The following is a 113891-nucleotide window of genomic DNA, read 5'->3' as shown; positions in this document are numbered from 1 at the left end:
GCTGCATCAGGCGACGCAGGGGCCGCGCGCCGTACAGCGGGTCGTACCCGCGCTCCGCGAGCCAGCCGCGCGCCTCCGGGGTGACGGCGAGCTCGAGTCGGCGGTCGGTCAGGCGACGAGCCAGCCGGTCGACGTAGAGCGACACGATCTGCCCGAGGTCGTCGGCCGTCAGGGCCTGGAACACCACGATGTCGTCGAGCCGGTTGATGAACTCCGGCCGGAACGCCTGCTGCACGAGTTCACGGACCGCCTCTTCCCGCTGCGCGTCGCTCAGGGACAGGTCCGTCATGAACTGCGACCCCAGGTTCGACGTCAGCACGAGGATCGTGTTCCGGAAGTCGACGGTGCGCCCCTGGCCGTCGGTCAGTCGCCCGTCGTCGAGCACCTGCAGCAGCACGTCGAACACCTCGGGGTGCGCCTTCTCGATCTCGTCGAGCAGGATCACCGAGTACGGACGGCGGCGGACCGCCTCGGTCAGCTGTCCACCGGCCTCGTACCCGACGTACCCGGGCGGGGCACCGATCAGGCGGGCGACGGAGTGCTTCTCGCCGTACTCGCTCATGTCGATGCGGACGAGGGCCTTCTCGTCGTCGAACAGGAACTCGGCGAGCGCCTTGGCCAGCTCGGTCTTGCCGACACCCGTCGGTCCGAGGAACAGGAACGAACCGGTCGGGCGGTCCGGGTCGGAGATGCCGGCGCGGGTGCGACGGACGGCCTCGGACACGGTGGTCACGGCGGTGCGCTGCCCGATGATCCGGCGGCCGAGCTCGCTCTCGAGGTGCAGGAGCTTCTCGGTCTCGCCCTGGAGCAGTCGGCCGAGCGGGATGCCCGTCCACTGCGCGATGACGGCGGCGATGTCCTCGTCGGTGACGCTGTCGTTCACCATCCGGTCGGCGCTCTCGGCCTGTTCGGCGGCGGCGAGCTCGGCCTCGATTCGGGGCTTCTCGCCGTACTCCAGCCGGGAGACGAGTTCGTAGTCGGCCTCGCGCTGGGCTCGCTGCGACCGCATGTTCAGGTCGTCGAGCTGCTGCTTGAGCTCACCGATCCGGTTCAGGCTCGCGCGCTCGGCCTGCCAGCGCTGTTCGAGCTCGGCCAGCCGTTCCTCGCGCGTGTGCAGCTCGTTGCGCAGGGTCTCGAGGCGGGCCTTCGAGGCGTCGTCCTTCTCCTGCTTGAGCGCGAACTCCTCGACACGCAGACGGTCGACGTTCCGCTTCAGCTCGTCGATCTCGACGGGGCTGGAGTCGATCTCCATGCGGAGTCGGCTCGCGGCCTCGTCGATCAGGTCGATGGCCTTGTCGGGCAGCTGCCGGCCGGAGATGTACCGGTTCGACAGGCTCGCGGCCGCGACCAGCGCGGAGTCGTTGATCGTCACCTTGTGGTGCGCCTCGTAGCGTTCCTTGAGTCCGCGGAGGATCGCCACGGCGTCCTCGACGCTCGGCTCACCGACGTAGACCTGCTGGAAGCGACGCTCGAGCGCGGCGTCCTTCTCGATGTACTCGCGGTACTCGTCGAGGGTCGTCGCGCCGATGAGCCGGAGCTCACCGCGGGCGAGCATCGGCTTGAGCATGTTCGACGCCGCGACGGACCCCTCGCCGCCACCGGCACCCATCAGGGTGTGCAGCTCGTCGATGAACGTGATGACCTGCCCGTCGGAGTCGTTGATCTCCTTGAGCACGGCCTTGAGCCGCTCCTCGAACTCGCCGCGGTACTTGGCGCCGGCGATGAGGGCGGAGATGTCGAGCGAGATGAGTCGCTTGTCCTTGAGGGAGTCGGCGACGTCCCCGGCGACGATGCGCTGCGCGAGCCCCTCGACCACGGCGGTCTTGCCGACGCCGGGCTCGCCGATGAGCACGGGGTTGTTCTTGGTGCGGCGCGTGAGCACCTGGGAGACGCGCCGGATCTCGGAGTCGCGGCCGATCACGGGGTCGAGCTTGCCGCTGCGGGCGATCGCCGTGAGGTCGATGCCGTACTGCTCGAGGGCGGTCTTCTGTCGTTCTTGCGAGTCAGGAGCGCCCTGGAGGTTCGCCATGCGTTCCGTCCTTTCGTTGCGGTGGTCCTGGAGTTGAGTCTACTCCACTCAACTTACGTGCGCTCCGGGACATTCCGGATCCCGACGGCGCAGACGACGGCACCGGCCGCCAGCAGGAGCGCCATCACCACCATGGCCCGGTGCAGCCCGTCGACGCTCACCTCACCGCCGAGCACCACGCCGGCCAGTGCCACCGTCACGAGTCCGGCGATCCGCGCGACCGCGTTGTTCACGGCCGAACCGGACCCGGCCTCGGACTGCGGCACCGATCCGAGCACCGCACTGGTCAGGGGCGTGACCATCAGGGCGATGCCCACGCCGATCAGCACCAGTCCGGGGAACACCGACCACCAGTACCCGGTCGGGTCGTCGCCGGCGAGCAGCAGCAGGAGCGCCGCGACCGCGCCGACCGCCGGACCGGCGGCCATGAACCACCGCGGGCCGAACCGACCGGCGAAGGACCCGACGGCGGTGGACAGCGCGAGCAGCATGATCGTCGGCGGCAGCGTCGCGAGGCCGGCGAGCCAGGCCGGGAACCGCCAGACCTCCTGCAGGAACAGGGTGACGACGAAGAACACCATGCCGAGCGCCCCGTAGATGGACAGCGTCGCGAGGTTGCCGACCGTGAAGTTCCGCGCCCGGAACAGCTCCAGCGGCACGAGCGGCGAACCCGTGGCCCGCGTCACCCGGAGCTCCCACGGCACGAACGCCACGAGTGCGGCGGCGCCGAGCACGAGCGCGCCGACCACCACGGGCGCACCCCACCCCAACCGCTCCTGCTCGATGAGCCCGAGCACGACACCGCCGACACCCACCACGGCGAGCACGGCCCCGACGACGTCGATGCGCGGGCGGACAGCGGGGTGCACGTCACCGGTGATGCGCAGGACCAGCGGGATCGTCACGGCGATCGGCACCGCGGTGAGCACGAAGACCCACCGCCACCCGATGCCGTCCACCACCAGCCCCCCGACCACGGGGCCGAGGATCGTGGCCGCGCTCGACCACGCCGTCCACGTGCCGATGGCCTTCGCCTGCGCCGCCCCGCGGAACGCCGCGACGATGAGGGCGAGCGCGCTCGGCATGACGAGCGCCCCGCCGACGCCCTGCAGCGCCCGGGCGACGATGAGCACCTCACCGGTCGGGGCGATCGCGCACACCACGGACGCGATGCCGAAGACCACGAGCCCCCACGTGATGATCCGGACTCGGCCGAACAGGTCGGACAGGCTGCCGGCGACCAGGATGAGCGAGCCGAGGGTGACCAGGTACGCGTCGACGACCCACTGCTGCACGACGAGTCCGCCGCCGAGCTCCTGCCGGATCGCGGGGAGTGCGACGTTCACGACGCTCGAGTCGAGCCCGACGACGAACGACGCCAGGATCGCCACCACCAGCACGATCCGCCGGTCGTCCCGGAGCGGCGCGACGCCGTGCGGCACGGGGGCCGGAACGGGAACGGGAACGGTCATGTGCTCATCCTGCGGCACCGGGTACCCCGCGGTCGATCCCGCACGACGAAGCCCCCGCGACCGATGTGGTCGCGGGGGCTGCCGACAGGACGGGGCTGGGTGTCCTAGCGCCGGGAGTCGGTGTTCGGCTGCGCGGTCGGCCCCGGGTTCAGGACCGGACCGGCGGCGGGCTCGGCGGGGACGTTCTGGACGGTGCTGTTCTGCACCGTGCCGTCCGGAGCCGTGCCGTTGGCCTGGGCCTTCTTCTCGTCGTCGGACATCTCCTTCTTGAAGATGTTGATCGACTGGCCGAGGCCCTTGGCGAGCGCCGGGAGCTTGGTCGCGCCGAACAGCAGGATGACGATCCCGAGGATGATCAGCAGGTGAAGGCCGGTCAGGTTACCAATCATCATGACTCCTTGATCTGGAACTGGTCGCCGTCCGCTGATCGTCGTCGATCACCGCGGCGGAAGTCCGTGTCCCCCCATGGTAACTCTCCCGCCCCTGGATGCCCAGGCCGGTCCTCGGAACGGACACCGTTCGTCCAGGGAAGCGCAGGGCTCAGTACGCGCCCCGGGACCGGAGCACCGACGGGACGGTGCGGGCGAGGATCACGAGGTCGTGCAGGAACGACCAGTTCTCGACGTAGTGCAGGTCGAGCCGCACCCCTTCGGCCCAGTCGAGGTCCGATCGGCCGCTGACCTGCCACAGACCGGTGATGCCCGGGGTCACGAGGAGCCGGCGGTCGGCGAAGTCCTCGTACAGCGCGACCTCGCGCGGCAGGGCCGGTCGGGGGCCGACCAGGCTCATCGAACCGGTGAGGACGTTCCACAGCTGCGGCAGTTCGTCGAGCGAGGTCCGTCGCAGGAACGCACCGACCCGGGTCACCCGCGGGTCGTCCTGCATCTTGAACAGCGGACCGGCGCCCTGGTTCTCGGACTGCAGGGCAGCCATGCGCGCCTCGGCGTCGACGCACATCGTCCGGAACTTCAGGATCGGGAACTCCGTGCCACCGCGACCGACGCGGACCTGCCGGAAGAAGACCGGACCGCCGTCGCCGGCGCGGACCGCCAGCGCGACCGCGGCCAGGACCGGGGAGAGCAACGTCAGGCCGAGCACGGCGCCGACGACGTCGAGTGCCCGCTTGCCCATCCGGCGACGGTAGTCGGGGGTCTCGACGTGCATGAGCGGCAGCCCGTCGACGGGGCGCTCGTGCACCCGCCCGGCGGCGATGTCGGCCAGGGGAGAGGACACCACGAGCTCGACGCCGTGCTCCTCGAGCTGCCACCCGAGGCGACGGAGGCGCGCGTGCCCACCACGGACAGCACCCGCGACGACGACGGCGGAGACGCCCTCGGCCCGCGCGTGCGCGAGCACGTCATCGATGCCGCCGACGACCGGAGCCGTTGCCGCCCCCAGGTCGACCTGGGCTCCGGCCGGAGCGCAGTCCGTGACGACGGCACGCACGCGGTAGCCGGCACTCGGCGCAGCGGCGATGCGCGCGCCCACGTACCGGACGTCCTCGGCGTCGCCGACGATCAGGACGTCCTGCAGGTGCTCACCCCGGGCGCGGCTCCGGGCCAGAACCGTCCGGACGCCCTTGCGACCGAGCGCCAGGAACGCGAGCCCCAGCGGGAACGCGATCGCGACGTACCCGCGGGCCAGGTCGAGCTGCGCTGCGTACGCCACGACCGCGACACCGGCGATGGCGACGAGGCTCGCGGTGACGAGTCGGCGGTACTCGTCGCCGCCGATGCCGGCGATCCGCGGGTCGCGGGTGCGGAACACCGAGAGGAGGAGCATCCAGACCACGACGATGGCGGGGGCCACGACGAACTCGAACCAGCCCGACCGCGGCCGGACGGATGCGAGCTCCCAGGGGAACCGCACGACGTGGGCGATGACGAACGCGGTGAGCAGCAGCACGAGGTCGAGCAGCGCCAGTGCGGGGACGAACCCTCGGCGTGCCCCCGCCGGAGCGACCGTCCGGTGCGACGCGGTGGCCGGAGCAGCTCCGGAAGGGAACGCCACGGGCACGGTCGGGGGCAGCACGGTCGGCACCGCCCCGGTGGGTGGGCGCATCGCGAGCGACATCTGGGGCCTCCTGTCGACCGGTCGACGAGGTGGTCGACCGGACGCCGGAGTCGCTCAGGTCACGACATCGAGCGGCGCACCCTTGAATATATCACCGTGTCGTTCTGCATATCAACGGACGAGCGCGCGGTCCAGGCTCCACAGCACGGGCGCCTCGCGGAGCGCCGGGATGTCGGCCTCGGTCACACCGCCGAGCCGGAACACCACCCGCTCGCCGGGCAGCAGCGTCATGAACCCGCGGTCGACCGTGCCGTCGGCCGCGACCCGGTCCGGCTGCACCAGCAGGTCGCGGACGAGCGAGTCGGCCTCGACGGTCAGGTCCAGGCCACCGTCGACCACCGCGAACGAGGTCCGGTAGCGCGCGGGCTCCCACCGCATCGCGGCGTCGGGACCAGGGGTCCAGACCGCGCGGCGCCAGTCCATGTCCGCGATGACGAGCTCGTTGGCCGGGTCGTCCACGACACCGACCGACTCGGGCAGGGCGACGACCGCGACGCCGGCCGACGACAGCCGGACCGGCAGCGATGCCTCGGCCAGGATCGTGCCGGCCGTGGTGATCCGGCGCACCCGCACCACGCTGTCGTGCCCGGTGCGGGTCGACCGGACGGCCACCTCGACGGGCGAGGACCCGAACGCACCGGGTGAGACGCCCAGCGAGAGCGTGTCCGCGAGCTCGCCCAGGTCGGCCGTCTCGCCGACCGCAAGCGACGCACCCGGGTGATCCGGGCCTCCAGTCCGCTCCGCACCCGACGGTCCCGACGCACCCGACGCACCTGACGCGGCGACCCCGCCCGACGCACCAGCGGTACCGGCCGCACCCGGCGTCACCGTCACCGACGACACCGGACGGATCGTCAGCAGCACGTCGTCGTACAGGCGGCGCAGCTCGTGCGCCAGCGGCTTCAGCCGCCCCGCCGAGTCGATCGCCGACCACGACGACACCGGCCACAGGTCGTTCAACTGCCACACCACGACGCCCGTGTTGCGCGGCCAGTGCGTGCGCCAGTGCTCGATGCCGGTCGCGATCGCCCGCGCCTGCTGCAGCTGCGTCAGGTAGTGCCACGCGTCGAACGCGGCCGGGTCGACCGCGCCGAAGCGCGGCTCCAGCCCGCGGGCCAGCTTGGCCATCCCGTCCGCGGCCTTCTGGTGGTGGACCACACCGGGCGAGTCGACCCGCAGCGGCGCGTCCGTGATCGCGTCGCGCAGCGTGCGCCAGGCGGGCGGCGCCTGCCAGCCGAACTCCGACACGAACCGCGGCACCGACTCGCGGTAGGCGGTGTCGGGCAGCCGGTTCCAGACGTCCCACGAGTGGTGCGTCTCGTGGTCGACCTCGTTCGCGGGCAGCGACTCGGAGCCGGACCACGGCGACGCGACCGTGTAGAAGCGCGACGGGTCGACCGCGTCGACGATGGTCGGCAGCAGGTCGAGGTAGTAGTCGAGTCCCCAGCCACGATCGCCCAGCTCCGCACCCCAGCCGTCGGCGTCGTGCAGCCAGATGTTCTCGTTGTTGCCGTTCCAGACCACCAGCGAGGGGTGGCGGGCGAGCCGGGCGACGTTGTCACGCGCCTCGGCGATGACCTCGCTGCGGATCGGCTCGACCTCGGGGTAGGCCGAGCACGCGAACGGGAAGTCCTGCCAGACGAGCAGTCCGAGTTCGTCGCAGACCTCGTAGAAGTCGCGCGATTCGTACACTCCGCCGCCCCAGACGCGCACGAGGTTCGTGCCGAGCGAGGCCGCGGCACCCAGCCGGGACTCCAGTCGGGCGCGGTCGACGCGCGAGACGATGACGTCGTCGGGGATCCAGTTGACGCCCCGGACGTCGATGAGCGTGCCGTTGACGTGCACGGCGAAGGGGCGGCCGATGCCGTCGACCTGGGTCTCGATGCGGGTGGACCGGAACCCGGTGCGGAACGTGTCGCGGTCGAGCACCTCGCCGTCGACGGTCTGCAGCTCGACCACGACGTGGTACTGCGGCTGCGCGCCGTAGCCGCGCGGCCACCAGCGCCGCGCCTCGGGGACGCGCACGGTGACGACCGTCTCGTCGTCCTTCGGGGTCAGCTGCGCGCGGGACCGCTGGCGTGTGGTGCCGCCGTCCTCGGTCTCCCCGCTGACGGTGACGACGAGCACGAGGTCGTCGTCCTCGCCGTCCTGGTCCAGGTCGTTCATGCCCGAGCGCTCGACGGTGATGTGCGCGTCGAGCACGCCCTCGCCGGCCTCGACGTCGACGAGCGGGCGGACCTCGCGCAGGCGCGCGGTCGACCAGCGCTCGATCGCGACCGGCCGCCAGGGGCCGCTCGTGACCGCCGTCAGCCCCCAGTCCCAGCCGAAGTTCGACGCCATCTTGCGGACGTACGGGAACGGCTCGTCGTACGGACCGGGCATGCTGCCGGCCTTCGCGGCGACCCGGCCGGCCTCGCGGTAGGGCGACTCGAACAGGATCTCGAGGTCCTTCGTGGTGCCGCCGGATCCCGTCTGCACGCGGGCGTCGAACCGGTACCGGCGGTGCATGTTGCGGGTCGTGCCCACGACGACGCCGTCCAGGCTGAGCTCCGCGACCGTGTCCAGGCCGTCGCAGACCAGGTCGACGCGCTCGTGGCCCCGCGGGTCGACGTCGACCGTGCGGCGGTAGGCCCAGTCGGCGCGGCCGACCCACTTCGCGGCCTGCTCGTTCAGGTGGAACGTCGGGTCCGGCAGCAGGCCCTCCCGCTCCAGGTCGGTGTGGACCTGACCCGGCACCGTCGCCGGGATGGTGCGGCCCGCGACGCCGTCCGGCGCACCGGTTCCTCCGGCCATCGTCACGGTCCAGTCGTCGCGGAGTTCCTCGCGTTCGAGGGTCATGCGGGTCCTTCTCTTCGGCGGCAGGGTGTCCGTCAGCCTCGGTCGGGGACGCCGACCGGCGGTCCGACCCGCGGCCGGTTCCCACGGCCTGGAGGCTCGGCACCGGTTGCCCGGGCGTCGTCACGTCGCGCGCACGAACGGGTTGCGCTCGCGCGAGGGGTGCTCGGCGATGCTAGTACGGGATGCTTTCGGCAACCTAGGTGGTGACAGGGGCGGGTCGCGCGGGCAAGGTGGGAACGTGATCACCGTCGAACTCGCCAGGTCCCTCCGTGACGCCGGCCTCCGCTGGCACCCCGAGACCGGGGACCGGTTCGTGATCGACAAGCCCGGCATCGACGACGACGTCTACACGGTGTCCGAGATGACCGTCGAACGGCACGACTCCCCCACCGGCACGATCCTCGGCTTCAACGGCACCACCGAGTGGGCGCTCGACTCGGTCACCGCCACCGAGTCGCTCTGGCTCCCCCGTGAGGACCAGCTGCGCGAACTGCTCGGGCCGTCGTTCATCGGACTGACCCGCGTGCAGGTCGGCGGTCGCGTGGTCTTCACCGTGACGGCGACGATCGGCGGGGCCGACCGCAGCTTCGCGTCCGAGGTGCCGGCGATCGCGTACGGCCAGGCACTCCAGGCCTACATCACGGCTGCGCTCGCCTGAACGGCACGCCCGGGGTCGCCGTTCCTGGGTGTTGGCGGAATGGGCGCTGAGGGGCGTTTGGTTGCATGACACCATGACCGTTCCGAACATCACCCTGAACGACGGCAAGACCATCCCGCAGCTCGGCTTCGGTGTCTTCCAGATCGACCCCTCCGAGACGAAGGCCGCCACACTGGCCGCGCTCGAGGTCGGCTACCGCCACATCGACACCGCCGAGATGTACGGCAACGAGAAGGAGGTCGGCGAGGCGATCGCCGAGTCCGGCATCGACCGTTCCGAGATCTTCGTCACCTCGAAGCTCAACAACGGCTTCCACGCCCCCGAGGCGGCGCTGGAGAACGGCAAGAAGTCGGCCGACCTGCTCGGCGGCTACACCGACCTGTTCCTCATTCACTGGCCGCTGCCCACCGTCTCGGACTTCGTCCCGACGTGGAAGGCCCTCGAGGAGCTGTACCACGCCGGCACCGCCCGCTCGATCGGTGTCTCGAACTTCCAGGCGCACCACCTGCACCGCCTGCGTGCCGAGACCGACGTCCCGCCGTCGGTCAACCAGATCGAGGTGCACCCGTACCTCGCGCAGGACGAGCTCCGCGCCGTGAACCGCGAGCTCGGCATCGCGACCGAGGCCTGGTCCCCGATCGCGCAGGGCCTCGTCCTCGACGACGAGACCATCACCCGCGTCGCCTCGTCGGTCGGCAAGTCCCCGGCCCAGGTCGTCCTCCGCTGGCACATCCAGCGCGGCGACATCGTGTTCCCGAAGTCGGTCACGCGTGCCCGCGTCGAGGAGAACTTCGCGATCTTCAACTTCGAGCTCTCGGACGAGGACATGACGGACATCACCGCCCTCGACAAGGGTCACCGCACGGGCCCCGACCCCGACACGTTCGACTACGTGCCGGCCTGATCGGTCCCCCACCGCACCACGTCGCGAGAGCCGTCCGGGTCAGCCCGGGCGGCTCTCGCCGTCCGTGGCCGGTCAGCGGTTGGTCGCGACCGAGGCCGTCACGGTGAACTTCGGGGTCCGGACGACCTCCCGGGTCGGACCGACCAGGCGCGAGAGCACCGGCCGGTAGCGCAGGTGCGTGTTCCAGACGCACCACAGTTCACCACCGGCCTGGAGGATCGTGGCCGCGTTCCGGAACATCGCCTCGGCCGTGTCCGTGGTCACCGTGGTGTCCGCGTGGAACGGCGGGTTGCAGAGCACGAGCTGTGCGGACCCCTCCGCGAGCTCGTCGCCCGCGTCGGTCCGCAGCACCGTCACCCGGTCGGCAACGCCGTTGGCCTCCGCCGTGGCGCGCGTCGACTCGACCGCGATCCGGGACACGTCGGTGGCGATCACCCGCACCGACGGTCGCCGACGAGCGACCGCAGCCGCGATGACGCCGTTGCCGCTCCCCAGGTCCACGATCGTGCGCGCGGTCGGGACCGCCTGGTCCATCGCGTCGAGCAGCACCCGCGTGCCCTGGTCGAGCGACGTCCCGGCGAACACACCCCCGTGGGCGACCAGGGTCATGCCGAGGTCGTCGACGTGCACCGACCGGGGCCAGGGGTTCGTCGTGGCGGCGCGGTTCGCCTGTGCGCGGAGCGGGTCCTGCGCGATGAGCAGTCGCGACTTGCCACGGCCTCGTGATGCCGTGACCTCGCCGAACGAGCGCCGGAGCACGTCGTTCTGCGTCACGTGCATGTACTTCACGTTGCCGCCGCAGAGCAGCACCACGTCGGGCGCGGCGAACCGGGCGACGGCGCGGGCGATCTCGTCGAGGCGATCGTGCGACTTCGACAGCCGCAGCACCACGAGCCGCACGTCGCGGAACGCGTCCTCGAGCGAGTCGGGGTGGTGGAAGCCGCGCAGCCCGAACGTGCCGGCGTTGGCCTCGAGCGCCCGCTCCCCCACCAGGGAGTCCTGCACGACGCGGATGTCGCTCGCGCCGTACTGCGTGATGAGGCCGAGCGTCAGCACCCCGTACCGGTCGTCGACGACCGCGACCTCGCCGGGCTGCCGGAGCGCGTCGCCGTGCACGTGCGGGGCTTCGTCGAGCAGGAAGCGGTCGGTGCCGTCGATCGCGATGAGGTCTGGCGCGTCGTCGTCGCGTCGGCGGAAGAGGTCGGCGAAGTCTGGCACCGCGTCAGCGTACCCGGCGGCGGCCCGCACCGGAGCGAGTGGTGATCGCACTCGCGATATCAACAGGCTGTGTATTTCACATGTCAATACACTGGGAATCCCCCACCAGAAGGAGCCCCCAATGGCATCCACCTCGTTCCGGAGCGCCGCAGTCGTCTGCGGTGTCCTCACCGCTTCCCTCGGCTTCGGCCTGCTGACGCCCGCCGTCGCCACCGCTGCCACCACCACTCCCGCGGCATCGGCGGGCTCCACCGTGCAGGAGGACAATCCCGACTTCGACTCGATCCCCGTCGACCCCGCGCTGACAGCTCCGAAGTTCTACCAGGACTGGAGCACGCCGTACGGGTCCCGCACCGTCGCCGGGGACGCCGGCGGCGACGACGTCTGGCTCGTCATCGGCAACACCGCCTACGACCGCTCGACGGGAGGCGGCCTGTTCTTCCTGAACGTGCAGGACCGTCACCAGGACGCCGGGCTCGAGGTGATCCGGGTCCACACCGCCGCGGACGGCACGCAGACCCGCGGCGAGCGGGTCCCGATGCCGCGGAGCATCCGCATCGACGGGCTGCAGGAGCAGAACACGTTCACGCCGGGCACGACCCACTTCGCCGGCAGTGCGACCGCAGGAGCCACGATCGTCGCGAAGGACACCGCGTCCGGTGACACCCTCTTCACGGCCAAGGCCAGCGGCTCGCGCGCCGGCACCGGCTCCTGGAGTGCCGACGCCGACCTCGCCGACGCCGACCACGTGATCACCCTCACGCAGACGACGCCCGACGGTCGGACCAACGAGCTGCGCGACGTCCGGTTCGCACCGACCGCGAACGACGCCCCGGCCGCACCCAGCCTCGAGACCACGGAACGGCGACTGGACGGCTCGTTCGTGCTGACCGGCGAGTACGCGGACTCCGTCGACTCGGTCGTCGTCCAGGACGCATCGGGAGCGACCATCGCGGACGCGACACTCGCCAAGACCGGCTACGTCGCGCAGATCCCGCAGGAGCGCATCGGCTCGACGGTCTACGTCGTCGCCAAGGCCGCGGACGGGACGCCCTCGAGCCGCACCGCAGCCCCGCTCGCGCAGCTCCCGACGGACGCGTCCGTGCCGAAGCCGACGCTACGATCGGTGTTCGTCCACACCGACGGCCGGGTCCAGGTCGTCGGTGAACCCGACGGGGCGCCGGGCCTCTGGATCCTCGACGGCGATCGCGTCGTCGACGGCATCGCGCACAACGACCTCTGGAGCTACGTCATCCGCGCGCAGGAGACCGGCAAGCAGCTCGAGATCGCGAACCTCGGCTTCGACGGGCAGGGGTTCTCCTCCCTGTCGGAGCGCGTGGCCCTCCCCCGTCTCCTGCAGGTCGACGGCGTCACGGACGAGAACACCTACACGCCCGGCGCTCGCGCGTTCGAGGGAACGGCCGAGGCCGGCGCGACGATCACCGCCACCGATCAGCGCGGCCGTGAACTCTTCAAGACGCCCGTGACCGGTGCGCGCTCCGGCGTGGGGACGTGGAAGGCTTCGGCCGACCTGACCAGCACGGCCGGGTACGACCTGACGTTCACGCAGACCACCGCCGACGGCCGCACGTCGGTGATGCGCAACATCGCCTTCACCACCGAGAACGACTCCGTTGCACCGATCGTGGTCGAGACCCCCGCGATGAACGGCAGCGCCACCGGCCCCCGCCCCACCTTCACCGGCACCGGCCAGGCCGGGTCCACGATCGAGATCCGCGGCACCTCCCGCGTCGTCGCGACCGCCGAGGTCAACACCGACGGCAAGTGGACCGCCCCGTCGAACATCGACCTCGGTCGTGGCAGCTACGCCCTCACCGCGAAGCAGACCACCACCGGCAACGCCACCAGCGAAGCCCCCGTCCGCTTCTCCATCACCGCCACGGCAGCGCCGTTGACGGTGACGTCCCCCGGGATGAACGGCACCGCCACCGGCCCCCGCCCCACCTTCACCGGCACCGGCCAGGTCGGCTCGACGATCGAGATCCGTGGCACCTCCCGCGTCGTCGCGACCGCGGAGGTCAGCGCCGACGGCAAGTGGAGCGTGGCGTCGAACATCGACCTCGGCCGTGGCAGCTACGCCCTCACCGCGAAGCAGACCACCCCCGGCAACGCCACCAGCGAGCTCCCCGTCCGCTTCACCGTCAAGTAAGCCACACAGCCCACACAGAACGCCCCCGGTGACCACTCGGTCACCGGGGGCGTTCGCCTGTCGGTCCGCGTCAGCGCGGCCCGCGGTACAGCACGATCTGCGTGTTCCGCTGCGGCCGCGACCCCGCCTTGAGGGAGATCGCCGCACCACTCGCGGTGGCGGCGAAGACCCGCGCGCCGGGCCGGTTGATGAGCTGGTCGGCCAACGCCGACTCGAGTTCGCGCACCCGGTCGCGCAGCGCCTTGTTCTCGTTCTCCAGGTCGAGCACCCGCCGGATCCCCTCCAGCGACACCCCCTCGGAGCCGAGGCGCGCGATCTCGCGCAACTGCACGACATCGCGCATCGAGTACCGCCGCGACCCACCCCGGGTGCGGCCCGGCACGACCAGGCCGAGCCGGTCGTACTGCCGCAGCGTCTGCGGGTGCATCTCGGCGAGCTCCGCAGCGACCGCGATCGCGAAGACGGGCGAGTTCTCGTCCATGTCGGTCATGGCGCGTTCCTTTCCGTCGTCCGCGTGGGGTGGAAACCAGCCTGGAGGCTCGGTGCGGCTTCCTGACGGAGCCGCGCCGGGCCTCCAGACCGGTCTACTGCTGTGGTTGCGTGCGCGCTAGTCGCGCGCCTTGGCGAGGAGGTCCTCGCGGGGGTTCTCGTCGGGCAGCGCAGCCGCGAGTGCCTCGACGGCCTCGCGCTGCTTGTCCGACAGGTGTGACGGCACCGCGACCTGGACGGTCGCGAGCAGGTCGCCCGTGCCGTTCTTCGTCGTGACGCCGCGGCCCTTGACGCGCAGGACGCGACCCGACGGCGTGCCGGGCGCGACCTTGAGCTTCACGGGCGAACCGCCGAGCGTCGGGACCTCGATCGTCGCGCCGAGCGCTGCCTCGGTGAACGTCACGGGGACGTCCACGCGCAGGTTGAGCCCGTCGCGCTCGAACACCGGGTGCTTCCGCACCGACACGGCGACCACGAGGTCACCTGCCTCACCACCGTCGGGCGAGGGCTCGCCGCGGCCGCGCAGACGGATCTTCTGACCGTCGGCGACACCCGCGGGGATGCGGACGTTCACCGGTCGACCGTTGCCCTGCGACAGCTTGACGGTGTCACCGGCGATCGCGGTCGTGAAGTCGAGGGTCGTCGACGCCGTGACGTCGCGGCCCTTCGTCGGCCCACCGAAGCCGCGGTAGCCGCCGGAGGTCTGGCCGAAGCCACCACCCCCGCCGAACATCCCGCCGAGGATGTCCTCGAAGCCGCCGGCACCGCCGGGGCCACCCTGGCCGAAGCGCACACGCTGTCCGCCACCGCCCTGCTGTCCGAACATCCCGCCGAAGACGTCCTCGAACCCGCCCTGGCCCCCGCCGCCCGCCGTGAAGCGAGCGCCGGAGCCCATGGCGCGGACCTGGTCGTACTCCTGGCGCTGCTCCTTGTCGGAGAGCACCGAGTACGCCTCACTGATCTCCTTGAAGCGGTTCTCGGCGGCGGCGTCACCCGGGTTGGAGTCCGGGTGGAACTGCCGCGCGAGCTTCCGGTACGTCTTCTTCAGCTCGGCGTCGGAGGCGTCCTTGGACACGCCGAGGACCTTGTAGAAGTCCTTGTCGAACCAATCCTGACTGGCCATGGATCACCTGCCTTCTTCTGTCGTCACCGTGGGGACCCGGCTCAGGCCGGGACCGCCACCGCGACCTTGGCCGCGCGGAGGACCCGCTCACCGAGCTTGTAGCCCGGCTCGACGACGTCCGCGACGGTCTGTCCGGTGGCACCCGGGGTGGGGAGCTGGACGATCGCCTCGTGGATGTTCGGGTCGAACGCCTCGCCCTTCTCGCCGATCTGCACGAGCTTGAACTTCTCGAAGCCCCCGCGGATCTTCTGGCCGATGACCTGCATCGGGCCCTCGGCGAGGTCACCGTGGGCCTCGGCCCGGGTGAGGTCGTCGAGCGCCGGCAGCAGTGCCCGCACCACTTCGGCGATGGCGACCTCGCGGTTGGCCTCACGGTCACGCTCGACGCGCTTCCGGAAGTTCACCAGCTCGGCCTGCGCACGGAGCATGTCCGCACGCATCTCGGCGACGAGGTCGCGGTCCTCGGTGCTCAGCTTGTCCTCGGCGATGCCGCGGGCGGCGTCGGCGAGCAGCGCTTCGTCCTCCGGGGAGAGGTCGTTCGCTGCATCCGCCGCCGGGCCCCCGGCGGCGGGGCCGTCCGTCGGTACTTCGACGTCGGGCCCCTCCGCCTCGATGAGGTCCTCGGGCTCGGCAGCGTTCGTGGCGTCGCCCTCGACCTGGGGCTCGTCCTCGTTGGGCGCGTTGTCCTTGGGATCCGTCATCGTTACTTCTTGTCCTTGTCGTCCTCGTCGTCCACGACCTCGGCGTCGACGATGTCCTCGTCGTCGGCCGGCTGCTCACCCGCGGGCTGCTCGCCACCGGCGGTGCCGGCTGCTGCGTCCTGCTGGCTGTAGATGGCCTGGCCGAGCTTGCCCTGCGACTCGTTGAGCTTGTCGAAGGCGGACTTCACGGCGTCGTCGTCCTCGCCCGCGAGCGCGGACTTGAGCGCGTCGACGTCGGCCTGCACCTCGGACTTGACGTCCGCGGGGAGCTTCTCGTCGTTCTCCTTGATGAGCTTCTCGATCGAGTAGACGAGCTGCTCGGCCTGGTTGCGACGCTCGTTGGCCTCGCGACGGGCCTTGTCCTCGGCTGCGTGCTCCTCGGCCTCACGGACCATGCGCTCGATGTCCTCCTTCGGCAGCGACGAACCGCCGGAGATGACCATCGACTGCTCCTTGCCGGTGCCCTTGTCCTTGGCGGACACGTGCACGATGCCGTTGGCGTCGATGTCGAAGGTGACCTCGACCTGCGGGACGCCACGGGGAGCCGGTGCGATGCCGGTGAGCTCGAAGGTGCCGAGCGGCTTGTTGTCGCGGGTGAACTCGCGCTCGCCCTGGAAGACCTGGATCGCGACCGACGGCTGGTTGTCGTCAGCGGTCGTGAAGGTCTCGCTGCGCTTGGTCGGGATCGCGGTGTTGCGGTCGATGAGCTTCGTCATCAGGCCGCCCTTGGTCTCGATGCCGAGCGACAGCGGCGTGACGTCGATGAGCAGGACGTCCTTGCGCTCGCCCTTCAGCACACCGGCCTGCAGTGCGGCACCGACGGCGACGACCTCGTCCGGGTTGACGCCCTGGTTCGGGGACTTGCCACCGGTCAGCGACTTGACGACCTCGGCCACGGCGGGCATGCGGGTCGAGCCACCGACGAGCACCACGTGGGCGATGTCGTTGACGGAGACACCGGCTTCCTTGATGACGTCGTTGAACGGCTTCTTGGTGCGGTCGAGCAGGTCGGAGGTCATCTGCTCGAACTGTGCGCGCGAGATGGTCTCGTCCAGGTTCAGCGGGCCCTCGGCGGTGAGCGTCAGGTACGGGAGCTGGATGTTCGCCGACATCTGCGACGACAGCTCCTTCTTGGCCTGCTCAGCCGCTTCCTTCAGGCGCTGCTTGGCGATCTTGTCCGTGGACAGGTCGACGCCGTGCTCGTCCTTGAACTTCTTGACCAGGTAGTCGACGATGCGCTGGTCCCAGTCGTCGCCACCGAGGCGGTTGTCACCGGAGGTCGCGCGGACCTGGATCGTCGAGAAGTCGTCGTCCTTGCCCACCTCGAGCAGGGAGACGTCGAACGTGCCACCACCGAGGTCGAAGACCAGGATGAGCTCGTCTTCCTTGCCCTTGTCGAGGCCGTAGGCCAGTGCGGCCGCGGTCGGCTCGTTGATGATGCGGAGGACGTTGAGGCCGGCGATCTCACCGGCGTCCTTCGTGGCCTGACGCTCGGCGTCGTTGAAGTACGCCGGAACGGTGATGACCGCGTCGGTGACGTCCTCGCCGAGGTACTGCTCGGCGTCGCGCTTGAGCTTGCCGAGGGTGCGGGCCGAGATCTCCTGCGGCGTGTACTTCTTGCCGTCGATCTCGGTGGTCCAGTCGGTGCCGACGTGACGCTTGACCGACGCGATGGTGCGGTCGACGTTCGTCACGGCCTGGCGCTTCGCGGTCTCGCCGACCAGGACCTCGCCGTCCTTGGTGAACGCCACGATCGAGGGCGTCGTGCGCATGCCCTCGGCGTTGGCGATGACGGTGGGCTCGCCACCTTCGAGAACTGCGACGACGGAGTTGGTGGTTCCGAGGTCGATGCCTACTGCACGTCCCATGTGTTGCTCCTCTTGCTTGGGGGTAAGTCGTTGGACTTGCGTCCGATGGGCTCAACTCTACTCCTGAGTCGACTGGAGTCAACTTCAGGGAGGGCAAACCTGCGCCAGTCCCACTCAACTCCCAGCCCAGACGCCCGGTTGTTAGCACGTTCGTATGTTGGTATTTCACGTGATATTCTGAATACACATGCGCCGTCAGAGTCTGTTGACGGGCGTGCCCCTTCCCGCACAGCCGCCGTCGCGCGGCCTGTCCTGAAAGATGCACATGTCTCACAAGAAGAGGGCATCGACTGCCCTCAAGTCCATGGGTGCGGCCGGGCTGGCCGCTGCCACCATCGTGTCCGGCCTGTCCTTCGGTGCCCCCGCCGCAACTGCTGCCTCGACAACGAAAGTATCGACGCAGAGCGCCATGATCGGGAAGTTCGTTTTCAAGGGCAACGTGAACTACTGGGGCATCACCGGCGACCGTTACACCTCACCCTACGTCGGCGAGTCGTACGCGTCGGCGGCAGCTCGTGCGAGTACGTATTCGTTCCCGGCAATCGGGCAACCCGGCGCCATCAAGATCGAGGGATCGGATCGCTGCCTGACCGCGAGCGATTATCCTGCACTCGCCGCATGCAACGGTTCCAGCGCGCAGAACTGGACTATCACGTCGGCTGGCAAGGTGGTCGCGCCCGACGGCCGTGAGCTCGGGCTGGTCGGCAATACCGGTGGATCGTTCGCGCTGCACCGAAATGGGTCGGTGTACACGCTCACCACTTCGACGATGACAACTACGCGTGAACTCACCGCGCAGGTGACGAAGGTGAACAACATCGCGAAGACCGCTGAGGTGTCGGGCACGGCGACTCCGAACGGCACAGTGACGATCGGCAGCAAGGTCGCCAACGTCAACTCGAGTGGCAACTGGTCGATGACCGTCGAGGGACTCTCCGTCGGAGCCAACTCCCTCGTCGCAACGCAGCGGTTCAACAACGCGCAGGTCGACCAGAAGACCGTCACCGCGACGATCGTCGAGGGCGGCACGCTCGTTGGCGTCGACCAGGGTCCCGTCGAACTCGAGCGCGGCGAGACCACCCAGGTCCCGTTCGTCGTCGAGAACCGGGAAGCGCGTACCGGCACCAAGGGCACGGTCGTGCTGACCGCTCCGGATGGTGCGACCTTCTCCGAGCAGGACACCGTGCAGGGCTCATGGCGTCGCGTCGGCAACACCGCGTGGAACGCTTCCACGTCCATCCCGCTCACCGACGGCCGACTGTCGAACGACAACACGACCCTGACATTCGACGCGGACTGGTCCAGCGAGCGTCCGGCCGACCAGCAGTACCGTTTCATGATCGACGTCGCCGCGGCTGAGGACGCCCCCGAAGGCTCCAGCTCGATGGACTTCGACTTCACGGGCACGAGCAGCACGAACGACTTCCGTGCACAGGGCAAGACCACCACGACCGTGACGGACGCCGAGGTTCCGGCACCCGATGCACTCGTCGTCACCACCCCGGCCGACGACTCAACGGTCGACTCCAAGCGCCCGGTGTTCTCGGGTACCGGCGACGAGGGCGCCACGATCGAGATCCGCGACGCCGACGACAACCTCATCGCGACCACCGTCGTCGAGGACGGCGCCTGGAGCGTTCCCGCAGCCGCCGACCTCGCGGACGGCTCCTACGAGTTCGACGTGACCCAGACCCCGCTCGCCGGGGCGCCGAGCACCGAGAAGGTCTCCTTCACGGTCGCGACGAACCCGCTCACGACCGAGCTCACCGCGGTCGGCGCGTTCGATGACGACGTCACCAAGCCCGCCACGATCTCCGGCGACGCCACCACCGGCGCGACCGTGATCGTCAAGGACAGCCTCGGCAACGAGGTCGGCCGCACCGAGGCCGTCGACGGCAAGTACTCCATCCCGGTCCCGCCGTCGTTCGCCCACACCGGCGTCAACGACTTCGCCGTCACCCAGACGAAGAACGACACGACCTCGCCCGCGAAGGACGTCTCGCTCGACTACGGCATGCCGGCACCGATCCGCATCACCAGCCCGGAGAACGGCTCGACGGTCCAGAAGAACGGCCTGACCTTCACCGGCACGGGTGACAACGGCGCTCGTATCGATGTCCGCGGTTCCGTCCGAGCCATCGCGACCGGTACCGTCGCCGACGGCACCTGGAACGCACCGGTGACAATCGACCTGTCGAACAACGTCTACAACCTGCGCGCCGTGCAGACCACCAAGGGTGGCCTCACGACGCAGGCACCGATCACGATCACGATCACCGACGAGGCCCCGGTTGCTCCGGTTGCTCCGCTGACCGCGACCGCCGCGTTCAACACCACGGACGAGAACCTGCCCGCGACGATGACCGGCTCCGCCAACCCCGGCGCAACCGTCACCGTGAAGGACAGCAACGGCGACACCATCGGCACCGCCGTCGCCAGCAACGGCCGCTACACGATCACGATCCCCGCGAACAAGGCCCACTTCGGCGTCAACGACTTCACCGTCACCCAGACCGTCCGAGGCCAGGTCTCCGCACCACTGGACCGTTCCCTCGACTACGGCAACCCCGCAGCCCCGGTCATCCAGACCCCGGCCAACGGCGACACCGTCACCAACGGCTCCATCCGCTTCACCGGCACCGGAGCCACCGGCGCCAAGCTCGACATGCGCGGCAACACCTCCTCCATCGGTGACACCAAGATCACCGACGGCGCCTGGACCGTCGACGTCTCCCGCCAGCTCAACCCGGCGGTCTACGCCCTCCACGCACTCCAGACCAGCAAGGGCGGCCTCACCCAGCGCGTCAACATCACCGTCACCGTCCGCAACGAGGCTCCGGTTGCTCCGCTGACCGCGACCGCCGCGTTCAACACCACGGACGAGAACCTGCCCGCGACGATGACCGGCTCCGCCAACCCCGGCGCAACCGTCACCGTGAAGGACAGCAACGGCGACACCATCGGCACCGCCGTCGCCACCAACGGCCGCTACACGATCACGATCCCCGCGAACAAGGCCCACTTCGGCGTCAACGACTTCACCGTCACCCAGACCGTCCGAGGCCAGGTCTCCGCACCACTGGACCGTTCCCTCGACTACGGCAACCCCGCAGCCCCGGTCATCCAGACCCCGGCCAACGGCGACACCGTCACCAACGGCTCCATCCGCTTCACCGGCACCGGAGCCACCGGCGCCAAGCTCGACATGCGCGGCAACACCTCCTCCATCGGTGACACCAAGATCACCGACGGCGCCTGGACCGTCGACGTCTCCCGCCAGCTCAACCCGGCGGTCTACGCCCTCCACGCACTCCAGACCAGCAAGGGCGGCCTCACCCAGCGCGTCAACATCACCGTCACCGTCCGCAACGAGCAGATCACGGCACTGACGGCCAACGGGGTCTTCGTGCAGGACGTCGAGCAGAACGCCGTCGTCTCGGGCAATGCCCAGACCGGGGCAGACGTCATCGTCCGCGAAGGCACGACGGTCATCGAGAGCGTCAAGGCCGTCGACGGGCAGTACTCCGTCACGATCCCGGCCACCGTCGCCGGCGTCCGCACGTTCACCGTCACCCAGACGGTCAACGGCACGGTCTCGGCGCCCAAGACCGCGACGCTCGACTACGGCACGCCCGCGGACCTCGTCATCGAGACCCCCGGCAACGGCGGGACCCTCCGCGGCGACCAGGTCGTGTTCACGGGAACCGGTGCCCCAGGAGCCAAGGTCGTCCTGAACGGCACCGTCAGCCGCCTCGGCTCCGCAACGGTGAACGGTCAGGGCGCCTGGACGATCTCCGTCGAGCGCACCCTCACCCCGCAGGCGTACACGCTGTTCACCAAGCAGATCACCAAGGGCAACCTCAACGGCCCTGCTGACCAGCGCACCATCAACGTCATCCGGTAACACCACCAGCACCATGCGACGGGCGCCCCTCCACCAGGAGGGGCGCCCGTTCCCGTGCGTCAACCGCGATGCTCGAGGAGAGCAGCGGGACAGAACGACGAATGCCGCCGGCCTCGGGCCGGCGGCATTCGTCGTTCTGCGTGCGTGACGATCAGCGCGTGCGGAACACGTTGTCCTCGCCGTCGTCGCTGATCTTCGGCTCGTTGTCGCTCGTCAGGCGGTTGCCGTCGGTGGTCACCCGCACCGAGCCGACCTGCTTCGCGGCGATGTCGTTGATGGAACCGGAGACGACGAGTTCCTCGACGTTCCCGAGGTGGACGACCGCGTTGCCCGCGGTGATCTCCACCGACGCGCAGTCCCCGACGGTGACGTCCTTGTTGGCCTGGTCGACGACGGCCTTGCCGTCCTTGCACCCGGCCTGGACCTTCTCGATGTCGGCGGGCGGGTTCGAGAAGACCTGCTTGTCGGCCTTGGCCGTCGCGCTCGCGCTCGGCTTCTGGGTCGGTTTGTCGTCGCCGGTGCCGGAGCACGCGGTCACTGCAGCGAGGATGCCGACGACGGTGAGTCCGGTGACGAGCAGGCGGCGGACGGGGGGATGGGAGCTCAGGGCCATGGTGTGTTCCGATCTGGAGCGGGAGATGTCGGGCGCGTCAGCGGACCCGAGGACATTTGTATGTCACGTTCTATACAATACTTGATATGCTGAATGCATGACAACTGATCGGTTGCCTCGGGTGGCCTTCCTCAGCCACTCCGCAGCCCTCTCCGGGGCAGAACTGCTGGTCGCCCGCGTGACCGCCTCGTGCACGAGGATCGAACCGATCGTGATCCTCGGTGAACACGGCCCGCTCGAACGACTCCTCGCTGACTCCGGGGTGCGCTGTCAGGTCGTGCACCTCGATGCGACCGTCCGGAATCACACCGCCGGGGCGGGAGCCGGGCTCCTCGCGAAGACGGTCAGCACACTCCGCGCCACCCACGAGCTCACCCGCATCCTGCGCGCCCTCGGCGTCGACGTGCTCACGACCCACTCGGCGAAGGCGCACATCTGGGGTGGACTCGCCGGACGGCAGGCCGGGATCCCCGTGGTCGCCCACGCACACGACCTCGTCGGTGCCGATGGGTCGTCACGAGCGAATGCGACACTGCTCCGGCTCGCGTTCGCGGTCCTCCCCCGCACGGTGGTCGCGAACTCCCGGACCACGGCGCGGTCGCTCGGGCGCCTGCCCCGGCCCGTCGCCGTCGTCGCCTGCCCCGTGTCCGTCCCGGCGGAAGCAGCGCCACGCACCGCTTCGGCGTTCACGATCGGCATGGTCGGACGCCTCACGCCGTGGAAGGGGCAGGACGTCGTCCTCCGCGCCTTCGCGGCCGCCCGCGCAGCCGGTCTCGACCCCGACGCGCGACTCCGCCTGGTGGGCGCACCGCTGTTCTGTGCCGACGATGCGTTCGCCCGGGCGCTGCACACACTCGCGTCCGACCTCGGCGTCCGCGACTCCGTCGACTTCCGTGGGCACCAGCACGACGTCGCCGCCGAGATGGCCGCATGTGACGTCGTCGTCCACGCCAGCACACGCGCAGAGCCGTTCGGCCAGGTCGTCATCGAGGCGATGGCGCTGGGCCGGGCCGTGATCGCCAGCGACGCGGGTGGCCCCGCCGAGATCATCACCGACGACCGGGACGGTCTCCTCGTCTCGCCCGGTGACGTCGCAGCGCTCGCGTCCGCCATGGTGCGACTGGCAGACGACCAGGAGGCCCGGGGCCTGCTCGCCGACAACGGCCGTCGGACCGCCAGACGGTTCGATCTCCCCCGCGTCGTCGCGCAGCTCGAGGCGATCCTGGTGGCGACCGCCCGCTGACGCCGGACGGCGGCACTGCACGTGCGCGTCGCCTGTCGCGGGTCGACCCGGCGACGGAGGGCGGGCCTCCTGGCCGGCGCGCGTCAGGAACGGACGGCGCTCGGGATCCCGGTCCACGCACCGATCTCGCGCCGGAAGCGCGTGGTGGAGAACGTGTCGGCCCGCTCTCGGCAGTCCGCACCGTCGAGTGCCGCCGCCGCTTCGACGGCCGACCGCAGCGTCGACGGGGCGAAGTCGTGCAGGACGACGCCGCTCCGGTCGGGCTCCACCGAGTCGCACGCGCCGCCGAGAGCGTTCACGACGACCGGCGTGCCGAGCGCCATGGCCTCGACCGGCATGATGCCGAAGTCCTCCACCGGCGGGAACACGTAGACGGCCGCACGCTGCAGTAGCGCCGCCAGGAGCGCGTCGGACGGCCGGACGACGATGCGGACGTCGACGTCCGAGTCCGCGGCGAGCGCCCGGAGCCGTTCGAGGTCGGGTCCGTCTCCGGCGAGCACCACCGGTCGCGCAGATGCCCGGCCGGCCTCGATCACCACCTCGAGTCGCTTGTACGGCACGAACCGGGAGGCCCCGAGCAGGAATCCCGCGGGCAACGACTCGAGCAGGGCACGCTCGCAGTCGTCGAGCTCCCGTGCCCAGTCGTCGACAGCGGTGAGCCGTTCGACCCCGACGGGTGGGTGGATCACGACCGCGTCGACGTCCCAGCTCGCGCGGATGCGCTGCTGCACGAAGCGGCTGTTGGCAGCGACGTGCCGGAGCGCCCCGCCCCGACGGCGGTCCACTGCGCGGAGCGCGGGGCCCGCGAGCCGTGCGGCGACGGACGTGCCGCGGGCATCGAGCTCCGGGTTCCAGAGGTACCGCGCGGGCGTGTGCACGTAGGTGAACTGGCGCTCGGGATCGACCCCGGGCACACGGGCCTGGTGTGCGAACAGGTGCGAACTGACGAGCGCCCAGTCGTACGGCCCGAGGTCGCGCAGCCCGTGCGACCAGAGCGCGGGGAGGAACGGGACAGCCAGGGCCTTGCGCCCCCGCAGCGGCGTCGGCGCGAGGGCGCTCTCGATCACCCTCCGGCCGGGGTACCGGCCCGGGGCGTCGTTCCAGAGGCCGAAGAGGTCGGCGTCCGGGTACTCGTCCGCCATGGCGTCGAGGACACGTTCGGCGCCGCCGACCGCTTCGATCCACTCATGCACGAGCAGTCCGCGCATCGCGAGCTCCTTCCGTCGCTCGTGCGGCACAGGCGACGACGGCGTCGACCGCCTCGTCGGCCAGGGCGCACATCCGGGCGTGGTCGGCGTCGTCCCCGCGGACCGGGTCGGTGATGTCGTCCGTCTCTGGGTCGGTGGGGGCGGTGCCGAGTCGTGAACCTGCGACCAACCTGGGGAAGTCGTCCCAGAACCCCGCGCCGACGGCGTCCTGATCGAGGAGCGGACGGACGAGCCGCTCGAACTCGCGCAGCGTGAACGTCCGCCGCAACAGCGCGGGAGCGATGTCGAGCACCGCGGCACGGTGCTGGCGTTCCAGGGTGAGCACGAGCGCGGGGCCGTCGAGCACGCGTGCCGTCAGGGGCGTCCCTGCGAAGCCGGAGGGGTCTGCTCCGTGGCGCAGGACGGCGTCGGACGAGCGCGGGAACATCGCTGCCCCGGGTTCGGCGGCGGTCCCCGCGCTCGACACCTGGAACGCTCCTGGGGCGACAGCGTCCAGGCGGGCCTGGAGCACGCGTTCGACGTAGGGAGAACGACAGACGTTCCCTTCGCAGACGATGAGGATGGCGATCACGATCGAGTTCCTGTCAGTGCGGGGACGGTGGGCCGGAGGGTGGGAATCGAGGGCCGGAGGGCGGGGACGGCGGTCGGAACCCACGTCGGGGTCGCGCAGGCCGCGATCAGGACCCAGAGGACCGGGGTCGAGAAGTCGGGCGTCCCGACGACCTTGGCGACGAGCAACGCGACGAGTGCCGTGGCCGCCGCGACCGTGCCCGGACGCCGGATCGCGTTGGCGATAATGCCCAGGACGAGTGCCGCGAACGCCGCGGTGCCCGGGACGCCGACGGTGGACAACAGGGACATGCCGAACGACGACGGCCGGCTGCTGCCGATGCCGGCGCCCATCCCGAGCGTGTCCGCGAGGACGCCCCAGCTGAACGTGTCCGCCCCGGTCCGGGAGTCGTACGACTTGCTGTCCACCTTGTCGACGACGAGTTCCTGGATCGGCGCGAGCAGGTGGTCACCGGCGACGAGGGCGACCACGGCCACGGTGAGCACGCCGATGACGAGCCACGGGGTGCCGACACCACCGCGGACGACGTACCGGACGGCCAGTACGACGATGCCCAAACCGATCACGACGGCGGATGCGACGACGGCAGTGCCCGACGACGCCTGCAGCAGGTTGGAGCACGCGAGGGCAGCTGCCGCGGACCAGAGGAACCGGGCCCGGCCCGTCGAGCGCAGCGCCGCAACGACGAAGAACGCGACCGCGGGCAAGGAGAACGCGGCGAGCTCGCTCGGTTCACTGAAGACCCCGCGCAACCGGTCCTCCGTCGTGGTCCAGGCGTACGCGACGTTCGGCAGGGTGTCGAAGAGGGGAGCCGTCACGTCCGCTCGGAACAGGAGGAGGAACCCGCGGATGCTCGTCGTCACCGTCCCCACCACCAGCGCGACACCGACCGCGAGGACGGCGCCCCGGACGCGCACCAGGTAGAGCGTGCAGCAGGCGGCGAGGAGCAGGTAGGCGAGCTGTGCGCCGTTGCTCACCGTGTAGGCGAGCACACCGGGGTCGGCCACCTGGTGATCGACACCACCGCGGGAGACGAGCACCCGGATGCCGCCGAACAGCCACGGAGCCACCGCGGTGATCACCGTCGTCCACGCGAGGAAGACGGCGAAGGCGTTCGCAGTCCAGTGCGACGTCCCCAGCCGACGCGTCCCGAGGAGTGCGCAGGCGCTGGCTGCTGCCGCGACGGTGAACAGCGGCACGCCGTTCCCCCCGACGACGACGCCCGCGGAGTACGGCAACCCGGCGGCCGCCCCGATGATCACCGGCAACCACTCACGACGCACCGTCAGTCCGACGCCGAGCGCGACGAGGAGCACGGCTCCGAGGACGGTCATCCGGGCTTCCTCCACTTGGTTGCTTAATATTTCATATCAACTACTATGAGTATCACACATCGAAACCCGAAGGAAAGGCTCGGATGACACTCGCGCAGTTCATCGACGTGCTCCGGCACCGCTGGATCTCCATCGCTGCGGTGCTGCTGCTCGCGACCGGACTCGCGGCGGCCTTCTCCGCGGTCCAGGCGCCGCAGTACCGTGCGACGAGCGAGGTGTTCGTGTCCGTGGCAGGCGGGGACTCGGTCACCGACCTCAGCCAGGCCAACACCTTCTCGGCCGCGCGCGTCAAGTCCTACGAGGCGCTCGCGGTCACACCCCAGGTGCTCGGACAGGCCGCGAAGCAGCTCGGTCTGCCGGGTGGTGGCGGCCTCTCGCGGGTGGTGACGGCGGAGTCGAAGCGCGACACCGTGCTCATCTCGATCAGCGCCACCGACGGATCTCCGTCGCAGGCCGCCGCCATCGCGAACGCCGTCACGGCTCAGCTGGTGAAAGTGGTCGAACAGGTCGAGAACGAGGGGGCCGCCACCACCGGCCTCGTGCACCTCAGCGTCTTCCAGCCCGCGACCGCTCCGAGCACACCGTTCTCGCCCCGCCTGGCCGTCAACATCGCGATCGGTGTGCTCGCCGGCCTCGCCCTCGGCATCGCCCAAGCCGTCCTCCGCGAGGTCCTCGACACCCGCCTCCGCTCGTTCGAGGCACTGCGCCGGCTGACCCAGGCGAGCGTGCTGGGTGAGTTCGCACTCGACGACTCGGTCGTGAAGGAACCACTCGTCTCGTTCGGCAACCGCTACAGCACGCGAGCCGAGGCGTTCCGCCAGCTCCGGACCCACCTGACCTACACGAACCTCGACGGGGACGCGCAGAGCATCGTCGTGACCAGCGCGACGCCGGGCGAGGGGAAGTCATCCACCGCCGTGAACCTCGCGCTCATGCTCGCCCAGAACGGGTCGCGCGTCGTCCTCGTCGATGCCGACCTCCGACGACCGACCACCGGCACCTACCTGGGCATCGAGAGCCGCGTCGGACTCTCCACCGTGCTCACCCGGCAGGTCGCCCTCGACGACGCCGTCCAACAGGTCGGCGCGGACACGCCCCTCCACGTCCTCGCAGCGGGGCGCGTTCCCCCGAACCCGAGTGAACTCCTGAGTTCGAGCCGCATGGTCGAACTGGTCCGCGAACTCGAGTCCCGCTTCGAGTACGTGATCGTCGACGCCCCTCCGATGCTCCCGGTCACCGACCCCGCTGTGCTGGGCACGATCTGCAGCGGTGTCCTGCTCGTGGTGAGCGTGGACGGGCGGACCAGACGCGCCGACTTCACCGCTGCAGAACGGACCGTGACCCAGGTCGGCGCCCGCCTGCTCGGCCTCGTCGTGAACCGCCTGCCGGTGCAGCGCCGCGCGAAGACCTACTACAACTACGAGCCGTCGGCGCCGGTCAGCGAGAGCCCTCGTCGATCGTCGCGAGCTCGCCGCACCCCGGAGGACCACTGATGAAGCCGCCCGCACGCCGTTCACTCGTCTACCTCGGGTGGCAGGGCAACGCCAACTTCGGCGACGACCTGCTGTACGAGACCTGGCGCGCTGCACTCGACGACCCCCTCACGGTCCAGGCGCCGCTCAACGCACGCGACTACCTCCGCTCGGCGCCACGATTCGGGCTCGACCGGCTCCGCACCCTCGGCGCGGAACGGGTCGTCCTGCTCGGCGGTGGGACGTCCGTCGGGTTCGCGTCGTGGGCAGAGCACGCACGGCTGGCGATCCGCAACTTCGGCGCGGACGGACTGATCGGTGTGGGCCTCGGTGCCGCGTCGGCATCGGACACGTACTCCCTGGCGCGGCAGCAACAACGCTGGGAGGCCTGGCGCACGCTCGAGCGGCTGCACATCGCCGGCGTTCGCGGTCCCCTCACCCAGGACGAGGTCTCCGCACACCTGATGCCCGTCGACATCAGCGGTGACCCGGCGCTGCTCTACCCGCTCGTTCAGCACGTGCCCCGCCCCGCTCGAGCTGCTCCGCGGATCGGCGTGAGCCTCGGGTCCGATCCCCACTCCCGCTTCGACATCGACACCGTCGCCGCGGCCGTCGACGAACACGCACGCGACCTCGGTGCCACCGAGGTGGTCGCGTTCGCCCTGTCGGCAGCCGACCAGGACGCCGCACGCCGGCTCTCGGACCGCCTGACGACGTCGTCGGTCGTCCACGCCTACACGGACGTCGCGGCCACGATGGCCGCGATCGGCAGCTGCGACCTCGTGGTGTCGGAACGGCTGCACGGCGCGGTCGCCGCGGTGTCGCTCGGCATCGCGACGGTCCCGCTGTCCTACGCCTCGAAGTGCGACGACTTCTGGTCGAGCGTCACCGGCCGTGCCGCCCCCGTCACGGTGGGCCACTCGGCGGACGACCTGGTCGACGCCATGCGCGCGGCAGAACAGGAGCGTTCGGGCATCGCCGACCGGGTCCGCGAACTGCAGGACCGATTGCAGCGGATCAGGGGCGAGCTGCTCGGCTGGAAGTCGGGGACGCGCTCGACGACGGACCTGCTGACGATGAACACGGTGTCGGTGTGAACGCCGTCGCAGGGTCCGACCACCGGTTCCACTTGGTCATCTCGACGATCCGCTCGCCGGAACACATCGAGCGGTGCCTCGACTCGATCCGCCGAACACGACTGCCGGTCTTCGTGACCGTGGTCGAGCAGCGTCCGACGCCCGACGCGCTGCCGCTCCTCCGGGACCTGATCGACGCCGGTCACGCAGAACACGTGCACGAGCCCGTCGTCCGTGGGGTCAGCCGCGGCCGGAACCGCGGGCTCGCCACGATCCGTGGGGACATCGTGGCGTTCCCCGACGACGACTGCTGGTTCGACGACGGTGTCCTCGAACTCCTGTCCGAGCGGATGGACGACCGGAACCTCGACGGAGCAGCCATCCCCTGCCGTGCGAGTGACGACAGTGGCACGATGCTCCGCTGGCGCCGACGGGCATGCCGGGTCACGAGCTGGCGGGTTCCCCGGACGATCGTCGCTGCAGGCATCTTCCTGCGACGCGACCTGCTCGAGAGGCACGGACTCTTCGACGTCGCCCTCGGGACCGGTTCGGCGACGCCGTTCGGCTCCGGCGAGGAGAACGACCTCGTCATCCGTGCACTCCGTCGCGGTGCCCACATCGCCTACATGCCGGACGTGACCGTGCGGCACGGCGACTTCCGGCACGACGGTATGACGGACGAGACCCTGGCCAAGGTGCTGCGGTACAACCGGGGGTTCGGCCGAGTGCTCCGGAAGCACCGGCTCCGCGGCCAGGCGGCCTACTGGGTCACCCGGTCGATGGCGGCCGTCCTCGTGGCACGGGTCAAGCGGGACCACGATGCGACCCGGTTCCAACAGGCACAGCTCCGTGGCCGGTGGCAGGGGTGGCACGGCGCGGACGACCACGGCGCGCACCACGCGTTCGACCGGACCACGACGCCGCTGCACGGGTGACACGAGCGGCCCCGCAGCGCACCAGGTGCACCGCGGGGCCGCTCGGAGTCACTCGTCCCAGACGACGAACCGCGGGATCCACTTCGCGGACATGTCGAGCTTCCCGGCGGTGCCCCGCACGGTCTTCTCGGACCCGGTGGGTTCGACGATCCGCCCTGTTCCGCGAAGTGAGACGCGCACGGGCGTCGACAGGTGCTGCGCCTCCGACTGCCAGACGACACGGGCGTGGTGCTTGCCGTCCGGCGAGGTGAACCGCATGTGGCGGACCGGACCGATCCGGTGCTCCGCCACGTACCGCTTGCCGGCGAGGACCCGCTGCATGGTCGCCCAGGCCGCGGCGGAGGTCTTCGGCTCGGAGCCGCCGTCGGCGTTGCCGATCAGTCCGAACGTCCGTGCGGTGCCGTTCGCCAGGGCGGGCTCGGCCATCTCGAACAGGAACAGCCGCTCGACGCCGTACTGCGCGGCGATGGCGTAGGTGCGCAGGATGTACGCGGTCTGGTCTTCCGGTCGGACCCACCCCGGTCCGGCGAACTGCGTCGGCCACCCGACCTCGGTGATCCAGATCGGCAAGGCGCTGCCGTCAGGGCGCGGGTACCGGTCGGCCGTCGTCCGGAGCCACGCGAGCGCGTCCTCGATGCACGGGTTGGTCGGGACGCAGAGCTCGGGGCCCCACGGGTTGTTGTAGGGGTGGACGCTGACCGCGTCCACGTGGTCAGCGCCGCCGAGGCGGAACCACTCGCCGATCCAGGCGCGCTCGTCGTCGGACACCGAGTTCTGGGTCGGCCCGACGATCGTCGCCGCCGGGTCGGTCGCACGGATGACCTGTGCGGTGACCCGTGCGAGCTCGATGTAGGCGGCGGGCGTCGCGGGCAGCGAACCGTGGTTGTTCGTCCACTCGTTCCAGACCTCGTAGGACAGATCGGTGTCCGGGTGCCGGTCCCGCATGTGGGACACGGTCTCCTTGACGTAGCGCTTCCAGGCGGCGGCCTGGGCGGGTTTGGAGACGTCCGGTGGTGCCATCGGGTCGTTCGTGTACGCGACGTTGCCGTAGTCGAGGACGAAGAGTGGGCTGACACCCATGTCACGCACGACCGGGTCGATGCGGGCGTCCGTCGCCGTGAAGTCGAACCGGCCGGCGACCTTCTCGACCGCGCTCCACTGCAGGTCCTGTCGGTAGCTGCCGGCACCGAGTGCGGCGAGTGACGGCAGCGCGCTCGCCACGGGGTTGACGCCGAGACCGAAGTACGGGTCGGAGCCGACCGGACCGGCGATGGTGCGCACGAACCGGGTCGACGCGGACGTCGACCCCGGCGTCTGCACGGTCAATCGGTACGTGCCGGACGGGAGAGCGCTCGTGGGGTGCACCTCGACCGATCGGGTGCCGGCCCGGCCACTCCCCGAGTCGACGATCGTTCCCGTGGTGTCGTTGATCCGCCAGGTGACGTCTGCCGCTCGCTCGACACCGGCGACCGTGAACCCGGGCTGCTCGTCGGGCCCGAAGAGACCGCTCCCACCGATGGGTCGGAGCGTCGGCGTCGTCGTGGCCGTCGGCGTGGTACCGCGTGCGGACTGGGGCTGGGCGTGCTCGGACAGGATCGCCGCGAGCACGACGCCCGTGACGGCAGCGGCGGTGAGGCCACGGCGGCGTGTGGACGGAGGACGGGGAGCGGGGCGGCCAACGGATGGCCCGACGTGTTCCATCCGGCCATCATGGGCAGCACGGGCAGGTGCTGGCGAGCGATCCAAATGCACGGCACCCGCTATGCGATCGACTCGATCCTGGGCGATACACAACATGCGAACTGTTGGCGGACGGCGATCGTTCCCGCCCACAGTTGCTCGATGCCAGCCGAACGACCGACCTTCACCGGCGTCCAGGTGCTGCGGTTCGTCGCCGCGCTCCTCGTCGTGTTCTCGCACCTGCCGACGTACCTGCACGCCCGTCTCGGCACACCCCTGGTCGACATCCCCGTCGGCCAGGTCGGGGTGACGGTCTTCTTCGCGATCAGCGGGTTCGTCGCGGTGCTGGTGACACAGCGGACCCCGAGGCCGACCTGGCGCGAGTTCATCTCCCGTCGGCTGGTCCGCATCCTGCCGCTCGCGTGGGCGGTGATGACGATCAAGCTCGGCACACTGCTGGTGGCCCCGCAGGCCCTGGAACGCGCGGCCACGTCACCGACGTACATCGCGTTGTCCTACGTGTTCCTGCCCGGCCGCGGCCCGAACGGCGTGGTCGAGCCGTTCTACACCGTCACCTGGACGCTGTCGTTCGAGCTGCTGTTCTACGTGGTCGTCACGATCGCGCTCGCCACTCGCATCGACCCCCTCCGGCTGGCGTCCGTCGTCTTCGTCGGACTCGCGGTCGCCTCGGCGTTCCGAGGGCCGGACGGGTGGCCGGTCTGGCAGTTCCACGCGAACCGCATCGTCCTGTGCTTCCTGGTCGGCATGGTGATCGGCCGGTGGGCCCTCGACCGCCGCACCCGGGTGGCCCTGCTCCGGACCGCGGCGATCACCGCGATCTGGCTCGTGGTGGGCACCGTCGCGGGCGCGTCCGTGCCGAGCCTGCTGCTGTTGCCGCTCGCGGGCGTGGCGCTGGCGACGACGGTGGCGGGTGAGCCGCTCCTCCGGCGGTGCACCGGCACCGTCGGGCGGACGTTGGGCGATGCCTCGTACGCGTTGTACCTGACGCACCCGATCGTCGCACCGGCGACGGTGGCCGTGGTCGCCGCTGTCGTCGCCGGCCCCGCAGCGCCGATCGTCGCGGGCATCGCCGCACCGGTCGCCGCCGTGGTCGCCTCGGTAGCGGTGTGGTTCGCGGTCGACCGTCCGGTGATCCGGCGGCTCCAGCGGCGACGGACCACACCACCACGGACCCCGCGCACCGCGAGGCACCGGCTACCCGCCGGGTAGTGTCGTCCCGTGCGATGGAGTCGAGTGAACTGGCCCTCCGTTGGCTACGTCTCCCTCGAGGACTTCGACGGCCAGCGCGAACACGTGACCCGGTTGCTCGAGGACGCCCCGCCCACGGTCGCCGCGCTCCTGACGGTCAAGTGGACCGACTCGAGGATCGAACGCTGGGTCGTGGAGTCCGCCGACGCCGTCGTCGACCCGGACGCCGACGAGGACGACGTGACGACCCCCGTCGACCTGCCGGGCCACGGTGTGCCCGACCCGGTCGTCGTGCACGCCGACATCGTGGTGCGCAACGACGAGGTCCTCGACACCCCGAGCGGCCTGTGGCGCCGCTGGAACCACGCCAGGGTGTCGCTCCGGCTCCGGGACGCCGTCATCGACCCGCCGGGTGTCGACGCCGCAGCACTGCTCGCCGGTGACGCCCACGTCGCCCGGGGCGAGCTCGAGTACCTGAACGAGCACGACGCCTGGGAGCTCCGTCTGCTGATCTCCCCCGTCGGCGAGGTCGCGATCCGGTTCCGGGGCGTCCGGGTGGCGATCCGGAGCGTCGCTGAGAGCGTGTACGCCGACCTCGAGGCGCGCCCGGCACGCGGCTGGCACGGCCCGGTGCCGGACGGCTGGGTCGAGTGGACGACCGAGGTGGTGCGGGCAGCGGCCTACGGCGACCTCGGCGGACTGCACCTGGCCGACGACGCGAGCGACGTCGACGACGTCGATCCCCGCTGGGGCTTCGCCCCGCTGCACGCCGCCGCGTGGTTCGACCACCCCGAGATGCTCGAGGAACTCCTGCGCCGCGGCGCGACCCTGCAGCTGGAGGACACCGAGGGGCGGACGCCGCTGACGCTGGCGATCGACCGCGACGCACGACGGGCGGTCGACGTGCTGGTCGCAGCGGGCGCCGACCTGGAGGCCCGTGACGGCGACGGCAACACCCCGATCGTCCGCGCTGCGTGGGGCGGGCACGCCGCGATCGTGCGTGCCCTCGCCACCGCGGGTGCGGACACCAGGGCGCGCGGGTCACGGGGCGCGACGCTGCTGATCGCGGCCGTCGATTCCGGCGACCTCGACACGGTCCGCGTCGTGCTGTCGCTCGACGTCGACCGGGACGCCGCCGACGACGAGGGATCGACCGCTTCGGACCGCGCGGAGCTGCTCCGCGAGACGGCCGTTGCCGACCTGCTCGCCGCGGCCTGATCGCGGCCCGTGCCCCGGCCACGTGCCGGGCGCGCGGAAGCACGGCGGACGGGAGCAGGGCCTCCCGTCCGCCGCGCGCCTGCGGGATCGACCGTCCTAGACGGTGACCGACTCGAGGGCGTTCGCCTGCGCGACCCGCCCGTACCAGCGGGCGGAGTCCTTCGGCGTGCGCTCGAAGGTCTCGCGGTCCCACGCGACCAACCCGAACGTCGGGCGGAAGCCGGAGGCCCACTCGTAGTTGTCCAGGAGCGACCAGTGCTGGTAGCCCAGGACCTCGATGCCGTCCTCGATGCAGCGGTGGATGCCCTCGAGGGCGCCCTGCGTGTAGGCCTGCCGGCGGGAGTCGTCAGCGGTGGCGATGCCGTTCTCGGTGATCATCAGCGGGACGCCGCCGGAGAGCTCCCACGCGCTGCGGAGCCCGTCGGCCGAGGCCTCGGGGTAGAACTCCCAGCCGGTCAGGGTGGTCTCGACGTCGTCCGTCACGGGCAGGGGCCCGTCCGGACCGATGAACGTGCGGGTGTAGGCCTGCACGCCCAGGAAGTCGTCGCCGGCGGCCTGCTCGAGGTACCAGTCGTCGCGCGGGTACCCGTACTCGCGGAGCATGGCGTCCGCCCCGGGCTCGCCGGACGACTTGAAGGCCTGGGTCGCGATCGTCCACCCCGACTGGAGGCCCGACACCTGTGACAGGACCTCGCGCGACCGCTTGTGGCTGGCCAGCAGGGCGTCGGCGACGCCCAGGTCCGGGTTCGGCAGGCCGAAGGCCACCAGGTTCGAGGCGTCCTCGCCGCCGGCGAGCATCGCCGCGATGTTCGGCTCGTTGATCGTGCAGACGTAGCGGACACCGTCCTGCACCACGGGGAGCGCGGCCTCGGTGTAGCGGGCGAACAGGTCGGCGGCGTCGGGTGCCCGCCAGAAGCCGTCGCGTTCGAACCAGCGCGGCACGGTGAAGTGCATGAGGGTGACGATCGGCTCGATGCCGAACTCGTGGCAGGCATCGACCATGCGGCGGTAGTGGTCGACCTCGGCACGGCTGACGAACCCGCGCTCGGGCTCGATGCGGGCCCACTCGATGCTGAACCGGTAGGAGTTCAGCCCGAGCTCGGCCGCGATGCGGATGTCCTCGCGGTACCGGTGGTAGCTGTCCGCCGCGTCACCCGAGGGCTCGACGATGGTGGTGTCCGGCTCGTGCTCGTGCACCCACCAGTTGCTGTTGACGTTGTTGCCCTCGATCTGGTGGGCGGCGGTGGCGGCACCCCAGAGGAAGCCGTCGGGGAACTGCAGCGTGGAGATGATGGTGCCTTTCAGTGCTTGTTCGAGTCAGTGCTGGCTCAGGAATGCGTCGAAGACGGCGACCGTCCCGAGCGGGTTCTCGATCTGGGGGCCGTGGTAGCTCGCGGGGATGACGACGTACTCGGCGCCGGTCTGCTCGGCCATCGCCCGCTGCCACGGGATCGGCCAGGCGTTGTCCCACTCGCCGTGGGCGACGAGGACCGGCAGGCCGGTGGCGCGCAGGGCGTCGGAGGCGTCGGTGTGGTCCTCGAGGATGTGGCCACCGGCGACGACGCTGAGCGGGCTCGTCGCGTCGAAGCGGTCGCGCACCATCCGGACGTCGTCGGGCAGCTCCTCGTCGGGCCGGTACGCCCAGAGCGGGTTCGTCGAGTCGAACAGCTGCCGGAGGTTCCCGCCGGTGTCGTGCAGGATCGTCAGCTCGGCGACCTTGCGGTACGGCCACCCGTGCGGCCCGGAGCAGAACTGCACGACGTCGCGGAACGCCGTCGGGTCCTGGAGCGCGGCGGCCCGGACGATCACCCCGCCGAGCGAGTGCCCGACCAGGTGCACGGGGGCGCCGTCGTCGAGCAGGCGCGCGACCCGCACGACATCGGCGGCTTCTTCGTCGAGGGAGTAGTCACGGGGTTCGGTCGGTGCTGCCGAGTCGGCCTGACCGCGCCGGCTGATCGCGACCGCGGTCCACCCGGCGTCGCGGAGGACGGGCAGGAAGGTCCGCCAGTCCTCCTTCGAGCCGGTGTAGCCGGGGACGATCAGCACGGTGCCCTTCGACACCCCCTCGGGCACGATCCGGTAGGCCGTGAGCCGCCCGACCGGGACGTCGATCCCGACGACGTCGACGCCGTCCGGGGTGGGCAGGTGTCCGAACGGCGGGACCGTCGGGAAGTCGTGCAGGTTCGTCATGCGCGCAGGGTCCTCCGCGGGTTGGGAACAGCGTCGAGGAGCGCGATCGTGTACGGGTCCTGCGGGTCCTGCAGCACCTGGGCGGTGTGACCCCGCTCGACCACGGCGCCCTCGTGGAGCACCATGATGTCGTCCGTGATGAGCCGCGCACTCAGCAGGTCGTGCGTGATGTAGAGGAGCGAGACGCCCCACTGCTCGCGGAGGTCCTCGAGCAGTGCGAGCACACCGGCACGCAGCGTCACGTCGAGCATCGACACCGGCTCGTCGGCGATGATCACCTGCGGGTCGCTCGCGAGCGCCCGGGCGATGACCACGCGCTGCCGCTGCCCGCCGGAGAGCTGGTGCGGGAGCTTCTGTGCGAACTGCTCGACGGGGGTGAGCCCCACCGTCTCGAGCAGCTCGAGCACCCGGCGCCGGGCATCGCGGCCGGTCAGCCCGGTGTAGTTCGCGATCGGCCGGGACAGCGTGTACTCGACCGTGTGCAGCGGGTTGAGCGCCGAGTACGGGTCCTGGAACACCATCTGGACCTCGGAGCGGAGGTCCCGCAGGCCGCGCTTGCCGAGGCGGGCGACGTCGAGGTCCCCGAACCGGACCGTGCCGGTGGTCGGCTTCTCGACGCCGGTGAGCAGCTTCGCGATGGTCGACTTGCCCGAACCGGACTGGCCGACCAGGGCGAGCGACTGCCCGGGCTCGAGGGTGAACGACACGTCGCGCACGGCCTGCACCGGCTGCTCACCGCGGCGGGGAGCCGGGTAGGTCTTCACGATGTGGTCGACGACGATCGGGTTGCGGGCGGCACTGCGCTCGCGGGACCCGACGGTGCTGAACGACGAGGTCGTCTCCTGCCGCTTCTCGCCGGCCTCGGCGCGGAGCGAGCGGTCCGGGAAGCCCGGCAGCGACACCACCTCGGCGCGGGGGTCGGCGTAGTGCGACAGGAGCATCTGCGTGTACTCGTCCTGCGGGTCGCGGAGGATCTCGCGGGAGCCGCCGTCCTCGACGATCCGGCCCTCGTGCATCACGAGGACGCGCTCGGTGGCCTCGAGGACGATGCCGAGGTCGTGGCTGATCAGGATCGCCGTGAAGCCCTCGGTGCGCTGCAGCTCGATGATCGTGTCCATCACGGCGTGCTGCACGAGGACGTCGAGCGCCGTCGTCGGCTCGTCGAACACCATGAGCTGCGGCTCGAGCGAGAGTGCCAGGGCGATGGAGACGCGCTGCCGCATGCCGCCGGAGAGCTCCCCGGGGAACCGGGCGAGCATCGACGTCGGCAGCTTCACCTTCTCGATGAGCTCCTTCATCCGGGCGTCCCAGCGGTCGCGCGACACGTGGCCGTGCGCCTTGAAGACGTCGATGAAGTGGTTCCGGATGGTGCGCACCGGGTTGAGCGCGTTCATGCCGGACTGCAGCACCATCGCGAAGCCGCCCTGCCGCTGCTGGCGCAGGGCTTCGTCGTCGAGGTCGCGGATGTCCTTGCCCGCGAAGACGATGCTGCCGCCGTTCGTGCGCGCCGGCGGCTTCTGCAGCCGGGTCAGCGCGTAGCCGAGCGTCGACTTGCCGGAACCGGACTCGCCGACCAGGCCGACGAACTCGCCCTTCTTCAGCTGGAACGACACGTGGTCGACGGCTTGGACGGCCGTCTGGCCGGCCGATTCGTAGACGACCGACAGGTCGCGGACGTCGAGCAGGACGGAGGCGTCGCCCTGGTCGTGACGGGCGTCGGACTGGAGGCCCGTGGCGGCGCCGGTGGGCGCCTCCAGGCCGTCTGCCGGGTGCGTTTCTGGCAAGCCGCTCATGCGCGCTTCTCCTTACGGGGCCGTGCGCCGTCGCGCAGCCGCGGGTTGGACACGGCGTCGACGCCGAAGTTGATCAGGGTGAGGCTCATCGCGAGCAGCGCGATGCAGAGACCCGGCGCGAAGAGCAGGATCCACTGCCCGGTGAGGAGCGCGTTCGAGTTCTGCGCCCAGTACAGGATCGTGCCCCAGCTGACGATCGACGAGTCGCCGAGTCCGAGGAACTCGAGGCCCGCCTCGGCGAGGATGGCGCTGGTGGCGGCCCCGAAGAAGCTGCCGACGATGAGGCTCGTCATGTTCGGCAGGATCTCGCGGAACACGATGCGGGTCGCGCCCTCACCGGAGAACTGGGCGGCGGTGACGAAGTCCCGGCCGCGCAGCGACTGCGTCTGCGAGCGGAGCACGCGAGCGCCCCACGCCCAACCGGTCACGACGATGACCGCGATGATCACCGCGATGCCGCCGTTCTGCAGGTAGGCGGCGATGACGATCATCAGGGGCAGACCCGGGATGACGAGGAACAGGTTCACGATGAACCCGATGACCTCGGCGACCCAGCCGCGGACGTAGCCCCAGCTGAGGCCGATCGCGACGGCGACGAGCGTGGACAGGATGCCCGCGACGGCGCCGACCATGACCGAGATCCGTGCGCCGTAGATGATCTGGGACAGGACGTCCTCGCCGGCGGCGGTGGTGCCCATCCAGTGGTCGGGCGTCGCGTCGGCGGACCGGGCGAAGCCGTTCTGGCTGGCGCCGTACGGGGCCAGGAGCGGGGCGAAGATCGCGACGAACACGAAGACGCCGAGGATGACGATGCCGATCCGGGCCTTCTTGTTCGACCAGACGACGCCGAACTGGCGGGCGGCGGCGCGCCACTTGGACGGCGCCTGGGCTGCTTCTTCTTGCGTGCGGACTGCGACTGTGGCGTCCGGGGTGGTGGTGTTGGTCATCGACGTGCCCCCGGGTGCTTGATGTGGGCGCAGCACGCCGCCTTCGTGGTGTTGTTGGTCATCGACGCGTCCTCGGGTCCAGGACGCCGTACATGACGTCCACGATGAAGTTGGCGATGAGCACCGACACGGTGATCATCAGGAAGAGGGCCTGCATGAGCGGGTAGTCCTGCCCGATGACGGCGTTGAACAGCAGGTAGCCGATGCCCGGGTAGCCGAAGACCTGCTCGACCAGGACCGAACCGCCGACCACACCACCGAGCGCCAGACCGAAGCCGGTCAGGTTCGGCAGGATCGCGTTGCGGGCCGCGTAGCGGATGGCCACGGTGCGTCCGCGCAGGCCGTTGGCCTCGGCGAAGGTCACGTAGTCGTCACCGAGGGTGTTGATCATCGCGTTGCGCATGCCGATGATCCAGCCGCCGAGGCTCGTCACCAGGATCGTGACCGCCGGCAGCACTGCGTGCTGCAGTGCGTCGCCGAAGAAGGCACCGTTCAGGCCCGGCGTCGTCGTGGCCGAGTAGGCGCCCGTGGTCGGGAACCAGTGCAGCACGTAGCCGAGGAAGAACAGCAGCAGCAGAGCGGTCCAGAAGTACGGGAACGTCGACATGAAGCTGCCCGACAGGGTGGGCAGCGAGTCGAGCCAGGTGCCGCGCTTCCACGCCGCCGCGACACCGATCAGGGTGCCGAGGACGAACGCCAGGATCGTGACGACCCCGACGAGGATCAGCGTGTAGGGCAGGGCCTTCGACACGAGGTCACCGACGGGCTGCGGGTAGAACGTGTAGCTCGTGCCGAAGTCGAGGGTGATGACCTGGTGCAGGTAGCTGACGTACTGGTCCCAGAGGTTGCCGGTCGGCACCCCGAGCTGGGCCTCGATCGCCTTCTTGGTGGCGTCGGTGACCGGGCCGTTCTGGCTGAGCTTCGCGAGTGCGGCGTCGGCCGGGCTGCCGGGCATCAGGCGCGGGAGCACGAAGTTCAGCGTGACCGCGGCCCAGAGGGTCAGGACGAAGAGGACGAGTTTCTGGAGGATGTACTTCACTTCTGGTCCTCCTGCTGCGCGGCGTCCTGCTCCTGCAGGATCTGCTTGCCGGCGGCGCTGTCGCGCAGACGGAGCTTCGTGAAGATGAGCAGCGGTGCCGAGTCGTAGTTCTGCGGTGCCATGTACGGGTCCTTCGCGCTCGGCCAGCCGACGAACTTGCCGGTGTTGAACAGGCCCCAGAGCCCGCCGTAGTACATGCCGATGACGGGGAGCTCGTCGTAGACGGTCTGCTGCAGCTGGTCGAGGATCTCCTGCTGCTTCGCGGTGTCCGTCGTCGCCTTGTACTCGTCGAGGAGCTTCTGGGTGTCGGCGTTCTTGTACCGCTCGTAGTTGTTGACCGTCGACTTGCCGACGGGCTGGTAGAACTCGCTGCTGAGCAGGGAGTTGAACGCCTGGTAGACGTCACCGTTGCCCATGCCGCCCATCGCCATGTCGAACGTGCCGTTGTTGATGTTCTGCTGGTACCCGGCGGGCTGCGGCGCCTGGATCGTCACCTTGATGCCGATGGCCGTCAGTTCGCGGCGGACCTCCTGCGCGGCGCGGAGCCAGTCGGAGTAGCCGTTCGCGGTCATGATCGTGATGGCGAGCTGCTTGCCGTCCTTGACGACCTTGCCGCCCTGCACGGTGTAGCCGGACTTCTCGAGGCTGGCGAGCGCCGCCTTCGTGTCCTGCGTGATCATGCCCTTGTCGGGGATGTCCGGGTTGAGGTAGCGCTCCTGGTTCGGCAGGATCAGGCCGGTCTGGCCCGCCGCCGACAGGTTGCCCTCGGACGCGGTCTCGGCGATGGCGTCACGGTCCAGCGCGAGCGAGATGCCCCGGCGGACGTTGACGTCGTTGTACGGCGCCTTCGTGAGGTTCGGGATGAGGCCGATCACACCGCCGGCCGGGAACCACCACTCGTTCGTCTTCGACGCGGCGCCCCAGGTGCCCTTGACGTCGGAGATGAACGAGTACGCCCAGTCGTAGCCGCGGGTGACGGTGTCGAGCTGCGTGTTCGTCGCCGGCAGGATGAGGTGCTTGATGGCGATCTTGTCGGCCTGCCAGTACTTCGGGTTCTTGTTCATCGAGTACTGCTGGTCGGTGTAGTTGCCGAGGACGAACGGCCCGGTGCCGACCGGGTTCGGGTCGCGCCAGGTCGTCGGGTCCTTCACGCCGCCCCAGTGGTCCTCGCCGAGGATGTACGTCTGCCCGATGATCGTCAGGCTCGGGACGTCCTCGCTCTTGAGGTGGAAGACGACGTGGTCACCGTCCTGCTCGATGCTCTTGATGTGCTGCCAGGCGCCCTTGACGTCCATGGCGGGGAACTTCTTGAGCAGGTCGAAGGTGAAGACGACGTCCTTCGCGCTGAACGGCGACCCGTCGGACCACTCGACACCCGAGCGGATCGTCATGTCGATCGTCTTCGCGTCGGGCTGGCTCCACGCGCTGGCGAGCCACGGGTTGCGCTTGCCGTCGAGGGGGTTCACCTCGATGAGGGGCTCGTACATCCACTTGGAGGCCGTGCGGGCGTTCGCGATGTACGGGTTGAAGTTGCGGTCGAACAGCGGGTTGCCGCGGTCCGCGTTGATGAGCATCGTGTCCTTGCCGATGGTGGGATCGGGTTCGGATCGGACCTGGATGCTGCAGCCGGTGGCCACGAGGGCCACTGCGGCGAGGCCGGCGATGGCCGCGACGAGGCGGCCTCGGCGGCGGGGGCCTGGGTCACGCGTGCCGCGCGTGCGCTGTGGGGGAAGCGTCATTGCTCGGTCGACCTCCATGTCGATTCGGTACGTGCTCAATGTATGCGCTTACATCGTGGCGTGCAACTGCGGGTGTTGTTTCGCGGGGCGGCACGGTGGAGTGGGGGCGTCGGCGTCGGGCGGCGCACGGTGCGAGCTGCGCCGACTGGTGCGAGGTTGCGGTCCTGAGGGAGGGCGGCGCACGGTGCGAGGTGCGCCGACTGGTGCGAGGTTGCCCGCTCTGTGCACTGCTACGGGCTCGCACGGGGCGCGGAAGGTCGCACGGGATGCGCAACGCCGCACGGTGCGGCCTCGCGACGGCACGCACGCTACAGCGCGGGCGGGCAGCTCTCGCGCAGCAGCACCTCGACGGGCAGGCGCACGGCGCGCGGCGGCCCCTCGCGGCGCTCCAGCCGGTCCACGATCGCCAGGACGGCGGCACGCCCGAGCGCCCCCATCGGCTGGTGCACCGTCGTCAGGCGCGGCGACGAGAACCGACCGGCGTCGATGCCGTCGAACCCGGTCACGACGAGGTCCTCGGGCACGCGGAGCCCCCGGGCAGCGGCGGCGTCGAGCACCCCGAGCGCGGACTGGTCGTTCGAGCAGACCACGGCGCGCGGGACGTCGTCTTCCAGCAGCGACACCGCGAGCTCCCGCGCCCGGGCCCGCCCGAAGTCGCCGTGCACGGTGCGCACCGCCGAGGCCGGCACCCCGTGGTCGGCCAGCGCCGCGCGGAACCCCGCCGAGCGCTCCATGTCGTCGGGCGAGTCGATGGGCCCCGCGACGTACGCGAGGGACCGGATCCCCAGGCGCCCGATGACGTGCGACGCCAGGGTCCGCATGCCCGCGGCGTTGTCCACGCTCACCGAGTCGAACCCGTGTGAGCGCCGGTCGTCGGCGAGCACCACGACGGGGATGCGGCGGGCGACGTGCTCGAGCAGGTCGTCGGGCACGGTCTGCGCCAGCACGGCGAGCCCGTCGACCCGGCCGGCGACGTCGTTCACGATGACGTCGCGCGACGAGCCCCGCCCGGCGGCGACCATGAGCGCGAGCCCCCGCTGCCAGGCCTCGGTCTCGGCACCGCGCAGGACCTCGTCGAAGTACAGGTTGGACGAGAACGGCTGCGTCACGTGACGCCGGTCGTCGACCACGCGGACGCCGCCGTCGGTGACCAGGTCCGGCCGCTCGTCGGGCACCACGTCGAACCCGGGCAGCAGCAGTCCGACGACGCCGGTGCGCTTGCCGGCGAGGGCACGGGCGTTGCCGGACGGGACGTAGCCGAGGCTCCGGATCGCCGCCTGCACGCGGTCCCGGGTGCCCTCGCGGACGGCGTCGGGCGTGCGGAGCACGCGCGAGACCGTGGCGATGGAGACGCCGGCCGCAGAGGCGACGTCGTAGACCGTGGGAGGTGCGGTGCGCTGGTCGGCCAACCCGTGCCTCCCCTTCGACGTCCGCTGGTGCCGCGCCTCGCGCTGTGCGGCCGGACCATCCTAGGCATGCCGTGTGCCGGGAGTTCTCCACACGGTGCCGGAAACGCTTGCGGGACAGCGGGGGTCGCGCGACACTGTTCCGACCTCAGTACGTCCCGTGAGGAAGCGCACCAGCGGGCCGCGTGCCCGCACCGATCAGGTTGCCCACACACAGGGGAAGGACACGACATGTCACAGTCGACACGTTCCGGGAGCAAGCTCGCACTCCGCGCGAGCCACGACGAGGCCGAGGTGCGCGACGCGCTGCTCGAACGCACGGATTCGATCCGCACGTTCGACGACCTCGACGCACCGCAGGAGACGACGGACCTGCGCTAGCGGCTCGCGCCCGGCCTCCCCCCGGACACGGCCAGGAGGCCCGGGCAGGCGCCCGCAGACCGCTCACGTCCGCGGGCACTCAGCGCTCGGTCGCGCCCACGATCGTCATGCCTGCCCCGCGCAGGCGTCGGCGCTCCTGCGCGATCCAGCTGAGGAGCCGGTCGTTCGTGCCGGCCACGTGCGCGGCCACGAGGTCCGCTGCGCGGTCCGCGTCGCCGTCGCGCACGGCGTCGATGATGGCGCTGTGCTCGTCCCACGCGGCGTCGCGGGCCTCGGGCGTGCGGACCTCGATCCAGCGCGTGCGCTCGAGCCGCGTCAGGGCGTCGGCGATGGCGTCGGTGACGAACCGGTTGCCACCGAGCGCGGCGAGGTCGAGGTGGAACGTCGACCCCATGCGGATGCCGGCCTGCTGGTCGGGGGTGGGCTGGAGCGCGTCGAGGTGCCCGCGGACCTCCGCCAGCTGCTCGGGAGTGGCACGCTGGACGGCCAACCGGACGGCAGCGGGCTCGAGGATGCCGCGGAGTTCGGCGAGCGAGGCGATCTCGTCGAGGTCGATCGGGGTGACCGTCCACGAGCGGCCCTCGTGCAGGATGAGTCCCTCGCGCTCGAGCCGCGACAGTGCGGCGCGGACCGGCGTGCGCGAGGCGTGGAACCGTGCCTCGAGCCCCCGCTCCGAGATGCGCTCCCCCGGTGCGATGTCGAGGGTCAGGATGGCCGCGCGCAGGTTGTCGTAGAGCTGGGCCGTCTGCGACACGGGCGCGGCGTCGGTCGTGTCGGTCACGGCGGACAAGCCTAGCGGCGTGACGGCGGGAATGGTATACCGTTCTGGTATACCAATCCGTTCCGCGATGGAACGACGACGAACGGCCGAGACGCATGCCCACGACCGACGCCCCGCAGCGATCCACCACGACGCCGCCGGTCTCCGCCCGCGCCTGGACGATGCTCGCCCTCGGGGTTGCGGCCCAGGCGGCGGGGACGCTCGTCGTGTCCGCGCCGGCGCTCCTCATCCCCCACCTGCTCAGCCGCGGCACGTCCCTGCCGGCCGCCGGGCTGCTCGCCGCCGCCCCGACCTTCGGCATGGTGCTGACGCTCATCGCCTGGGGTGCGATCACCGACCGGTTCGGCGAGCGCGTCGTCATCGCCGGCGGACTCGTGCTCACCACGCTGGCGGTGGTCGGCGCCTGGCTCGCTGCGGGCGACCCGGTGCTGCTCGGGTTGGCGTTCCTGGCCGGCGGCATGACGAGCGCCTCGACGAACGCCGCGAGCGGTCGGGTCGTGGTGGGGTGGTTCCCGAAGGAGCGCCGGGGGCTCGCGATGGGCATCCGGCAGATGTCGCAGCCGCTCGGCGTGACGCTCGCGGCGGTCACGGTGCCGCAGCTCGCCGAGGGCTCCGGGATCCGCGCGGCCCTGGTCCTGCCGATCGTGCTGTGCGCGGTGCTCGCCGTCTGCTGCGCGATCGGGATCACCGACCCGCCACGCCCTGCCCGGGCCACGGTGGCGACGACGGCGACCGCGAACCCCTACCGCTCGAGCGGCTTCCTGTGGCGGGTGCACGCGGTGTCGGTCCTGCTCGTGGTACCGCAGTTCACCCTGTCGACGTACGGGCTCGTCTGGCTCGTCGGCCTCGGCTGGTCGACACCGGCGGCCGGGCTGCTCGTCGGCGCCGCGCAGTTCGTCGGGGCGATCGGCCGGATCCTGGTCGGTGGCTGGAGCGACCGTGCCGGATCGCGCGTCGGACCCCTGCGCATCGTCGCGGTGAGCGCCGCGGTGGTGATGGCGGTGCTCGCGGTCGTCGACGCGACGCACCTGGCCGGGGCCGCGGTGTTCCTGGTGCTCGCGACGAGCGTGACGGTCGCCGACAACGGGCTGGCGTACACGTCGGTCGCCGAGGCGGCGGGGCCGTTCTGGTCCGGCCGGGCGCTCGGGGCGCAGAACACCGGGCAGTTCATCGCGGCGAGCGCCGTCGGTCCGGGCATCGGGGCGCTGGTCGGTGCGCTCGGGTTCGCGGCGTCGTTCGGCATCGTGGCGGTGCTCCCGCTGCTCGCGGTCCCGCTGGTGCCCCGACGCGACCGTTCGCACGACTGACCGTTCGCGCGACTGACCGCGGACGACCCCGTCAGCCTGCGCCGCCCGTCGCGCCCGTCACCCCTGTTCGTGGTCGGCGCGCTCGGGGTCGTCCTGGGAGTCCCGGCGGCGGTCCTGCATGAGCTCCTTCGTCCGGAGCAGGCGCAGCGCCGTCACGAGCACCAGCCCACCGAGGACGTTGAACAGCAGCGTGTACCCGAACCAGCCGAGCCACTGCCCGTAGGTGATGTCCGCGCCCGACTGGATCGCCCCGAAGACGAGCAGCGAGTCGAGGATCGAGTGGAAGAGCTGCAGCCCGGCGAGCAGGAAGCCTCCGGCGACGGCGGCGACGAGCTTCGCGGGGTCCGAGTCGGTGCCCTGCTGCATCCGCGTCATCAGGGTGATGGTGCTGCCGCCCAGGACCGCCAGCACGATGCTCTGCAGTCCGAACGGTGCGTCGACGTAGTGGTGCGCCGACTCCGAGAGCGTGGCGTGCCACTGCGGGAACGCCTGGACGACGAGCCACATGAACACCCATCCCCCGGCCAGGTTCGCCACGAGGGTGCCGCCCCACAGTCGCACGAGCTGCAGCACGGTCCCCTCGCGGGCGACCACGGCCGCGACCGGCATCAGGAAGTTCTCGGTGAAGAGTTCGCTGTGCGCCAGGTGCAGCGCGATGAAGCCGATGCCGAAGGCCAGCCCGGCGAGCAGGTGGCTGTCGGTCTCGGTGAGCACCGCGAGGTACGCCATCACGCCGAGACCGACCTCGAGGCCGCCGAAGAACCCCGTGACGAGGACGGCGCGGGTCGTCCGTTGCAGCCGCTCCGCGCCCTCCTCGATGGTCGCGTCGAAGGACTCCGCGAGTTCGTCCTCCACGGGTGCGTCGCTGGTGCCGAGCTCACGTCGGCGGTCGTCGGTCATGGCCGGGACGCTATACGCGGCCGTCGTGGCGGCCCGCAGGATCGCGCCGAGACGGACGGGAGGCCCGGTACCAGCCGGCACCGGGCCTCCCGTCCGTCGTCCGGTCACCGCTCAGGCGGCCGGCACCGCCGGTCCCACCGGCCACCGCAGCAACGCCGCGGCGGGCGCGCCGTTCGGGAGCGACGCGGCGTTCACGAGCAGCAGCTCCGCGTCGGTGAGGGCGACCGCCCGCACGATCGCGCACACGGCCGGGACCGGTCCGATGACCGGTGCGCCCGCCGCCTGCTCGGGTGCCGTGGCGATCCACGGCACCGCTCCCAGCGCGAGCAGGGTGCGGTCGCCGATCGCGGCGGCGTCGATCGCGACGACCGAGGCCTGCGCCTGCTGCAGCGCCTCGACGACGGAACCGAGGCCGGTGACCGTCTGGTTGTCCCCGCGGCCGACGTGCGTGCGGAGCAGGTCCTCGAAGTCGTGCCGACGGGTCGCGATGACCCGGGCGAGCGCGATGTCGACGTGCTCGACGAGCGCGGTCTCCGACGCATCCGAAGCCCGGGTGTCGACCGGGACCTCGGAGACGACGGCGCGCGCCTCGGTGGACAACTGGTCGAGCAGGAGCCCCCGTGCGCGGATGTCCCCCGCGACCACGATGAGCTTCGGCTGCAGCTGCCGGAAGGCCTCGTCGACGGACGTGGCGACCTCGTTCTGGTTGTCGCGCCAGATCTCCTCGGTGTGGTGCTGCCACCGCAGGTGCGACCAGCCGCCGCCCTGGAACTTGTGGAGCGTGTCGGTGCGGCCCTGCACGCGCTGCTCGTCGCGACGGTCCGGCACGTCGGCGTGGCCCAGGCGGTAGGCGCGGTAGCCACCGCCCTCGCGGCCGACCTCGACGATCAGGAACGGCAGGTCGAGCGGCCGGTGGGCCAGGAGCGGCAGCAGGTCGGGCACGGGGTCGTGGCCGATCGACGTCGGGGCGTGCATCGCCCCGGGCAGGACCTCGCTGAGCACGAGTTCGCCGTCGTGCACGAGCACGTACCGGCTGACGGGTGCCGGCACCCCCGGTGTCTCCTCGAGTTCGGCCATCACCGTGTCGATGACCTCGGCGCCCGCCCCGGCCGACCGCAGCACGTCCTCGGCCTTCCGGCGCTGCAGGGCGGCGAGGTGCTGCGGGTCCTCACGGTCACCGGACGCGTCGACGTAGGCCCACGTCCACGTGCCCCCGCGCTTCAGGCGTTCGGCGATGCCGGACTGCAGGTGCGGCGCGTCATTCTGCGTCAGAGCCATCGGTGCTGCCCTCCCCGGTCTCGGTGCGGTACACGGTCGCGTCGGCTCCGTCGCCGTCGCCGGTGGGCAACGGGTCGGCACGGTCGGCGTCGTCCTCGGGGAGCACGTCGGTGGTGTCGTCCTGCAGCTCGCCCTCGAGCTCGCCGTCGTAGCCCGACGCGGCGAGGGTCTCCGGGCTGTCGGTGTCGTCGGGGACCGGCTCGGACTGCCGGAACTCCTCGACGTGGGCGTTGCTGCCGTGCCCCTGGACGATGCTCTGCGCCTCGTGCGCGAGCTGCTCGTCGAGTTCGGGGCGGTGGGTGGTGTTCCCGCGTTCGGTCATCGCTTGTCCTCCCGGTCGTGCCACCGGCGGCCTTCGCCGTCCGGGGCGTCGGTGTCTGCTCTGTGACCCCACCGTCCGCGCCCGGGCCTGGGGCCGTTCCAAGGTGCGCAGGGAACGCGCAGTGTCGGTACGGTCACGAAACCACAACGGCGTTCGGTTCTGTGATTGGGTGTCGACAACCCCGATCAACGACGAACGGAGTGCGGCAATGGCGCCACGACCACGACCCATCACGAGACGACACCTGTTGGGCTTCGGCCTCGGCACCGCGGCGGCGGGACTCCTCGCCGGCTGTGCGGTCCCGGGCTCGACCAACGTCAACAAGGCGGCCCTCGTGCCCGCCGCGGCCTCGGGTGAGACCGTCCAGCTCACCTACTGGGCCTGGCTCAAGGACCTGCAGAAGGTCTGCGACGTCTGGAACAGGACACATCCGGACATCCAGGTGTCGGCGAACTGGATCCCCGGCGGCAACAGCGGCGGGTACCAGAAGATGTACTCCGCGCTCGCGGCTGGCGGCGGCCCGGACATCGGGCAGGTCGAGCTCCGGCAGATCCCCGAGTTCATGCTCGCGAACGGCCTGGTCGACCTGGCCCGGTACGGCGCGAAGGACTTCGAGTCGAAGTACGACGAGGCCGCGTGGGCGCAGGTGTCGTTCGTCGACGGCATCTACGGCATCCCGCAGGACACCGGCCCGATGGGGTTCTACTACCAGACCGCGATCCTCGAGCAGGCCGGCGGCGAACCCCCGACGACGTGGGACGAGTGGCGTGACCTGGCCGACAAGGTCCGGAGCACCGGCAAGCAGAACTACCTCGAGGTGTTCCCGGTCGCCGACGCGTCGCCGTTCGCCGCGTACGCACAGCAGGCCGGCGCGCGCTGGTTCAAGGTCGACGGCGACGAGTGGGTCGTCGACATGACCGACGACAAGACCCTGATGGTCGCGGACTTCTTCGACGGGGTCATCGACGACAAGCTGGTCGACACGAGTGCCGGCGCGTACTCCCCCGGGTGGTACGCCGCGGCCGCGAGCGGCAAGATCGCCGCGGTCACGAGCGCGAGCTGGGGTGACGCACTGATCGAGTCGGTGCAGGGCGGCGAGGGCAAGTGGAAGGTCGCCCCGATGCAGAAGTGGGGCGCCGACGGCTTCGGATCGAGCGCCATCGGCGGTTCGACGGCCGCGGTGCTGGCGAACGCGAAGCACCCGAAGGAGGCGCTCGAGTTCATCACGTGGATGACCACCTCGAAGGAGGGCATCGACGCGATGATCAAGCACTGCGGCATCGGCTGGTCGCCCGCCGTCGACTACATCGGGGCACAGCGCGAGAAGCCGTCGAAGTGGTTCTCCGGCCAGAACTACAACGAGGACGTCTTCGTGCCGGCCTCGAAGGAGCAGAACATCGACTGGTCGTGGTCCCCGGTGACCCAGTCGGCCTTCACCAGCCTGCAGAACCAGTTCCGCCGCAAGCTCACCTCCGGCCTGAAGCTCAGTGACGCCGTGGAGCTCGCACAGCGGGAGATCGTCCAGTCCTTCAAGGACAAGGGCCTCAGCGTCAGGACGGCACGATGACCCAGCAGACCACCACCAGGCAGTCCACCGGCCGACCGGCCGGCGGCACCCCCGCGTTCCGCACCAGCACGAAGGCCACGAGCGCGCAGAAGCGTGCCCCGTGGATCCTGCTCGCCCCGTTCCTGGCCCTGTTCCTGCTGACGTTCGTCATCCCGATCATCAGTGCCCTGTTCCAGTCGTTCACCACCGTCGACCGTGAGGGCCTCTTCGGTGAGGACGGTGTGGTCGGCCGGTTCGCCGGGTTCGACAACTACGCGATCGCCCTGCAGGACAGCGGGTTCGTCGCCTCGATCGGCCGCATGCTGCTGTTCGGCATCGTCCAGGTCCCGGTGATGATCATCGCCTGCACGATCCTCGCGCTGCTGCTCGAGTCGGCGAGCGCCCGCTGGCCGGGCTTCTTCCGGGCGATCTACTTCATGCCCTACGGCGTCCCGGGCGTCATCGCCACGATCCTGTGGTCGTTCCTGTACGTGCCCGGCCTGTCGCCGATCGTGTCGCTGCTGCAGTCGATGGGGCTGCAGCCGGACTTCCTCGGCGCGAACAGCGTGCTGTGGTCGATCGCGAACATCGTCACGTGGACCTACACCGGCTACAACATGCTCATCATCGTGGCGCAGCTGAAGTCCATCCCCGGCGAGGTCTACGAGGCCGCCAAGGTCGACGGCGCGAACGCGTTCCAGGTCGCGTGGCGGATCCAGATCCCGCTCATCGCACCGGCCCTGGTGCTCACGACGGTGTTCTCGATCATCGGCACCCTGCAGCTCTTCGCGGAGCCGCAGATCCTATCGACCGTGGCCCCGGCGATCGACACCGAGTACACGCCGAACTACGCCGCCTACACGAACGCGTTCGCGTTCAACGAGTACGGCGTCGCGAGTGCGCAGGCGGTCATCATCGCGCTGGCCGCGTTCATCCTGTCGTTCACGTTCCTCGCGCTGACGAACCGACCGCCCAAGGACGAACGCGACCGACGCAAGCGCGCACGGCGCGACGGCCGGGAGGCCCGCACCGCGCTCCAGACGCGCGCTGCGGCGGGCAGCAACGGTACTTCCCAAGCCGCACCGGGCCTCCAGGCCAGGTCCGGTCTGCAGAACGGAACGAAGGGGGCCGACGCATGACCAGCGAAGCCATCGAAGCGCCGGGCACGGCGAAGACCGCCGTCCCGGTCGACACCACGTCGATCAGTGCGCACCAGCGACGGAAGCTCGACCGGTCGCCGCGCTCGCAGATCGTGGTGACGGGCATCCTCGTCGTCGTCGCGCTGTACTTCATCGTCCCGCTGTACTGGGTCGTCATCGCCGCGACGAAGACCACGGGCGCGCTGTTCTCGACCAACGGGTTCTGGTTCGGCGGCGAGTTCGCGCTCTGGAGCAACCTGCAGCAGGTGTTCACCTACGACGGCGGCATCTTCGTCCGGTGGATCGCGAACAGCATCCTGTACTCCGGCGTCGGTGCGGTCCTGGCGACCTACTTCGCCGCGGCCGGCGGGTACGCGCTGGCGAAGTACGACTTCCGGGGGCGCCAGTTCGTGTTCGGCACGATCCTCGGCGGCGTGCTGGTGCCGGGGACCGCGACAGCACTGCCGCTGTTCCTGCTGTTCTCATCGATGGGCCTGACCGACACGTACTGGAGCGTGCTCATCCCGAGCCTGGTGTCGCCGTTCGGGCTGTTCCTGTGCCGGGTGTACGCCGCCGCGTCGGTGGACACCACCCTGCTCGAACAGGCACGCATCGACGGTGCCGGTGAGCTGCGGATCTTCCACACCGTGGTGCTCCGGCAGATGACCCCGGCGCTCGTCACCGTGTTCCTGTTCCAGGTGGTCGGGATCTGGAACAACTTCTTCCTGCCGCTCATCATGCTGGCAGACCAGAAGCTGTACCCGATAACACTGGGTCTGAACAACTGGCGCTCGCAGGTCGACCGCCTGCCGGAGTTCTACCAGCTCACCACCGGCGGGGTGCTCGTCTCGGTCATCCCGCTCGTCATCGCCATCATCGTCCTCCAGCGCTTCTGGCGTGGAGGCCTCACGGAAGGATCGGTCAAGGGTTGACCCACTCCGCGCTCTCGTCCACCGCACCCGGCTCCGACTCGCGGCTGGCACCCCGTGCCTGGCTGCACACCGACGCCCCGTCCCTGTCGCTGAACGGCGACTGGCGGTTCCGGTGGTCGCCCGTCGCCTCGGTCTCCGAGGACTTCGCGACCGAGGGTGGGGAGGACGACGACCCGGCCTGGGGCGAGCTCCCGGTGCCGTCGCACTGGGTGCTGCACGGGCACGGCGCTCCGAGCTACACGAACGTGCAGTACCCGTTCCCGATCGACCCGCCGCACCCGCCGGAGGAGAACCCGACCGGTGACCACCGCCGCACGTTCGAGCTGCCGTCGTCGTTCGACGGTGCCGGCCGGGTGCTGCTGCGGTTCGACGGGGTCGAGTCGCACTTCCGGGTGTGGCTGAACGGGACGCTCGTGGGGTGGTCGACGGGCTCGCGCCTGGCGACCGAGTTCGACGTCACCGAACTGGTGCGCCCGGGGGCGAACGAGCTCGCGGTCCGGGTGCACCAGTGGTCGGCGGCGTCCTACCTGGAGGACCAGGACCAGTGGTGGCTGCCCGGCATCTTCCGCGACGTCACCCTGCTCGCCCGGCCCACGGCACCGATCGACGACGCGTTCGTGCGCGCCGGTTGGCGGGCGACGCTCGGCACGGCTGCCTCGTCCGGCACCGCGGCGTCGGGACGGCCGGAGACGGGGACCGGCACGATCACGTTCCCGACGCTCGACGCGGTGTTCCCGGTGCGGTTCGCGGTGCCCGACCTGGGCGTCGACGTGACCTGGGCCACGGCGGACGACGTCGCGCCGATCGAGGTCGAGGGCGTCGAGCCGTGGAGTGCCGAGCTGCCGAAGCTGTACGACGCGACGCTGTCGACCGGTTCCGCTGCGGGCGGCTCGGGCGGTGGCGCCGGTGGCGCCGGTGGCGCCGGTGGCGCCGGTGGCGAGACCGTCTCGCTCCGACTCGGGTTCCGCACCGTGTCGATCGTCGGCGACCGGTTCCTGGTGAACGGTGAGCGTGTGGTGTTCCACGGCGTGAACCGGCACGAGACCCACCCCGTGCGCGGCCGGGTGTTCGACGAGGAGCACGCCCGCGCCGACATGGCGCTGATGAAGCGGAACAACGTCAACGCCATCCGCACCTCGCACTACCCGCCGCACCCCCGTGTGCTCGACCTGGCCGACGAGCTCGGGTTCTGGGTGATCCTGGAGTGCGACCTGGAGACCCACGGGTTCCTGTTCACCGACTGGGTCGGCAACCCCTCCGACGACCCGGCGTGGGCCGAGGCCTACCTCGACCGCATCGCGCGCACCGTCGAGCGCGACAAGAACCACGCGTCGATCGTGATGTGGTCGCTCGGCAACGAGTCCGGCACCGGCCGGAACCTCGCGGCGATGTCGCAGTGGGTGCACGACCGCGACGCCGAGCGCCCCGTGCACTACGAGGGCGACTACACGGGCGAGTACACGGACGTCTACTCGCGGATGTACCCGACGCTGCAGGAGACCGAGTCCATCGGCGGCGGCACCCCGACGCCCCTGCTCGGCTGCGGCCCGGCCGAGGCCGCACGGCAGCGGTCGAAGCCCTTCATCCACTGCGAGTACGTGCACGCGATGGGCAACGGCCCCGGGCAGATCGCCGAGTACGAGGCCCTGGTCGACCGGTACCCGCGGCTGCACGGCGGGTTCGTGTGGGAGTGGCGGGACCACGGCCTGCTCGCGAAGACGCCCACGGGCGAGGACTACTACGCGTACGGCGGGGACTTCGGCGAGGTCGTGCACGACGGCAACTTCGTGATGGACGGCCTGGTGCTGCCCGACGACACCCCGACGCCGGGACTCGCCGAGTTCGCCGCCGTCGTGGCCCCGATCCGCCTGGGGGTCTCGGACACCACGGTGCTGGTCGAGAACCGGTACCACTCGGCCTCGACCGCCGGGCTCCGGCTGTGCTGGACCCTGTCGCGGAACGGCGTCGTCGAGGCCTCGGGGCGCCTGTCCACGGGCATCGTCGCCGCCCGGGAGTCGGCGACGGTCCCGGTGCCCTCCGAGGTGCTCGACGCGGCCACGTCCGAACTCGCACCCGGCGACGAGCTCTGGTTCGACCTGACCGTGGAACTGGCGGGGCCGACCTCGTGGGCGGACACCGGCCACGTCGTCGCACGCACCCAGCGGCTCGTCGCAGCGCGCGCGGCGGACGCACCACGGGCCTCCCGGCAGGGGTGGGACGGCGACCACCTGGGTGACGGCACCTTCAGTGCCCGCGGTGACCTGGTGTCCTGGAAGGGCCACGAGGTCGCCGGGCCCCGTCTGGAGCTGTGGCGTGCACCGACGGACAACGACAGCCTGGCGTCACAGGGCGGCTACGAGACCGCGGACCCGGTGCTCACGCACGGGGTCGGCGACCCGACCGCTCCCCCGTCGGCGACGCGCTGGCGCGACCGAGGGCTGGACCGGCTGACGCACCGGCTGGTGTCGGTGTCGCGCACCGACTCCGGTCTGGAGCAGCGCGTCCGCGTGGCGGCGGCGAACAGCGGGTGGGGGCTCGAGGTCACGCACCGCTGGACCCTGACGTCCGACGGGCTCGTGCTGCAGACCGACGCCGTGCCGTTCGGCGCCTGGGACGTCACGTGGCCGCGGATCGGGGTGCGGTTCGACCTGCCGGCATCGCTGGCCGATGCGGACGCGACCTGGTTCGGGACCGGACCGCTGGAGTCGTACGCCGATTCCTCGCACGCTGCCCGTGTCGGCCGGTTCACCGCGCCCGTGCGCTCGCTCGGGGTGGAGTACTCGCGGCCGCAGGAGACCGGGCACCGACCCGACCTGCGGGAGCTGGCGGTCGGGCCGTTCACCGTGACGACGGTCGGGTCGCACCGTGCGGGGTTCACCCTGTCGCCGTGGACCGCGCAGCAGATCGACCGTGCCGAGCACCCGTACGAGCTGCCGACGTCCGACCACCTGTACCTGTACCTCGACGCCGCGCAGCACGGGCTCGGCAGCCGGGCGTGCGGGCTCGACGTGCTGCCCGAGCACCAGCTCTGGCCGCAGGCGTTCAGTTGGAGCGTGCTGCTGGGCTAGTCGGTCACGCGCAAAACACCGGTGTTCGCACGTTGCACACCCGCATCCCGCGGCGTGCAGTGCGAGCACCGGTGTTTTGCGTGCAGAGATGACGCTTGACGCAGCCAGAATCTTACGTTTCAGTGGGTGGATGCTCTTGTCGGCGGTGATGCTCATGGCGAGCGGCTTGGTCGTCTCCGCCGTCGCCGAGCTGACGGCGCGCGGCGTCCTCGGCCCGAACGGCGGTGCCGGGATCCGCCTTGCTTCCGTGATGCGATCGAAGACAGCGTGGACGGTCGGCCACCGCGCTGCGCGAGCGTGGCTGCACGCGGGGGCTGCGGCGTTGTTCGGGTCGGGAGTGCTGAGCGTCGCAGGATCGACGCGCATCGTCGAGGCCGCGCTGCCCATCGGGATGGCACTCGCGCTCGGTTTCCTGATCGTGAGCGGCGTCGTCGCGAGTCGAGCCGCTCGGCGGTCGGACGCCGCAAGCGACGACCGCTGACCGGCGCAGCCGGCCCGCCTGGCGCCTCTTGCCCGCGCCCGTGCCCGTGCCCAACCAGAGTCACCTCGAACCACGGGTTCCCGCGGTTCGAGGTGACTCTGGTTGTGCGGAGCGCGACGCCTACGCGCCGGCGGACAGGGCGCGCAGGGCCTCGGGGTCGCTCGCGTTCAGGAAGTCGGTCAGGCGCTCGGCCTCGCCGGGCTCCTCGATCGCCTCGGCGGCACGGCGCAGGGCGAACAGCGCCCGCAGCACGCCACGGTTGGGCTCGTGCGACCACGGCACCGGACCGACACCGCGCCAGCCGGCCTTGCGCAGGGCATCGAGCCCGCGGTGGTACCCGACACGGGCGTACGCGTAGGACTCGAGGGTCGCGCCGCGCGCCCACGCCTCGTCGGCGAGCAGCGCCCACGCCAGGCTCGACGACGGGTAGGACACCACCACGCTGGCGACGGGGGCCTCCGCCTCGATCGCGGCGGTCACCTCCGGCTCGGCGGGCAGCAGGGTCTCGGGGTTCGACGACGGGGTCGGCAACAGGTTCTCCGGCATGCCCCCAGCCTGTCATCCCTTGCGGGTGCCCGTGTCACGGGATTACCGTGGAGGTCACCTCGTCGTCATCGCGGGGCCGCCGGGGCGGGAGACCGACCGGCGGAACGGATGGCGGACACGGGGGTCCCCCGACGGAAGCAGACGGATTGCTGTCGATCACCGGTACCGCTCAGCCCACGCGCTGACACCGTGATCGCGCGCCCCGTCGGGCGCTCCACCGCACCGCGGTGGCCTCGGTGTCGTGCGCCCAGCATCGACACCGGGAGACACCCCCCATGCCCACCAGTCCGTCCGTCGTCCTGCACGACGTCACCTTCGCCTGGCCCGACGGCACCGTCGCGCTCGACCACCTCACCGCCGCCTTCGGACGTGGCCGTACCGGCCTGGTCGGGAGGAACGGAGCCGGCAAGTCCACGCTGGTCCGGCTCGCGACCGGCCGGCTCCACCCCACGTCGGGCAGCATCACGACGTCGGGTCCCGTCGACCACCTGCCGCAGCGCCTCTCCCCACCGGCACGGCCTGATCGCCGCTGGCGCGTCGATCAGGAACCGGCGGCGTGGGCCCACGCCAGCGAGGACGACACCGTCGCCGACCTGCTCGGCGTCCGGCCCACACTCACCGCGCTCCGGGCCGTCCTGGCCGGCGACGCCACGGCCGCACAGCTCGAGGCAGTCGGCGACGACTGGGACCTGGAGGAACGGGCCGCCGCGGTGCTCGACCGGGTCGGGCTCGACGGCACCGACCTCGACCGGCCGGTGTCGACGCTGTCCGGCGGGCAGTCGGTGCTCGTCGCCGTCGCCGGGGTTCGGTTGCGCGCCCGGCCGATCGTGTTCCTGGACGAGCCGACGAACAACCTGGACCGCCGGGCCCGCGGGCTGCTCCTCGACCTGGTCGACGACTGGCGCGGCACCCTCGTGCTCGTCAGCCACGACCGGGAACTCCTGGAGCACGTCGACGAGACCGTCGAGCTCCGCGCCGGGTCGATGACCGTGTTCGGCGGGACGTTCAGCGCGTTCGAGGAGCACCTGGCCGTGCAGCAGGCGGCCGTCGAACGCGAGGTCCGGGTCGCCGCACAGCGACACCGCACCGAGAAGCGGCAGCGCATCGAGGCCGAGACGAAGATCGCCCGGCGTGCCAAGGCCGGTGAGAAGGCGGGCCGATCGATGCCGAAGATCCTGGCGAACGAGCAGCGGAAGAAGGCGCAGGAGACCGCCGGTCGACTGCGCGTCGGGTACGCGGACGACGAGGCCGCCGCACTCGCCACCAAGCGCGAAGCCGAACTCCGGCTGCGCGACGACGAGTCCATGCACGTGACCCTGCCCGACCCGGACGTCCCGGCGTCACGGCAGATCGCGACCGTCACGGTGCGCGGGCGGGACGTGATCGTGCAGGGGCCGGAGCGGATCGCCGTCACCGGGGACAACGGCGTGGGCAAGTCCACCCTGCTCGAACAGCTCGTCGGCGACCCCGCGGCCCGGGAGCACCCGCTGCCCGAGACCACGGCCGTCGCCCACCTCGACCGGATCGCGTACCTGCCGCAGCGGAAGGACAGCCTGGACGACACCGTCACGGTGCTCGACAACGTGCGCCGGGACGCCCCGCACGTGCCCGTCGCCGAGGTCCGCAACCGGCTGGCGAAGTTCCTGGTGCGCGGGGACACCGTCGACCGCCCGGCCGGGGACCTGTCCGGCGGCGAGCGGTTCCGGGTGGCGCTGGCGGCCCTGGTGCTCGCCGACCCGCCGCCGCAGCTGCTCGTGCTCGACGAGCCGACCAACGACCTCGACCTGACGAGCGTCGACCAGCTCGTGGACGCACTGCGGGCCTACCGGGGAGCACTCGTCGTGGTGAGCCACGACGAGACGTTCCTGGAACGGCTCGAGCTCGACGACCGGATCGAGCTGCGGTAGTCGGTGGTCGCTGTCAGCGCGTCAGCGCCGTCCGAACATCAGCGCCGTCGGGTCGGTCGGATCGCGAGCGACTCGACGGTGCCGCGCTCGGGCATGTCGACGACGGTGCGGACCGCGGCGGCCACGTCCTCCGGCGCCAGGTAGTAGTCCGTGTCGTAGGACTCCCCGAGCTTCGCCACGAGCTGCCGCTGCATGTCCGAGTCGGTCCGGCCCGGGTGCACGCTCGACACCCGCACGCCGTTCGCCCGCTCCTCCTCGCGCAGGGCGTCGGCGAAGGCCCGCAGCGCGAACTTCGACGCCGCGTACACGCCACCACCGGGGCCCGAGTGGAACCCGGAGCCGCTGTTGATCGGCACGACGATGCCCCGCGCCGCCCGCAGTGCCGGGAGCGCCAGCCGGGTGAGCTCGGCGACCGCGAACACGTTCGTCGCGAAGACCTGCTCCCACACCGCGCGCGGGGTGTCGGCGACGGTGGTGCCCTGCTCGACACCGGCCGAGTGCACGAGGACGTCGAGCCGATCCGGCAGCGCGGGGACCTCGCCCGCGCCCAGGTCACCGACGAACGGCGCCGCGCTCGGCAGCTCCTGGACGAGGGCGTCCACGGCGTCGGCGGACCGGCCGCCGACGAGCACGTGGTGGGTGCGGCCGAGGTCGGCGGCGATCGCGCGGCCGATGCCGCGGGTGGCTCCGGTCACCAGGGCGACCGGACGGTTCTGGAGCTGGTCTGTCGTCACGGAGGCCAGCCTACGGAAGCCGGGCCGGGCCTCCTGTGCGGTCGCGACGACGGCGCAGGACCGTCAGCGCGACACCGGCGACGACCACCAGGCCCACGAGCGCCGCGATGCCCCACGGCGAGCCGGCGAGCGCCGCGACGACCGCCCAGAACACGGCGAGCCCGACCGTCGCGTACAGGAACGCCCATGCCACGCACCCCGGCACCATCGCGATCGTGTACCGCCACCAGGCGACCCGTGCCAGCCCCGCGGCGGCGTTCATCACCGTCTGCAGGCCGACCACGACGAAGCTCACCGTCACGACGGGCAACCCCCAGCGATCCAGCAGCGCCGACCCGCGGCGGACCGCTGGCGAGCGCAGCCAGCCGCCCCACCGCGATCGGGACGCGCCGGTCACCGCGAGCCGCGCGACCCAGTACGTGGCCTGCGCACGGCAGAACACGATCACGAAGAGCGCGAGGACGAGCCACCGGAACGGGAGCCCCTCGAGGAAGGACGGCACGCTCGCACCGTAGCGCCTCGACCCGGAGAGCGCCCGTCAGCGGTGGTCGGACGAGCCGCGGTCAGTCGTTGTCGACGCCCTGGCGGATGCGGATGCCCTCGAGCACGTCCTGCGCCCGCTGCTCGTCCTGCTTCTCGATCTGGCGGGTGTCGCGCTCGGGGAGCTGGATGTCCTCCTCCGCCCGGATGCCGGCCTGGAGCTCACGACCCCGCTCGATCTCGGCGTCGAACTCGGCACCGAAGAGCAGGGCGTTGTTCGTGATCCAGATCCACAGCAGGAACACGATGACCCCACCCAGGGAGCCGTACGTGGCGTTGTAGTTCGAGAAGTTCCCGACGTAGAACCCGAAGCCGACGCTCGCGATGACCCAGATGAGGATCGCCAGGATCGATCCACCGCTGACCCACCGGAACTTCGGCTGCTTGACGTTCGGCGACCAGTAGTAGAGCACCGCGACGACGATGATCGCGATGACGAGCAGGATCGGCCACTGCACGATGAGCAGCACGGTCGCGGCCACGTCACCGAGCCCGATGACGTCGCCGAAGCTGCGGGCGAGCGGTCCGCTCACCAGCACCAACAGGCCGACCACGAGCAGGACGACGGTGGTCACCGTCACGCCGAGCATGGTCGGGCGGAGCTTCCAGATCGGCCGGCCCTCGCGGACGTTGTAGATCCGGTTCATGGCACGGCCGAACGCGCCCACGTAGCCGGAGGCCGACCAGAGCGCACCGAGGACACCGACGATGAACGTGATGGGAGCTGCGGGCGAGCGGACGAGTCCCTCGAGCGGCTCCTTGATCAGGTCCACGACCTGGTCCGACCCGATGTTGCCGATGATCTGCAGCAGGGTCTTGATCGTGTTATCGGCCTGTCCGACCAGGCCGAGCAGCGACACGACCGCCAGCAGCCCGGGGAACAGCGCGAGCACCGAGTAGTACGTCAGGCTCGCGGCCAGGTCGGTGCACTGGTCGCTCGTGAACTCGCGCAGCGTCTTCTTCAGCGTGTAGACGAGCGTCGGCTTCTTCAGGTCGGTGGGGTTGTCGGGCTTCCGGGAGTCGTCCGGGTCCGGCTTGTGCTCTTCGTGCGCCATGGGACTAGCCTCTCGCCTTCACAGCCTGCTTCGACCGCTTGACCGCCTGCTTGCGGTTCTTGTTCGCCCGTCGCTGCACCGCTGCGATGCCGACCTGCTGCTTCACACGGCCGCGGTGTGCCGGGTCACGCTCGAGGGCTTCCTCCGCCGCCTTGGCCCGCGCCTTCCGGCCCTTGCGACCTGCCTGCGCCTGCTCCTTCGCCGAGGGGGCGTCGCCACGCGCGCCGAACGGCAGCAGCGCGGTGAAGGCCGAGTTCGCCGGCGGCTGGGCCAGGTGCCCGGCGGGGCGGTTCCGCAGTGCGATGCCGAGGACGATCGCCGCGACACCGGTCAGCCCGGTGATGCCCATCGCCACCAGGGGCGTGGGGTCGCGGTGCCACCGCTGCTTCGTCTTGGCGACCGCGAGCCGCGTGCGGGCGGGCAGGTCCGCGCGTCGCTTCAGCTCCGTCACGGTGTCCGTGATGCCCTCACGGGTGCGCACGTTGGCGAGTTCGAGCTCGGGCAGACTGTCCTTGGCCATTCCCCATTTCGTACACGTCCCACCCGGGATCGTGCCCAGCAGGCCGCGTCTACCGTGCCGCACATGCTCTTCCGGGACGCCGCCGAGGGGATCCACCGCCTCGAGATCGCACACACCAACACGTACCTCGTCGAGACCGGCGATCGGTTGCTCGTCGTCGACGCGGGGTTGCCTGCCGCGTGGCCGCACCTGCAGCTCGCCGTGCACGACCTGGGCTACACGCCCGACCAGGTCGAGGGGCTCCTGCTCACGCACGGGCACTTCGACCACGTCGGCACCGCAGCACGGATGCACCGCGACTGGGGTACGCCCGTGTTCGTCCACCCGGGCGACCGGCACCTCGCCGCGCACCCGTACTCGTACCGGCCGCAGACGAACCGCTTCGGGTTCGTGGCGCTCCACCCGGGTGGTCTGCGCCCTCTGGGCCGCATGCTGCTCGCCGGTGCGGTCACGGTCGACGGCATCGCGGACACCGAGCCGCTGGAGAGCCGCGCCGACGTGCCGGGCAACCCGTGGATCATCGAGACCCCGGGGCACACCGACGGCCACGTGGCGCTGCACTTCGCCGACCGCGACGCCGTGATCGTCGGCGACGCGCTCGTCACCTTCGACCCGTACACGGGCGGGATCGGACCGCGGATCGTCGCACCCGCGGCGACCTCCGACGTCGACACGGCTGTCGCGTCGCTCGACCGGCTCGCGGACACCGAGGCGAAGCACGTGCTGCCCGGCCACGGTCCGGGCTGGTCGCTCGGCGTGCGGCGGGCCGTCGCGCAGGCGCGGCGGGTGGCCGGCGCCGCCTGACGCGCGAGCGACAGATCAGGCGTACCGCACGGTGTCTGGTTCGCGAAAGCGACAGTATGCCGCGAACGTTCCGCAACCCACTGTCGCTTTGACGCGGTGGACGCGACCAGAGCCGGACTGGAGGCGCGGTGCGGGCCCGCCCCGCGCCTCCAGGCCGTGGGTGGTCGCGGTCAGGACGGGACGACGACGTCCTCGGGCAGGCCGGACGCCGCGGAGCGGCCGGCGGCCTCCATCAGCGCGAGGCTCCGCAGGTTGTCACGACCGCTCGTCTCGGGGGCGGGGCCGCCCTGCACCGAGCGGGCGAACGCCTGCAGCCCACCCTGGCGGTCGGTGTGCGCGAGCACGGGGAGCTCGACCGGCTCGGCGACGTCGTCCTGCGTGCGGCGGACGGTGACCCGGTCGCCGTCGACCGCGTTCGGTTCACCGTCGCGGCTCGTGAACCAGAGCTCGCCGTCCTCGCCCTCGATGCTCCACTCGCCGGCCCAGGCGGTGCGCGGGCCACGGCTCAGCCAGCTGCCGCGGTAGTTGACGACCGTGCCGCCGTCGAGCTCGATGATCATCGAGGCAACCGCTTCGTCCTGGTACTTGCTGTAGGCGGGGTAGCTGGCCTTGGCGAAGACCCGGACGGCCTCTTGCCCGGTGATCATCCGGAGCAGGTCGAAGTGGTGGATCGCCATGTCGTTGATCATCGCGTGCGGGAACCGGTAGTGCGGGTACGTCTCGGCGGGCTGGTCGTTGTCCCACTGCCGGAAGTCGACGTTGATCGCGGAGACCTCGCCGACCACGTCCGCCTCGAGCATCTCCTGCACGACCCGCGGTGCCGGGTACCAGCGGTAGTTCTGGCTGACCTGCAGCACCAGGCCGAGCTCCTCGGCGCGACGGACCGCGGTGACGGCCTCGTCGGTGGTGTTGGCGAACGGCTTCTCGACCAGGACGTGCTTGCCGGCGTCGAGGGCCTCGAGCGCGAGCGGCACGTGCGTCACGGCCGGGGCGGTGATGACGACGGCGTCGGCCTCCACCGCGGCGAGCGCCTCGGTCAGGGACCCGAACGCCGCGGAGGCCGGGAGCCCGAGGTCGGTCCGCACGGCCTCGAGCGTCGGCGCCGACGGGTCGACGATCCCGACCACCTGCACTTCCGACACCTCTGGGATGGCGGTGCGGGCCCAGTTGCCGCCCCACCCTCCGAGACCGACGTGGATGATCCGGACGCTCATGCGCGCACTCCTTCGTGACTGCCGTCGTGACTGGTGACGCACCACGGACGCCGCGGTGCGTGCGTCCAGTCTGTCAGTGCGTGAAGGCGTACGCGATGAGTGCCATCGTGACGATGAAGCCCGCCAGGTAGTTGATCCAGAGGAAGCGCTTCCACCCGGCGTTCGCGGCCTCGGCACCCTGGTCCGTGATGTTCCACCACGGCAGCACGTTGAGCGCGTACGGGATGACCACGATCGCGGCGATCGGCCCGGGGAACGCCGAGAACAGCAGCGCGACGCCGGCGACCAGGTAGGCGACGAAGGCCAGGCGGACGGTGGCCCGGGCGCCGATCACGGTCGCGACGGAGCCGATGCCACCGGCACGGTCGGCCAGGACGTCCTGCACGGCACCGAACGCGTGCGAGGCCACGCCCCACAGGAAGAACGCGATGCACACGGCGACGAGTTCACCGGTCCAGTGCGGGCCCGCCAGGGCGAGGCCGTAGATCGCCGGCGACACGAAGTGCGTGCTCGACGTCAGCGAGTCGAGGAACGGCTTCTCCTTGAACCGCAGCCCCGGTGCCGAGTACGCGATGACCGCGAACACGCTGATCGCCAGGACGAGCCACGACCACGGCCCGTTGCCGCTGACCGCGCCGAGCACCACGAGCGCGACGAGGAAGGGGACGTTCGTGACGACGACGGCCCACAGCGTGGTGCGGTGGACGCTCTTGTCGAGCAGGGCGCCCTCGACGCCGCCCTTGCGCGGGTTGCGCAGGTCGGACTCGTAGTCGAAGACGTCGTTGATGCCGTACATCGCCAGGTTGTAGGGCACCAGGAAGTACACGACGCCGACCAGGAACGCGACGAGCGAGAACCCGCCGCCGCCCTCGACACCGACCCCGCTGCCGAGCAGGTACGCGGCGCCGAACGGGTAGGCGGTGTTCACCCAGCTGATCGGGCGCGACGACACGAACAGGGCGCGCAGGGTCGACGGCCTGGAGGCGGTGCTGGCGTTCACTTCATGTCCTCTGCTGGTGCTGGCTCCGCTGGTGCTGGGGTCGGGTCGGGCGCGGGGCGTGCGCCGGTCCGGTCGAACAGGACCCACAGGCTGGGCAGCAGCACGATGGCGGACATCGCGTAGGCGAGGTCCTCGACCGGGATCGCACCGATCTTGGCACCGCTGATGAGCGAGGGGTCGTAGGCGACGATCCGCAGCGTGACGATGACGTTGTCGAACACCATCGTCATCAGCAGCAGCGCGACGCCGGCGATCACGGACGTGAGCACAGCGACCCGACGCCCGACCACGGGCCGTCGACCCGCCGCACGGGCCCGGCGGGCGGCGACGACGCCGGCGACCACTGCCACGACGGCCGTGACGCCGAAGAACGGCAGGGCCAGGAGCGCGTACGCCCCGGTGCCGTTCACGCGCGCCGCCGATCGGTTGCCCGCTGCACCAGGGGCCGGACGAAACCGACCAGGTCCATCGTCGAGTAGCAGAGCAGCAGCAGGAAGAAGAGTTCCTCGAGCGGGACCTCGGGCGCCAGGAGCACCCCGGTGAGCAGGTTCTGCGGCCCGATGAAGAAGATGCCGGCAGCGACACCGGCGACGTCCCACACCATGAAGAACGCGACGCCGACGACCATCACGGCCGCCGCCCGCCACGGTGCCCGCCAGAAGAACAGCCGGAAGCGGGCGTCCAGCACGGTCATGCCGACCAGGGACACCACCAGGCCGGCGAGGTAGACCCCGGGCATCAGGCGGTCTCGGTCCGGTCCCGCTGAGCCCCGAGGGGCGTCGGCAGCGGCTCGGTGCTCCGGTCGCCGTGGATGCGCTTGAGCAGGACCTCGGCGCTGATCAGGCACATCGGCAGACCGATGCCCGGGATCGTCGAGGCACCGACGTAGTACAGCCCCTCGACCTTCTTCGACGCGTTCTTCTCGCGGAAGAACGCGCTCTGCTTCAGGGTGTGCGCCGGGCCGAGCATCGAGCCGTTCCAGGCGTTCAGGTCGTCGGCGAAGTCGCGCGGGCCGATCGTCCGTCGGACCCGGATGCGGTCGCGCAGGTCCGGCACCCCGGCGCGCTCGGCCAGCACGTCGATGGCACGGTCGGCGATCTGCTCGACCTGGTAGTCGCCGGCTCCGTCGATGCCGCCCTTGCCGATCGACAGGTCGGCGGGCAGCGGCACCAGGATGAACAGGTTGCTGGTGCCGGGCGGCGAGACGCTCGGGTCGGTCTCGGACGGGGCGCAGACGTAGATCGAGGCGGGGTCCGGCACGTGCCGGTCGTCGCCGAAGATCGCGCCGAAGTTCGCCTTCCAGTCCGCGGTGAACATCAGGGTGTGGTGCAGCAGGCCCGGCGTCGGACCGTCGATGCCGAGGTACACGAGCACCGCGCTCGGGCCCGGGTCGCGCTTCTTCCAGTGGTCGGCGCCGTGGGTGCGGTGCTCACGCTCGAGCAGCTGCATCTCGGTGTGCTGCATGTCGGCAGCGCTGACCACGAGGTCGGCGGGGGCCGTGTGCTGCACACCGTCGCGGTCGCGGTGGACGACCCCGGTGGCGACGCCGTCCTCGACGACGATCCGCTCGACCTTCGCACCGGCGATGATCTTCGCGCCCTCGGCCCGGGCGACACGCTCGACGGCGGAGATCACCTCGGTGATGCCGCCCTTCGGGTAGAGCACGCCGTCGGCCAGGTCGAGGTGGCTCATCAGGTGGTACATGCTCGGTGCCGCGTACGGGCTCGTGCCGAGGAACACCGCCGGGTAGCCGAGGATCTGCCACAGGCGACGGTCGCGCACCGCGGTCTCGGCGAAGGTGGAGAGCGGCTCGAGCAGCAGGCGCGCGAGCTTGGGCAGACGACGCAGGACGTCGGGTGCGGCGAGCTTCGTGAGGTCCTGGAAGCTCGTGTAGAGGAACCGGCGCACGGCCATCGTGTAGGTGTCCTCGGCCGACGCGAGGTACTTCCGCATCCGCTCGCCGGCACCGGGCTCGATGGACTCGAACAGCGCGATGTTGGCCTCGGCGTCGGCGCGCAGGTCGATCGGCTCGTCGTGGCCCTCGCTGTAGACGCGGTAGCCGGGGTCGAGCTTCACCAGGTCGAGTTCGGCCTCGGCCGACGTTCCCAGCAGCTGGAAGAAGTGGTCGAAGACCTCGGGCATGAGATACCACGACGGCCCGGTGTCGAACCGGAACCCGTCCTGCTCCCACGAGCCGGCACGGCCGCCGAGCTGCGTGCGCTGCTCGAGCACCGTCACCGAGAAGCCGTCGCGTGCGAGCAGCGCGGCGGCCGCCAGGCCGCTGATGCCGCCGCCGATGACGACGGCGCGGCGAGCGGGCACCTTGCGCCGGGTGGTGGTGGCGACCGTCGTCGGTCGGGAGGCGCGGGGCGGGGTCATGAGGAGCCTCCCGGCCGGTGGGTGGTGACGCGCGACCGGAGCGGTGCGCGTCCGGCGAGGACCTGCGCCGCGAGGCGCACCTTCACCGGGTTGGGGACGCGCACGCGCGTCGTGACGAGGCGGCTCGCCGGCGTGCGCGCGAGGCGGTCGTTGAGTTCCTGGAACAGCGCGTGCGCGAGTCCGACCGCGTTGCGGGCGTCGGCCGGCAGCAGCCGGATCGTCCGCGCTGCGTGGTCGAGGTCGGCCTGCACGTCGGCGACCAGGCGGTCCTTGGTGGCCTCGTCGAACGACCGGATGTCGACGCCCGGGAAGTACGACCGACCGAGCACCTCGAAGTCGGCGTGCAGGTCACGCAGGAAGTTCACCTTCTGGAACGCGGCGCCGAGCGCACGTGCACCGGCGACGAGTTCGGCCTGGTCGAACGTCGGCCGACCGGCGCGGTACACGAACGCGCGCAGGCACATCAGGCCGACGACCTCGGCGGAGCCGTACACGTACGCGTCGAACGAGGCGTCGTCGTGCTCGGTGCGGTCGAGGTCCATGCGCATCGAGGCGAAGAACGGGGCGGTGAGCTCGGCGCCGAAGCCGGTGGCGCGGGCCGTGCGGGCGAAGGCGTGGACGACCGGGTTCACCGAGAAGCCGAGTGCGATGGCCCGTTCGGTGTCGGCCTCGAGCTCGTCGAGCACCGTGCGGGCGAGCTCGCGGTCGAGCCCGGCCTCGGTCGCGGGGCCGTCGACGACCTCGTCCGCGACGCGGACCAGCGCGTAGACGTTCCGGATGTGCTCGCGCGTGTCGCGGGCGAGCATGCGGCTCGCCAGGCCGAACGACGTGGAGTACCGGTCGATGACGACACCCGACGCGGCCTCGGCCGTGGCGTCGTAGAGCTGGAGGCGAGCCGGACGGGACCCGGTCGCCGTGGTGGTGCTGTGGGTCACCGGGCGCGCTCCACGAGTTCGGTCACGAGGGCCTCCAGGCGGTCGGCGAGGTCGTACGGCAGCCGGGCGAGCTCGGCCCGGGCGAGTGCGGTGTGGTCGGCGACACGTGCTTCCGCGGCGCCGCGTGCACCGCAGGAGACCAGGGTCGCACGGACCTCGTCCGCACGGGCCTCGGTCAGGTCCGGGTCGCCGAGGTACGGCTCGAGGTCCGGCCAGCAGTCCGTGGTCGCCGCGTACGCGATCAGCATGGTGCGCTTGCCCTCGCGCAGGTCGCCGAGCACGGTCTTGCCGGTCATGGTCTCGTCGCCGAAGACCCCGAGCAGGTCGTCGACGATCTGGTAGGCGATGCCGATCTCGCGACCGAAGGCCCCGAGGGCGGTGACGATCTCCTCGTCGGCGCCGGCCAGGACGGCACCGGACTGCAGCGGGGCCTCGAACGAGTACACGCTCGTCTTCGCCCGCTCCATGGCCAGGACTTCGTCCACCGTCGGCATCACGCCGAGTGCCAGGTCGACGTCGGTCATCTCGCCGGCGGCGCTGGCGAACACGGCCTCGTCGAGCAGTTCGAGCAGCCGCTCGCGGCGGGTGCCGTCGACGCCAGCGGCCTCGATGAAGCGGGGCGCACCGGCGAGGGCCAGGTCACCGGCGATCACGGCGGCACTCATCCCCCGGTGCTCGGCCGTCGGCAGCGGCAGGCCGCCCGTCGTCCCGTTGTCGCGGAAGGACCCGGCGACGTTCGGCTGCCCGCGGCGCGACCAGTCGCGGTCGATGACGTCGTCGTGCACCACGAGTGCGGTGTGCAGGAGTTCGTAGGCCGCCGCGACGTTGGCGGCTGCGTGCACGTCGGTGCCGCCCATGCCGGCGTACGCGGTCATGACCATGCGGGGCCGGAAGCGCTTGCCGCCCATGCTCGCCTTGCGGAGCACGCGCCACAGTTCTTCGGACGGTCGGCCGTAGCGCTCGGCGCGTGCCGACGACACGGCGAAGAAGCGCTCGAGGCAGTCGTCGACGAGCGCGAGGTCGATGTGCGGCACGGTGGTCGCTTCCTCGCTCATTGGCCTAACCTATCGACTCAGATGAACGCTTTCCCTGAATCCGTGGTGCTCCTGGCCGACGACCGTACCCCGATCGGCACGGCGGACAAGTTCACGGTCCACACTGCCCACACGCCCCTGCACCTGGCCTTCTCGTGCCACGTCCGGAACACCGACGGCGACGTCCTGGTGACCCGACGAGCGCTGTCGAAGAAGACCTGGCCGGGGGTGTGGACGAACACCTTCTGCGGCCATCCCGGTCCGGACGAGTCCTTCGAGGACGCCATCGGCCGTCGGGCCTCCCGCGAGCTCGGCATCACCGTGCGCGACGTCGAGGTCGTGCTGCCGGAGTTCCGGTACCGCGCGGTCGACGCCTCGGGCATCGTGGAGAACGAGGTCTGCCCCGTCTTCCGTGCCGTGACCGACGACACTCCGGCTCCCGCGGACGACGAGGTCGCCGAGTGGGCATGGGTGTCCGAGGACTCTCTCAGGCAGGCCGTCGCCGGCGCGCCGTTCGCCTGGAGCCCGTGGCTCGGGTGGCAGCTCGCCGAGCTCGAGACCGCCGGGCTGCACGTCACGCGCTGACGCTCCTGCGCCTGCCGCGACGGGTTGTCCGACCCGCGCCGCAGGCGTACGCTCGACCGTCGGCAGCGCTCTGGGCGCCGCCACGACGAGACGAGAAGGGCAGGTGAGGCGCGATGCCGGGTGACCATCCTCGATCGGGCCGGCCGCCCGTGTCGGTCGTCGCGCCCGCTCGCTGACCCTGCCCCGCCCCGGATCGCCTCCGGGGCGCCATCGCGCCCGCCTGCTCCCCACCGAAGGAGCACGCACATGGCACTGATCGACAACGCGATCTACGTCCGGGGACGCCGCGTGGAGTCTCCGTCGACCCTGTCGCGCCCGGCTCGTGGCGACCTGACGTGGATCGGGCTGCTCCGGCCCGACCCGCACGAGCTCGAGGCCGTCGCCACCGAGTTCGACCTGCACGAGAACGCCGTCGAGGACGCCCGCAAGGGACACCAGCGCGCCAAGCTCGAGCGCTACGGCGACACCCTGTTCCTGGTGCTCCGGCCGGCCTGGTTCGACCCGTCCGAGGGCACCGTCGAGTTCGGCGAGGTGCACCTGTTCGTCGGCGACCACTTCGTCGTGAGCGTCCGGCACGCCGCCCGACCCGACCTGGCGGTGCTGCGGGCACAGGTCGAGGCGGACCCGGAGTTCCTGGCGAAGGGGTCCGAGGCCGTGACCGCGGCCGTGCTCGACGAGGTCGTCGACGGCTACGGCCCCGTCGTCCAGGTGCTGCAGGAGCAGATCGACGCCATCGAGGACCAGCTGTTCGCCGGGCAGGTCGACCCCGGGGTCTCGAAGCGCATCTACCAGCTACTCAGCGAGGTCCTGGCGTTCCAGCGGGCCACCACCCCGGTGCCGGCGATGGTCACGGGGCTGCTCCGCGGTGCCGACAAGTACGGCGTCGACGACGACGTGCAGCACCGGCTCCGCAACGTGCACGACCACGCGCTCCGTGTCACCGAGCGGGTCGACTCGTTCCGCGCCCTGCTCGAGAACGCCCTGACCCTGCACGCCACCCTGGTGTCGCAGGAGCAGAACGAGGCGATGCGCCGGATGACCAGCGCGAGCCTGGCCCAGGGTGAGGAGAGCCGGCAACTCGCCCGGGCAGCACACCGCCAGGGCGAGGAGGTCAAGAAGATCTCGTCGTGGGCGGCGATCCTGTTCGCACCGGGCTTGATCGCCGGTGTCTACGGGATGAACTTCGACCACATGCCCGAGCTGCACTGGCACTACGGGTACCCGGTCGCGATCCTCGGCATGCTCCTGCTGATGGGCGTGCTCTGGGCGATCTTCCGCAAGCGCAACTGGCTCTGAGCCGACGGCGGATCGGCGCACAGGTGGCGTCGATCCGCCGGACGTGCATAATGATCTGGCCCGGATGTGAACGTGCACATCGATGTGCCACGACACCCGGGCGGAAACGAGCAGCAATGGCGTCATCGCGGACACAGCAACCGCGTTCGCCCAGCATCCGTGACGTCGCACGGATCGCGGGCGTCTCGCACCAGACCGTCTCGCGGGTGCTGAACAACTCGGACGCGATCCGGGCCGAGACACGCGACAAGGTCCTGGCGGCCATGGAGCAGCTGCAGTACCGGCCGAACCGGGCCGCACGCGCCCTGGTCACGAGCCGGACCCACACGATCGGCGTCCTGACGGCCCGCCGCGCCCACTACGGTCCCGCCGTGGCGCTGCAGGCGATCGAGGACGCCGCGATGCTCCGCGGCTACTCGGTCACGACGGCGAACATCGCCGAGGCGACCGACGCCGCCGTGCGTGAGGGACTCGGGCACCTGCTCGACCTCGACGTCGAGGGCATCGTCGTCATCGCGCCCCAGCAGCGGGTCTTCGACCTGATCGCGGAGCTCGGCATCCGCACCCCCTACGTCACCATGCGCGCCAGCGTCGGCGAGGACCCGACGGCCCTGTGGGTGGACCAGATGGAGGGCGCACGACTCGCGACCGCGCACCTGCTCGACCTGGGTCACGAGTACGTCCGGCACATCGCCGGACCACAGGACTGGATCGAGGCCGACGCCCGCATGCAGGGGTTCCTGCGCGAGATGTCCGACCGCGACATGGCCGTCGCCCCGCCGATCCTGGGCGACTGGACCGCCGACTTCGGCTACCACGCCGGCCGCGAGCTGCTGCGGTGGCGGGACTGCACCGCGATCTTTTGCTCGAACGACCAGATGGCGCTCGGCGTCATGCACGCAGCGCGCTCGTACGGGCTCGACGTCCCGGGTGACCTGTCCGTGGTCGGCTACGACGACATCCCCGAGGCGAAGCACTTCTGGCCACCGCTCACCACGGTGCAGGTCGACTTCGCCGAGCTCGGGCGTCGCTGCGTGGACCTGCTGCTGCCGAGTGAGGGCGAACTGCTCCGCCCGATCGACATCGTCCCGCAGCTGGTCGTGCGCGCCTCCACGAGCGCGCCCCGTACGCGCTGACGCACCTCGGGCTGGTCCGGCGCCCCGGAGTACCTGCCACGAACTTCTGCCCAGGGACGCCCGGAGACACCCGGTACGCCCGAAACGACCCGGTACGCCCTGAACCACCCGGTCACCGCGGAGTACGTGCCAGGAACGGGCATACCTGCCACGAACTTCCGACCAGGTACGCCCGAAGACACCAGGTACGCCCGAAGACACCAGGTACGCCCGAAGACACCAGGTACGCCCGGAATGACTGGGTACGCCCGAAACGTCTCGGTACACCCGAAACCACCCGGCCACCCCGGAGTACCTGCCAGGAACGGGCATACCTGCCACGAACTTCCGACCAGGTACGCCCGAAGACACCAGGTACGCCCGGAATGACTGGGTACACCCGAAACGTCTCGGTACACCCGAAACCAACCGGCCACCCCGGAGTACCTGCCAGGAACGGGCGTACCTGCAACGAACTTCCGACCAGGTACGCCCGGAATGTCCAGGTACGCCCGGAACGACCAGGTACGCCCGAAACGACCCGGTACGCCCGGAACCACCCGGCCACCCCGGAGTACCTGCCACGAACGGGCATACCTGCCACGAACTTCCGACCAGGGACGCCCGGAAGCGCCAGCCAAGCCCGCTCCGACAAGGCGAGCGGAGCTCCGGACGCGACCACGAACCGGACGGGAGGCCCGCGGCCGGCCCGCCACGGGCCTCCCGGCCGCGCATGCGGATTCGCGCAACGAAACGCGCGCTCCCGAGCCCCCTGGCCCCAACCCGGGGGACGTTCCCTCCGGATCACGCATGCCGTTACGAAAACGCGACCAATCCGAATTGACAGCCGCACCGAGGCTGTGCGTAAATTGCCTCCGTCCAGCCGATGTGACCGTTCACATGAGCGTCACACCGAGCCGGATCCGGACGCGACAACGAAGTCCACACAGGCCCCCTGTGCTTTCGCTGCCGCAGCAGAACCACCCGAACACACTGCCGCACCGAAGCGGCAGAAGGAGATGCACTGTGGCGTCAACCCCGATCGACACCGGCCTCGAGACCCGGTCGATCACCGCACCCGAGACGATCCTCGAGATGCGCTCGATCACCAAGGAGTTCCCTGGTGTGAAGGCGCTGGCCGACGTCTCCCTCAGCGTCCGCGCCGGCGAGATCCACGCGATCTGCGGCGAGAACGGCGCCGGCAAGTCGACCCTGATGAAGGTCCTGTCGGGCGTCTACCCGTACGGCACCTACAGCGGCGAGATCGTCTACGAGGGCGAGGAAGTCCGCTTCTCGAACATCAAGCAGTCCGAGCAGGCCGGCATCGTCATCATCCACCAGGAGCTGGCGCTCGTCCCGGAGCTCTCGATCACCGAGAACCTGTTCCTGGGCAACGAGCCGAGCCGCGCTGGCGTCATCAACTGGACCGCCGCGCAGCTCCGTGCGCAGGACCTGCTCGCCCGCGTCGGCCTGGCCGACGACCCGGACACGCAGATCAAGAACATCGGTGTCGGCAAGCAGCAGCTCGTCGAGATCGCGAAGGCCCTGCACAAGGACGTCAAGCTCCTGATCCTCGACGAGCCGACCGCCGCGCTCAACGAGAACGACTCCCAGCACCTGCTCGACCTGATCGTCGGACTGAAGGCCAAGGGCATCGCGAGCATCATCATCAGCCACAAGCTCAACGAGATCGAGCAGATCGCGGACGAGATCACGATCATCCGCGACGGTAAGGCCATCGAGACGCTCAACGTCAAGGCGGACGGCGTCAACGAGGACCGCATCATCCGCGGCATGGTGGGCCGCTCGCTCGAGTCGCGCTTCCCGGACCGCACCCCGAAGATCGGCGAGACCTTCTTCGAGGTCCGCAACTGGACGGTGCAGCACCCGATCGACCCGTCGCGTCTGGTCTGCAAGGCATCGAACTTCCACGTCCGCAAGGGCGAGATCGTCGGCTTCGCCGGCCTGATGGGCGCCGGACGCACCGAGCTGGCGATGAGCCTGTTCGGTCGCTCCTACGGCACCTGGCTCGACGGCCAGATCATCAAGGACGGCCGCGAGATCAAGGTCACGAACGTCCAGCAGGCGATCGAGAACGGCATCGGCTACGTCTCCGAGGACCGCAAGGCGCTCGGCCTGAACCTGCTCGACACCGTGAAGCGCTCGACGGTCGCCGCCGACCTGCAGAAGATCTCGAAGGCCGGTGTCGTCGACTCGCTCGAGGAGTACTCGGTCGCCGAGAAGTACCGCAAGATGCTCCGCACCAAGGTGCCGAGCGTCGAGGACAACGTCGGCAAGCTCTCTGGTGGCAACCAGCAGAAGGTCGTCCTGTCCAAGTGGATGTTCACCGACCCCGACATCCTGATCCTCGACGAGCCCACCCGCGGCATCGACGTGGGTGCCAAGTTCGAGATCTACGGGATCATCCAGCAGCTCGCGGCCGAGGGGAAGGGCATCATCCTCATCTCGTCCGAGCTCCCCGAACTCCTCGGTCTCTCCGACCGGATCTACACCATCTTCGAGGGCCAGATCACCGCTGACCTCCCGGCCGACCAGGCCGATCCCGAATCGCTCATGCGCAGCATGACCTCCGCGCGGAAGGGCGCCACCGCCTCATGAACAACCTGAAACTGCTCTTCGGCAAGGGCAACAGCATCGGCCAGTACGGCATGATCATCGCCCTCATCGTGCTGCTGATCTTCTTCTCGGTCACGACGAACGGGCTCATCCTCGAGCCGACCAACGTCATCAACCTGTTCCTGCAGTACTCCTACATCCTGATCCTGGCGCTCGGCATGGTCATGGTCATCATCGCGGGGCACATCGACCTGTCGGTGGGTTCGGTCGCAGCGGTCGTCGGCATCGTCGTGGCGCAGTCCATGGCCGTGTGGGACTTCCCGGTGTGGGCCGCCATCATCCTGGGTCTCGCGTGCGGTGCCCTGATCGGTGCGTGGCAGGGCTTCTGGGTCGCGTTCGTGAAGGTCCCGGCCTTCATCGTGACGCTGGCCGGTCAGCTCATCTTCCGTGGCGTGAACCAGATCATCGGCAACTCGACGTCCGTCCCCGTGCCGAACGGCTTCACCCCGATCGGCGCCGGCTTCCTCGGTGACTTCGGCCCCGACTTCGGCTACAGCAACGGCACGCTGCTCATCGGGCTCGTCACGATCCTCGCACTCATCATCATCGAGGCCCGCGGCCGCGCCCGCCGCCGGAAGATGCAGGCAGAGGTCCCGCCGCTGTGGGTCTCGATCGTCCGCACCGGCATCCTGGTCGCCGTCACGCTCGTCGCGACGTACCTGTTCGGTGCCGGCCCGGTCGGCACCTCGGTCCCGATCGTCGCGATCATCCTCGGTGTCCTGACCATCGTCTACGGCTTCGTCACGAAGAACACGATCTTCGGTCGCCAGGTCTACGCCGTCGGTGGCAACGCGAACGCCGCCGTCCTGTCCGGTGTCTCCGCGAAGAAGGTCAACTTCTTCGTCATGATGAACATGTCGGTCCTCGCCGCGATCGCCGGCATGGTGTTCGTCGCCTACTCCGGCGCCTCGGGCCCCGCGGACGGCACCGGCTGGGAGCTCGACGCGATCGCCGCCGTGTTCGTCGGTGGCGCGGCGGTCGCCGGTGGTGTCGGCACGATCTCCGGCTCGATCATCGGTGGTCTCGTGATGGCGCTGCTGTCGAACGGTCTGCAGCTCATGGGCCTCGAGTCGAACCAGGTGCAGATCATCCGCGGCCTGGTCCTGCTCGTCGCCGTCGCCTTCGACGTCTACTCGAAGTCGCAGGGACGCCCGTCGCTGATCGGCGGCATGATGCGGCAGTTCCAGCGGAAGGACACCGAGCAGAACACGGTGGCCGCCCAGCAGCCGCGGTCCATCGAGGACCAGCCGGACAAGATCACCCTCCCCTAGTCCCAACTCCCCACACCGGGGCCTCGGCCCCACACCTCCTCAACGAAGAGAAAGCAATCACATGCGCAAGAAGATCGTCGCCGGCCTCAGCCTGGCGCTCATCGCGGGCCTCGCCCTCAGCGGTTGCTCGGCACGCGGCTCGTCCGACGACGCCGGCAGCACCAGCACCATCAAGAAGGGCGACCTCATCGGCGTCGCCCTGCCGGCCAAGACCTCGCAGAACTGGGTCCTCGCGGGCGCCGCGTTCAAGAAGTCGATCGAGGACGCCGGCTTCAAGGCCGACATCCAGTACGCCAACGCCGGCAACCCGGTCCCCGACCAGCAGTCGCAGATCTCGGGCATGATCACCAAGGGCGCCAAGGCCGTCATCATCGGTGCCGCCGACGGTTCGCAGCTGACCGCGCAGGTCAAGTCCGCCAAGGACCGTGGCGCCGTCGTCATCGCCTGGGACCGCAACATCCTGAACACGAAGAACGTCGACTACTACGTGGCGTTCAACAACTTCAAGGTCGGCCAGCTCCAGGCCGAGGCGCTGCTCAAGGGCCTCGAGGAGAAGAAGGGCGACAAGCCGTACAACGTCGAGCTCTTCGCCGGTTCGCCGGACGACGCCAACGCGACCGTGTTCTTCAACGGTGCGATGGACGTCCTGCAGCCGAAGATCGACGACGGCACGATCAAGGTCGTCTCCGGTCAGACCACGTTCCAGAAGGTCGTCACGCAGGGCTGGCTCGCGCAGAAGGCCCAGTCGCGCATGACCGACCTGCTCTCGCAGTACTACACGGGTGACACCGAGCTCGACGGCGTCCTGTCGCCGAACGACACCCTCGCCCGTGCGATCCTCACCGCGACCAAGGCCGCCGGCAAGGACAACCCCGTCGTGACGGGCCAGGACTCGGAGACCGCGTCCATCCCGCTCATCATGAAGGGCACGCAGTACTCGACGATCTTCAAGGACACGTCGAAGGAGGCCCAGGCGGCCGTCGACCTCGTCTCCACGCTGTCGAAGGGCGACAAGCCCGACACGAAGATGGACAAGACGAACAACTACAACGGCAAGAAGACGGTCCCCGCGATCGAGCTCACGCCGGTCCTGGTCACCAAGGACAACGCCGTCGAGGCCTACAAGGGCAACGACACCCTCGAGGAGCTCGCCAAGAAGGGCTGATCTCCCCAGCACCACGGACGGCCCCGTCTCGCCTCGGCGAGACGGGGCCGTCCTGCGTCGTCCGGGGGCCGGCCACACGGCGGACGGGAGGCTCGGTGCACGTCGTGATCCGTGCCTCCAGTCCGCCGTGTGGTCCGCCCAGGGCACGTGGCCGCGTCCGGTCCGCGCCCGCGTCCGTCAGGGGTGGGCAGCGCGCAACCGGCGCGCGGCGTCGGCGAGGTGCGGGACGTCGGTGCGGGCGGTGCCGAACACCAGCGCACGCGTCGTGTCGAAGTACCGCCGGGTCAGCCGCTCCCCCAGGTCGGACACGCGCGACCACGGGATGCCGGGCTCGCTCGCGGTGACCCCGGCGGGGAGCACCCGGACCGCCTCACCGATCTCGACCAGGCGCATCCGGACCGCGTCGTGCACCAGGTCCTCGGGCACCCGCTCGTCGTCGATGTAGCGCCGGATCGCCTCGCACGCCCGGATGACGTCGTCGAGGCGGTCGGCGACGGCACGGCGGACACCGCCGGGCTGGGCACTCACAGCGGCACCGCGGTCCGGACGACCCCTGGGCGCATGCCCGCGGCGTCGACCACGTCGACCCGGACCCCGAGCAACCGTTCGGCGGCGTCCTGGATGCGCATCAGCGCGAAGATGCCGAGCCCCGCGTCGACGTCGACCATCAGGTCGACGTCGCTGTCCGGACCGTCCTCACCCCGGGCGACGCTGCCGAAGATGCGGGGATTCCGCCCGCCGAACCGCTGCACGATCTCGAGGAGGTCCTGCCGGGCCGCGACCACGCGCTCGAGGAGCGGCGGGGGTTCCTCGACCGGCTGCAGGTCGATCGTCGTCGTGAAGCCCGCCGCGCGGAGCATCCGCTGCAGGGCTGCGAGCGACGGTTCGCGCCGACCGTTCTCGTAGGTGCTGATGACGCTCTGCGTGACGCCGGCGCGCTGGGCGAGCTGGACCTGGGTCAGTTCGGCGCGTTCACGGGCGTCGCGGATGAGCACCGCGGCCGACAGCGGCGGGGCGGACCGTGGGGGAACAGCGGACATGCTGCAACGATACACAGCATGCGACATTTCGTCTGCCGGTGGAACCGACGGGTCTGTGCAGGCCCGGACGGAACGGGACGGTCCGGCGCTCGTCAGCGGGGGTCGGAGACGTCCGCCCGGTGGAAGTTCTGTGCCGAGCGCGACGCGGTCGGGCCGCGCTGACCCTGGTAGCGGGACTGGTACTCGGCGGAACCGTAGGGCTTCTCGGCCGGGCTCGACAGCTGGAAGAAGCAGAGCTGCCCGATCTTCATCCCCGGCCAGAGCTTGATGGGCAGGGTCGCGACGTTCGACAGCTCGAGCGTCACGTGCCCGGAGAACCCGGGGTCGATGAAGCCCGCGGTCGAGTGGGTCAGGAGGCCGAGGCGGCCGAGCGAGCTCTTGCCCTCGAGCCGCGCCGCGATGTCGTCGGGCAGCGTCACGACCTCGAACGTGGAACCGAGGACGAACTCACCCGGGTGCAGCACGAACGCCTCGTCCGGGTCGGTCTCGACCAGGCGGGTCAGGTCGGGCTGGTCCACCGCGGGGTCGATGTGCGGGTACTTGTGGTTGTCGAACAGCCGGAAGAACTTGTCGAGCCGGACGTCGATGCTCGACGGCTGCACGAGCGAGGCGTCGTACGGGTCGAGGCCGATCCGGCCTTCGGCGAGCTGGGCGGTGATGTCGCGGTCGGAGAGCAGCACGGACGAAGCCTAGCGGCAGCGGGCGTTGCGCCGGTATGCTGCCAGGCTGCCCACCGCCCGCGCGGGCGGCGTTCGGAGCAGTGATGAGCACGTACACCGTCGACGAGATCACGGTGCCCGCCTCGATGGACGACGACCCGGCGACCGTCGCGACCTTCGCCGAGTGGCTCGCGGTGTCCGACGGCGCCGAAGCCGCCGTGCACGGGCTGCACGAGTTGGCCTGGACGCCGGAGGAGTACCTGCCGCTGTGCCGCGAACCGGGTGCCCCGAGCCGGCTCGTCGTCGCCCGCGACGACCGCGGCACCGTGGTCGGTGCGGGCTCGTACGACACGAAGCAGGAGCCCGGCACCACCAACTGCTGGCTGTCGGTCGGCGTCGTCCCCGAGCACCAGCGCCGCGGTGTCGGGACGCTGCTCGCCGACCACCTGGAGTCGATGGCCCGCGCCGACGGCCGCACGCAGTGGAAGACGTACGCCGTCTCGCGGCAGGTCGGGCCCGCGTCCGGTCCCGGGTACGTGCAGGCCCCGACGGGGTTCGGCGCCGTCCCGGAGGACGAGGCCGGGGTGCGGTTCCTGACCGCCCGCGGCTGGCACTTCGGCCAGGTGAACCGGATCAGCCGGCTCCCGCTGCCCGCCGACGCATCCGTGGTGCGCGGACTGCACGAGCGGGCGTCTGCTGCCGCCGGGCCGGAGTACCGCGTGCACGCCTGGACCGGTCGCACGCCGGAGCAGTGGCTCGACGGCATCGCCCTGCTCGATACCCGGATGAGCACCGACGCGCCCGCCGGGGACATGGAGGAGCCCGAGGACGTCTGGACCGCCGAACGGCTCCGGGAGCACGAGGACGAGCTCGCCCGGGCACCGCGCACCCTGCTCACCGTGGCCGTCGAGCACGTGCCGACGACCACCCTGGCCGGTTTCACGCAGCTGTCCGTGCCGGACGACCCCGCACGGCCGGCACAGCAGTGGGACACCCTGGTGCTCCGCGAGCACCGCGGCCACCGGCTCGGCTGGCTGCTCAAGGTCGTCGGGATCCAGGAGCTCGAGCGGCGGTTCCCGGGGCGTCCCTCGGTCATCACGTTCAACGCGGAGGAGAACCGCCACATGCTCGACGTGAACGAGGCCGTCGGGTTCGTCGGCGTCGGCTGCGAGGGCATCTGGGAACGGCGGGTCTGAGCGCGCATCCGAGGGGCCGCCGTCCAGCCGACACGCCTACGATTGGACGGTCATGACCGTCACGTCACCCGAAACCCAGCCCACGGGGTCAGCGCCGGACGCCGCCCCCACCACCGGGCGCTCGTCCACCGTCGCGACGGTCCTCGTCATCGCGATCCCGCTGGCCGTCGCGTGCTCGATCCTCGGGCTGACGATCACCGGTGCCTTCAGCGCGAGTCAGCAGCTGGTGTCCGCCGGCGAGGTCGTCGAGTACGGCCTGCCGATCGCCCGCGTCGTGCACGACACGATGGCGGCGCTGACCATCGGGCTCCTCATCGTCGCCGCCTTCGCGCTGCCCGCGCAGAAGAAGGACCACGGCGCCCTGTCCAGCGTGCAGCACCGTGCGACCCGGTGGGCTGCTGCGACCGGCGCCGTCTGGTTCCTGGCCGCCGCGGTGAGCATCGTCCTGACCGGCGCGAACACCCTCGGTGTCCCGCTCACCAGCCCGGTGTTCGCCCGCAACTTCATGCTCTTCGCGTTCCAGGTCGAGATCGGCCAGGCGCTCGTGGTCTCGGCTGCCGCGATCCTCGTCGCCACGGTGGTGGCCGCCTTCGCCACCCGGGTGACGACCCTGGCGTTCGCCACCGTGATCGGCCTGTTCGCCCTGCTCCCCCTGGCCCTGTCCGGTCACGCCGCCGGGTCGCTCGAGCACGCGAACGCGGTGAACTCGCTCGCGATCCACCTGGTCGGGGTGTGCGTGTGGGCCGGTGGCCTGGTCGCCGTGGTCCTGCTCCGCACCCGCACCAAGGGCGCGACCGGACGCGTGATCGCCCGGTACTCGACGCTCGCCGGCTGGTCGTTCGGGGCCGTGGCGTTCTCCGGCATCGTCAACGCGTCGCTGCGTCTGACCGGCCCGCTCGACCTGTTCACGACCACGTACGGCTGGCTCATCACCGTCAAGGCGCTCATCCTCGTGCTGCTCGGCGTCGCGGGGATCGTGCAGCGCCGGAAGCTCGTGCCCGGGCTCCTCCGCGCGCCGCTCGACCGCCGCCTGTTCACCCGGTTCGCCCTGGCCGAGATCGTGTTCATGGCCGTGGCCATCGGTGTCTCGGTCGCCGTGTCCCGCTCGCAGCCGCCGATCCCGCAGACCCCGGCGACGGGCGAGGACACCCGCTCCGGCCTGATCGGGTTCCCGTTCCCGCCTGCGCAGACCACGCAGACCTACCTGACCCAGTGGCACATCGACTGGGTGTGGCTCGGTCTGGCCGTCGTCGGGGCCGTCTGGTACCTGCTGGCGGTGCGCAAGCTGCGGAAGCGCGGCGACGCCTGGCCCGTCGGGCGCACCATCGCCTGGCTGATCGGCTGCGCCCTGTTCATCTGGACGACGTCGGCCGGCCCTGCCGTGTACGGCATGATCCACTTCTCGTCGCACATGCTCCAGCACATGCTGCTGATGATGTTCGTCCCGCTGCCGCTCGTGCTCGGCGGCCCGGTGCTGCTCGCGCTCCGCACTCTGCCGGTCCGGAACGACGGCTCACGCGGCGCCCGCGAGTGGCTCATGCTCTTCGTGCACTCCCGTTGGATGCAGTTCCTCGGCAAGCCCGCCGTCGCCGGGATCATCTTCGCCGGGTCCCTCGTGGTGTTCTACTTCACGCCGGCGTACCAGGCCGCGATGCAGTCGCACGAGTGGCACGTCGCGATGATCATCCACTTCGTCCTGAGCGGCTACCTGTTCTTCTGGGTCTTCGTCGGTGTCGACCCGGGCCCCCAGCGCCCGCCGTACCCGATGCTCATCATCACCCTGCTGGCCACCCTGGCGTTCCACGCGTTCTTCGGCGTCGCGGTCATGACGTCGCAGTCGGTGTTCGCGATCGACTGGTTCCACGCGCTGGGCCAGACCAACGACGCCGCACTGCTCGACGACCAGCACACCGGCGGCGGCATCGCCTGGGGCGCTTCGGAGCTCCCGATGGTGTTCGTGGCCCTGCTCGTCGTCCGGAACTGGATGCGCTCGGACAAGCGCGACGCGAAGCGCCTCGACCGCAAGGCCGACCGCGACGGTGACGCCGACCTCAAGGCGTACAACGAGCGCCTGGCGGCGATGAGCAAGCGGGACTGACCCGCAGCACGGGTCACACGGCGGGCGTTGCCCCGGTCAGTCCCCGTGGACGATGCAGACCGCGTCGAGGTCCATCGCGGCCTCGAGCGCGGCCGAGATCCCCGATTCCCCGTCGGGGCCGGCGGGGGTCACGGTGTCGACCCACCACAGCGGTGTCGCCAGGGTCGGGGCGTCCGGCAGGATCCGCTCGACCTCGTCGAAGGAGTCCACTCGGCGCACGCCGAGCACGGTGATCACCGGGTGCGTGGCGTCACGGCAGACCTGCATCATCGGGCCGTCGTCGAGCGCCCGGACACCCCAGGTCTCGTCGTGCAGCAGGAGCGCCTCCGCCACCTCGCGCGTCTCCACCGGCTGGCGGCAGAGGATGGTGACGTCACGCGGCACCCTGACCGCCCACCATCCGGTCGTCGCGGACGTGGCCGTCGAGCGTGCCCTCGTCGTGCGCGGGGTCGAGCGGTGCGCCACCGACCAGCTGCAGGAAGCGGTCCTCGTCGATGCGGTCGAGGAACGACTCGAGCGCTTCCCAGCCGTCCTCGAAGCGGACGATCATGCCGCCGTCGTCAGCGGCGTCGGCATCCGGGCGGGCGGCCGAGCCGGCTGCGAAGGTCGCGGTCGTGGTGCGCGGTGGCGGCCAGACGCCGTCGCGGTCCAGGAAGCCGGCGGCCTCGGGGCCCACGACGACGGCGAGCGGCGACGGTTCGCCGTGCGAGACGGCCCGCACCAGGTGGTCGGCGTCGCCGCGGCGCTGCATGACCACGCCGAACACCGGGACGACCTGGTCGGCGACCCGCTGCACGGCGTCGAACATCCGGTTCGCCAGCCCCGGGTCGGTGTTCTCCTCGGGCACGGTGAGCACGGCGGACATCGTCTCGACGACGACCCCGCCGACCAGGTGCGCGGTCATCGTCGCGGAGAACCCCTCGCCGACGGCGTACGAGGTCGAGATGCCGGGTGCCTCGTGCTTCGCGTACTGCGTGACGACCCAGCGGTCCCACGGCACGGTGAGCGGTTCGGCGGTGCCCCACCGCGTCGGGCAGGTGCCGACCGTGTGGCACAGCGCCTCGATCGCGGAGCCCATGTCGACCGCACGCCCGGGGTGGTGGCGGAGGGTCAGGTCGATGCTGATCTGTCGCACCGAGTCGGCCGAGACGGGGTGCTCGGGCGACGGGGTGCCCACGAGTTCGGGGCCGCGGTGCACGAAGTCCTCGATGTCCGATGCGGCGACGCCGGTCCGGCCGTCACGCAGCGTGCCGTCGAAGTCGGACACCGCCCACGCGGCGCCGTACGCGCCGAGCGCATGACGGAGTGCCGGGGTGATCGCCGCGGCCCGGCCGGTGCGGAGCACGACCGTCCGTCCGGCGTCCGCCGACCGACGGAGCAGCGAGGCGAGCGCGTCCGTCAGCCACACGACGGGCGAGGCGGACTCGACCACGATCGCCGAGCCGACCACGTCGTCGATGAGGGGATGCCTGACCATCCGGGTCCTCCTCGGTTCGGGGCTGGAACTCCCTGGACGGTACACACGGGGGCGACACCTGTCCGTCAGGCGCCCACCCTCACAGCGGAGACTCGGGAGGCGCGACACGCGCCCGCGAGACGGCGTACGGTGCGCGGCCGGCTGGCTTCCAGGCGAGAATCCGCTAGGCTTGCCGAGTCCCGTTCTGCGGGGCGCGCGAGTGTAGTTCAATGGCAGAACTCCAGCTTCCCAAGCTGGTAGCGCGGGTTCGATTCCCGTCACTCGCTCCGTCGGACGTACGCTCGCCGCATGTCCTCCTCCTCCGGTTCCCCCGAACCCATCGCACCCGTGGTCGTCATCGGTGCCGGGGTCGTCGGCGCTGCGACCGCGTACGCCCTCACCGCCCGCGGCGAGCACGTTCTGCTCGTGGAACAGCACGCTCGCGGCCACCACCTCGGGTCCTCGCACGGTGCGACCCGGATCTTCCGGCAGGGCTACGCCGACCCGGAGTACGTCGCGCTGACCGCCCGCGCACTGGCGCTGTGGGAAGCGCTCGAGGCCGCTTCCGGCGAAGAGCTCATCGTCCGCACGGGTGCCGTCGACCACGGTCGGCCCGAGGTCGTCGACGCGATCGCCGCGGCCCTCGCCGACGCGGACATCCCGCACGATTCGCTCACGCCGGACCAGGCGGCGGCGCGCTGGCCCGGCATCGCGTTCGAGGGGAGCGTGCTGGCCCACCCCTCGGCCGGGCGCATCCGCTCCGACCGGACGATCGAGGTGTTCCTCACGCTGGCCGAAGAGACCGGTCTCGCCGACCTGCGGTTCGACACGCGGGTCACCGGGCTCGAGGACCACGGTGACGACGTCACCGTGACGCTGTCCGACGGCAGCGCCGTCCGCACCGCGTCCGTGGTGGCCGCGGTGGGCTCGTGGGCCCCCACGCTGGTCGGCGAGCTGCTCACCGGACGCGGGGCGGGCCTCCCGGCCATCCGCGTCACCCAGGAGCAGCCGGCCCACTTCCCCAGCCACCTGCCGGACGCGGCCTGGCCGAGCTTCGTGCACTGGGCCGACGGCGACGACGTGTACGGGCTGCTGACGCCGGGCGAGGGTGTCAAGGTCGGGTTCCACGGCACCGGGCCGATCGTCGACCCGGACCACCGGGACTTCATGCCCGTGCCGACCGAGGCCGAGCGACTGCAGGCGTACGTCGCGCGGTACGTGCCGGGGGCCGACGCGACGAAGCCGACGTTCATCAGCTGCCTGTACGACAACTCCCCCGACGAGGACTTCGTCATCGACCGGGTCGGACCGCTGACCGTGGCGACGGGGTTCTCCGGGCACGGCTTCAAGTTCGCGCCGCTGCTCGGCGAGATGCTCGCGGACCTCGCCATGGGCGGCGTGCCGCACCCGCGCTTCGCCCTGCCGGAGCCGGTCGCCGCGCCCCCGCTCTGACGCCAGCGCGCGGTCGTTCGCGAGACGCCGGCGTGTTCGTTCGACGCCGTCATGTCGTCGAGACGCCGCCGAATCCGGAGGCGTCTCGCGGACGACGCGGCGTCCTGCGCACACACCGGCGTCTCACACCCGCGCACACGCCGTCGTCTTCTGCGCACGCCGTCGCCTGGCGACCGGCCGCTACGGTGGGAGCCGTGCGCATCATCGTGGCTCCGGACTCGTTCAAGGGCACCGCGACGGCGGCGTCGATCGCTGCGGCGGTCCGTGCCGGCTGGCTGACCGAACGCCCCGACGACGACGTGGTGCTCGTCCCGATGGCCGACGGCGGCGAGGGCACGCTCGACGCCTTCGAGACCGCCGTCCCCGGGGCCGTCCGGGTGCCCGTCACCGTGACCGGGCCGGCCGGGACACCGGTCGACACCCACTGGCTGCGGCTGCCCGACGGCCGCGCGGTGGTGGAGCTCGCGGCGACGAGCGGCCTCCCCCTGCTCGACGCACCGATGCCGGACACGGCGACGAGCCGCGGGTTCGGCGAGGCGATCGCCGCCGCGCTCGACACAGGGGCCACGGGACTCGTGCTCGGCATCGGGGGCAGCGCGTCCACCGACGGCGGGCGTCCGGTGCTCGAGGCGCTCGGACTCGACAGCGACGGAGCCGGCACCGACGGCCTCCGGGCACTCCCCCCGCTCGGCGTCACCGTGCTCACCGACGTGACCTCTCCGCTGCTCGGTCCGACCGGTGCCGCCGCGGTCTTCGGCCCGCAGAAGGGCATCACGCCCGACCGTGTGGCGTCCTTCGACGACCGGCTCACCACCTGGGTCGCGCGGTTCCCCGACGTCGACCCGGACACCCCGGGCGCCGGAGCCGCCGGCGGTGTCGGGTTCGGCCTGCTGGTGTGGGGCGCCACGCTCGCCGGTGGGGCCGCGGCCGTCGCCGAGGTCCTCGGGCTGCCGGCGCTGCTCGAGGGGTCCGACGTGAACGGTGCCGACGTCGTGATCAGCGGCGAAGGGTGCTTCGACGGGCAGAGCGCCGTCGGCAAGGTGCCCTCGGTGGTCCGCGACCTGACCGCGGCGCACGCTCCCGGAGCCCGCTCGATGCTCGTCGCCGGCGCGATCGAGGCCCCGCTCGACGACTACGCGGCTGCGGCGTCGCTCACCGTGCTCGCGACGCAGACCACCGGCGAGCCCGACGACGCCCTCGCCGACCCGCTGCGCTTCGCCACGATCGCCGGGCAGCGGTTGGCCCGGCTCGCCTGAGCGAGCAGAACGCCGCGACGCGCCCGTCCGCGGGCACAGGGGTGTCCTGGTTGTACCTCCCACCCGGCCGCAGCTGCGCGCACACTGGTTCCGGGCCGGAACCGGCCCGCAACGCACCACCCCCACGAGGAGATCATTGCGCACCGTCAACGCGTACGCGGCACCGTCAGCGACCGAGCCGCTCGTCAAGACCACCATCACCCGTCGGGACGTCGGCCCGGACGACGTCGCGATCGACATCGCCTACGCCGGCATCTGCCACTCGGACATCCACACCGTCCGCGGTGAGTGGGGCCCCATCCAGTACCCGCAGGTCGTCGGCCACGAGATCGTCGGCCACGTGACCGAGGTCGGCGAGAACGTCACCAAGCACAAGGTCGGCGACCGCGTCGGCGTCGGCTGCATGGTGAACTCGTGCGGCGAGTGCGAGAACTGCGTCGCCGGCCAGGAGCAGTACTGCCTCAAGGGCAACATCGGCACCTACGCCAGCGTCGACCCGGCCGACGGCTCGATCACCCAGGGCGGCTACTCGCAGGCCGTCGTGGTGAACGAGGACTTCGTCCTCCGTGTCCCCGAGTCGCTCGACATCGAGAAGGTCGCGCCGCTGCTCTGCGCCGGCATCACCACCTACTCGCCGCTGCACCACTGGAACGCCGGTCCCGGCACCAAGGTCGCCGTCGTCGGCATGGGCGGGCTCGGCCACATGGCCGTCAAGATCGCCGTCGCGCTCGGCGCCGAGGTCACCGTCCTGTCGCAGACCACCTCGAAGCAGGAGGACTCGCTCCGCTACGGCGCGAAGGCCCACTACGCGACGAAGGACCCGGAGACGTTCGAGAAGCTCGCGAACTCCTTCGAGCTGATCATCAACACCGTTTCGGCGAAGATCCCGATGGGCTCCTACCTCGGCCTGCTCAAGGTCGACGGCACGCTCGTCAACGTGGGCGCTCCGTCCGAGCCGCTCGAGGTGCCGGCCTTCGCGCTCATCCCGCGTCGGCTCAGCTGGGCGGGTTCCGCCATCGGCGGCATCCAGGAGACCCAGGAGATGCTCGACTTCTGCGCCGAGCACGGGATCCTCCCGGAGACCGAGCTCATCAGCGCCGACCAGATCAACGAGGCCTACGAGCGCGTGCTGTCCTCGGACGTCCGCTACCGCTTCGTGATCGACACGGCCACGCTGGCGTAGTCGTCACCACCTGACAGACGGAAGGCCCGTTGCCGGCTGGCAACGGGCCTCCTGTCTGTCGTCTCGGTTCCGTCAGCCGACCTCGTCACCGGACGGCAGCGCGCCGCACCAGTCGACGGAGCCCGCGTCGATGCTCGCCTCGAGTGCGCCGGAGGCCGCGTCGACGATGCTCACGAGCTCGCCGGTCGCCGACTTCGTCGCGACCGCGACGAACTGACTGTTCGGGGACGGGCAGACCGCGGTGACGCTCGCGTCGTCCGGGATCGTCACGGGCAGCCGGGAGGCCCGTCCCCCGTCCACGCGCACGATCCGTGCCGCGATGGTGCCGTCCGACCGCACGTCCCCCAGCACCCGCAGGTACGTGTCGTCGGACAGCTGGGCGATGCGGCCGAGGACGGCCGCATCGGTGCTCGCGGCGGGCGCCTGCAGCGCCGACTTCGACCCGTCGGTCAGGTCCAGCCGCTCGATGCCGGTGCCCGTCTCGACGACGGCGGTGGTGCCGGTGCCGACGAAGCCGTGCAGGTAGGTGGCGCTGCCGAGCCGGACCGGGTCGGCACGCCCGCTCATGTCGACGAGCACCAGGTCGTCGCTGCCCGTCCGGACCAGTGCGCTCTCGGTGCGCGGCACGTAGGCCCACTGCCCGACCGTCATCGGCACGGCCCCCGTCTTCGGCTTGCCGTTCGCCGCGATCGCCGTGGGCATGTGCGTACCCGTCATGTCGACCACGTACAGGCCGGTGTTCCGGGACTGCCCGGTCGAGGTGTCGGCGTACTCGAACCCGAACGAGGCACCGTCGTCGGCGACGTGGAGCGCCGTGACGCGACCCTCGGAGGTCGGCAGGGTGAGGTGTTCGACGGGGGCGTCGGCGTCCTGCACGCCACCGCTCAGCGCCACGATGTCCACGGACGAGCTGGCGTCCGTGCCGCTCACGACCACCAGGGAGCGGCCGAGCCGGGCGTACTCGGAGATCGCGGTGCCCTCGTAGACCGTCGTGGCGCCGCCCGCGTCGAGGGATCGCCGGACGATGCGGTCCTTCGCCCCGGCCTGCCCCGGCACGAGTGCGAGCACGTCGGTGCTGCCGGTGCGGATCGCCGCCGTCAGGTCGGACGTGGCGCGCTGCCCGGGTGCCCGGACGTCCGCGACCGTCACGGTGTACTCGCGGTCGTAGGCCAGGGGTCCGGCGAACTCGACGGCGATGGTGTTGCCGCTCGAGGTCACGGTGTGCGCCGCAGCCGGGCTGACCCGGACGTCGGCGGCGGCGACCTTCTGCAGCGCCTGGTTCGCCGTGAGGATCACCCGCTGGGCCGGCCGGGTGACGAGACCGGTCGCGTCGTAGGACACGTCGCGGAGCCGCGGGCCCTGCTGCGAGCCGACGACCGCGGCGAGCGCGGCGACCACGGCGAGGACCACCACGACGGCGACGTACCGGCGGTGGAAGCGGTGTGCGACGGGGCGGCGCTCAGAACTCATACGGGTCCTCGGGCTGCGCGATGTCGGTGATCTTCGCGGCCTTGACGACGATGCGGGCGTCGGCGGACTGGTCCGGGTTGGCGGCCAGGGCTCCGCGGACGGTGACCCACTGGCCCTCGTCAGGGACGGTCCCGGTGCCGTCGCCGTCGCCGGTCACGACACCGAGGCCGACCGGTTGCGCGTCCACGGCGCAGCAGCTGATCACGAAGCGGGTGAGGGTGAAGGACCCGTCGTCGCCGGGCACCACGAAGCCGGTCAGTTCGACCTGCTTGCCGACCAGGGCCGTGGTGTCCGTGGTCTGTCGGATCAGCGCGGCCCAGTCCTTGACGCCGTACTCCGAGGTGTCGACGCCCTCGCTGCCGAGCAGCTGCACCGCGGACTCCGAGCCGGTGGCGTTGGACAGGGTCGCGGAGTCCACGCTCCGCTGCTGGGCGGTGCGGGCGGACAGCGTCGTCGGGGGCAGGACGAGCATCGCGACGGTGACACCGATCGTGACGACGGCGGCGGCGCCGCCGAGGGCGAGGCGGACGGCGCGACCACGGCCTCCCGTCCGCTGCTGCTGGTGCAGATCGAGGTCGTCCTCGTCGTCGCCGTGGGTGTGGCCGTGGCCCCGGGCGATGACGACGAGTGCGGCGATCGACGCGGGCACCCCGACGGCGGCGAGCACGACCGTGAACACCGAGTACCGCGGGTTGATGTACAGGTCGAGGTGCCCGACCAGCGCGAGCCACAGCGTGCAGAGGGCGGCGGCCAGCACCGACCCGAGACCCAGGTACGCGGCCGCGTTGCTGCGTGCATCAGACGAGGACATTCATCACCAACCCGACGGCTCCGGCGAACAGGACGCACACGACGGACAGCAGCACCAGGAAGCGGACCCGGAACGTCGTGCGCAGCAGGGCGATCATCTTGACGTCGATGATCGGCCCGATGATCAGGAAGGCCGTGATCGACCCGGGCAGGAACGTCGACGCGAAGGACAGCGCGAAGAAGGCGTCGACGTTCGAGCAGAGCGACACCGTCATCGCCAGCAGCATCATCGCCGCGACGGACAGCACCGGGTTCGAGCCGACGGCCACCAGGGTCGATCGGGGCACGGCGACCTGGATCGCCGCGGCGAGGCCGGCACCGACGAACAGCGCCGGCATCATCGTCGCCGTCTCGCCGCCGAACTGCGCGGCGCTCTGCCGCCAGCGGTGCAGGCCGCGGGGCGCTCCGACGGCCGCACGGCACCGGGCCTCGAAGGCGGGGAGCAGCAGGTCGGCCGGACGGCGGTGCGCGGCGACGATCCAGCCGACGAGGTTCGCGATGACGAACCCACCGACGATGCGCACCGGCAGGATCCACCCGGACCAACCGAACGCCTGCGCGGTGCTGATGATGACGAGCGGGTTGAGGATCGGGGCCGCGACGAGGAACGTGACGGCCTCGGCCGGCGTGAACCCGCGCATCATCAGGCCACGGGCGAGCGGGACGTTGCCGCACTCGCACACCGGGAAGAGCATGCCGATCAGGGAGATCACGGCGCGACGGCCGAAGGCGTTCTGCGGCAGGACCTTCTCGAGCGCGCCGACCGGCACCCAGACCTCGACGACGATCGACAGCACGATGCCGAGCACCACGAATGGCAGGGACTCGACGACGACGCTGATCGCCAGTGTGAGGAAGTCCTGCACGACGTCCGGCAGCCCGGTCGACCCGATGCTCGGGGAGAACAGCCGGATGCCCAGCAGGACGATGACGGCGAGCAGCACCAGGCCGGGGCCGGTGAGGCTCCGGGTGCGCTGCGGCGGCCGCGTGGTCGTCGTCACCGGGACAGGATAGGTGACGCCTCCTGCCCGGGGCTGCGCACGGGGCGGCTCAACCCGCGGTGACGCCGTCGAGGTGCCGGTCGAGCACGTCGATCGCCCAGTCGCCGGACTCCCCCGGAGCCAGTCGGACGACCTGCATCGCGAGCCCGTCCAGGAGCGCGTGGAGCCGGCAGGCCTCGTACTCCCGGTCGTCTGCCGGTACCCCGAGCAACCCGAGGACCTCCTCGCACCACGTCCGCATCGCCGCGACGGTCCGGTCGAGCGTCGGCCGGAGCCCGACGTCGGTGAGCGCGGCGTTGCCGAGCGCCAGGTAGACCTCGAGCTCGACGACCCGCTCCTCGTCGAGGGGCAGCAGCTCGAGCACGATCCGGCGTGCGCGCCGGGCGGGCGTGAGGTCAGCCGGGATGGCGTCGATGCGCTCGCGGATCCGGTCGAACACGAGCGTGATGGTGTGCTCGCGGACGCTCGCCTGGGTCGGGAACGTGTAGCGGACCGTGCTCGGCGGCAGTCCGGCCTCGGCGGCGACGTTCCGCACGCTCAACGCTCCGAGCCCGTCGCGCACGAGGACCCGGCACGCCGCCTCGGACACGGTGCGGCGCCGTTCGTCGACGTCCATGCTCCTGGCCACGACGCCATACTCGCACAGTCGTACGAACTCGTGCTACCGTCGAGTTCGTTGTCGCACAGTCGTACGACAACGAGAACGAACGACTCCCGCAGGAAAGGACATCGTCATGGCATGGGCAATCCTCGTGCTCAGCGGCGTGCTCGAGGCCGTCTGGGCCACCGCCCTCAGTGCCTCGAACGGCTTCAAGAAGGTCGTCCCCACGATCGTGTTCGTCGCCGGGATGGCGCTGAGCATGGTGGGGCTGGCCTTCGCGATGAAGAGCATCCCGGTCGGCACCGCCTACGCCGTCTGGGTCGGCATCGGGGCGTCCCTGACCGTGGTCGTCGCGATCCTCCGTCGACAGGAGGCCGCGTCCTTCGCCCGCCTCGCCCTGGTCTTCGGCCTGGTGGTGTGCGTCATCGGCCTCAAGGTGGTGAGCTGACGTGGCCTGGATCGTCCTGTTCGTCAGCGCCGCACTCGAGACCGTCTGGGCGACCGTCCTCGGCGAGAGCAACGGCTTCACCGAGCTCCGACCGACGATCGTGTTCGCCGTCACGATCGTGATCAGCCTGGTCGCCTTCGGCTACGTCCTCAAGCACATCCCGATCAGCACGGCGTACGCGGTGTGGACCGGTACAGGCGCCGCCCTCACCGTGCTCTGGGGCATGGCCACCGGCGCGGAGCCCGTCACCGTCCTGCGCCTGCTGTTCATCGCCGGCATCGTCGGGTGCGTCGTGGGCCTCAAGCTCGTGCCGGCCCGCCCCGTCGCCGACCTCGCGCGCTGAGCGACAGATCACGCACCAGCGATCCCGTGAGGTGTCGCTCACCCCGTGAGGCGAGTGCGGTCCGAGCACGCGCGCCGAGACGGACGGGAGGCCCGGTGCCAGCTGGCACGGCGCCTCCCGTCCGATCTGGGGTCGCGCCCACCGCGCATGGTGAGCAGCAATGGTCGGGTCACCTCGCGGGACCCGACCGTTCCTGCTCACGAAGCGAGCGCTGGGAGCGTCAGACGGACGCGCCCGTCCACTCGTCCTCGGCGGCGACGTGGTCGCTGCCGACCGTGCCGGCCGCCATCGCGGCAGCGGCGCGTGCCGCGTGCGACGGCGGGTCCGACGGCACGTCGGCCGGGCGCCCCTCGTCGTTCAGCTTGCGCAGCTCCGGCACGATGTCCGTCGCCAGGATGTCGATCTGCTCGAGCACCGTCTTGAGCGGCAGGCCGGCGTGGTCGATGAGGAACAGCTGGCGCTGGTAGTGGCCGACGTGGTCCTTCATCGCGGCGTACCGGTCGATGACCTGCTGCGGCGAACCGACGGTGAGCGGGGTCTGGGCGGTGAAGTCCTCCATCGAGGGGCCGTGGCCGTAGACCGGGGCGTTGTCGAAGTAGGGCCGGAACTCGTTGATCGCGTCCTGCGAGTTCTTCCGCGCGAAGAACTGCCCACCGAGCCCGACGATCGCCTGGTCGGCACGGCCGTGCCCGTAGTGCTCGAAGCGCTGGCGGTACAGGCCGACCATCTGCTCGGTGTGCTGGATCGGCCAGAAGATGTTGTTGTGGAAGAAGCCGTCACCGTAGTACGCGGCCTGCTCGGCGATCTCCGGCGTGCGGATCGAGCCGTGCCAGACGAACGGCGGGACACCGTCGAGCGGACGCGGGGTCGAGGTGAAGCCCTGCAACGGAGTGCGGAACTTGCCCTGCCAGTTGACGACGTCGTTCTCCCACAGCTGGCGGACGAGCGCGTAGTTCTCGATCGCCAGGTTGACGCCCTGGCGGATGTCCTGCCCGAACCACGGGTAGACGGGGCCGGTGTTGCCGCGGCCCATCATCAGGTCCATGCGGCCGTCGGACACGACCTGGAGCATCGCGTACTCCTCGGCGATGCGCACCGGGTCGTTCGTGGTGATCAGGGTCGTCGACGTGGACAGCGTGATGTCCTTCGTCTTCGCCGCCAGGTAAGCGAGCAGCGTGGTCGGCGACGACGCCACGAACGGCGGGTTGTGGTGCTCACCGGTCGCGAAGACGTCGAGCCCGGCCTGGTCGGCGTGCTCGGCGATCGTCAGGATGTCGCGGACGCGCTGGGTGTCGTCCGGCGTGGTGCCGGTCGTGGGGTCGGTCGTGACGTCACTGACCGTGAAGATGCCGAACTGCATGATGCGCCGCCTTTCGCGATATCGATGCGTTTGCATCGACTTGCTGGGTACAACGTAGCGCACGGCGTGGCATTCCCGCCAGGCTCGCGCCAGTCGGACGGGCGGCCTGGAGGCCCGGCTCGACTCCCCGGGTCAGCGGGCGGTCGGCAGCGTGGCCGGGTCAGGGGGCGAGCGTGGCCGGGTCGGTGCGCGCGGCGTGGTGCATCCCGTCGAGGAACCACACGACGGTCACGACCGCCAGGACGCTCGCGCTGGACGCCAACCGCCCCGCCACCAGGATCGCGGCGTGGTCGTACGCGCCGTCACCGGTCAGGCCGACCACGAGCGCCGCGACACCGATCGCCAGCGTGAGCCCGGTCGCGACGAGGAGCACGACACTCACCACCCGCCGCGACCCGCGCCGACCGTCACGGTCGCCCCGGAGCCCGCGGTCGACGCGGGGTCCGACCGCGCGGACGATCCCGAGCCAGAACATCGCGATCGCGCACGCGCCGATGATGTCGCTGACCCGGTGCCAGCCGTAGACCACGGTCTGGTTCGCCACGAAGACCGCGTACCCGACGCCGACGATGGTCACCAGCGGGCGGAACCGACGAGGCGTGACCATCAGGACCGCGAACAGCGCCGCCAGTGCGATCGTCGCGTGCCCGGACGGGAACGAGTTCGGCGTCGTCGACTGAGCGATCTCAGGGCGCACGGCGATACGCTTGACGAGCGTCGAGGTGGCCGCCGACGCGAGCACCACGACCCCCGCGCCGAGTCCCACCGAGAGCCGCCGTCTGGCGAACGCCACGGCGACGATCACGACGACGAGCAACAGGATCACCGGCACCGAGATGACGTTGAGCGCAGTGTCCGAACTGAACAGGTCGGACTCCCGGACCCCGCCGAGCGCGGCGTCCTCCGCTTTCTGACCGACCGGGGTCAGCACCGCGACCCCGTAGACGAGAGGCACGATCACGAACCCCAGAGCCGCCAGCGCAGCCCACCGCCCCCGCCGCGAGACCCACGGTCCGCGCGACTCGGATGCACTGCGCTCGGGTGTCAAGGTCACCGGGCTGGTCCTCCTGGGAGTGGTCGTCGTCGGGCTCGTCGCACGACTGGCGGCGGCGCTGCGATTGGGTCGGTCGGGGTCCGACACGATACCGTTGGAGCACCGGCCGGAGGCTGGGAACCGCACCCCCGTCGGCCGTGCACTGCGCGCTGACACGAGGGGATCGGTGATCCCCGCCGGGCCGTCGCACCACGCGGGACCGATGCACGTCGCGTCGGCAGTGTACGAGGAGGAAACCGAAGTGGCCATCAAGGAACCGGGCATCATCGCCTCGCCGAACCGAGGTCTCGCACTCACGGCCGGCGGCGTCCTCGCACTCTGGGGCGTCCTGGGCTTCTTCTTCGCCGCCGACGGCGACCCGGGCTTCTTCAACCGCCAGGGCGGCATGCTGTGGAACGCGTTCGGCGTCAACCCGGCGCTCTGCCTGGTGTGGGTGCTGCTCGCCGCGGTGCTGCTCATCACCGGCCTCGGCAACACCGTCGGATCGCGCAACGGCAACCTGCTCGTCGGCGTCCTGCTCGTCCTCTTCGCGGTGTACGGCTTCGTCTTCGTCGACACCTCGGCCAACGTCTTCGCGCTGAACACGACGGACAACGTGTTCCACGCCATCGTCGGTGTGCTCCTGCTCCTCACCGCGCTCGGTGCCGACAAGGAGAACCTCCGCGCACTGCGTGCGGCGCGCGCCTGACGCACCCGCTCGACTGCACTCCCGACGCCCGTCTGCCGCTCCGGCAGGCGGGCGTCGTCGTGTGCGGGGGGGCGTTTCGGCGGGGTGGTCCGGCGGGTGTGGTCCGGCGGGGGTGTCGTGCGGTCACGACTCCCCGCTCAGGTGCGTCGGCCGGTCACGAACTGTCGGATGCGGAGCGTCCAGGCGACGACGAGTGACCACTCGGCGCAGGACCGACGGGGAGCCGTGACCGCTCGGCAGTGTGCGACCGGGCAGGCAGGCGCGCGTGCCCGGCGGCGTGCGGCCGAAGCGGACCCAACGGGTCAGTCGGCGTCGGAGTCGGCGTCTGGCTGCTTCTTCGGGGCCTCGAGCTCGGTGGCGACGATGCGGGGCGCCTCGGACATGAAGCGTCGGACGTCCAGATCGACGATGATGTCCTGCGGCCGGAGCGGCCGGGTGAGGAACAGCCCCTCGAGCGAGGTCAGCCGCGACAACGCCACGTACGTCTGGCCCGCGCTGAACACCCGGTTGCCGAGGTCGACCACGGCCCGGTCGTAGGTGCTGCCCTGCGACTTGTGGATGGTCACGGCCCAGGCCAGTCGGAGCGGGAACTGCTGGAACTCCCCGACGGTGTCCTTCTTGAGTTCCTTCTTGTCCGCGTCGTACGAGTACTTGAACTTCTCCCACACCGACGGCTGGACCTCGAACGACTCGCCGTCGACGTCGACCCACACCGTGTCGCGGATGGCCGTCACGATGCCCAGGGTGCCGTTCACCCAGCGTTGGTCGGCGTCGTTGCGCAGGAACATCACGTGCGCGCCGGGCTTCAACTCGAGGGCTTCGTCGGCGGGGAAGTTCCGTCCGCCGAAGTCCCCGTTGACGTCGGCCTTGGCGGTCTTCACCTTGCCGGGCAGCCGTTCGAGGGCCGCCTTGTTGATCCGGGCGACCGTGTCGTTGCGGGTCGCCAGGGTGATGGCGTCGTCCGGGGCCGGGCGGGCCCCCGCGGTGTTCAGCTGCTCGGCGATGTCCGCGGTGACCCGACCGTGCCGGACGGCGGTGAGCATCGCGGCGAAGGCGTCGTCGCGCTGCCGGTGCACCGTGGCGAGCTCGATGATGTTCAGCTCGGCCTCGAGCCACACCTTGGCGTCGAAGAACCACATCGACCGGTAGTGGTCGGTGAAGTAGGCGCGCTCGTCGGCGTCGCCCGGCACCGGGGGCAGCTGGTACGGGTCGCCGAACATCACGACCTGCACACCGCCGAACGGCTCGAACTGCCGACCGCGGGCCTTGCGGAGCGAGCGGTCCATGCCGTCGAGCAGGTCGGCGTTGACCATCGACACCTCGTCGATGACCAGGGTGTCGATCGTGTTGAGGAGCTTGCGGGTGTCCGGGCCCTGCCGCAGCTCGGCGTCCGCGATGAGTCCGATCGGCAGCCGGAACAGCGAGTGGATCGTCTGGCCGCCGACGTTGAGCGCGGCAACCCCCGTCGGGGCGCAGATGACGACCTGCTTCTCGGTGTTCCACGACAGGTGGTTGAGCAGCGTGGACTTGCCCGTGCCGGCCCGGCCGGTGATGAACACGTGGTCCCGGGTGTGCTCGATGTACTCGAAGACGGCGGCCTGTTCGTCGCTCAGCTCGATGCTCATCGGGCGTCCGCTCCGGGCGAGGGTTCGAGGTCGTCGCTGCCGTCGTCGAAGTCCAGGTCGTCCTGGTCGTCCCGGGCAGCGGGCTCGGCGGCAGCGGTCGGACCGGCCACAGCTGCGTCGCCGGCAGCAACTGCGTCAACGACGCCGACCGGGTCTCCGCCGTCACGCCGCAGCCGCACGAGCACCACAACGACCACGGTCACCAGGAGCAGCACCCCGGCGACGATCAGCACGAGCCCGGCCCGGGCCTGGTCGACGAGCGGATCCGGCCCCCACGTCCGGCCCATCGCGCCGAACCACGATGCCTGCAGCAGCCCGAGCGGCCCGCGCATCGCGATCCCGAGCGAGACGATGCCCGCCGCGATCACCAGCGCCCCGACGATCCGGACGACGGCGGCAGCAGTGGTCGGGCGGCGGTGCCCGGCAGGGACCGGTGTGCAGAGCGTCGGGACGGCCAGCAGCCCGACCAACAGGAACACGGCGTCGCTGACGGTACGACCGGTGGGGTCGCTCACCGACCACCGGACGGCATCGGTGGCGAAGAAGGCCCACCACAGGGCCGCCGCGAGCAGGAACGCGGGGAACGGCTGGGCCAGGTACCGCACGGAGGGGTGCTCGACGATGACGTCGGTCCACTCACGCACCCCCGTGCTGTCGTCGTTCCGGGGGTGCACGGCGGCGCGGATCAACGCGACGGGTGCCGCCGCCCACACCAGGGCGGGGACCACCAGGCCGAGCAGCACGTGGGCACCGACGTTCGCCGAGACGAGGAACCGGTCGTACTGATGCAGCGAGCCCGAGGTCGCGACCACCAGGGACACGACCGCCAGGGCCGCGGCGATCGAGCGACGCGCCGGCCACCGCACGCCGCTCCGCCGCAGTCGCACGACGCCGGCCACGTAGGTCGCGGCGAGCAGCACGGCGGCCATCAGCCAGAACAGGTCGATGTTCCACTGGGTCAGCCAGCCCCACGCACCGGGCGCGTGCGGCAGCAGGTCGTCGGTCAGGAGCTCCGCCGGGCTCGGGTCGGTGGTCTTGCTCAGGGCGATCTGGTCGACCGGGGTGGCGGTCCGTCCGAGTGCCGCGGCGAACCCCGACGCCACACCCATCACCGCGAGTTCGACGACGATGAGGGTCCAGAAGGGCCGCTGCCGACCGGGCGAGGTGGTCAGCGCACGGATGGCCCGACGGCGCTGCACCGCGCCGAGGACCCCGATGGCCACGATCGCGCCGATCTTCACCAGGACGAGCGTGCCGTACGGGGTGAACAGGTTCGACAGCGCTCCGACGCGGATCTGCGCCGACGCGGTGCCCGAGACGGCGACGAGCACGAAACAGCCGAGGGCGATGCTCGAGTACCGCGCCACGACCACGGCCAGCCGGTCGCCGGGCAGCACCCCGCGCAGCAGCACGAGCATGACGAGCCCACCGACCCACAGCGCCGCACCGACCAGGTGCAGCCCCAGTGCCGTCACGGCGGCGTCGTGGCTGGCGGTGCCGGCGGCGTGACCCTGCTGCGCGAGCGGGATGAGGCCGATCATCGAGACGCCGGCGGTCAGGGCGACCATGCCCCGCGAACGGACGGCGAAGCAGAGCACCGTGACGGCCGCGGCGACGAGGACGGTCACGAGCCAGGCGAGCCCGAGCTCGGTGCCGGTGAGGAAGACCCCCATCGACTGCCCGAACTGCTCGTCGATGCTGATGCGCGAACCGGCGACGCTGAGGAACGTGCAGAACGTGGCGACGGCCGACGCGACCGTCCAGACACCACTGGCCCCGGCGGCGACGTCGATCGCGCGGTTCCACTCGGGGCCGGAGCGCGAGAGGCCGACGGTCGCCAGCGCGAGCCCACCGATCGTGGTGGCCGCGGACAGGTCGACGACGAGCCGGGCGATCGGCAGCCCGAAGCGGACGACGGGCCCCGGGTCGGCGATGAGTGCGGGGTTCGCGCCCCCACCGATGACGAGTGCCGTGAGCAGCGCCACGAACCCGACGAGCAGGAGCACGGCGGGACCGGCGATGCGCGCGATCCGATTCACCCGTCAAGCCTAGGCGGTGCCCACCCGGCCGACGGACGGGGCGGGCCGATCTGTGCAAACCGGCTCGGGCCTCCAGGCCAGGACCCGCGCACCACGCGCCCGCGCGCCCCGGGAACGACGAAAGGGACGGCCGAAGCCGTCCCTCCCGATGCGCGGAACAGTCTTACTTGACCGCAGCCTTGAGCTTCGAGCCGGCGCTGACCTTGACCGAGTCGCTCGCGGCGATCTCGATGGCGTCACCCGTCTGCGGGTTGCGGCCGGTGCGGGCGGCGCGGTGCGTCTTCTCGAAGGCGATCCAACCGGGGATCGTGACCTTCGTGCCGTCGGCGACGGACGACGAGACGACGCTGAAGAGCGCGTCGACGACGCCGTTGACGGTGGCCTGGCTCTGGCCGGACTCAGCGGCGACGGCAGCGACGAGCTCGGTGCGGTTCAGTGACTTGTCAGCCATGGATGTCCTCCTCGGACTTCTTGCAGTATCGGTCGGACGCACGTGTCGTCCGGCGCCCGGAGCGGTTGCCCCGTGCCACGGTGCCAGTGGGCCGAGGGCCCGGCGGAACCGGAGTTGAACCTACCAGCCGCCGGGGGTGAAAACCGCCGACTCGCCCGGATTTCCGGGGTTGTCGGGGCTCCGAGGGGGTGCTGGAGGGGCAGATGTGACGAATGACGGCTCGCATGTACCCCGTACACAGCGAACGCCCCGCCACCAGGAGGTGACGGGGCGTCGTGTACTGCGAGTGCTTACCAGGAGCTCTTCGTGATGCCGGGGAGCTCGCCGCGGTGGGCCATGTCACGGAAACGGACACGGCTGATGCCGAACTCACCGAGGTGGCCACGGGGGCGGCCGTCGATGGCGTCGCGGTTGCGGTAACGGATGGGCGATGCGTCGCGGGGCAGCTTCTGCAGACCCACGCGGGCCGCCTCACGCGACTCGTCGGTGCCGTTCGGGTCCACGAGGGCCTTCTTCAGCTCGAGACGACGCTCGGCGTAGCGCGCGATGATGACGGCACGCTGGTTGTTCTTCGCGATCTTGCTCTTCTTCGCCATGCTTAGCGCTCCTCACGGAAGTCGACGTGCTTGCGGATCACCGGGTCGTACTTCTTGAGCACGAGTCGGTCGGGGTTGTTCCGACGGTTCTTCTTGGTCACGTAGGTGAACCCGGTGCCCGCCGTCGAGCGGAGCTTGATGATCGGACGGATGTCCTGACCCTTTTTCGCCATCAGATCTTCTCCCCACGGGCGAGGAGATCCTTGACGACGGACTCGATGCCACGTGCGTCGATCACCTTGATGCCCTTCGCGCTGAGCGTGAGCGTGACGTTACGACGAAGCGAGGGCACGTAGTACGTCTTCTTCTGCACGTTCGGGTCGAAGCGACGCTTCGTCCGGCGGTGCGAGTGCGAGATGTTGTGACCGAAGCCGGGAACGGCGCCGGTCACCTGGCACACTGCTGCCATGGTTTCCTCCTGAGTACCGTGCGACCGGACGGCCGCACCCAAGTTCACTTGCCTGGTGCACACGCGCAGTGCCACCGGGGTGGCCGTGCGAGGGGGTTGTGTGCACCGCCCAGGTCCGCTTCCCCTGTCGAAGGAGAGCCGGACACCGCGCGACCGCGGCGTTCGCGACGGTCGGAGGGCTTGGAACAACGGGTCCGCCGCGCGGACGCGGAGAACCAGGGGTCCACGTTACGCGAGGACCGGGCGTGTCGCAAGCCGCGCCTCCAGGCCTGGAGGCCCGTGCCGGCAGACCGGACCGCTCACGTGGCCCCGTTGGTCGCCCCCACGGCGTTCGAGTGTGCAGAAGACGCCGGGTGCCGGAGGCGGACCCGACGTCTTCTGCTCACTCGACGGCGACGCGCCTACGGCGCCTGCGTCGGCTTGGGCGTCAGCGCCTGCACCATCAGCTCGCCGAGCTGCTGCGGCGCCGTGAACATCGGCCAGTGGCCCGTCTCGAGCCCGACTATGGAGAGCTCCTCGGTCGCGACGAGCTCCGCCGCCCAGGCCTGGTGGTCCGCCACCATCGCCAGCAGCTCGGCGGCGGGGATCTCGCAGGTGATGATCGTCGCGGGGATCGTGTGCCGTGCCGGGTCGGCGTAGTGGAAGCGGTCCGACGGCACCGAGGCGGGCTCGGGGATCGCCCGGTGTTCGACGTCCTGCCGGACCTCGGGCGTCATGCCCCGGACGGTGGCGGGTTCCCAGATGTCCCACGACGGCAGCGGCACGACGCCGTCGACCACGGGCAGCTCGTCGTTGACGCACCCGCCCTCGGGTCCCGGGAACGTGTCGACGTAGAGCAGGTGCGCGACGAGCGACGGGCGCTGGTCGGCGGCCATGTACGCGATCGGCCCGGCACCCGAGTGTCCGGCGAGCACGACGGGTTCGTCGGCCGACGCGACGTCGTCCAGGATCGCGACCAGCGCCGAGACCTGCTCGTCGAGCGTGTCGCCGTCGCGCGTGACGGCCTGCACCGAGTGCCCGGCTTCCCGGAGCGCCGGGGCGACGTCGTCCCACGCGCTCGCGTCGAGCCAGAACCCGGGGACCAGGATGACGTGCATGCGGGGCAGGCTACTCGCCGGCGGAGTCCGTCGCGCGGGCTGCCGTGCAGACGGCGCATTCGCCGAAGATGTCGACGACGTGGCTGGCGTTGGTGAACCCGTTGGCGGCGGCGACGTCCTGCGCCCACTGCTCCACCGGGTCCGCCTCGATCTCGACGGTCCTGCCGCAGTTCCTGCAGATCAGGTGGTGGTGGTGCGCGTCCGTCGTGCACGCCCGGTACAGCGATTCGCCGTCCTGCTGCAGCGAGTCGGCGTCACCCTCGGTGGCCAGGTCGGCGAGCGCCCGGTAGACGGTGGCCAGACCGATGGTCGATCCCTCGTCCCGCAGGTGCTGGTGCAACGCCTGCGCACTGACGAACCCCTCGGTCGAGTCGAGGGCTCCGCGCACCGCTTCGCGCTGCCACGTGTTCCGCTTGGTCTTCTGCACGGCGTTCATGCTGACACCTCTTCCTTCCGACCGGCTGTCGACGTCGTCCCGGCCTGGAGGCCCGGCTCGCCCCCGCCACGCTGGCTCCGGCCGGCGACGCGGTTGCGTCCCCGCTTGTCGCGTCGCGACCCGATGATCCGGCAGACCACCCAGATCGCGAACGAGATCGTCGTCACGTACGGGCTGATCGGCAGGCCGCCACCCAGTGCGAGCAGGATGCCCCCGACGACCGACGTCACCGCGAACACCGTCGACAGCACCGGCACGACCACCGGGTGCGAGCTCAGGCGCAGGGCAGCGGCCGCCGGGGTGACGAGCAGGGACAGCACGAGCAACGCACCGACGATCTGCACCGACACGGCGGTGGCCAGCCCGAGCACGAGCATGAACACGATCGCGAGGGTCCGCACCGGGATCCCCGCGGCCGCAGCCACGTCGGGGTCGACCGAGGCGAACATCAGCGGGCGCCAGATGACGAGCAGCGTCGCCACGACGATCGCGGCGACCACGATCAGGAACGTCAGCTGCGGGTTGTCGACCGAGACGATCTGCCCGGTGAGCAGCCCGAACTTGTTGGCGGCCCGGCCCTTGTAGAGCGCCAGGCAGAGGATGCCGAGCCCGAGCCCGAACGGCATGAGGACGGCGATGATCGAGTTGCGTTCCCGGGCACGCGACCCGAGGAGGCCGATGAGCAGGGCGGCGATGACCGACCCGACGAGCGATCCGGACACCACGTTCACTCCGAGCAGCAGCGAGGCACTGGCCCCGGCGAACGAGAGCTCCGAGATGCCGTGCACGGCGAACGGCATGTTCCGGGCGACGACGAACGGGCCGATGAGGCCGCCGACGATGCCGAGCACCGCGCCGGCCCAGATCGAGTTCTGCACGAGCACGAGGAGCTCGCCGTAGTCCTGGAACGAGAAGACGGTCGACAGCAGGTCCATCAGATCCGCCCTTCGTCGGGCTGGTCGGCGTGCGGGTCGACCTCGCCCGGGTGGTGCTCGTGGGCCTCGTTCGCCCCGACGATGACGATGCGTCCCATGGTGCGGACGACGTCGACGGGCGTGCCGTACAGGTCGCTCAGGACGTCGGCGCGCAGGACCTCGTCCGGGGAACCGATCCGGAACCGACCCCCGGCGATGTACAGCACCCGGTCGACGACGTCGAGGATCGGGTTCACGTCGTGCGTCACGAAGAGCACGGCGGCCTCGCGCTGCCGGCGCTCGCGGTCGATGAGCTCGGTGATCCCGCGCTGGTGCCGCAGGTCGAGCGAGATCAGGGGTTCGTCGCACAGCAGCAGGGCGGGGTCGGCGGCGATGGCCTGCCCGACGCGGGTGCGCTGCTGCTCGCCGCCGGAGAGCTCGGCGACGGGGGCGTCCGCGAAGGCGGTGGCGCCGACCTCGTCGAGGACCCGGTCGATGCGCATCCGGTCGGCCTTCGACGCCCGTCGGATCCCCCACCGGTGCCCGGTCACGCCCTGGGCGATCATGTCCCGCGCGCGCAGGGGCGTCCCCGCCTCCATCAGGCGCTGCTGCGGGATGTAGCCGATCTTCCGGTGGCCGCGGTGCACCGGCTGCCCGAGGAACGACATCGTGCCGCTCGTGAGCCGCTGCTGCCCGAGGACGGTTCGGAGCAGTGAGGTCTTGCCGGCGCCGTTCGGGCCGAGGACCGCGACGAACTCCCCCGGCGCGAGGTCGAGGTCGAGGCCTGCCCAGAGCTTCCGAGCGCCGTAGGACAACCCGGCGTCGCGGAGCGCGAGGACCGGACGAGCCGCAGCCCGGTCGTCCACCGTGGTGGTCGCCGGGCTGGGGGTCGCCGCTGCTGCGGTCGAGGTCGTCACTTCTGGAGCGCTGCCTTCACCGCGTCGATGTTCGCCTGCTGCCACGAGACGTAATCCTGCCCCTTGGGGAGCGTCTCCGTGACACCGACGACGGGGATGTCGTTCTGCTCGGCCGCCTTCTGGACCTGCTCGGTCTCGGGGCTGGACGCCTGGTTGTTGTAGGCGAGGAGCTGCACGCGCTTGCCGGTGAACAGCGCGAGGGTGTCGCGGAGGGCCGCCGGCGGGACGTCGTCGCCTTCCTCGATGGCCTCGGAGAAGTCCGGCGGGGTCTCGTTCTCGAGCCCCATCGCGTCGAACAGGTACCCGGGCACCGGCTCCGTGTACGCCACCTTGTCGCCGGAGTCCTGCTTCTTGACGGCGTCGGTCTGGGACTCGAGGTCCTCGAGCTTGGTGGTGAGCGTGGCGGCGTTCTTCTCGAAGGCGTCCTTGCCGCTCTCGTCGAGCGCGCTGAGGTCCTTCGTGACCGCCTCGACCAGCTTCACCATCGTCGGGTAGCTGTAGAAGACGTGCTCGTTGAACTCGGCACTGCCTCCCTTGTCGAGGCCGGAGAGCTTCACGACGTTGATCGTGTCCGCCTTGGTGTCCGAGGCGTTCGCGAGCGTCGTCATGAAGTCGTCGTACCCGCCACCGTTCTCGATGAGCAGGTCGGCCTTGGAAACGGAGAGCTGGGTGCGGGCGCTCGACTCGAACGAGTGCGGGTCCTGCGACGGATCGCTCAGGATGCTCGTCACGGTGACGGCGTCGCCACCGATGGTCTTGACGATCGAGCCGTAGACGTTGGTGGAGGCGACGACGTTGACCGTGCCGTCACCGCTGGCCTCCCCCGAGGCGGACGAGGTGGCGCACCCGGTCAGGGCGAGCGCGGCGGCGCCGGCGACGAGCGGGAGGGCGAGGAGGCGGTTGTGCATGGCACGACGCTAACGCCTACTGATAACGATTGTCAAAACCGCTATGAGGGCTCTCAGCGCGACCGGCAGACGGACGGGAGGCCCGGTGCCAGCTGGCACCGGGCCTCCCGTCATGGAGACGCTCGCGTCTACGGCTTGGTGGCCGCGTCGATCGTGTTCTCGGCGATCGTGTCCTCTTCACGCCCGGGGGTGCGGAGGTTCCACTTCTTGATCACGAAACTGAACAGGAAGTAGTACACGACCGCGTAGCCGAGGCCGATCGGGATGAGCCAGATCGCCCCGTCCGCCTTGCCGAAGTTCAGCACGTAGTCGATCGCGCCGGCCGAGAACGAGAACCCGTCGTGGATCCCGAGGGCGTTCACCAGGGCGAGCGAGGTGCCCGTGAGCACCGCGTGGATGATGTACAGCGGGAACGCGACGAACATGAACGAGTACTCGAGCGGCTCGGTGATGCCCGTGACGAACGAGGTCAGTGCGGCGGAGATCATGATGCCGCCGACGAGCTTGCGGTTCTGCGGCTTGGCGTTGCGCCAGATCGCCAGGGCGCCGGCGGGCAGCGCGAACATCATGATCGGGAAGAAGCCGGTCTGGAAGATGCCGGCGGTCGGGTCGCCGTTGAGGAAGCGCGCGATGTCGCCGTGGTAGATCACGCCGTCCGCGCCGGTGAAGCTGCCGAGCTGGAACCACGGGAAGAAGTTGAGCAGCTGGTGCAGCCCGATCGGGATGAGCATTCGGTTCACGAAGCCGAAGATGCCGCCGCCGATGACGGCGTTGTCGGCCACGGCCGTCCCCGCCGCGGTCAGCGCGATGTCGAAGTAGCGGTACACGAACGACATCGCGACGGCGATGACGAGACCCGCGACCGCGGTGAGGATGGGGACGAGGCGACGGCCCGAGAAGAACCCGAGGAAGTCGGGCATTTTCGTGCGGTGGAACTTCTCCCACATGACCGCCGAGACGAGCCCCATCACGATGCCGCCGAGCACCCCGAAGTTGATCATCGCCTGGTCGCCGTTGGCGTCCTTCACACCGTCGAGGACGATCGGCGACATCACCTTCCAGACCTCGAACATGACCATGTAGCCGACGACCGCCGCGAGCGCGGTGGTGCCGTCGGACTTCTTCGCCCAGCCGATCGCGATGCCCACTGCGAAGAGCAGCGGCAGCCAGTTGAAGACACCGTTTCCGGCCGCCGAGATGACTCCGGCCCACTGGCCGAAGCCGGGGATCGCCCCGAGGAGGTCGGGCTGGCCGATGCGGAGCAGGATGCCCGCTGCAGGCATGACCGCGATCGGCAGGAGCAGGCTCCGTCCGAGGCGCTGGGCCTGTGCGAACAGCCGTGACTGCTTCTTCGGCTTCTTCTTCTCCGGCACATCCGTGGCAGTGGTGGCGCTCATCGGAGGTCCTCTCGTCATTGGGTGGAGCTGTCGGGGTGAGTTGAGTCGTGCAGCCAGCGCAGGTAACCTCGGCGGTGTCGCCAGGTCCGGTCCTGTCCGGTCATGACCAGTTCCGTAGTCTGATCCGAGAGCGGTCCGGTGTCAACCTGCGACGCAAACCCTTAACGAGGAGGAAACGATGGCCGACATCAAGGCAGCCGACATCATCGCCGCACTCGGCGGTGCCGAGAACATCGAAGAGGTCGAGGGCTGCATCACGCGCCTCCGCGTCGAGGTCGAGGACGGGGACCTGGTCGACAAGGCCGCCCTGCAGGCAGCCGGGGCCCAGGCCGTCATCGGTGGCGGCACCGGCTGGCAGGTCATCGTCGGCACGGTCGCCGACAACCTCGCCCAGGACATCCAGGACGAACTGTGACCGTCGTCCGCACCCCGTTCGGCGGCCCGGTCGTCGCCCTCGCCGACGTGCCCGACCCGGTGTTCGCCGGGCAGCTCGTCGGCGCCGGCGTCGCGGTCGACCCGACGGGCGTCGAGGGTGCGATCACCGCGGTGGCCCCGGTCGACGGCACCATCGTCAAGCTGCACCCGCACGCGTTCGCCCTGCAGGGTGCCGCGGGCACCGACGTCCTGGTGCACGTCGGCATCGACACCGTGAAGCTCTCCGGCGAGGGCTTCGAGCTCCTCGTGACCGAGGGCGACACCGTCACCGCCGGTGACCCCGTCGTCCGGTTCACCCCCTCGGTGATCTCAGCAGCCGGGTACTCGCCGATCTGCCCGGTCGTCGTGCTCGGTTCGACGCCGGACAGTGTCGACCAGGGGACGGTCGGCACCACGGTGCTCGACGGCGACACCCTCTTCGAGGTCTAGGCCACTTCCCCTTCGAGAGCGACTGTGTACTGCGGAACACCCGCGGCACACAGTCGCTTTCGTGTTGTCGGGCGGACTACGCGACCGCGGGGGTCGCGGTGACCTCCATCTGCACCCGGTAGCGGTCCGATCGGTACCAGCTGCGGGTGTGCTCCACGGGTCGTTCCCCCGCGTACGACACCCGGTCGAACTCGAGGACCGGTGCTCCGGTCTTCGTCCCGAGCAGGGTCGCGACGTCGTCGGCCGCCGGGTTCGCCGCGACGGTCTGCTGCGCGCGGTCGATCGGGGTGCCGTACTCCGTGGCGATGATCGAGTACACCGACCCGGACAGGTCGTGGTCGAGCAGGCCCGGGAACGCGTCGGCCACGAGCCAGGCGTCGTCGATCGACACCGGGGCACCATCGGCCATCCGCAGGCGCTTCACGTGGAAGGCGGGCACGTCCGGGTCGATCCGCAGGGCTGCGGCGGTGTCGGCCGGCGGTACCCGCTCTTCGCGCACGAGCACCACGGTGGTCGGTTCGTGCCCCATCGCCCGCATCTCCTCGGTGAACGAGGCGAGGTGCAGCGTCGACTGCACGGGCCGGTGCGCCACGAAGGTGCCCTTGCCGCGGACGCGCTCCAGGTAGCCCTCGTTGACCAGCTGCCCGAGGGCTTCCCGCACGGTGATCCGCGAGACGCCGTACTCGGCGATGAGCTGCCGTTCGGACGGGATCGCAGCACCGGGAGCCAGTCGCGTGGTGACGAGGTCGAGCAGGATGCGCCGCAGCTGCTGGTGCTTCGGTTCGGCACCCTCGGTGATGCGGCTCGTCATGCGTCCCTCGTGCTCCGTTGCTGGTCCTGGGCGGTGGTCATGCGCGGACATGACCAGTGCCCATCACAGTAGCGAGTCAGGCCGGGAAGACCAACGTCGGGCATCTCGGTCTCTGTGGAACATGCATTTCAGATTCTTGACATCAGTGCTGCGCCGCTGCCACGATCGGTCGAGCCTCGCAGGAAGTACGTGCGACCGCTGAGGCCAGGAGCCGGCTTCCCGAAGGAGCGCCCGCTCACGCTCGCCGCAAGGGGGACCATGAACATCCGATCGGTGACGCTCGCCTACCTCGTCCCGCCCCTCCTGGCTTCCGTCCTGGGCTTCATCGGCCTGGTGCAGGTCAGTGAAGCCGGCATCGTGGGCGCCTCGTCCGTGGTGACCGCTGCCGCCGGTGCTGAGACCGGATCGAACCAGCGGGTCGCGACCGCACTCGAGCAGGTCGCCGAGGCCGAGCACGCGACGATCGCACGGGTGGTGGCGGACCGCGAAGCTCCGACGACGCGGCGCGTGGCGCTCGTCACCGACGCGCCCTCGAGCCGCGGTGCCGGCTGGCTCCTCGACGGGTACGAGGACTTCACGAGGTCGATGGCCACCACCGTCCGTCCGATGTCGGAACTCGACCAGTTCGACCCGACCGGCTCGTACTCGGTCTTCGGGGACGACGACGCTCGGCGAGCCGTCGTGAGCGCACTGACAGACGCCGGGTACGAGGTCAGCGTGGAGCGCGTGCCGCTCCTGCAACGCATCGGCGTCACCGACGGCTTGGATCGGACCTTGGCCCTGGTCGGAGCACTCGTCTCGGGATGCGTGGCGCTCTGCCTGATGACGACCGTCGGGGCCCCTCGCCGCAGCGCAGTCCGCCGACTGCACGGAGACACCACAGCCGCCATCGTCGTCCAGGAGCTGGCTGAGCTCCGGACCGCCGTGCTCGTCATCGCCATCGGAGCACCCGTCGCCGCCATCGGGCTCTGGTTCTACAACGGGCTCGCTTCGGCGGCGACCCTCGCCGCAGCGATCTCGGTGTTCCACGTGGGGCTGCTCGTTCCGGTCGTCGTCGCGCACACGATCGGCACGGTGGTCGCGTGCCGGCAGCCGTTGGCCGGCGCACTGCGGGGCGCTCGACCAGCGGGCGCGCTCCTGCTCGTCGCACAGATCGCACGGGTGCCCGCGCTGCTGTTGCTCGTCGCGGCCGTCTTCGAACTGACCGGGGCGGTGACCACCGCGCGACAGGGAACGGCAGAACGGGATCTTCGGGCGGCCGGCGAAACCGTCCAGCTCTGGGTCACCCCGGATCCCCGCCCGGTCGAGGAGCAGGCCTACTGGGACCGCATCGGTGACTTCGCCGGCGCGGCACTCGAGCGGCGTGATGCGTTCCTCGCCGCTGCGGTCGAGGTGTCGAGTGGCCGAGGGAAGTCGATGGTTCCTGCGCTCGTCGTCGACCAGGGCTACCTCGCCCTGCAGGACGTCCGTTCCGAGGACGGGGCACGCATCACCACCGACGGCGCGGAGATCGCCGTGTGGATGCCTGCCGACAGTGACCTCTCCCGCGAGCGGCTCGTCGAGGGTCTGACCGACTGGCAGTTGCGGGATGCACCCGACGCCCTCCTCGAGCACGTCACCGGCGGCACGCTGGCCCGCCAGCAGGTCTACTCGTACCCGGACGACGCGTCGTCGCGCGCGTGGCTCGACGATGCCGTGATCGTGGTCGTCCCCACGCCGGTCGACGTCTTCTCGGCCGAGGAACTCGGATCGTGGTTGTCGACCGGAGACGTCGTCTTCACGTCCCGTGCTGCCGCTGAGCGGTCGATCGGCGCGTCGGGCCTCCGCGCCGAGTTCAGCGCGGTCGTCGCGGTGGGTCAGTCTGCGGCGGAACAGGCACGGCACGCAGCGACGACCGTGGCGATCGGGACGGGCACCCTGGTCAGCACCCTCGCTGTCAGCGTCATGCTCGGGATGGTCGCCACGATCGCGCACCGACGCCGTCACGGCCGTGCGCTGTTCGCGAAGTTCACCAGTGGCGTCTCGCCCGTCCGCACCGATGCTGGCCTGCTGACGATCGAAGCCGGTCTGGTCTCGATCTCCGTCATCGCCGTCGTCAACACCTGGTGGTCGCAACGCCCGGACGGAAGCGGGCTCAGATCGGCGCTCGACCCGGTCGCGCAGTCAGCCGGAGTCGCCGGGGCGATCGCACTCGTGGCGCTCGCGGCGGTGAGCGCCACGAGCCTCGTCGTCATGGCCGTCACGGCGCGGAGCACTGCACGCAACCGAGGGAGCGGATCACGATGATCGAGGTACGGAACGCATCGAAGCGTCGCGGAGGCCGCGCGCTGTGGCACGACCTGTCGTTCGAGGTGGCGGGCGGAGAGATCGTCGGCTTGGTCGGGCCGAGCGGCTGCGGGAAGTCGACACTGCTCGACTGCATCGGGCACGTCGATGCGCTTGACCTCGGCACGATCCGGATCAACGGAGAGTCGGCGGGCTCGAACGAGCGGCGGGCACGACTGATCCGGCGGCGCCACCTCGGGTACCTGTTCCAGGACTTCGGGTTGGTACCCGACATGACGGTCCAGTCGAACGTCGACGTGGTTCGCCTGCCGGACGGACGGCGCAGACACCGAGGCATCCGGACGGGTGAGGCCCTGGGCCGTGTCGGTCTGGCCGGACGCGGAACGGACCGCGTCCACGAACTCAGCGGCGGCGAGCAGCAACGCGTCGCGATGGCGCGGCTCCTGGTGAAGCGTCCGTCGGTCATCCTCGCCGACGAGCCGACGAGTGCCCTCGACGACGGCAACGCCGCGATGGTGCTCGACCTGCTGGACGAGCTGGCGGCCGACGGAGCGGCCGTCCTGATCGCGACACACTCGTCATCGGTCGAAGCGCGCGCCGCACGGAGCATCACGCTCAGCGGACCCGCTGGCTGACGGGTCAGGCGTTGGCGACGAGCCAGGCGAACTGCTCGTCGGAGAGCAGCCGATCGGTCCAGACCTGCCCCTCGACGCCGGCGGCCGCACGGTTCTGCGCGGCGGGAGCCCCCTGCCACACCAGCGACAGCCCGGCACGACGCAGCACGGCTGCAGAAGCAGGGTTGTTCGTGAGCACCCGGCCGGTCACCGGGACGTCCGGAGCGGTGTCGGCGGCGGCACGCACGGCAGCGAGGGCGATCTCGGACGCGAAGCCCTGCCCCCATGCCGCGGGTGCCAGGCGGTAGCCGAGGTTCCAGACCCCACCGGCGGTCATGTCGACCCCGCCCACACCGACGAAGGCGTGGTCGGAGGCGCTGCGGACCGCCCAGGACCCGAGGCCGTGGCGTGCACGACCGCCGATCTTGCGCTGCACCATGTCCACGCTCGAGCTCCGCGCCACGTGCCGACCCGTGGGCAGGTGCTGCCACGTGCGGGCGTCCGAGAAGAGCGTGTGCACGTCGTCGATGTCTGCCGGGGTCAGCGGGGTGAGCAGGAGGCGATCCGTTCGGATCTCCTGCGAGGGGGTCAGGAGCTGGTGGACCATGCACCGATCATGCCGCCGACCCCCGACATCCGTGTGAACACCACGCGACGTTTGCGGAAGCCCGCAGATGGTGAGCAGGAATGGTCGAGTGGCTCGAAGCAACCCGACCACTTCTGCTCACGAAGCGGAACGACCGACGCTAGTCGAGCAGGAGCGCGGGCTCCTCGAGCACCGAGGCGACGTCGTGCACGAAGCGGGACGCCACGTCACCGTCGACGACCCGGTGGTCGAACGAGGCACCGATGGTCGTCACCATGCGCGAACGGACCTCGCCGTCGACGACCCACGGCTTCGGCTTGATCGTGCCCATCGCGACGATCGCGACCTCGCCGGGGTTGAGGATCGGGGTCCCCGTGTCCATGCCGAACACCCCGATGTTCGTGATCGACACCGTGCCGTTCGCCATCTGCTTCGGCGTGGTCTTGCCGTCGCGGGCGGTCAGGGTGAGCTCCTCGAGCGCCTGTGCCAGCTCGAGCAGCGACATGTCCTGCGCGTCCTTGATGTTCGGCACGATGAGCCCGCGCGGGGTCGCCGCGGCGATGCCGAGGTTCACGAAGTGGTGGACGATGATCTCGCGGTCGGTCCAGGTCGAGTTCACCGAACGGTTCCGGCGGACGGCCCAGATGACGGCCTTCGCAACGATGAGCAGCGGCGAGACCTTGACGCCGGCGAACGTCGGCGAGGCCTTGAGGCGCTTGACGAACTCCATCGTGTGGGTCGCGTCGACGTCGACGAACAGCGACACGTGCGGTGCCGTGAACGCGGACGTGGTCATCGCGGTGGCGATGGCCTTGCGGACGCCCTTGACCGGGATCGTCTCGCTGCGGACCTCACCCCACTCGGGCGTCTCGATGTTCCGGAAGACGCTCGCCTGCTTCGCGTGCCGGATGACGTCGTCACGGGTGACCTCGCCGGCCAGACCGGTCGCGACGATCTCGGTCAGTTCGACGCCGAGGTCCTTCGCGAGCTTCCGGATCGGCGGCTTCGCCAGCACGTTGGTCGCAGTGCTCTGCTTGTGCGCGGAGCCCGTGCCGAGGGCGCTGATCGCCTCGGCGGTGCTCTCCTCGCCCGGGTCGACGGAGGCTTCGGCCGCCGCGGCGGTGTCCACACTGGAGGCGCGGCTCGCCTCGGCCGCGAGCGCTGCGGCCCGGCGGGCGCCCGGCTTGCGACGGGAGGGCGACGAGGTCGCTGAGCCGTAGCCGACGAGGACAGCTCCGGAGGACTCGTCCGTGCCCTGGACGGAGGCGTCGACCGCGACCGGCTGGACCGGCGCCGCCGGCGCGGCGGCAGGGGCAGGTGCTGCCGGTGCGGGGGCAGCGGCGCGTGCCGGCACCGCCGCAGGAGCGGGCGGGGTCTGCGCGACCGGAGCCGACGGGGCGGCAGGGGCCGGCGGGGTGGACGCGACCATGGGCGAGACCGGGGCGGTCTGGGCGACGGGCGCCGCGCCTCCAGGCTGCTCGACAGGCTGTTCCGCAGGCGGCGTGAGGGCCGCACCGGAGGCGACCGACGCGTCCGAGTCGACGCGGATGATCGGCTTGCCGACCTCGACCGTGTCTCCCTCGGACACGAGCAGGCCCGTGACGGTGCCGGCGAACGGCGACGGGAGCTCGACGAGCGACTTCGCGGTCTCGATCTCGACGAGCACCTGGTCGACGGCGATCTCGTCCCCGATCGCGACGCGCCACTGCACGATCTCGGCCTCGGTGAGGCCTTCACCCACGTCGGGCAGGGGGAATTCGGCGGCGGCCACTACGGCTCCTTCGCGGATCTGGTCGTGCTCGGTCGGACGGGTCAGTAGGCGAGGGCGCGGTCGACGGCCTCGAGGATGCGGTCGGCATCCGGCAGGTGCAGGTGCTCGAGCTTCGACACCGGGAACGGCACGTCGAAGCCGGAGACCCGCAGCGGCGGTGCCTGCATCGTGTAGAACGCCCGCTCGGCGACGGTCGCGGCGATCTCGCTGCCGACGCTGACGAAGCCCGAGGCCTCTTGTGCGATGACCAGGCGACCGGTCTTGCGGACGGAGGCGAGCAGCGGCTCCCAGTCGATCGGCGAGATCGAGCGGAGGTCGATGACCTCGCAGCTGGTGCCCTCGGCCTCGGCGATGTCCGCCGCCTGCATCAGGGTGGCGACCATGGCGCCGTGCCCGACCAGGGTGACCTCGCTGCCGGTGCGGGCGACGCGGGTCGTGTGCATCGGGACGTGGCCGTCGACCAGGTCCACCTGGCCCTTGGGCCAGTAGCGGGACTTCGGCTCGAGGAAGATCACCGGGTCCTTCGACGCGATGGCTTCCTGGATCATCCAGTAGGCGTCGTTCGGGGTGCTCGGGCTGACGACCCGCAGACCCGGGGTGTGCGCGAAGTACGCCTCGGGGGACTCCTGGTGGTGCTCCACGGCGCCGATGTGGCCGCCGTAGGGGATGCGGATGACGACGGGCAGCGACATGTGCGCCGGCAGGCGGTTCGCCATCTTCGCGAGCTGCGAGGTGATCTGGTCGAACCCGGGCCACACGAAGCCGTCGAACTGGATCTCGACGACCGGGCGGTAGCCGCGCAGGGCGAGGCCGATCGCGGTGCCGATGATCCCGGCCTCGGCGAGCGGGGTGTCCCGCACGCGCTCGGCGCCGAAGCGGTCCTGCAGGCCCTCGGTGATGCGGAAGACGCCGCCCAGCTGGCCGATGTCCTCGCCCATCAGCAGGACCTTGTCGTCCGCTTCCAAGGCTGCGGCGAGCCCTGCGTTGAGGGCCTTGGCCATCGGCAGGGTCGGGGTGGGGTCGCTCGGGACCTCACCGGCGCCCGGGTGGGAGCGCAGGGTGTAGTCGAAGAGCTGCTCGGTGGTGCTCATGCGTGGGCGCCCCCTTCGAAGCCGGCCTCGTACTGGGCGAGCCAGGCCTTCTGCTCGGTGATCCGCGGGTGCGGTTCGCGGTACACGTTGTCGAACATGACGTCGACGGACGGTGCGGTCAGGGCGACGGTGCGGCGTCGGACGTCGGCGGCGATGTCCTCGCCCTCTTCGTCGAACGCGGCGAACTGCTCGTCCGTCGCGCCCTTCGAGCGCAGGTACGCCTCGGACCGGACGATCGGGTCGCGCAGGACCCACTCCTCGAGCTCGCCGTCGGCGCGGTACCGGCTCGGGTCGTCGGAGCTGGTGTGCGCACCGATGCGGTAGGTGTCGGCCTCGATGAAGGCCGGGCCCTGGCCGCTGCGGGCGTGCTCGGTCGCGACGACCGACGCCGTGTAGGACGCGAGGATGTCGTTGCCGTCGATCAGGACGCTCGGGATCCCGAAGCCGCGCGGGCGGTCGACGAGCGGCGTCGGGGACTGCACCGACACCGGCACCGAGATGGCCCAGTGGTTGTTCTGCAGGAAGAAGACGACCGGCGCCTTGGTCGACGCGGAGAACACGAAGGCCTCGTTGACGTCGCCCTGGCTGGTGGCGCCGTCGCCGAAGTAGACGATCGAGCAGGCGTCGCGGTCCGGGTCGCCCGTGCCGACGTCGCCGTCGAGCTTCTGGCCGAGCGCGTACCCGGTGGCGTGCAGGGTCTGCGAGCCGATCACCAGGGTGGAGATGTGCGTGTTGCCGCGCTGGTCCGGGTCCCACCCGCCGTGGGTCTGCCCGCGGTACATCGCGATGATCTCCATCGGCTCGACGCCGCGGTGCATCGTGACGGCGTGCTCGCGGTAGGACGGGAACACGTGGTCCTGGGCGCGCAGGGCGAAGGCCGAGCCGGTCTGTGCCGCCTCTTGCCCGTGGCTGGGCACCCACAGGCCGAGCTGGCCGGTGCGCTGGAGGTTGTGGCCGGCGTGGTCGAACCGA

103 protein-coding genes and 1 tRNA gene (2 of these 104 cut by a window edge) are annotated in these 113891 nt (G+C 70.7%); 38 read left to right on the top strand and 66 right to left on the bottom strand.

Annotation, left to right across the window (positions count from 1 at the left end; translation table 11 throughout):
• From DEJ08_RS02470 to DEJ08_RS02450, 5 genes are all read right to left on the bottom strand, one after another.
• Positions 1–2029: the 5' portion of an ATP-dependent Clp protease ATP-binding subunit gene (locus tag DEJ08_RS02470; RefSeq protein ID WP_111039430.1), read on the bottom strand. It extends 140 nt beyond the left edge of the window; the window shows 2029 of its 2169 coding nt (coding positions 1–2029); its start codon is at positions 2027–2029; the stop codon falls past the left edge of the window.
• 53 nt (positions 2030–2082) lie between these two features.
• The gene (locus DEJ08_RS02465; RefSeq protein ID WP_181438918.1) at positions 2083–3501 is read right to left on the bottom strand and encodes an MFS transporter; all 1419 of its coding nucleotides are present in this window, start codon (positions 3499–3501) and stop codon (positions 2083–2085) included.
• A 104-nt stretch (positions 3502–3605) separates the two neighbouring features.
• Positions 3606–3890 carry a twin-arginine translocase TatA/TatE family subunit gene (tatA, locus tag DEJ08_RS02460; RefSeq protein ID WP_111029830.1) on the bottom strand — a complete coding sequence of 95 codons (285 nt, stop codon included), beginning with the start codon at positions 3888–3890 and terminating at the stop codon, positions 3606–3608.
• Positions 3891–4041: 151 nt separating this feature from the next.
• A complete protein-coding gene (locus tag DEJ08_RS02455) occupies positions 4042–5574 on the bottom strand; it encodes a sugar transferase (protein WP_111053867.1) in 1533 nt (510 codons plus the stop codon).
• A gap of 111 nt (positions 5575–5685) precedes the next feature.
• Complete coding sequence (locus tag DEJ08_RS02450) at positions 5686–8412, bottom strand: glycoside hydrolase family 2 protein (RefSeq protein ID WP_111053868.1); 2727 nt, start codon at positions 8410–8412, stop codon at positions 5686–5688.
• A gap of 238 nt (positions 8413–8650) precedes the next feature.
• Here DEJ08_RS02450 and DEJ08_RS02445 point away from each other — a divergent pair, with 238 nt between their 5' ends.
• Positions 8651–9070, top strand: coding sequence for a hypothetical protein (locus tag DEJ08_RS02445; RefSeq protein WP_027464885.1), 420 nt, complete (start codon positions 8651–8653; stop codon positions 9068–9070).
• A gap of 73 nt (positions 9071–9143) precedes the next feature.
• Complete coding sequence (locus DEJ08_RS02440) at positions 9144–9974, top strand: aldo/keto reductase (RefSeq protein ID WP_111053869.1); 831 nt, start codon at positions 9144–9146, stop codon at positions 9972–9974.
• Positions 9975–10046: 72 nt separating this feature from the next.
• On the opposite strand, the gene DEJ08_RS02435 is transcribed toward DEJ08_RS02440, so the two are convergent.
• A complete protein-coding gene (locus DEJ08_RS02435) occupies positions 10047–11192 on the bottom strand; it encodes a class I SAM-dependent methyltransferase (RefSeq protein WP_071404391.1) in 1146 nt (381 codons plus the stop codon).
• Positions 11193–11313: 121 nt separating this feature from the next.
• Here DEJ08_RS02435 and DEJ08_RS02430 point away from each other — a divergent pair, with 121 nt between their 5' ends.
• A complete protein-coding gene (locus DEJ08_RS02430) occupies positions 11314–13362 on the top strand; it encodes an Ig-like domain-containing protein (RefSeq protein WP_111053870.1) in 2049 nt (682 codons plus the stop codon).
• A gap of 70 nt (positions 13363–13432) precedes the next feature.
• Here DEJ08_RS02430 and DEJ08_RS02425 read toward each other — a convergent pair whose 3' ends face one another.
• From DEJ08_RS02425 to dnaK, 4 genes are all read right to left on the bottom strand, one after another.
• Complete coding sequence (locus DEJ08_RS02425; protein ID WP_027464889.1) at positions 13433–13843, bottom strand: heat shock protein transcriptional repressor HspR; 411 nt, start codon at positions 13841–13843, stop codon at positions 13433–13435.
• A 126-nt stretch (positions 13844–13969) separates the two neighbouring features.
• Positions 13970–14974 carry a DnaJ C-terminal domain-containing protein gene (locus tag DEJ08_RS02420; RefSeq protein ID WP_017886377.1) on the bottom strand — a complete coding sequence of 335 codons (1005 nt, stop codon included), beginning with the start codon at positions 14972–14974 and terminating at the stop codon, positions 13970–13972.
• A 41-nt stretch (positions 14975–15015) separates the two neighbouring features.
• Positions 15016–15675 (bottom strand): nucleotide exchange factor GrpE, encoded by a 660-nt coding sequence (locus tag DEJ08_RS02415; RefSeq protein ID WP_083404289.1) that lies wholly within the window; start codon positions 15673–15675, stop codon positions 15016–15018.
• Between the two features lie 2 nt (positions 15676–15677).
• Positions 15678–17543 (bottom strand): molecular chaperone DnaK, encoded by a 1866-nt coding sequence (gene dnaK, locus DEJ08_RS02410; protein ID WP_071404963.1) that lies wholly within the window; start codon positions 17541–17543, stop codon positions 15678–15680.
• Positions 17544–17808: 265 nt separating this feature from the next.
• Here dnaK and DEJ08_RS02405 point away from each other — a divergent pair, with 265 nt between their 5' ends.
• Positions 17809–21447 (top strand): Ig-like domain-containing protein, encoded by a 3639-nt coding sequence (locus DEJ08_RS02405; protein ID WP_181438919.1) that lies wholly within the window; start codon positions 17809–17811, stop codon positions 21445–21447.
• Positions 21448–21598: 151 nt separating this feature from the next.
• Here DEJ08_RS02405 and DEJ08_RS02400 read toward each other — a convergent pair whose 3' ends face one another.
• A complete protein-coding gene (locus DEJ08_RS02400) occupies positions 21599–22060 on the bottom strand; it encodes a DUF3060 domain-containing protein (RefSeq protein ID WP_111053872.1) in 462 nt (153 codons plus the stop codon).
• Between the two features lie 97 nt (positions 22061–22157).
• On the opposite strand from DEJ08_RS02400, the gene DEJ08_RS02395 reads away from it, so the two are divergent.
• Positions 22158–23303, top strand: a complete 1146-nt coding sequence (locus DEJ08_RS02395; protein WP_111053873.1) for a glycosyltransferase — start codon at positions 22158–22160, stop codon at positions 23301–23303.
• Between the two features lie 83 nt (positions 23304–23386).
• Here DEJ08_RS02395 and DEJ08_RS02390 read toward each other — a convergent pair whose 3' ends face one another.
• Genes DEJ08_RS02390 through DEJ08_RS02380 form a run of 3 tightly spaced genes read right to left on the bottom strand, consistent with a single transcriptional unit; the run spans position 23387 to position 26416 of the window.
• The gene (locus DEJ08_RS02390; RefSeq protein WP_258366987.1) at positions 23387–24511 is read right to left on the bottom strand and encodes a glycosyltransferase; all 1125 of its coding nucleotides are present in this window, start codon (positions 24509–24511) and stop codon (positions 23387–23389) included.
• Positions 24489–25082 carry an arsenate reductase/protein-tyrosine-phosphatase family protein gene (locus tag DEJ08_RS02385; protein WP_181433329.1) on the bottom strand — a complete coding sequence of 198 codons (594 nt, stop codon included), beginning with the start codon at positions 25080–25082 and terminating at the stop codon, positions 24489–24491. Before DEJ08_RS02385 ends, DEJ08_RS02390 begins: the two co-directional genes overlap by 23 nt.
• The gene (locus DEJ08_RS02380; protein ID WP_181438920.1) at positions 25079–26416 is read right to left on the bottom strand and encodes a hypothetical protein; all 1338 of its coding nucleotides are present in this window, start codon (positions 26414–26416) and stop codon (positions 25079–25081) included. The genes DEJ08_RS02385 and DEJ08_RS02380 overlap by 4 nt, the downstream gene beginning before the upstream one ends.
• Positions 26417–26499: 83 nt before the next feature.
• On the opposite strand from DEJ08_RS02380, the gene DEJ08_RS02375 reads away from it, so the two are divergent.
• The 3 genes from DEJ08_RS02375 to DEJ08_RS02365 are packed head-to-tail and all read left to right on the top strand — an operon-like array spanning position 26500 to position 29899.
• Entirely contained in the window at positions 26500–27909 is a 1410-nt protein-coding gene (locus DEJ08_RS02375; RefSeq protein ID WP_111053876.1) for a tyrosine-protein kinase domain-containing protein, read from the top strand.
• Positions 27909–28985 carry a polysaccharide pyruvyl transferase family protein gene (locus DEJ08_RS02370; RefSeq protein ID WP_111053877.1) on the top strand — a complete coding sequence of 359 codons (1077 nt, stop codon included), beginning with the start codon at positions 27909–27911 and terminating at the stop codon, positions 28983–28985. Before DEJ08_RS02375 ends, DEJ08_RS02370 begins: the two co-directional genes overlap by 1 nt.
• The gene (locus DEJ08_RS02365; protein WP_181438921.1) at positions 28982–29899 is read left to right on the top strand and encodes a glycosyltransferase family 2 protein; all 918 of its coding nucleotides are present in this window, start codon (positions 28982–28984) and stop codon (positions 29897–29899) included. The genes DEJ08_RS02370 and DEJ08_RS02365 overlap by 4 nt, the downstream gene beginning before the upstream one ends.
• Before the next feature lie 48 nt (positions 29900–29947).
• Here the strand turns inward: DEJ08_RS02365 and DEJ08_RS02360 are convergent, their stop codons facing one another.
• Positions 29948–31600 (bottom strand): GH39 family glycosyl hydrolase, encoded by a 1653-nt coding sequence (locus DEJ08_RS02360; RefSeq protein ID WP_181438922.1) that lies wholly within the window; start codon positions 31598–31600, stop codon positions 29948–29950.
• Between the two features lie 141 nt (positions 31601–31741).
• On the opposite strand from DEJ08_RS02360, the gene DEJ08_RS02355 reads away from it, so the two are divergent.
• Positions 31742–32809 (top strand): acyltransferase family protein, encoded by a 1068-nt coding sequence (locus DEJ08_RS02355; protein WP_181438923.1) that lies wholly within the window; start codon positions 31742–31744, stop codon positions 32807–32809.
• A 9-nt stretch (positions 32810–32818) separates the two neighbouring features.
• The gene (locus DEJ08_RS02350; RefSeq protein ID WP_146248447.1) at positions 32819–34006 is read left to right on the top strand and encodes an ankyrin repeat domain-containing protein; all 1188 of its coding nucleotides are present in this window, start codon (positions 32819–32821) and stop codon (positions 34004–34006) included.
• Between the two features lie 96 nt (positions 34007–34102).
• Here the strand turns inward: DEJ08_RS02350 and DEJ08_RS02345 are convergent, their stop codons facing one another.
• The 7 genes from DEJ08_RS02345 to DEJ08_RS02315 all read right to left on the bottom strand — a co-directional run bounded on the left by DEJ08_RS02345 (position 34103) and on the right by DEJ08_RS02315 (position 43123).
• A complete protein-coding gene (locus DEJ08_RS02345) occupies positions 34103–35299 on the bottom strand; it encodes a glycoside hydrolase family 1 protein (RefSeq protein ID WP_111053881.1) in 1197 nt (398 codons plus the stop codon).
• 24 nt (positions 35300–35323) lie between these two features.
• Positions 35324–36196 carry an alpha/beta fold hydrolase gene (locus DEJ08_RS02340; RefSeq protein ID WP_111053882.1) on the bottom strand — a complete coding sequence of 291 codons (873 nt, stop codon included), beginning with the start codon at positions 36194–36196 and terminating at the stop codon, positions 35324–35326.
• Positions 36193–37989 carry an ABC transporter ATP-binding protein gene (locus tag DEJ08_RS02335; RefSeq protein WP_111053883.1) on the bottom strand — a complete coding sequence of 599 codons (1797 nt, stop codon included), beginning with the start codon at positions 37987–37989 and terminating at the stop codon, positions 36193–36195. Before DEJ08_RS02335 ends, DEJ08_RS02340 begins: the two co-directional genes overlap by 4 nt.
• Positions 37986–38936 carry an ABC transporter permease gene (locus DEJ08_RS02330; protein WP_111053884.1) on the bottom strand — a complete coding sequence of 317 codons (951 nt, stop codon included), beginning with the start codon at positions 38934–38936 and terminating at the stop codon, positions 37986–37988. Before DEJ08_RS02330 ends, DEJ08_RS02335 begins: the two co-directional genes overlap by 4 nt.
• Positions 38937–38994: 58 nt before the next feature.
• Complete coding sequence (locus tag DEJ08_RS02325; protein WP_017886395.1) at positions 38995–39975, bottom strand: ABC transporter permease; 981 nt, start codon at positions 39973–39975, stop codon at positions 38995–38997.
• Positions 39972–41732, bottom strand: a complete 1761-nt coding sequence (locus tag DEJ08_RS02320; RefSeq protein WP_258366988.1) for an ABC transporter substrate-binding protein — start codon at positions 41730–41732, stop codon at positions 39972–39974. The genes DEJ08_RS02325 and DEJ08_RS02320 overlap by 4 nt, the downstream gene beginning before the upstream one ends.
• Positions 41733–42022: 290 nt before the next feature.
• Positions 42023–43123 carry a LacI family DNA-binding transcriptional regulator gene (locus DEJ08_RS02315; RefSeq protein ID WP_111029702.1) on the bottom strand — a complete coding sequence of 367 codons (1101 nt, stop codon included), beginning with the start codon at positions 43121–43123 and terminating at the stop codon, positions 42023–42025.
• 228 nt (positions 43124–43351) lie between these two features.
• Here DEJ08_RS02315 and DEJ08_RS02310 point away from each other — a divergent pair, with 228 nt between their 5' ends.
• On the top strand, positions 43352–43501 hold the full coding sequence (locus DEJ08_RS02310) for a hypothetical protein (protein ID WP_155896754.1): 150 nt from the start codon (positions 43352–43354) through the stop codon (positions 43499–43501).
• A gap of 79 nt (positions 43502–43580) precedes the next feature.
• Here the strand turns inward: DEJ08_RS02310 and DEJ08_RS02305 are convergent, their stop codons facing one another.
• Positions 43581–44282, bottom strand: a complete 702-nt coding sequence (locus DEJ08_RS02305; RefSeq protein WP_239001395.1) for a GntR family transcriptional regulator — start codon at positions 44280–44282, stop codon at positions 43581–43583.
• Positions 44283–44377: 95 nt separating this feature from the next.
• Here DEJ08_RS02305 and DEJ08_RS02300 point away from each other — a divergent pair, with 95 nt between their 5' ends.
• Complete coding sequence (locus DEJ08_RS02300; protein ID WP_042538641.1) at positions 44378–45589, top strand: MFS transporter; 1212 nt, start codon at positions 44378–44380, stop codon at positions 45587–45589.
• A 57-nt stretch (positions 45590–45646) separates the two neighbouring features.
• Here DEJ08_RS02300 and DEJ08_RS02295 read toward each other — a convergent pair whose 3' ends face one another.
• The 3 genes from DEJ08_RS02295 to DEJ08_RS02285 form a co-directional block, all read right to left on the bottom strand.
• Positions 45647–46489, bottom strand: a complete 843-nt coding sequence (locus DEJ08_RS02295; protein ID WP_111053885.1) for a formate/nitrite transporter family protein — start codon at positions 46487–46489, stop codon at positions 45647–45649.
• A 111-nt stretch (positions 46490–46600) separates the two neighbouring features.
• Complete coding sequence (locus tag DEJ08_RS02290; RefSeq protein WP_111053886.1) at positions 46601–47767, bottom strand: baeRF2 domain-containing protein; 1167 nt, start codon at positions 47765–47767, stop codon at positions 46601–46603.
• Positions 47748–48089: a hypothetical protein gene (locus tag DEJ08_RS02285; RefSeq protein WP_111029698.1), complete on the bottom strand. Its 342-nt coding sequence runs from the start codon at positions 48087–48089 to the stop codon at positions 47748–47750. The genes DEJ08_RS02290 and DEJ08_RS02285 overlap by 20 nt, the downstream gene beginning before the upstream one ends.
• A 208-nt stretch (positions 48090–48297) precedes the next feature.
• On the opposite strand from DEJ08_RS02285, the gene DEJ08_RS02280 reads away from it, so the two are divergent.
• The 5 genes from DEJ08_RS02280 (at position 48298) to DEJ08_RS02260 (ending at position 55255) form a co-directional block, all read left to right on the top strand.
• Positions 48298–49656: an extracellular solute-binding protein gene (locus tag DEJ08_RS02280; protein WP_111039408.1), complete on the top strand. Its 1359-nt coding sequence runs from the start codon at positions 48298–48300 to the stop codon at positions 49654–49656.
• On the top strand, positions 49653–50774 hold the full coding sequence (locus tag DEJ08_RS02275) for a carbohydrate ABC transporter permease (protein WP_071404944.1): 1122 nt from the start codon (positions 49653–49655) through the stop codon (positions 50772–50774). Before DEJ08_RS02280 ends, DEJ08_RS02275 begins: the two co-directional genes overlap by 4 nt.
• Positions 50771–51706, top strand: a complete 936-nt coding sequence (locus DEJ08_RS02270) for a carbohydrate ABC transporter permease (protein WP_111053887.1) — start codon at positions 50771–50773, stop codon at positions 51704–51706. The genes DEJ08_RS02275 and DEJ08_RS02270 overlap by 4 nt, the downstream gene beginning before the upstream one ends.
• A complete protein-coding gene (locus DEJ08_RS02265) occupies positions 51703–54774 on the top strand; it encodes a glycoside hydrolase family 2 TIM barrel-domain containing protein (RefSeq protein ID WP_111053888.1) in 3072 nt (1023 codons plus the stop codon). The genes DEJ08_RS02270 and DEJ08_RS02265 overlap by 4 nt, the downstream gene beginning before the upstream one ends.
• A gap of 130 nt (positions 54775–54904) precedes the next feature.
• Positions 54905–55255, top strand: coding sequence for an SdpI family protein (locus tag DEJ08_RS02260; protein WP_181438924.1), 351 nt, complete (start codon positions 54905–54907; stop codon positions 55253–55255).
• A 120-nt stretch (positions 55256–55375) separates the two neighbouring features.
• Here DEJ08_RS02260 and DEJ08_RS02255 read toward each other — a convergent pair whose 3' ends face one another.
• Positions 55376–55801 carry a DUF3151 domain-containing protein gene (locus DEJ08_RS02255; RefSeq protein ID WP_111039402.1) on the bottom strand — a complete coding sequence of 142 codons (426 nt, stop codon included), beginning with the start codon at positions 55799–55801 and terminating at the stop codon, positions 55376–55378.
• 275 nt (positions 55802–56076) lie between these two features.
• On the opposite strand from DEJ08_RS02255, the gene DEJ08_RS02250 reads away from it, so the two are divergent.
• A complete protein-coding gene (locus tag DEJ08_RS02250) occupies positions 56077–57708 on the top strand; it encodes an ABC-F family ATP-binding cassette domain-containing protein (RefSeq protein WP_111053890.1) in 1632 nt (543 codons plus the stop codon).
• A 38-nt stretch (positions 57709–57746) separates the two neighbouring features.
• Here the strand turns inward: DEJ08_RS02250 and DEJ08_RS02245 are convergent, their stop codons facing one another.
• The 4 genes from DEJ08_RS02245 to DEJ08_RS02230 form a co-directional block, all read right to left on the bottom strand.
• Positions 57747–58442, bottom strand: coding sequence for an SDR family oxidoreductase (locus DEJ08_RS02245; RefSeq protein ID WP_071404940.1), 696 nt, complete (start codon positions 58440–58442; stop codon positions 57747–57749).
• 10 nt (positions 58443–58452) lie between these two features.
• The gene (locus DEJ08_RS02240) at positions 58453–58944 is read right to left on the bottom strand and encodes a VTT domain-containing protein (RefSeq protein WP_027464919.1); all 492 of its coding nucleotides are present in this window, start codon (positions 58942–58944) and stop codon (positions 58453–58455) included.
• 61 nt (positions 58945–59005) lie between these two features.
• Positions 59006–60037 carry a YihY/virulence factor BrkB family protein gene (locus DEJ08_RS02235; RefSeq protein WP_111053891.1) on the bottom strand — a complete coding sequence of 344 codons (1032 nt, stop codon included), beginning with the start codon at positions 60035–60037 and terminating at the stop codon, positions 59006–59008.
• 4 nt (positions 60038–60041) lie between these two features.
• On the bottom strand, positions 60042–60557 hold the full coding sequence (locus tag DEJ08_RS02230; protein WP_111053892.1) for a hypothetical protein: 516 nt from the start codon (positions 60555–60557) through the stop codon (positions 60042–60044).
• A 63-nt stretch (positions 60558–60620) separates the two neighbouring features.
• On the opposite strand from DEJ08_RS02230, the gene DEJ08_RS02225 reads away from it, so the two are divergent.
• The gene (locus DEJ08_RS02225; RefSeq protein ID WP_110892117.1) at positions 60621–61361 is read left to right on the top strand and encodes an MBL fold metallo-hydrolase; all 741 of its coding nucleotides are present in this window, start codon (positions 60621–60623) and stop codon (positions 61359–61361) included.
• A 170-nt stretch (positions 61362–61531) separates the two neighbouring features.
• Here the strand turns inward: DEJ08_RS02225 and DEJ08_RS02220 are convergent, their stop codons facing one another.
• The 7 genes from DEJ08_RS02220 to DEJ08_RS02190 form a co-directional block, all read right to left on the bottom strand.
• The gene (locus DEJ08_RS02220; protein WP_027464923.1) at positions 61532–62575 is read right to left on the bottom strand and encodes a Gfo/Idh/MocA family protein; all 1044 of its coding nucleotides are present in this window, start codon (positions 62573–62575) and stop codon (positions 61532–61534) included.
• 73 nt (positions 62576–62648) lie between these two features.
• The gene (locus tag DEJ08_RS02215) at positions 62649–63575 is read right to left on the bottom strand and encodes a prenyltransferase (protein WP_071404934.1); all 927 of its coding nucleotides are present in this window, start codon (positions 63573–63575) and stop codon (positions 62649–62651) included.
• A complete protein-coding gene (locus DEJ08_RS02210; protein WP_258366990.1) occupies positions 63572–63985 on the bottom strand; it encodes a lycopene cyclase domain-containing protein in 414 nt (137 codons plus the stop codon). Before DEJ08_RS02210 ends, DEJ08_RS02215 begins: the two co-directional genes overlap by 4 nt.
• A complete protein-coding gene (locus DEJ08_RS02205; protein WP_027464925.1) occupies positions 63982–64314 on the bottom strand; it encodes a lycopene cyclase domain-containing protein in 333 nt (110 codons plus the stop codon). Before DEJ08_RS02205 ends, DEJ08_RS02210 begins: the two co-directional genes overlap by 4 nt.
• Positions 64314–65954: a phytoene desaturase family protein gene (gene crtI / locus DEJ08_RS02200; RefSeq protein ID WP_111053893.1), complete on the bottom strand. Its 1641-nt coding sequence runs from the start codon at positions 65952–65954 to the stop codon at positions 64314–64316. The genes DEJ08_RS02205 and crtI overlap by 1 nt, the downstream gene beginning before the upstream one ends.
• Entirely contained in the window at positions 65951–66889 is a 939-nt protein-coding gene (locus DEJ08_RS02195; protein ID WP_110858704.1) for a phytoene/squalene synthase family protein, read from the bottom strand. Before DEJ08_RS02195 ends, crtI begins: the two co-directional genes overlap by 4 nt.
• Positions 66886–67944 carry a polyprenyl synthetase family protein gene (locus tag DEJ08_RS02190; protein ID WP_071404931.1) on the bottom strand — a complete coding sequence of 353 codons (1059 nt, stop codon included), beginning with the start codon at positions 67942–67944 and terminating at the stop codon, positions 66886–66888. The genes DEJ08_RS02195 and DEJ08_RS02190 overlap by 4 nt, the downstream gene beginning before the upstream one ends.
• 21 nt (positions 67945–67965) lie before the next feature.
• On the opposite strand from DEJ08_RS02190, the gene idi reads away from it, so the two are divergent.
• From idi to DEJ08_RS02160, 6 genes are all read left to right on the top strand, one after another.
• Positions 67966–68508 (top strand): isopentenyl-diphosphate Delta-isomerase, encoded by a 543-nt coding sequence (gene idi / locus DEJ08_RS02185; RefSeq protein WP_110864939.1) that lies wholly within the window; start codon positions 67966–67968, stop codon positions 68506–68508.
• A 246-nt stretch (positions 68509–68754) separates the two neighbouring features.
• Positions 68755–69804, top strand: a complete 1050-nt coding sequence (locus DEJ08_RS02180) for a magnesium and cobalt transport protein CorA (protein ID WP_071404930.1) — start codon at positions 68755–68757, stop codon at positions 69802–69804.
• 116 nt (positions 69805–69920) lie between these two features.
• Positions 69921–70940, top strand: coding sequence for a LacI family DNA-binding transcriptional regulator (locus DEJ08_RS02175; RefSeq protein ID WP_017886425.1), 1020 nt, complete (start codon positions 69921–69923; stop codon positions 70938–70940).
• A gap of 1074 nt (positions 70941–72014) precedes the next feature.
• A complete protein-coding gene (gene mmsA, locus DEJ08_RS02170) occupies positions 72015–73538 on the top strand; it encodes a multiple monosaccharide ABC transporter ATP-binding protein (protein ID WP_042538695.1) in 1524 nt (507 codons plus the stop codon).
• Positions 73535–74827, top strand: coding sequence for a multiple monosaccharide ABC transporter permease (gene mmsB, locus DEJ08_RS02165; RefSeq protein ID WP_111046218.1), 1293 nt, complete (start codon positions 73535–73537; stop codon positions 74825–74827). Before mmsA ends, mmsB begins: the two co-directional genes overlap by 4 nt.
• Before the next feature lie 61 nt (positions 74828–74888).
• Positions 74889–75992, top strand: a complete 1104-nt coding sequence (locus tag DEJ08_RS02160) for a substrate-binding domain-containing protein (protein ID WP_111053894.1) — start codon at positions 74889–74891, stop codon at positions 75990–75992.
• Between the two features lie 177 nt (positions 75993–76169).
• Here DEJ08_RS02160 and DEJ08_RS02155 read toward each other — a convergent pair whose 3' ends face one another.
• The 3 genes from DEJ08_RS02155 to dcd all read right to left on the bottom strand — a co-directional run bounded on the left by DEJ08_RS02155 (position 76170) and on the right by dcd (position 77712).
• A complete protein-coding gene (locus DEJ08_RS02155; RefSeq protein WP_111033041.1) occupies positions 76170–76520 on the bottom strand; it encodes a HepT-like ribonuclease domain-containing protein in 351 nt (116 codons plus the stop codon).
• Complete coding sequence (locus tag DEJ08_RS02150) at positions 76517–77032, bottom strand: helix-turn-helix domain-containing protein (RefSeq protein WP_111029679.1); 516 nt, start codon at positions 77030–77032, stop codon at positions 76517–76519. The genes DEJ08_RS02155 and DEJ08_RS02150 overlap by 4 nt, the downstream gene beginning before the upstream one ends.
• 92 nt (positions 77033–77124) lie before the next feature.
• Positions 77125–77712, bottom strand: coding sequence for a dCTP deaminase (gene dcd, locus DEJ08_RS02145; RefSeq protein WP_027464935.1), 588 nt, complete (start codon positions 77710–77712; stop codon positions 77125–77127).
• A gap of 83 nt (positions 77713–77795) precedes the next feature.
• Between dcd and DEJ08_RS02140 the strand changes: the two genes are divergently transcribed.
• Together DEJ08_RS02140 and DEJ08_RS02135 are read left to right on the top strand one after the other, a co-directional pair.
• Positions 77796–78887, top strand: a complete 1092-nt coding sequence (locus DEJ08_RS02140) for a GNAT family N-acetyltransferase (RefSeq protein ID WP_181438925.1) — start codon at positions 77796–77798, stop codon at positions 78885–78887.
• 52 nt (positions 78888–78939) lie between these two features.
• The gene (locus DEJ08_RS02135; protein ID WP_111029677.1) at positions 78940–80985 is read left to right on the top strand and encodes a bifunctional copper resistance protein CopD/cytochrome c oxidase assembly protein; all 2046 of its coding nucleotides are present in this window, start codon (positions 78940–78942) and stop codon (positions 80983–80985) included.
• 36 nt (positions 80986–81021) lie between these two features.
• On the opposite strand, the gene DEJ08_RS02130 is transcribed toward DEJ08_RS02135, so the two are convergent.
• Both DEJ08_RS02130 and DEJ08_RS02125 read right to left on the bottom strand, forming a co-directional pair.
• Positions 81022–81318 (bottom strand): hypothetical protein, encoded by a 297-nt coding sequence (locus DEJ08_RS02130; protein WP_139196596.1) that lies wholly within the window; start codon positions 81316–81318, stop codon positions 81022–81024.
• A 40-nt stretch (positions 81319–81358) separates the two neighbouring features.
• A complete protein-coding gene (locus tag DEJ08_RS02125) occupies positions 81359–82462 on the bottom strand; it encodes a DUF6177 family protein (protein WP_111029676.1) in 1104 nt (367 codons plus the stop codon).
• A gap of 195 nt (positions 82463–82657) precedes the next feature.
• Between DEJ08_RS02125 and DEJ08_RS02120 the strand changes: the two genes are divergently transcribed.
• The 4 genes from DEJ08_RS02120 (at position 82658) to DEJ08_RS02105 (ending at position 86332) form a co-directional block, all read left to right on the top strand.
• Positions 82658–82728: transfer RNA gene (locus DEJ08_RS02120), tRNA-Gly, on the top strand.
• A gap of 22 nt (positions 82729–82750) precedes the next feature.
• Positions 82751–83893 carry an FAD-dependent oxidoreductase gene (locus DEJ08_RS02115; RefSeq protein WP_111053896.1) on the top strand — a complete coding sequence of 381 codons (1143 nt, stop codon included), beginning with the start codon at positions 82751–82753 and terminating at the stop codon, positions 83891–83893.
• A 194-nt stretch (positions 83894–84087) separates the two neighbouring features.
• On the top strand, positions 84088–85149 hold the full coding sequence (locus tag DEJ08_RS02110; RefSeq protein WP_111046222.1) for a glycerate kinase family protein: 1062 nt from the start codon (positions 84088–84090) through the stop codon (positions 85147–85149).
• A gap of 136 nt (positions 85150–85285) precedes the next feature.
• On the top strand, positions 85286–86332 hold the full coding sequence (locus DEJ08_RS02105) for an NAD(P)-dependent alcohol dehydrogenase (protein ID WP_111046223.1): 1047 nt from the start codon (positions 85286–85288) through the stop codon (positions 86330–86332).
• A gap of 72 nt (positions 86333–86404) precedes the next feature.
• Here the strand turns inward: DEJ08_RS02105 and DEJ08_RS02100 are convergent, their stop codons facing one another.
• The 4 genes from DEJ08_RS02100 to DEJ08_RS02085 are packed head-to-tail and all read right to left on the bottom strand — an operon-like array spanning position 86405 to position 90241.
• The gene (locus DEJ08_RS02100) at positions 86405–87802 is read right to left on the bottom strand and encodes a hypothetical protein (RefSeq protein ID WP_111053897.1); all 1398 of its coding nucleotides are present in this window, start codon (positions 87800–87802) and stop codon (positions 86405–86407) included.
• On the bottom strand, positions 87792–88613 hold the full coding sequence (locus DEJ08_RS02095; RefSeq protein WP_111053898.1) for a TIGR03943 family putative permease subunit: 822 nt from the start codon (positions 88611–88613) through the stop codon (positions 87792–87794). The genes DEJ08_RS02100 and DEJ08_RS02095 overlap by 11 nt, the downstream gene beginning before the upstream one ends.
• The gene (locus DEJ08_RS02090; RefSeq protein ID WP_071404917.1) at positions 88600–89613 is read right to left on the bottom strand and encodes a permease; all 1014 of its coding nucleotides are present in this window, start codon (positions 89611–89613) and stop codon (positions 88600–88602) included. Before DEJ08_RS02090 ends, DEJ08_RS02095 begins: the two co-directional genes overlap by 14 nt.
• Before the next feature lie 49 nt (positions 89614–89662).
• Positions 89663–90241 (bottom strand): TetR/AcrR family transcriptional regulator, encoded by a 579-nt coding sequence (locus tag DEJ08_RS02085; RefSeq protein ID WP_258366991.1) that lies wholly within the window; start codon positions 90239–90241, stop codon positions 89663–89665.
• 106 nt (positions 90242–90347) lie between these two features.
• Between DEJ08_RS02085 and DEJ08_RS02080 the strand changes: the two genes are divergently transcribed.
• On the top strand, positions 90348–90662 hold the full coding sequence (locus DEJ08_RS02080) for a DMT family transporter (RefSeq protein ID WP_111053899.1): 315 nt from the start codon (positions 90348–90350) through the stop codon (positions 90660–90662).
• Between the two features lies 1 nt (position 90663).
• On the top strand, positions 90664–91005 hold the full coding sequence (locus DEJ08_RS02075) for a DMT family transporter (RefSeq protein ID WP_111053900.1): 342 nt from the start codon (positions 90664–90666) through the stop codon (positions 91003–91005).
• Between the two features lie 220 nt (positions 91006–91225).
• Here DEJ08_RS02075 and DEJ08_RS02070 read toward each other — a convergent pair whose 3' ends face one another.
• Both DEJ08_RS02070 and DEJ08_RS02065 read right to left on the bottom strand, forming a co-directional pair.
• Positions 91226–92365 (bottom strand): CE1758 family FMN-dependent luciferase-like monooxygenase, encoded by a 1140-nt coding sequence (locus DEJ08_RS02070; RefSeq protein ID WP_027464948.1) that lies wholly within the window; start codon positions 92363–92365, stop codon positions 91226–91228.
• Between the two features lie 160 nt (positions 92366–92525).
• Positions 92526–93320 (bottom strand): phosphatase PAP2 family protein, encoded by a 795-nt coding sequence (locus DEJ08_RS02065; RefSeq protein WP_181438926.1) that lies wholly within the window; start codon positions 93318–93320, stop codon positions 92526–92528.
• Between the two features lie 340 nt (positions 93321–93660).
• Here DEJ08_RS02065 and DEJ08_RS02060 point away from each other — a divergent pair, with 340 nt between their 5' ends.
• The gene (locus DEJ08_RS02060; protein WP_171907796.1) at positions 93661–94107 is read left to right on the top strand and encodes a DUF4383 domain-containing protein; all 447 of its coding nucleotides are present in this window, start codon (positions 93661–93663) and stop codon (positions 94105–94107) included.
• A 302-nt stretch (positions 94108–94409) separates the two neighbouring features.
• On the opposite strand, the gene DEJ08_RS02055 is transcribed toward DEJ08_RS02060, so the two are convergent.
• The 12 genes from DEJ08_RS02055 to DEJ08_RS02000 form a co-directional block, all read right to left on the bottom strand.
• Positions 94410–95732: an ATP-dependent DNA helicase gene (locus tag DEJ08_RS02055; RefSeq protein ID WP_111053903.1), complete on the bottom strand. Its 1323-nt coding sequence runs from the start codon at positions 95730–95732 to the stop codon at positions 94410–94412.
• Complete coding sequence (locus tag DEJ08_RS02050; RefSeq protein WP_111053904.1) at positions 95729–97771, bottom strand: bifunctional copper resistance protein CopD/cytochrome c oxidase assembly protein; 2043 nt, start codon at positions 97769–97771, stop codon at positions 95729–95731. Before DEJ08_RS02050 ends, DEJ08_RS02055 begins: the two co-directional genes overlap by 4 nt.
• Positions 97772–97934: 163 nt before the next feature.
• Positions 97935–98222 carry an HU family DNA-binding protein gene (locus DEJ08_RS02045; protein WP_017886454.1) on the bottom strand — a complete coding sequence of 96 codons (288 nt, stop codon included), beginning with the start codon at positions 98220–98222 and terminating at the stop codon, positions 97935–97937.
• 290 nt (positions 98223–98512) lie between these two features.
• The gene (gene rpsN / locus DEJ08_RS02040; protein ID WP_017886455.1) at positions 98513–98818 is read right to left on the bottom strand and encodes a 30S ribosomal protein S14; all 306 of its coding nucleotides are present in this window, start codon (positions 98816–98818) and stop codon (positions 98513–98515) included.
• A 2-nt stretch (positions 98819–98820) separates the two neighbouring features.
• Entirely contained in the window at positions 98821–98991 is a 171-nt protein-coding gene (gene rpmG / locus DEJ08_RS02035; protein ID WP_017886456.1) for a 50S ribosomal protein L33, read from the bottom strand.
• Positions 98991–99227, bottom strand: coding sequence for a 50S ribosomal protein L28 (gene rpmB, locus DEJ08_RS02030; RefSeq protein WP_027464952.1), 237 nt, complete (start codon positions 99225–99227; stop codon positions 98991–98993). Before rpmB ends, rpmG begins: the two co-directional genes overlap by 1 nt.
• A 401-nt stretch (positions 99228–99628) precedes the next feature.
• Entirely contained in the window at positions 99629–100324 is a 696-nt protein-coding gene (locus tag DEJ08_RS02025) for an alpha/beta fold hydrolase (RefSeq protein WP_111053905.1), read from the bottom strand.
• Between the two features lie 10 nt (positions 100325–100334).
• Entirely contained in the window at positions 100335–100760 is a 426-nt protein-coding gene (locus DEJ08_RS02020; RefSeq protein ID WP_111053906.1) for a Fur family transcriptional regulator, read from the bottom strand.
• A complete protein-coding gene (locus tag DEJ08_RS02015; protein ID WP_071404908.1) occupies positions 100757–101695 on the bottom strand; it encodes a metal ABC transporter permease in 939 nt (312 codons plus the stop codon). The genes DEJ08_RS02020 and DEJ08_RS02015 overlap by 4 nt, the downstream gene beginning before the upstream one ends.
• A complete protein-coding gene (locus DEJ08_RS02010; RefSeq protein WP_051596603.1) occupies positions 101695–102540 on the bottom strand; it encodes a metal ABC transporter ATP-binding protein in 846 nt (281 codons plus the stop codon). Before DEJ08_RS02010 ends, DEJ08_RS02015 begins: the two co-directional genes overlap by 1 nt.
• Before the next feature lie 47 nt (positions 102541–102587).
• Positions 102588–103499 carry a metal ABC transporter solute-binding protein, Zn/Mn family gene (locus DEJ08_RS02005; RefSeq protein WP_111039737.1) on the bottom strand — a complete coding sequence of 304 codons (912 nt, stop codon included), beginning with the start codon at positions 103497–103499 and terminating at the stop codon, positions 102588–102590.
• A gap of 128 nt (positions 103500–103627) precedes the next feature.
• The gene (locus tag DEJ08_RS02000) at positions 103628–104896 is read right to left on the bottom strand and encodes a PTS transporter subunit EIIC (RefSeq protein WP_111039738.1); all 1269 of its coding nucleotides are present in this window, start codon (positions 104894–104896) and stop codon (positions 103628–103630) included.
• Between the two features lie 178 nt (positions 104897–105074).
• Between DEJ08_RS02000 and DEJ08_RS01995 the strand changes: the two genes are divergently transcribed.
• Both DEJ08_RS01995 and DEJ08_RS01990 read left to right on the top strand, forming a co-directional pair.
• The gene (locus DEJ08_RS01995; RefSeq protein ID WP_027464959.1) at positions 105075–105311 is read left to right on the top strand and encodes a PTS sugar transporter subunit IIB; all 237 of its coding nucleotides are present in this window, start codon (positions 105075–105077) and stop codon (positions 105309–105311) included.
• Entirely contained in the window at positions 105308–105760 is a 453-nt protein-coding gene (locus tag DEJ08_RS01990; RefSeq protein ID WP_111053907.1) for a PTS sugar transporter subunit IIA, read from the top strand. The genes DEJ08_RS01995 and DEJ08_RS01990 overlap by 4 nt, the downstream gene beginning before the upstream one ends.
• A 76-nt stretch (positions 105761–105836) precedes the next feature.
• Here the strand turns inward: DEJ08_RS01990 and DEJ08_RS01985 are convergent, their stop codons facing one another.
• Entirely contained in the window at positions 105837–106571 is a 735-nt protein-coding gene (locus DEJ08_RS01985) for a GntR family transcriptional regulator (RefSeq protein ID WP_017886466.1), read from the bottom strand.
• Between the two features lie 258 nt (positions 106572–106829).
• Here DEJ08_RS01985 and DEJ08_RS01980 point away from each other — a divergent pair, with 258 nt between their 5' ends.
• Together DEJ08_RS01980 and DEJ08_RS01975 are read left to right on the top strand one after the other, a co-directional pair.
• The gene (locus DEJ08_RS01980) at positions 106830–108857 is read left to right on the top strand and encodes a bacteriocin-associated integral membrane family protein (protein ID WP_111053908.1); all 2028 of its coding nucleotides are present in this window, start codon (positions 106830–106832) and stop codon (positions 108855–108857) included.
• A complete protein-coding gene (locus DEJ08_RS01975; protein WP_111053909.1) occupies positions 108854–109492 on the top strand; it encodes an ABC transporter ATP-binding protein in 639 nt (212 codons plus the stop codon). Before DEJ08_RS01980 ends, DEJ08_RS01975 begins: the two co-directional genes overlap by 4 nt.
• A gap of 4 nt (positions 109493–109496) precedes the next feature.
• Here the strand turns inward: DEJ08_RS01975 and DEJ08_RS01970 are convergent, their stop codons facing one another.
• From DEJ08_RS01970 to DEJ08_RS01955, 4 genes are all read right to left on the bottom strand, one after another.
• Positions 109497–110078 carry a GNAT family N-acetyltransferase gene (locus tag DEJ08_RS01970; protein WP_111053910.1) on the bottom strand — a complete coding sequence of 194 codons (582 nt, stop codon included), beginning with the start codon at positions 110076–110078 and terminating at the stop codon, positions 109497–109499.
• Between the two features lie 139 nt (positions 110079–110217).
• The gene (locus tag DEJ08_RS01965; protein ID WP_111053911.1) at positions 110218–111828 is read right to left on the bottom strand and encodes a dihydrolipoamide acetyltransferase family protein; all 1611 of its coding nucleotides are present in this window, start codon (positions 111826–111828) and stop codon (positions 110218–110220) included.
• A gap of 41 nt (positions 111829–111869) precedes the next feature.
• Positions 111870–112829 carry an alpha-ketoacid dehydrogenase subunit beta gene (locus DEJ08_RS01960; protein ID WP_111053936.1) on the bottom strand — a complete coding sequence of 320 codons (960 nt, stop codon included), beginning with the start codon at positions 112827–112829 and terminating at the stop codon, positions 111870–111872.
• A gap of 86 nt (positions 112830–112915) precedes the next feature.
• On the bottom strand, positions 112916–113891 hold the 3' portion of the coding sequence (locus DEJ08_RS01955) for a thiamine pyrophosphate-dependent dehydrogenase E1 component subunit alpha (RefSeq protein WP_071404900.1). It continues 161 nt past the right edge of the window; the window shows 976 of its 1137 coding nt (coding positions 162–1137); its start codon lies beyond the right edge, outside the window; it ends in the stop codon at positions 112916–112918.

The organism is Curtobacterium sp. MCLR17_054, assembly GCF_003234335.2.
In the GTDB taxonomy this organism is placed as follows: domain Bacteria; phylum Actinomycetota; class Actinomycetes; order Actinomycetales; family Microbacteriaceae; genus Curtobacterium; species Curtobacterium flaccumfaciens.
The sequence above is the reverse complement of the archived record's forward strand: the minus strand, read 5'-3'. Positions and strand labels throughout refer to the sequence as shown.

Excerpts from the sequence above, each read along its gene's own strand:
- DEJ08_RS02340 (WP_111053882.1), bottom strand. The coding sequence starts at position 36,196 with ATGACGAACCTGCACGACTTCCCGACGGTCCCGCCGTTCGGACACCTG.
- DEJ08_RS02160 (WP_111053894.1), top strand. The coding sequence starts at position 74,889 with ATGCGCAAGAAGATCGTCGCCGGCCTCAGCCTGGCGCTCATCGCGGGC.
- DEJ08_RS02280 (WP_111039408.1), top strand. The coding sequence starts at position 48,298 with ATGGCGCCACGACCACGACCCATCACGAGACGACACCTGTTGGGCTTC.
- DEJ08_RS02235 (WP_111053891.1), bottom strand. The coding sequence starts at position 60,037 with ATGGCGCACGAAGAGCACAAGCCGGACCCGGACGACTCCCGGAAGCCC.
- DEJ08_RS02380 (WP_181438920.1), bottom strand. The coding sequence starts at position 26,416 with ATGACCGTCCTCGGAGCCGTGCTCCTCGTCGCGCTCGGCGTCGGACTG.
- DEJ08_RS02370 (WP_111053877.1), top strand. The coding sequence starts at position 27,909 with ATGAAGCCGCCCGCACGCCGTTCACTCGTCTACCTCGGGTGGCAGGGC.
- DEJ08_RS02415 (WP_083404289.1), bottom strand. The coding sequence starts at position 15,675 with ATGACGGATCCCAAGGACAACGCGCCCAACGAGGACGAGCCCCAGGTC.
- mmsB (WP_111046218.1), top strand. The coding sequence starts at position 73,535 with ATGAACAACCTGAAACTGCTCTTCGGCAAGGGCAACAGCATCGGCCAG.
- DEJ08_RS01980 (WP_111053908.1), top strand. The coding sequence starts at position 106,830 with ATGAACATCCGATCGGTGACGCTCGCCTACCTCGTCCCGCCCCTCCTG.
- DEJ08_RS02255 (WP_111039402.1), bottom strand. The coding sequence starts at position 55,801 with ATGCCGGAGAACCTGTTGCCGACCCCGTCGTCGAACCCCGAGACCCTG.
- DEJ08_RS02080 (WP_111053899.1), top strand. The coding sequence starts at position 90,348 with ATGGCATGGGCAATCCTCGTGCTCAGCGGCGTGCTCGAGGCCGTCTGG.
- DEJ08_RS02140 (WP_181438925.1), top strand. The coding sequence starts at position 77,796 with ATGAGCACGTACACCGTCGACGAGATCACGGTGCCCGCCTCGATGGAC.
- DEJ08_RS02205 (WP_027464925.1), bottom strand. The coding sequence starts at position 64,314 with ATGCCCGGGGTCTACCTCGCCGGCCTGGTGGTGTCCCTGGTCGGCATG.
- DEJ08_RS02300 (WP_042538641.1), top strand. The coding sequence starts at position 44,378 with ATGCCCACGACCGACGCCCCGCAGCGATCCACCACGACGCCGCCGGTC.
- DEJ08_RS02440 (WP_111053869.1), top strand. The coding sequence starts at position 9,144 with ATGACCGTTCCGAACATCACCCTGAACGACGGCAAGACCATCCCGCAG.
- DEJ08_RS02190 (WP_071404931.1), bottom strand. The coding sequence starts at position 67,944 with ATGAGCGAGGAAGCGACCACCGTGCCGCACATCGACCTCGCGCTCGTC.
- DEJ08_RS02020 (WP_111053906.1), bottom strand. The coding sequence starts at position 100,760 with ATGAACGCCGTGCAGAAGACCAAGCGGAACACGTGGCAGCGCGAAGCG.
- DEJ08_RS02015 (WP_071404908.1), bottom strand. The coding sequence starts at position 101,695 with ATGGACCTGCTGTCGACCGTCTTCTCGTTCCAGGACTACGGCGAGCTC.
- DEJ08_RS02220 (WP_027464923.1), bottom strand. The coding sequence starts at position 62,575 with ATGAGCGTCCGGATCATCCACGTCGGTCTCGGAGGGTGGGGCGGCAAC.
- DEJ08_RS02150 (WP_111029679.1), bottom strand. The coding sequence starts at position 77,032 with ATGTCCGCTGTTCCCCCACGGTCCGCCCCGCCGCTGTCGGCCGCGGTG.
- rpmB (WP_027464952.1), bottom strand. The coding sequence starts at position 99,227 with ATGGCAGCAGTGTGCCAGGTGACCGGCGCCGTTCCCGGCTTCGGTCAC.
- tatA (WP_111029830.1), bottom strand. The coding sequence starts at position 3,890 with ATGATTGGTAACCTGACCGGCCTTCACCTGCTGATCATCCTCGGGATC.
- DEJ08_RS02405 (WP_181438919.1), top strand. The coding sequence starts at position 17,809 with ATGTCTCACAAGAAGAGGGCATCGACTGCCCTCAAGTCCATGGGTGCG.
- DEJ08_RS02395 (WP_111053873.1), top strand. The coding sequence starts at position 22,158 with ATGACAACTGATCGGTTGCCTCGGGTGGCCTTCCTCAGCCACTCCGCA.
- DEJ08_RS02125 (WP_111029676.1), bottom strand. The coding sequence starts at position 82,462 with ATGGTCAGGCATCCCCTCATCGACGACGTGGTCGGCTCGGCGATCGTG.
- DEJ08_RS02175 (WP_017886425.1), top strand. The coding sequence starts at position 69,921 with ATGGCGTCATCGCGGACACAGCAACCGCGTTCGCCCAGCATCCGTGAC.
- DEJ08_RS02335 (WP_111053883.1), bottom strand. The coding sequence starts at position 37,989 with ATGAGCGGCTTGCCAGAAACGCACCCGGCAGACGGCCTGGAGGCGCCC.
- DEJ08_RS02425 (WP_027464889.1), bottom strand. The coding sequence starts at position 13,843 with ATGGACGAGAACTCGCCCGTCTTCGCGATCGCGGTCGCTGCGGAGCTC.
- DEJ08_RS02115 (WP_111053896.1), top strand. The coding sequence starts at position 82,751 with ATGTCCTCCTCCTCCGGTTCCCCCGAACCCATCGCACCCGTGGTCGTC.
- DEJ08_RS02000 (WP_111039738.1), bottom strand. The coding sequence starts at position 104,896 with ATGAGCGCCACCACTGCCACGGATGTGCCGGAGAAGAAGAAGCCGAAG.
- DEJ08_RS02455 (WP_111053867.1), bottom strand. The coding sequence starts at position 5,574 with ATGTCGCTCGCGATGCGCCCACCCACCGGGGCGGTGCCGACCGTGCTG.
- crtI (WP_111053893.1), bottom strand. The coding sequence starts at position 65,954 with ATGACCCCGCCCCGCGCCTCCCGACCGACGACGGTCGCCACCACCACC.
- DEJ08_RS02055 (WP_111053903.1), bottom strand. The coding sequence starts at position 95,732 with ATGAGCATCGAGCTGAGCGACGAACAGGCCGCCGTCTTCGAGTACATC.
- mmsA (WP_042538695.1), top strand. The coding sequence starts at position 72,015 with ATGCGCTCGATCACCAAGGAGTTCCCTGGTGTGAAGGCGCTGGCCGAC.
- DEJ08_RS02310 (WP_155896754.1), top strand. The coding sequence starts at position 43,352 with ATGTCACAGTCGACACGTTCCGGGAGCAAGCTCGCACTCCGCGCGAGC.
- DEJ08_RS02025 (WP_111053905.1), bottom strand. The coding sequence starts at position 100,324 with ATGCACGTCATCCTGGTCCCCGGGTTCTGGCTCGACGCGAGCGCGTGG.
- DEJ08_RS02320 (WP_258366988.1), bottom strand. The coding sequence starts at position 41,732 with ATGGAGGTCGACCGAGCAATGACGCTTCCCCCACAGCGCACGCGCGGC.
- DEJ08_RS02355 (WP_181438923.1), top strand. The coding sequence starts at position 31,742 with ATGCCAGCCGAACGACCGACCTTCACCGGCGTCCAGGTGCTGCGGTTC.
- rpmG (WP_017886456.1), bottom strand. The coding sequence starts at position 98,991 with ATGGCGAAAAAGGGTCAGGACATCCGTCCGATCATCAAGCTCCGCTCG.
- DEJ08_RS02045 (WP_017886454.1), bottom strand. The coding sequence starts at position 98,222 with ATGGCTGACAAGTCACTGAACCGCACCGAGCTCGTCGCTGCCGTCGCC.
- dnaK (WP_071404963.1), bottom strand. The coding sequence starts at position 17,543 with ATGGGACGTGCAGTAGGCATCGACCTCGGAACCACCAACTCCGTCGTC.
- DEJ08_RS02095 (WP_111053898.1), bottom strand. The coding sequence starts at position 88,613 with ATGTCCTCGTCTGATGCACGCAGCAACGCGGCCGCGTACCTGGGTCTC.
- rpsN (WP_017886455.1), bottom strand. The coding sequence starts at position 98,818 with ATGGCGAAGAAGAGCAAGATCGCGAAGAACAACCAGCGTGCCGTCATC.
- DEJ08_RS02275 (WP_071404944.1), top strand. The coding sequence starts at position 49,653 with ATGACCCAGCAGACCACCACCAGGCAGTCCACCGGCCGACCGGCCGGC.
- DEJ08_RS01975 (WP_111053909.1), top strand. The coding sequence starts at position 108,854 with ATGATCGAGGTACGGAACGCATCGAAGCGTCGCGGAGGCCGCGCGCTG.
- DEJ08_RS01960 (WP_111053936.1), bottom strand. The coding sequence starts at position 112,829 with ATGGCCAAGGCCCTCAACGCAGGGCTCGCCGCAGCCTTGGAAGCGGAC.
- DEJ08_RS02290 (WP_111053886.1), bottom strand. The coding sequence starts at position 47,767 with ATGGCTCTGACGCAGAATGACGCGCCGCACCTGCAGTCCGGCATCGCC.
- DEJ08_RS02100 (WP_111053897.1), bottom strand. The coding sequence starts at position 87,802 with ATGAGTTCTGAGCGCCGCCCCGTCGCACACCGCTTCCACCGCCGGTAC.
- DEJ08_RS02285 (WP_111029698.1), bottom strand. The coding sequence starts at position 48,089 with ATGACCGAACGCGGGAACACCACCCACCGCCCCGAACTCGACGAGCAG.
- DEJ08_RS02420 (WP_017886377.1), bottom strand. The coding sequence starts at position 14,974 with ATGGCCAGTCAGGATTGGTTCGACAAGGACTTCTACAAGGTCCTCGGC.
- DEJ08_RS01995 (WP_027464959.1), top strand. The coding sequence starts at position 105,075 with ATGGCCGACATCAAGGCAGCCGACATCATCGCCGCACTCGGCGGTGCC.
- DEJ08_RS02250 (WP_111053890.1), top strand. The coding sequence starts at position 56,077 with ATGCCCACCAGTCCGTCCGTCGTCCTGCACGACGTCACCTTCGCCTGG.
- DEJ08_RS02260 (WP_181438924.1), top strand. The coding sequence starts at position 54,905 with ATGCTCTTGTCGGCGGTGATGCTCATGGCGAGCGGCTTGGTCGTCTCC.
- DEJ08_RS02375 (WP_111053876.1), top strand. The coding sequence starts at position 26,500 with ATGACACTCGCGCAGTTCATCGACGTGCTCCGGCACCGCTGGATCTCC.
- DEJ08_RS02400 (WP_111053872.1), bottom strand. The coding sequence starts at position 22,060 with ATGGCCCTGAGCTCCCATCCCCCCGTCCGCCGCCTGCTCGTCACCGGA.
- DEJ08_RS02225 (WP_110892117.1), top strand. The coding sequence starts at position 60,621 with ATGCTCTTCCGGGACGCCGCCGAGGGGATCCACCGCCTCGAGATCGCA.
- idi (WP_110864939.1), top strand. The coding sequence starts at position 67,966 with ATGAACGCTTTCCCTGAATCCGTGGTGCTCCTGGCCGACGACCGTACC.
- DEJ08_RS02070 (WP_027464948.1), bottom strand. The coding sequence starts at position 92,365 with ATGCAGTTCGGCATCTTCACGGTCAGTGACGTCACGACCGACCCCACG.
- DEJ08_RS02230 (WP_111053892.1), bottom strand. The coding sequence starts at position 60,557 with ATGGCCAAGGACAGTCTGCCCGAGCTCGAACTCGCCAACGTGCGCACC.
- DEJ08_RS02430 (WP_111053870.1), top strand. The coding sequence starts at position 11,314 with ATGGCATCCACCTCGTTCCGGAGCGCCGCAGTCGTCTGCGGTGTCCTC.
- DEJ08_RS02270 (WP_111053887.1), top strand. The coding sequence starts at position 50,771 with ATGACCAGCGAAGCCATCGAAGCGCCGGGCACGGCGAAGACCGCCGTC.
- DEJ08_RS02135 (WP_111029677.1), top strand. The coding sequence starts at position 78,940 with ATGACCGTCACGTCACCCGAAACCCAGCCCACGGGGTCAGCGCCGGAC.
- DEJ08_RS02390 (WP_258366987.1), bottom strand. The coding sequence starts at position 24,511 with ATGCGCGGACTGCTCGTGCATGAGTGGATCGAAGCGGTCGGCGGCGCC.
- DEJ08_RS02360 (WP_181438922.1), bottom strand. The coding sequence starts at position 31,600 with ATGGAACACGTCGGGCCATCCGTTGGCCGCCCCGCTCCCCGTCCTCCG.
- DEJ08_RS02450 (WP_111053868.1), bottom strand. The coding sequence starts at position 8,412 with ATGACCCTCGAACGCGAGGAACTCCGCGACGACTGGACCGTGACGATG.
- DEJ08_RS01970 (WP_111053910.1), bottom strand. The coding sequence starts at position 110,078 with ATGGTCCACCAGCTCCTGACCCCCTCGCAGGAGATCCGAACGGATCGC.
- DEJ08_RS02295 (WP_111053885.1), bottom strand. The coding sequence starts at position 46,489 with ATGACCGACGACCGCCGACGTGAGCTCGGCACCAGCGACGCACCCGTG.
- DEJ08_RS01985 (WP_017886466.1), bottom strand. The coding sequence starts at position 106,571 with ATGACGAGCCGCATCACCGAGGGTGCCGAACCGAAGCACCAGCAGCTG.
- DEJ08_RS02005 (WP_111039737.1), bottom strand. The coding sequence starts at position 103,499 with ATGCACAACCGCCTCCTCGCCCTCCCGCTCGTCGCCGGCGCCGCCGCG.
- DEJ08_RS02180 (WP_071404930.1), top strand. The coding sequence starts at position 68,755 with ATGGCACTGATCGACAACGCGATCTACGTCCGGGGACGCCGCGTGGAG.
- DEJ08_RS02330 (WP_111053884.1), bottom strand. The coding sequence starts at position 38,936 with ATGACCAACACCACCACCCCGGACGCCACAGTCGCAGTCCGCACGCAA.
- DEJ08_RS02465 (WP_181438918.1), bottom strand. The coding sequence starts at position 3,501 with ATGACCGTTCCCGTTCCCGTTCCGGCCCCCGTGCCGCACGGCGTCGCG.